Consider the following 115,343-nt stretch of genomic DNA (forward strand, 5'->3'; position numbering starts at 1 on the left):
CGGTAAAACCGCTCAAAGACATGCGGCAACACGTCCTCCGGAATGCCCTCTCCGTTGTCTGACACCGTGATGCGCGCCGTGGTGGACTCCTCGCGCGCCATGAGCCGAATCCAGCCGCCCTGCGGCGTATGGCGCATCGCATTGTCCACGAGCCCCACCAGCACCTGCCGCAGCCGATCCGGCTGAATCGCCACCCGCCCGCCGCGGGTCAGGTGCACGCTCACCTCAATCTCTAAGTCCGGGCGCAGCAGGAGCGCGTCGTCGCGTAGGCGCGCAAACATCTCATCCATCTCGGCCTGTCCCATCCCGCCGCCGACTGGCAGTTCATCCAACTGATCCAGGTTCGAGAGGGCGAGAAGTTCATCCACAAGCCGCTGCAGACGCCCCACCTCGAGCACGATGTTCCGCACCGCGGGTTCCCAGACGTGCGGGTTGTCTCGCCCCCATCGCCTAAGAAGATTGGCGTGGCCCGCGATGATGGTAAGCGGCGTGCGCAGCTCATGGGACGCATCTGCCACGAAGCGGCGCTGATCGTCCATCGCCACATCGATCCGATCCAGCATCTGATTGACCGACTCCTGAAGAGACATGAGTTCCGGCGGCAAATCCGAAAACGAAAGCCTGCCGGCCTTGCGCCACTCCACCTGTTGGATGCCCGCCATCAAGCGCGCAAGCGGGCGAAATCCCCGCTCGATGAGCACGCGCATGCCCACGGCGAATAGCGCGATGACGGCCGCATCCAGCACCACGAACACCGCGAGCATGTGGAGCGCCGCCTGGCGGATGGGATCGAGCAAGGTGAAAATCGACAATTGCCCGTATCCCCCGTTTTCGAACCGCACGCCCTCCGTAAGCGCCAGCACCCGATGATATCCATTTTGGTCCCTCCACGCATACGGGTAACTCCAGTGCGGCTTCGCGAAGTCAGGCCCCTGCGCTGGCATCGGCACCCGCGATGCAATCTCGTCCACCACCGTCCCCGTGAATACAGGGCCCATGATCTGGAACAACACATTGCCGTCGGCGTCGGTGAGGCGAATGACCGAATCGGTCGCGGCCGCATACCGATCCCACGTGGTGGTCACGGTCTCTTCGGCCAAACGGTCTGCGCCCTGGCCGAGTAGCGTGGCCATCTCGAGCTCCATGACGCGTTTTTGGCCCACCATGCTCGTGGCCGCGTAGGAGACCATAAACACTGCAGTGAACAAACACAGAACCACCGCGCACCATACGGTGCTCCAGATGAGCAGCGTGCCTTCGATGCTCCGCCGCTGCGCACGTCTCGACCACCTCATGTCTCCTCGACCTCGAGCCGATAACCCTGCCCGCGCACCGTCTTGATGTATCGCCGCTCGGGGTCCAACTTCTGACGAAGATAGCCGATATACACGTCCACCACGTTCGTATCCCCAGGCGCCTGAAATCCCCACACGCGCTCGAGCAACTCCTGACGGGAACATGTCCGATTCACGTTGCGCAGCAGGTACAGCAATAGGTCATACTCGCGCGCAGTGAGATCGACCTCTTGCCCCTGATACATCACGCGGTGCGCATCGAGGTGCACCGTTGCTTCCCCAAAGCGAAAAGGAGCCCCGTTCGCTTCATACCGCCGCCTGATGGCCCGCATGCGCGCCCACAGTTCCTCGATGGCGAACGGTTTGACCAGGTAGTCGTCTGCACCCGCGTCAAGCCCGCCAACGCGGTCCGCCACTGCGCCACGCGCCGTGAGCATCATGATGGGGACATTCGAAAACCTGCGCACCTCGCGACACAGATCGACCCCGCTCATGCCCGGCAGGACGATGTCGATGACCAACAAATCGTAGGACTCCGATCTCGCCCGCTCCAGAGCGGTTTCCGCGTCCATCGCGACGTCCACCTCGACGCCAGACAATTCGAGTTCCAAGCGCAGAAATTCCACGAGACCGGGCTCATCCTCGACAATCAGTACCCGCATCGCTCGATCACCGCCCTCATCTTACCGCAATTCGGACGCGGCCGCTCCCACCGACGCGAGCCACTCGATGAATGCGCGCGCAGCCGCCGGAATGTGAGATTCCCTGCGCCAGACCAGTGTCACGGTGCGTCGGCCGAGATCGCAGCCGACGATATGGACGAGTTTCAACCGGCCTTGTGTCACGTCGTCCGCTACCGCCGGCCAAGGTACCACGGCGAGACCGAGTCCCGCCTGCACGAATCGATTCATCGCTTCGAGGCTGTCAGTTTCCATTACCGGCGGAGCGGGTCGTTCCACCCCGGCGCGATGCAGGAGATCGTCAATCTGCCGACGAAGCCCCGACTCGCCGTGCATGACCACCAGCGGATACTGCGCCAACTCCGCCATGGAGGCGCGTTTTCCCGCGAGCGCGTGATAGGAAGGCGCCACAGCCACGAGTTCGTCCCGCCAGAGCGCAATTTGCTCCACACCCGACTCGTCTTCCGGTGGCGTCGTCACAATGGCGAGATCGACCGTGCGCGAGGCGAGGCGCTCGAGCGTCACTTTGGACGATCCCGTCACCACTTGAAACCTCACGCGCGGGCGCATGGACGCGTACCGAGCCACAAGGGTAGGCAGGCGGTACAGCGTGGGGGAGAGCCCCGCTCCGATGCGCACCAGGCCCGCCTCCGGATTCGACATCTCGAGAAGCGACTCCGCCAACTCCTCCTGCTTGCGCAGCACTTCAAGTGCATACGCGTGCACCCGCTCGCCGGCGGACGTCAGTGCGAGTCGTTTTCCACTCCGGTCAAAAAGCGCCTGTCCGAAGTGGCGTTCCAGTTGTTGAATTTGCCTCGTCACCGTCGGCTGCGTCACGTGAAGTGCCCGAGCCGCCTCGGACACGCTTCCGAGGGAGACCACGGTGACCAGTGCTCGGAGCGCCTCAAACATCACGATCACTCCATACAGGTTAAGCATGAAAATGATACATATCATTCATTTTACACATGGAAAGGTGGAGCGTACACTGATGTTGTGTTTAGAGGAGGGAACGCGCGGTGTTTCATGCGGTTGTAGGCGCTCAGTATGGCGACGAAGGCAAGGGAAAATGGTCGATTACCTGGCGGAGGAGGCGGACATCGTCGTCCGCTACCAGGGAGGCGGCAACGCAGGTCACACCATCGTGAATTCGTTTGGGAAGTTTGCGCTTCACCTCGTCCCGTCAGGGATCTTCCACCCGCACACGCTCTGCGTGCTCGGCGCCGGCGTCGTCGTGAACCCGCCCAAACTGGTGGAGGAGTTGACCGCGCTCGCAGAAGCCGGGATTGACACGAGACGGCTTGTCATCTCGGACCGAGCGCACATGGTGCTGCCGTATCACATTTGGCAGGACATGTGGGAAGAAGAGGCGAGATCGAGGAAAGTCGGCACGACCCTTCAGGGAATTGGCCCCGCCTACCAGGACAAAGTGGGGCGATTTGGCATTCAAATGGGCGAAATGCGCCATCTCGACCGCCTGAAGGAGCGCGTGCGCTCGGCCTTCGAGGCCAAATGCCGGCGACTGCCGGACCTCGAGCGCTATGGCACGTGGGAGGACGTGTGGGAGCCCATCGCCGCGGCGCGCGATGCGCTTCTGCCATACATCACGGATACGACGCCGCTCCTCTACGAGGCCGCCCAGACGAACAAGCACGTGCTCTTCGAAGGGCAGCTCGGCATCATGCGCGATCTCGATTGGGGCGTGTACCCATTCGTGACGTCGTCCAACCCCATCGCGGGGGCCGTGTGCAGCGGAGCCGGCGTGCCCCCCACCAAAATCGAGCGCATCACGGGCATCACCAAGGCGTACACCACCGCCGTCGGCGAAGGCCCGTTTCCGACGGAGCTCCACGATGAGTTCGGCGCCTTCCTGCGCCATCGCGGCCACGAATACGGCGCCACCACGGGGCGGCCGCGCGGCTGTGGCTGGCTCGATCTCCCGGCTCTGCGCTATGGCGCGTGGATTAACGGGTACACGGAACTTGCGCTCATGAAGCTGGACGTCCTCTCCGGGTTGGACGAGATCCGCGTCGCCGTCGCTTACGAGCTGGACGGCCAGCGCCTCGAATGGCCGCCCGCCGCGTATGACATGGAGCGAGTCAAACCGATCTACGAATCGCTTCCCGGTTGGCAGGAAAATATCAGCGAATGCCGGGCGTTTGAAGACCTTCCCGAGGCCGCGCAAAGATACGTGACTTTGATTGAACAGCAGGTCGGCGTGCCCATCCAGTACGTGAGTGTCGGACCGAGCCGAGAGCAGACGATTGTGCGGGGGTAAGTTACACGTACGAACCGCTGATCAAGACGCGGCAGACCTATGGCATGCCCAACATCCACACCGCCCGAGCACCGAGTTCGATCTCGGGCGGCGCGCCGTTTCAAGCGGTATACACGGCGCATAGCAAGACACGAAGCGCGTCACTGACCCGTGGTCCTCTCGTCAAGTACGCCCGACGTGCTCAGTCCCGACGTTCGTCTGGCGTCTCCCGGCAGGGCAGACGCAGTTGAACGCGCGTCCCCTCGCCCGTGGTGTGCAGATCAAACGAAAATTCCGGCCCAAAGTACAACTCGAGGCGGCGGATTAAGTTCTTCAAACCCAGTCCCGATGCCTCCTTACGGGTCTCGCACGCCGTCACGGGCTTTGGTCGTCCGTCATCCTCAACCTCGATCTCCACATACGCTTCGCCTGTGCGGTGCGCGCGGATGGAAATGCGCCCTTCGGCCCGCTCCGCGAACCCATGAAGGATACTGTTTTCCACCAAGGGTTGCAGCGTCAGTTTAGGGACGAGCACCTGCAGGACAGACGGATCGGCGTCTAATTCGATTTTGAGTCGTCCTTGAAAGCGAATGTTTTGGATTTCTACGTACCGCTGCACATGCTCCAGTTCCTCACTTAGCGTCAGAAATTCGCGGGGATCGCTCAAGGATAATCGCAGAAATCGTCCCAATGCGTAGACGAGTCGCTCAATGTCGTGTTCTCCGCGAGCATACGCCATCCAATAAATCGAATCGAGTGTGTTGTACAAAAAGTGCGGATTGATCTGCGCCTGGAGAGCGGCAAATTCGAGTTGACGCTTTTCTTCCTCTTGCCATTTCGTCTGTTCGAGCAAACGGTGGATCTCGTCGACCAGGCGATCAAAACCTTGTGCAAGCACCTGGAATTCATACCAGCCGAGTCGGGTGTCAAGCCGAACCGACAGGTCACCTCGCTCGACAGAGGACATGGCTTCCGTTAATCGGCGCAGAGGGCGCGTGACCATCCAAGAAAATAAAAAGGCCACCAACAATGATGCACCAGATCCCCAGCCGAAGGCGGCAAACATCCAGCCGCGCAGGTTGTAAGTCGCACCATCCGCCAGCGTCCTCTCTGGAATCCAAGATACAATCTTCCAACCATTGAGTGGGATGGAGGCGACGGCGACCACGAGCGATTGAGACGGAGTTGAAACGACTTCATCCTGTCCCGCGCGGTCAACGACCGACATCAGCGTTTGTGCCAAGGCCCGCGGCGGCGCAAGCCCAGTAAGCCAGTGTATAGCGCATAATAAAAGTGCAGAACACCGCAACGTAAAAGTGCAGACTTGGTGCGGTGCCTGCGGATAGTGAATAGGCACTTGCAACACCACTCTTCCAACTCTACCCTAGGGTTTGTCTAGGAATCCTGGGGAGATGAGAGAGGATGTTGAAAGTGCCACAGCAGCAGTATATCAAGTTTCTCTACGAGAATGGGGACTGTTCGATTTCCGAAATTGCCAGGTCCCTGGGAATCAACTGGCGTACTGCCAAGAAATACGCCACCAAGGACGACTGGAATGAGCCCCTGCGGCGGCGCAGGAAACGGCATCCCGTTCTCGGCCCGTACCTTGACATCATCGATACATGGCTGACGGAGGAGCAGGCGCTGCCCCGCAAGCAACGGTACACAGCCAAGCGAATCTTTGACCGGCTGTGTGAGGAGCACGGGTTCGAGGGCGGGCGTCGAACCGTCGAGCGGTACGTGGCCCAGCGGCGCAAGGAACTCAAGCTCGAGCGTGCCGAATCCTACGAGCGGCTGGAGCACCCCGGTGGCGAGGCACAGGTGGACTTTGGAACGGCTTACGTAGGACAGGCTGGACAGTTGGTCGAGCGGAAGGTGCTTGTGATGTCCTTCCCGTTTAGCAATGCTGCGTTCGCCTTCCCGGTGCGTGCGGAGAACACTGAGTGCTTTTTGGAGGCGATGAAACGAATCTTCGGGCGGATAGGAGGTGTTCCGAGCAAGATCTGGTTCGACAATCTGTCGGCGGCGGTCGTCTCCATTGACAAGGACGGCGGGCGGACGTTCACCGACCAGTTCCTTCGGTTCGCAGCCCACTACCGGTTCCAGCCGGAGTTCTGCAACCCGTACAGCGGGCATGAGAAGGGGCATGTGGAGAACAAGGTGGGATACAGCCGTCGGAATTGGCTCGTCCCCCCTCCCGTGTGCGATACCGACACCGAGCTGGAGGAGCATCTGGCCCGTAAGTCAGAGGCTGATATGGAACGCCCGCATTACGCCAAGCATGAGCGTATTGCCGACCTGTGGGAAAAGGAGCGTTCAAAACTGCTCGCGTTACCGGCCACGCCGTTCGAGGTGTTCCGCCTGGAGGCTGCCCGTCTGAACAAGTACCGGGAACTGCGGTTCGAGAAAGCCACCTACCCGTTGCCTCAGTGCCGAGGGCTGGAGACGGTGCTGCTGAAAGTGAAGTGGGATGAAATCGAGGTCTTGTCGAGCGACGGGGAGTACCGGCTCCTAGGGAAGCTTCCACGGCCTTATGCGGACAAGCCCATTACGATTGAGTGGACCATCGTATTCGACGGATACCGGAGGAAACCTCGGTCCGTGATGTACTCGGACCTGGCAAGATACATGCCTCCTTCGGTACGCGCCTTCATACGGGTGGAGAATGCCGAGCTGAGAAAGGCCCGTATCGCCCTCGTTCGTCGCCTGCTGGAGAGCCACGAGATGGCCGAGATAGGCGCGGCGCTCGATACGTTGGCGGGGCACTTCAGCCCGGAGGCTGTCCTCGAGCACACGCTATACGCCATGAAACACCCCGAGTTTCGGCCTGAACCGTTGGTGGAATCGCACACCCCGGTAGAGATTCACGGGCACATGCCCGATCTGAGCCAGTATGACGCCATTCTGGGGGTGAGCAGATCGTGAAACAGGCGTTGGCGGACGCGTGCAAGAGTCTGCACCTGGGCTACGTGATGGAGGCCTATGAGGACATTCCCTTCAACGACCGGACCGAATACCTGCTGCGAGTGCTCGAAGCAGAGCTGCGGGGCCGGGAGCTATCCCGCATCCGCAGACTGCTCAAAAAGGCCCGGTTCCCACAAGTGAAGACACTGGAGGGCTACGACTTTCGGGCTGTGACGTTTCCGCCGAACTGCAGTAAGGAACTGCTGACAGACCTGGCGTTTCTGGAGAGAAAAAGAGAACGTCCTCATGCTCGGGAAGGTGGGCACTGGGAAGACCCACTTGGCCATTGCCTTAGGAATGGAGGCTTGTCGACGAGGTCATGAGGTCCGGTTTTCCGGGTACACGACTTGGTGGCCACGCTGCAGGACAAGTACCAAGCCGGCACGCTGCGTCGGTTCCTGAGTGAACTGCAAAAGGCGGAGCTGCTCATTCTGGACGAAATGGGCTTCGTGCCCTTTCACAAAGATGGCGCTGAGCTGCTGTTCCACGTGATCTCCGACTGCTACGAGCAACGCAGCGTGATTGTGACGTCGAACCTCGAGTTCGGACAGTGGAACACTGTCTTTGGGGACGCCAGGCTGACCGCCGCCTTAGTGGATCGCCTCGTGCACCACGCACATGTACTGGCCTTCACAGGCGACAGCTACCGTCTGCAGCATGCACTATCTGAGACAAAGTCGTCGTAATCTTCTGTACTGCAGTGCCTATGCACAAATCCGTGTCGTTTCTCTGCACTTTTTACTTGCGAAAAACAGCCAGCGACCATGTTCATCAAGCACGGCGAGATCGGCGTCACGCCCTGTGCTCACACTTTCCATCACGGTGCGAACATACTCTGGCTTGACGCCGATGACCACAATTGCATCGGAAGGTGTCGTCTGAAGCCACTGCGACACGAAGAAGCGCGGTCGGTGATCGTCAAACAACCACTCTGCGGGAGGTTGTTCACCAATCCAGACGGGCGTGGTGTTGTAAAAGGTATGTTGGACGAACCATTGGTAGGGTTGATCGATCGGGCGATAGGGTGCGAGTTCGTGGCCAGCGTCTACAAATTCCATGCCGTTGTCCAGAAGTAACATCACTGTATCGATGAGTTCATCGTGATTACGTTGAACTTGCGTCAGGAGCCGATTGACATATGTGTACATCGTGAAGGGTGTGTAACCTTTCGGAGGTGACTGAAAGTCGATCTCGCGCTGAATCACAGGGTCCGAGACCAGCGTGTGGAGCGCATTCCTCTCCACTGATAAGAACTGTTCATTCAGATAGTCAGCGGTCTGCACGACAAACGAAACCAGCGATCGGCGCCCCACTTCGTCCGAAATCGCGCGGAGTTTGCGCATGACGAAACTGCCCAGGATGACCAAACACGACATCATGAGCACCCAGGTCACAAGAAATATCCATGCAGTCAGGGACCGACCCAGGCGGCGAATGGCGTTCACAGTCATCCCCCTTCTTCCACCCGACCGACCAATCCATTCGGCATGTCACGCGCGGCCAGAGCCCCTTGCAAATAAGCCTTTGGGTGCAGTCCCGTGTGCCTTTCGAAGATGTCACAAAAATGGCGCACGTCTTCAAAACCTACACTGTGAGCCGCATCTACGAGACGCACCCCTTTGCGGAGAAGCGCCGCAGCGGCTTCGATCTTGCGCATGTGCACGTATTCGAGAAACGTCAGTTGCATCTTCTTTTTAAATAGAGCCGCCAGATAGGTTGGGGACACGTGGATGGCCGCCGCAACGTCCTGAAGGCGCAGCCGTTCCGAAATGCGAGACTCGATATAACGAATGGCCTGTGCGATCACGTCTTGGCCGTCCGCTGGGGAGAGATTCACCCCGGCCTCCACTTTCGCAATCCGGTCAAACGAGCGACTGAGCACATCGCGGATTTCTGCGGCACCAGCTGGCTTAAGAAGATATTCCATCACGCCAAGTCGAATTGCTCGCTGCGCGTATTCAAATTCACCGTATCCACTGACAATCACGTTTACCGTAGGGCGTCGCTCAGGAGGCACTCGTTCCAGCGCATCCAGCCCTCCGAGGAAGGGCATGCACACATCGAGAAACGCCAGGTCAACAGATTCTTCAGTCAGGATCTCCAATGCGCGGTGACCATCCGCAGCCTCGAAGACGGCGGTGGCGAATCCCGAACTTTCGCAGACCGCGCGCAACCCTCTGCGCACGATAGGCTCGTCGTCCGCAATCAGGATGCGCATGTGTAGTCCCTCCCCTGGATAGGTGGCCGGGTGCTTCTCGCACCCGGCACCTGTGCGCTTTACATTTCGACCTCTTCGTGCGAAGCCTTCGGCGTCGTCCACAGCTTTCCGCTCTCGTAAGCCTGTAGATTCGACTTCGTCACCAACACCGTAGGCGTTTCCAGGAATTTCGGAATGGACTGGCCCATGAAGTACTTGTGCATCTGCTCGACCACGGTCTCTCCCATTTCGTAGGGGAACGTGCCGATGGTCGCGGTCACCAGTCCACTCTGGATATCTTGCAATGTCACAGGGTTGCCGTCGATGCCAATCGTGTAAATGTGTTTGTGCATCTGACTCGCCGCAATGGCTGCGCCGATATCCATCTCGTCACTTGCACCATAAACCAATTGAATGTTCGGATGAGCCTGAAGCGCTTGCATCGTGATGGACAAGCCCTCGCTGCGCAGCCAATCCGCTTGCTGCTCCTCCACAATGTGTATATTCGGATACTTCTTGATGATCTCCTTGTATCCGCCTACGCGCTCCGTGTTGTAGTAGCTCGGGATACCGTCGAGAATCATGATGTTCCCACGGCCGTGCAGAAGTTGAACCGTGAATTGAGCCAACTTGTGTGCAGCCTCGCGCTGGTTATAACCGATATACTCCGTGACATTTCCGGCTCCAGTGGATGCGAGCCCGTTGAAGATGAAAACGGGGATGTGCGCCTTGTTCGCTTGCAGGATGGCGGTGCCAATGGCCTTATCATCCATGGGACAGACTGCGATGGCCGAGACGTGTTCAGACACAAGGTTTTCCATCATACTCACCTGTGTGTTGAAGTCCGACTCTGCCGGAGGCGCCTCCACAATGACCTTGTATCCGTACTCCTGAGCTATCTTGCGAGCGCCTTGCACAATCTGGACGTAAAACGGACTGGTCATACCGGGTGGCAGAATGGCGATGGTTTTCTGACCCGAATTAGCAGCCTGAGCGTTCCCAGGTCCGAGCGCCAGCGCGCTTAAACAAGCCACCGCTGCCCCCAGCCATTTTCCGATCTTCATGCGATTTTGAGCGCTCCCGCCTCGTTTTCCCCACTTCTTCATGAGATCTTCCCCCCTCGTCAAGATCGTTTCAATCCTGGCGAACCTCGCCCTGTATTCGCCTGCCGACCACCGCTCGACGAAACCAGCGCTGTACCGCAATTCGCTTGCGAAGAATGTCCGTCAACACGGCGAGCACGATGATGAGCCCCATCACCACGTCGCTCCAGTACGTGTTCACGTTCAAGAGGGTCAGCCCGTCGCGAACGCAGGACATGATCAACACACCCACGAGACTGCCGAACATGCTGGCCGATCCGCCGGACAAACTCGTGCCGCCAATCACGACGCCCGCGATGGTGTCGAGTTCGTACCCGTCGCCGTTGGTGCTGATTCCGGATTGCAAACGTGTGTCGAGCAAGATGCCGGCCAGCGCCGAGAGCACGCCGGAGAGGACATAGACGCCGATGAGCACGCGGTCCACGCGCACACCCGAGAGACGCGTGGCAAACTCGTTGCCACCAATGGACAGCGTGTATTTGCCGAACAACGTGCGCGACAGAAGAATCCAGGAGATCACGTAGACTCCAATGGTAATCCAAATGAGATCGGAAACGCCAAGAAATGTGTTTGTCGCCAAGTTATCAAACGATGTAGGAAGCGCGTCGATGGTTTCGCCTTGCGTCAGGACGTACGCGAGCCCCCGAACCATCTCCATGGTTCCAAGTGTCACGATGAAGGGCGCCATGCCAAGCTTGGCCACCGCCAGACCGTTGAACAACCCCACCACGGCGCCGACGCCCAGTCCGGCAAGGACTGCGATGAGCACCCCATGGCCCATGCCCCCGACGGCCTTGTCCGTGCTCATCAGGAGCGCAGAAATCACGCCCGAAAGCCCTACGATGGAACCGACCGACAGGTCAATCCCACCAGTTCCGATGACGAAGGTCTGTCCTGCAGCCATGATTGCCACGATGCTCGCCTGGATCACGATGTCTTGAATGTTCCCCCACGTCCTGAACGCGGGAGATGCAAGGCTCAATGCACCCGCCAGAAGGATGAGCGCGAGAAGGGCGCCCGTTTGGTTGAGGCGGGCGTTCAGCCAACGCGTCCGCGGAACAGCACTGTGCGCAACCTCTGACGGCTTCGTTTCTACGGACGAGAGCCCGCCATCGCCCATTGCGCAATCACCTCCTCCGATGCTTCCTCCCTTGTTAGATGCGCGACGATCTCGCCCTCCCTCATGACGAGGATGCGGTCGGCAAGCGTCAGTACCTCGGGCAATTCGGACGACACCATGAGAATGGCGAGCCCCTTGCGTCTCAGCTCATGAAGGAGCTGATAAATTTCAAATTTGGCCGCGACGTCCACTCCCCGTGTCGGTTCGTCGATCATCAGGATCTCACTTTCCGCGGCAAGCCATCGCGCGAGCATGACCTTCTGCTGGTTTCCACCGGAAAGCGTCGCAACTCGTTCGGACGATCTCGACATTTTGATTCGCAATCGTTGTCCGTATAAGTCTGCGAGCGCTTCCGTACGGCGACCACGATACCACACGGGACCACTCACGCGTGGGTACGACGCTAATGCCACGTTGTGTGCAATCGCATGCTCCAGTACGAGTCCCTGAGCCTTTCGGTCCTCTGGAAGAAACCCAATTCCTAAGCGGATGGCGTCCGCAGGTCCACGGATGTTTGTCCGGCGGCCGCGCACCCAGACCTCTCCCGCGTCGACGGGATCGACGCCGAAGATGGCTCGCAAAACCTCCGTTCGGCCCGAGCCCACCATACCAGCGAGTGCGACAATCTCTCCTCGGTGGACATCAAACGTCACATGGCGAAACACGCCCTGGCGTGTAAGCCCTTTCACCGAAAGCAGCGGTTCACCTCGCTCCACGGTCTCGAACTCCGTTTGGTGCACTTCTCGCCCGACCATCAGTTGAATCCACGTGTCCCGATCCGACGCTTTTGCATCGAGCGTGTCGATGGTTCTTCCGTCTCGCATGATGGTGACACGGTCCCCAATGCGTGGAATCTCATTCAAGCGATGCGAGATGTAGATGATGGACATCCCGCCTTGTTTGAGTCTACCAATGATTTCAAACAGGCGATCCACCTCTCGCTCACTGAGCGATGCGGTGGGTTCGTCCATGACGAGAATATCTGGACTGCGGCGCACCATTTTGGCGATCTCGACGAGTTGCTGAGCTGCAATCCCAAGCTGGCCCACCGGGACACGGGGGTCGATCCGAAGCCCGAGGTCTGCCAGCAGCTGTTCGGCCATCTCTTCCATCTGTCGCTTGCGGAGCCACCCAGCCCGGCACTGTTCATCACCGAGGAACACATTCTCCGCGACGGACTGCTGGGGACACAGCTGAAGTTCCTGGTGGATGACCGCGACGCCCGCGCGCAATGCGTCCAGAGCCGACTGTGGGCGGTAGGGCTCTCCTCGGAGCCATATCTGCCCTGAATCCGGCCTATACACCCCCCCGATGATGTTCATAAGCGTGGACTTCCCGGCGCCGTTCTCGCCCAAGAGCACATGGACTTCGCCTTTGCGCAAGTCGAATCGGGCACCGTCGAGTGCTTTCACGCCAGGGAACTGTTTCGATACGCCTTCCACTCGCAGGATCTCCTCCACCCTCACTCCCCTCCTTGTACGTACATCTCGATTGTAACGAGGGCAGATATCGTGCGCAGCGAGCAATCTTTTGATCTTTGATGGGCGATCTTGCACACCAGCTTACTTACCCGAATCCTTCCACGCCTCAAGCGCCATCTCCAACACGACCGGGCAGTGATCGCTCCCGAGGACGTGATCGTCGATGCGAGCGTCGAGGATGCAATCCCGCAGCCTCTCGCTGACCAGGAAATAGTCGATCCGCCATCCGATGTTCCGCTCCCTCACACGTGGCATGTTCGACCACCACGTGTATTTGTCCGTCACGTCCGGATACAGCGCGCGAAAGGTGTCGACAAACCCTGCGTCGAGAAGTTCGGTCATCTTGGCCCGTTCTTCGTCGGTGAATCCCGAGTTGCCGCGATTTGATTTCGCGTTTTTGATGTCGATCTCCTGATGCGCCACGTTGAGATCCCCGCACGCGATAACGGGTTTCTCTCGGTCCAGCGCACAGAGATACGCGCGAAACGCGTCTTCCCATTCCAGGCGATACGGCAGGCGCGACAGGTCCCGCTTCGCGTTTGGCGTGTACACCGTCACCACGTAAAACGACGGGAATTCGAGCGTGATGATCCGGCCCTCCGGATCGACGCCGTTGCCGAACCCGTAGCGAACGTCGAGCGGCGGCATGCGCGTGAACACGGCCGTGCCGGAGTAGCCCTTTCGCTCTGCATAGTTCCAGAATTGCTGGTATGCCTCGCCGATGGGAAGCTGGATCTGTCCCGCCTGCAGCTTCGTCTCCTGCACGCAAAACACGTCGGCATCGACGGACTCGAAATACGGAAGAAATGCGCCCTTGTTCACGCAGGCGCGAAGCCCATTCACGTTCCACGATACGAACTTCAACGTCGTCCTCCTCACCAGATCCTCAATCGTCGCTCGCAAGAAGTTCGAGGGCTAGCTCCAATGCCGGATCGCGCCCCGAAGACAGGTCCTCGAGCGACACGTCCACAGACACATCGGGCCACAGACCAACGTTTTCGAGAATGGCGCCGACGCCCATGCTGAAGCCGGCGCGCTGACAGGTGATGGGTTGCCCGGTCGACCCGGACGTCGTTTCTCCCAACACGATGGCGCATTTCGTCACGAGGAGCGGCATCACGAAGTCCTCAGCCGCAGACGCGGTCGCGCGATCCACCAGAACGGCCAATCGCCCTCGGAACACAGGTTCCTCCGGTTGCTCATACAGCGGGTCGCCACACGGCACCGCTGCCGTCCGGCCGAATGGAGAACTCCCCCTCTCCCCCGGATCTTCGCCACAGAAAGCCCACATCAGCAGCGAACTCCGTCCACCACGGCCACGGCCTCTCCATCAAGGCCCGAAGGAGCTTTGTGGGCGTCGCTCCTCCAGTATTGCCCCGGACGTCCACCACGAGGGCGTCTGCGTTCGACACGCGCGTCACCCACGCCACAGCAGCCTCTTCGTATGCGGGATCTGCAAAGCTTGGCACGCGAAGATATGCGACGCCATCCGGCACGAGCCGCCGCCCTTCCGGCGTCTCCTTGTACGAATCAGGGAGCATTCGAGGGATCGTGACGGTGCGCCTGCGCAGGCCGTCGTCAAATTCGAGGGCCCTTCATCTTCATATCAAGTTCGTTCAGGCCCCTCGGAACCCCTCCTACCTGAGATCCGTCCCAAAGGCCAAATGTAAGGAAAAAACCCGCGCCCAGAGTGCCAGTTGGCACTATGGGCGCGGGCTCGTGCTTCGCGAGCGTCACATCTTCGATGCGATGTAGCAGGCGAGATCGACCACGCGGTTCGAGTAACCCCACTCGTTGTCGTACCACGCGATGACCTTCACCATGTCGTCGATGATCATCGTGGACAGGCCATCGACCGTGGACGAATGCGCGTCGCCGTTGTAGTCCTTCGAGACGAGCGGAAGTTCGTTGTACGCGAGAATACCCTTGAGCGGGCCCTCCGCAGCGCGCTTCAGCGCGGCGTTCACCTCTTCGACCGTCACGGGCTTCTTCGTCTGCACGACGAAGTCGACAAGCGAGACGTTTGGCGTCGGCACGCGCATCGCCATGCCGTTCAGGCGACCCTTCAGGTGGGGCAGCACGAGGCCGACGGCCTTCGCGGCGCCGGTGGTAGTCGGAATGATGCTCAGCGCGGCGGCGCGGGCGCGGCGCAGATCGCTGTGCGGCAGGTCAAGGATGCGCTGGTCGTTCGTGTACGAGTGCACCGTCGTCATGAGGCCCTTCACGATGCCGAACTCGTCGTCAATCACCTTAGCGACCGGCGCAAGGCAGTTGGTGGTGCAAGACGCGTTCGAGATCACGTGATGCTTGGCCGGATCGTACATGTCGTGGTTGACGCCCATCACGATGGTGATGTCCTCGTTCTTGGCCGGCGCCGAAATGATGACCTTCTTCGCACCGCCCTTGGTGATGTGCACCTCGGCCTTCTCGCGGTCCGTGAACAGCCCCGTCGACTCAATCACAATGTCCACGCCGATCTCGGCCCAAGGAATCGCGCCCGGATCCCGCTCGGCGAACACCTTCACCGTCTTGTCCGCGACGACGAGATCGTTGCCTTCTGCCCGCACGTCCTCGGGCAGGATGCCGTGCACGGAGTCGTACTTGAGGAGTGCGGCGAGCGTCTCCGCGTTGGTGAGGTCGTTCACCGCCACAATATCGATGTTCGGATTGTGAAGCGCCGCACGAAACACATTGCGGCCAATGCGGCCGAAGCCGTTAATGCCTACCTTCACTGCCATGTTCGACCCTCTCCTTGCCTGCTTAGGTTTCGAGCTGCAAGATGCGGCGCGCTGCGCCTTCATCCGTCACCAACACGTCAATTCGATAGGCGTTTGCCACGCTGGCGATGGCCTGGGCTTTTCTCTGTCCTCCAGCCACGGCGATCACGACCCTCGCGCGCGCCACATCATCGAGCCGAAGCCCGATGGTCCGCATCGCGTAGACGACCTCGCCCTTCGCATTGAAGTAGTGCCCGAAAGCCTCGGCTTTCGCCTCGCGCGCCTGAAGGAGTTGGATCTCTTCTTCCGTCGCGTGGCGACGCCGGGCCATCGCCAGAGCGTCCCCGACGCCATGCACCACAACGGTCGCCCGGCGGATGATGGGCAAGCGCTCCTGAATGTAAGGATCGTCCAGAAGTTGCTCGAGCGCCTTCTGCGACAGGCTGTCGGAGATCTGCAGGAGAACGGACGATCCGCCGAGTTTCGCCGCGAGCTCGGACGCAATGGTGTTGGCCTGATAAGCGACGATCTCGCCGACCGTGCCTCTCGCGGGCACCACAGTAATGCTCTGCCGAAGAGGTTTTGCGCTCATGGCCTTCGCCACAGCGGCGACGGTGGTGCCACCCGTCACCGCGATGATGTCCCCGTCCTGAAGCACCTCGGTGAGCACATCGCTTCCAGCCTGGCCAATGCGATCTGTCACCCAGGCATCCTCGTCCGCATCGCCTTCCACCACGATGACCCGGGGAATGCGAAGAAGCGAAGAGACGCGCCAGGCCAAATCGGAGCGCCCCGCGATTTCCGCGACGAGCGGCTCGAGCTCGGCCAAAAGCGCTTTGCCCTCCGGCGTCAGCGACACGCCGGACGAGGACGTCGCCACGAGCCCGAGTTGCTTCAAATACTCCAGTTCGGTGCGAAGCGTCCGCTCCGACTGGCCCATGGCTTGCGCGAGGGCTCGCCGGCCGATGGGCGCGTGCGCATCGATGCGCTGCATCACCCGCACGCGGTGTTCCATGGCCCTCACCAACTCAGGCGCGACCCGTTCAACCGCGGCCCACACCGTCCACTCCATGCCACTTCTCCTCATCGTCACTGGTCGGTCGTGTCGCCACAACGCCTATCGTCGGGGAGGATCCGGCGGAACAAAAGGGACACTTTTCGTCCCGTAGGATCCTCATACCGTCCCATCGTTTTCAGTGTAGCGCGTTTGCAGCGCAGGCGCAATGCGTCTCGGCCCGTTCATATCTTGCGCAGATGGACCTCCTGTACGCGGTGGTGCGCGCCTTTGGCCAGGATCAGATCCGCCCGGGACTTCGTCGGCGCAATGTTTTCGCGCAAGTTCTTCGCGTTGATCTCCTCCCAGATGCGCAACGCGGTTGCCACGGCTTCCTCATCGGACAAATCCGCGTAACGCCGGAAATAGGACTTGGGATCGCGGAACGCCGTCTCCCGCAGCTTCAAAAACCGGTCGACGTACCAGCCGCGGATGAGGTCTTCTGGCGCATCCACGTAGATGGAGAAGTCAAAGAAGTCGGAGACGAAAATGGTCATCGGGCGCCCGCTCGAAGACATGCGCGTCTGAAGCACATTCAACCCCTCGAGAATCAGGATGTCGGGCTGCTCCACGACGATGCTCTCCCCGCGCACAATGTCGTACTCGATGTGGGAGTAGACGGGCGCCTCGACGCGCGGTTTGCCGGATTTGATGTCCGCCAGAAATCGAATCAACCGCCGCGTGTCGTAGCTCTCTGGAAAGCCCTTTCTTTGCATCAAGCCTCGCCGTTCGAGTTCAGCGTTCGGATAGAGGAAGCCGTCGGTGGTGACGAGATCGACCTTCGGATGGTTCGGCCAGCGCGACAAGAGCGCCTGGATGATGCGGGCGGTCGTGCTCTTGCCGACGGCGACGCTGCCCGCGATGCCGATGATGTAGGGGACCTTGCGCGACTGATGGCCCAAAAACGCGTGAGTGGCCTCGTAGAGATTCTGCGTCGCGGCCACATACAGGTTGAGGAGCCTGGAAAGGGGCAGATAAACCTCCTCGACCTCCTCCAGGGACACGCGTTCGTTCAAGCCGTGAAGCTGGGCGAGATCGTCCTCGGAGAGAAGGAGCGGGGTGGAGTCGCGCAGTCGGCTCCACTCCTCGCGCGAAAGAGTCAAAAAGGGAGAAAAGCGCTCGCTGGCCTGTGCCTGATTCTGCATCATTCGCCCCCCGCAATCTGTCTCGAAGCGGATGGATGAGTCCGTCATGAACGCATAAAGCCCGGCCTGACTCGCCGGGCCAACGACAGTATACAATGTTCAATCCGTCAAAGAAAAGGAATGCTGTACAGTCGTGCGTATCCAGTTCACGTAGTTAAAGTCTCAAGTCGTGGTGTAGAATCTGTCTTCTACGCTCCGTGCGGCCAAACGTCATCCTTCCATCATGCTTCGATACTGCGCCTGCACGAGCTTGTAGTAGGCGCCGCGGCGGCGCATGAGATCGTCGTGCCGGCCGCGTTCGACGATGCGACCGCCGTCAAACACGAGAATTTGATCCGCCTCGCGAATGGTGGACAGCCGGTGCGCGACGACGAACGAAGTACGCCCTTCGAGGAGGACCTTGAGCGCCCGCTGAATGAGGTGCTCCGTGTATGTGTCAATGCTCGCCGTGGCCTCGTCGAGAATGAGAATCCTGGGATCCGCGAGGATGGCGCGCGCAAACGAGATGAGCTGGCGCTGCCCCTGGGACAACCGCGTCCCGCGCTCCTGCACCTCGGTGAAGTAACCGTCCGGGAGGCGGCGGATGAACTCATCCGCGTACACGGCCTTCGCCGCTGCAATACACTCTTCGTCCGTCGCATTCGGCCGGCCGTAGCGGATGTTGTCTATGAGCGAGCCCGAGAAGAGGAACGTCTCCTGCAGCACCATGCCCATCTGCCGACGAAGGCTGCCCAGTGAAACGGAGCGGAGGTCGTGCCCGTCGATGCGGATCTCGCCCGAGGTCGGATCGTAGAAGCGGGCGAGCAGATTGACGACCGTCGATTTTCCAGCGCCGGTGTGGCCGACGAGCGCGATGGTCTCCCCCGGGCGTGCGACGAACGAGACGTCCTCAATGGCCAGGCGCGAGGGCTGGTAGGCGAAGGTGACGTGACAGAATTCCACGTGCCCCCGGACAGGCGGTAACTCACGCACGACGCCGCGGTCCGTCACTGTCGGCCGGGTGTCGAGGTATTGAAAAATGCGCTCCGACGACGCCATTGCGACGAGCACCTGGTTGTACAGTTGCCCGAGCTGACTGATGGGCGTCCAAAAGCTGCCCAGATAGTTCGCGAACGCGACGAGAAGCCCGACGGTGACCACGCCCGTGTGCACGAGATGAACGCCGTACCAGAACAGAAGTGCCGTTCCGAGGGCACCGGTGAGGTCCACCAGCGGGCCAAACGGGATGCTGAACCGCTGCGCTCTCAGAAAGGTCCGCATGTAATCGCGGTTCATGTCCTCGAAGAAGGTCTGATTTTCATCTGCGCGGACGTACGCCTCCGTGACCCGCATGCCCTGAATGGCTTCCGCCAAGTGCGCGTTCAGGCGGCTCAGGCGCAGGCGGACCTGTTGCCAGGCGCGTCGAATTTGCACAGTCAGCCGCAGCGACAGGACGAACATGAACGGCACAACGACCAGCGCGACTGTCGCGAGCCGCCAGTTGAGCGAGAACATGATGGCGATGATGCCTATTAACGTGAACACGTTCGTGATCGAATTGATGACGCCGTTGGTGAACAGATCCTGGAGCGAGTTCACGTCGTTCAAGATGCGGACCAGGATGGAGCCCGCGGGGCGCGCGTCAAAGAAGTCGGATGAGAGCCCCTGCACGTGGACGAACAGCTCGTCGCGCAGGCGTTGAATGACGCGTTGCCCGAGGCGATTGGTGAGGTCAATCCGGCAGAACGACGCGGCGAAGTTGAGGAGATAGAGCGCGACGAGCGCCGCCGCGTACTCGAACAGCAGGTGCGAATGGCGATGGCCGACGAGCGCGTCGACCGCTCGCCCCACCAGATACGGCGCGAGCAGCGTCACGACGAGATTGCCGCCCGTCGCGAGGAGCGCCAACGCAATGAGCTTCGGATAGGGCCGCATGTAGGAGGCGAGCCGCAGAATGAGCGACAGCTGCAGCTTTTTCTCGAGCGCCTCATCGTCTCGATAGATGAACGGCGCGCGGAGGAGCGCCTCGGCGTTATCCTGGACTTCCTGCGCACGTGCCATCTCAACGCTCTCCTTCCGCCATGCAAGCATTCGTGAACTGGTGCAAAGCCTCGAGATCCCTAAACTGCATGTCGTAGATCTGGCGGTACAGGCCGCCGAGATCGAGCAGTTCCTGGTGTCGGCCCCGCTCGACGATCCGACCGCCGTCGAGCACGAGGATCTCGTCCGCGTCTTTCACAGCGTTCAGTCGCTGGGCGATGAGAAGCGTCGTGGCGCGCCCTGCTCGTGCGGCGAGACGCTTCTGTATCACTTCCTCCGTCTCCATGTCGACGGCGCTCGTCGCGTCGTCCAGGATGAGAATGCGAGGCTCGGGCACGAGCGCGCGGGCGATGGAAACCCGCTGCCGCTGGCCTCCGGAAAGGCCGAGACCCCGCTCGCCCACGAGCGTGAGATACCCGTCAGGCAGCCGATGGATGAACTCGGCCGCGTCCGCCACTTCGCTTGCCTCTTGCACCCGGGCCATGTCCGCGTCCGGGCGCCCGTAGGCGATGTTGGCAAAAAGCGTCGTGGAGAAGAGGAACGCCTCCTGAAAGACGAAGCCTATTTGCCGCCGCAGGGCCTCCCGCTTCCATTGACGCACGTCGACGCCGTCCACGAGGACCGCGCCTTCGTCCACGTCCCGGAAGCGGGGAATCAGCGAGACGAGTGTGGACTTGCCGCTTCCCGTGAGGCCGACAATCGCGAGGGTCTGGCCGGGCCGCGCGGTGAACGTGATATCGCGCAGCACGTATTCACCGCCCAGCTTGACGCTCACGCCGCGAAACTCGACGAGTCCCTCCATCGGACGGTCCACTTCCTCAAGAGAGTCGTCGAGATCGTCCTCCTGCTCGAGGATCTCGAGGAGGCGGGCGCCGGCGGCGGTGGCTTGGGTCCAGTTGTTCAGGAAGAACCCGAGCTGCGACATGGGCCAGATCATGTACCAGATAAGCGAGAGAAAGGCGACGAGATCGCCGAGATTCATGTGGCCCGACATCACGAGCCACCCGCCGACGAGAAGGATGAGCACGACGCCGAGATTCCCGGTCAGCTCGATGGCGGGAAAGAAGGCGCGCCACAGCCGCGTCGCGCGGATGTTCGCGTCGTAATACGCCTGATTGCGCTCCCGGAATTTGTCGATCTCGTGCGCCTCGCGCGCGAAGGACTTCACGGTGCGAACGCCCATGAGGCTCTCTTGGACGCCCGAATTCAGCCTGCCCAGCGTTTCGCGGATGGCCATGAAGACGGGGCCAATCTTCTTGTCGAAGCGGATGGCCGTCGCGGCGAGCACGGGAACGACGATGGAGAGAAGAAGAGCCAGCCGGACGTCGAGCGTGAGCATCATGCCGATGCTGAACACGATGGTCAGGAATAAGTTCACAAGGTTGTTGATGCCAAACGCGAAAAACATGCGGAAGGCGTCGAGATCGGCCGTGAGGCGAGACATGAGGTCGCCCGTGTGGAACTCGTCGTAAAACCGAAATGGCAGGTGGTTGAGCTTGCGGTACAGCTCGTTGCGCAGATCGAAGGCTGTGCGCGCGCCGAACACCTGCGCCAGGTACGCCTGCGTGAAGTTGCAGACGCCCTTGACGAGGGACGCGAGGAGGATGGCCCCGGCGAGCGGGAGCAGCAGATCCTCGCGGCGCCCGAGGATCACGCGATTCACAATGGCCTTCAGGAGATAGGGATACGCGAGCTGCAACAGGGCCGTCAAGACGAGGAAGCCGAGGCTCACCCAAAGGAGCGACAGGTACGGCCGATAAAAGCGAGATAATCGTCGGTACACGCCAGCCAAGACAGGTCTCTCCCCTTTTCGCGGCCGGAGCCGGATCAGTCGCACGCCAGACATTGAATCACAGTCGGCCGCGAAACGGGATGACGAATCTGGTTATCTTTTTCCGAATGTGGCTGGTGCGCAAACACCGCTCGCCAAGACCAAAATCAACACGTCGTTCCCATCAGAAACGGCAGGATTCACGTGTCATCACGTCGCTCGCTGGCGGAACTCACGAGGCGAGATGCCGTATTTCTGGCGAAAGACGCGATAGAAATAGGAGTACGAATGAAACCCGCATCGGTCGGCAATCTCCTCGAGGTTCAGGTTGCTGAAGCGCATGCGATCGCACGCCATCTGCAGTCGCACATTTTGCAGGTACTGGACGACGGTCTGACCGTAAGCCTCTTTAAAGATGTGCACGACGCGCGAGACCGAGAGCCCGACGGCGTTGGCGACGTCCGAGAGCGACAGGTCTTCCGCCGCATGCCGCTCGATATAGGCTCGAATGCGCTCCGCTGCGATAGGGACGGGCGTGGCGCGCTTCGGATCGTAGCCGTATTTGTCAAACGTGAGGCACAGCGACCGGAGCAAGTAGTCGCAGAGCTCTTGGTCCGGCTTGCCCGGCCGGCGGTATTCTTCGATGAGCTGGCGCCAGAGATACACGCAGTTTTCGTGTAGCGCGAGGCGCAAGTGCCGCTTCCTCGGCCGATGGTTCCACCATTCATCGACCCACGGGCCGTTGCAGAACAAGTACAGATCGGTCGACAGGTGCTCGCCCGGGCGTTCCCCCTCGTCCGGCTCGATTCGCAGCTCGTACGGTTCCCCTGCCGGAAAGAGGAGCAGGTCCCCTGCGCTGACCACCATCGATGCACCGGACGTCGTGACGACCGCATGGCCGTCGAGCTGAAGGCGAAACAGGTAGCAGTCGAGCCCTTGGTGCACCGTCTGCACGAAGGGGGTATCGTGCTCCGCAAATCCTGCGCCGAGAAGCCAGGCTTCAGGCTCTCGGCTCGCGCGACTCCCTCGAGACACGAAGCCATTCACTCCCATCGCGAGGCCATCTGCCCACGCAGATCTCGCGTTCTTCATGGCATCCTCTATTAGACATCGGGCCTCGCGTCCACTATACTGAGCAGTGGAATCGAGAGTCCCAGACAATCACAACCAAGCACGCAGTTCTACGGTGCAAGGCGCAAGGAGGCTCATCCGTCGTGAGTGAGACGCAACAGATGCAAGAGACGCTGGATGTGTCGGACATTCTGCTGGATCCGTCCGTTCAACGGTCGTTGAACCACGTGCTCGAACGGTTGCCGCAGATCGCCAAGCTGGTGGAGGCGCTGACGGCCGATGAGCGCACGCTCGAAAGCCTCACCGCCATCGTCGAACACCTCCCCCAACTCGCGAAGTTGGTCTACCTCGTCAGCCGCGTGTCTCAGGCCGTGGAAGACGTCATCACGGACGGAGACTCGCTCGAAGGATTCGGCAAGCTCGCCAAACAAATGGTCGAACCGGCCGTGGGCCCCGCGAAGAAGCTGCTCGATGCGTACAAGGTGGCCAAGGAGCGCGCCGAACACGACACTACCACGTACAGCGTGTTCAGCCTGCTGAAACTCCTCAAGGAGCCCGTGGTGCAGAAGAACCTCCGCATCGTCTCCGCCATGCTCGAGGAACTCGGCAAAGACGAGTCCCACGGCCACCATTGAGCCTGTGGCGATCGCGTCGGACCGTCAAGGCGCGATCGCCCCGCCTGACGAGAGGGAGAGATGGCCATGAGCGAATCCCAGCGCAAGTGGACCAAAGAGGAGCTGCGAAAGCGCCTGACGCCGCTTCAGTACGCCGTGACCCAAGAAAACGCGACGGAGCCGCCGTTTCAGAACGAGTACTGGAACCACCACGAGGAGGGCCTGTACGTCGACATCGTGTCCGGGCAACCGCTCTTCTCGTCGAGAGACAAGTTCGACTCCGGCTGCGGCTGGCCCAGCTTCACGAAGCCCATTTCACAGGACGCCGTGGTGGAACGGCTGGACCTCAGCCACGGCATGATCCGCACCGAGGTCCGCAGCCGCGACGCAGACGCGCACCTGGGGCACGTGTTTCCCGACGGCCCCATCGACAAGGGCGGTCTCCGCTACTGCATCAACTCGGCGGCGCTCCGCTTTATCCCGAAGCAGGACCTCGAAAAGGAAGGGTACGGCGAATACCTCACGCTGTTTGAGGACGGCGAGGACTGATTCCCCGTATGCTGTGGGCCGTCAAGCTGGCGGAGAGCCTCGCCCTGCCGCCGGGCCTCTTCTCCACCCTCACGTTGGTCTTGGCCGTTCTCCTCGCACGCCATTGCCGCAGATTTGCCATCGCGTTGGCCGCCGTGTCGCTGGCCTTCGCTGCCGCGTGCACGACGGCCGTCGGCAATTGGCTTCTCATCCCTCTCGAACGCGCTTACGCGCCGCCTGCGCGTCCCACAGGTGACGCCATCGTGGTGCTCGGCGCGGGCTTTTCGGCGGCCACGCCGGATTTCGCCGATCCCGCCCTCGACACCGGCACCCTGTACGGCGACTCAGGCGAGCGCGTCCTCGCCGCGGCGGCCCTGTACCGCGAGCTGCACCTGCCCATCGTCCTTTCCGGCGGGCCCCTCATCCGTGCGAACGGAAAATCCTACGCGTTTGCGCTCATCGCCGCGCGCGATCTCGCCGCACTCGGCGTGCCACCGCGCGACCTGTACGTGGACGCCACGAGCCGGACGACCGAGGAGAACGCCGAACACACGGCCGTCATCCTGCGCAGGCTCCACCGCTTGCACCCCGTTCTCGTCGCATCGGCGGCGCAGATGGCGCGCGCCGTCATGGACTTTCGGCGCGTCGGCGTGGCGGTCGAGCCGTACCCGGTCGGCTATGTCGCGAGCTCCGTCCCCACGCCCCTCGCGTACGCGTGGCTGCCCTCGCAGGCGGGCTTCGACGAGACCTGCACCGCGCTGCACGAAGACCTCGGCATCCTCGCCGCGCGCCTGCACCTCCACGGCTAGGCGCGCCGTGGGGCGTGCCGCTCAAGCAGCAGGGCGAGATCGCCGTACGCCTCGCGCGTGGCCGCCACGATGCCGCGGGTGAGCGTGTGCGGCTGGTTGAAGCGAAACGGTCGCCCGGCGCCGTCGTGCACCCGGCCGCCCGCCGCCAGGACGAGCGCGACGCCTGCCGCGATATCCCACTCGTGTTTGGGGCCGAGGCTGAATGTCCCATCCGCCTCGCCCGCTGCGACGAGCGCGAGCTTGTACGCGATGGAGCCCACCGCCCGGACGTCGAGGACGCCGGCAAACGGCTCGAACTCGCCGCGGTTCATCTCCGACCGGCTGCCGAGAATCGTGAGCCGCTCGCCGCGGATGCGGGAACAGGCCATGGGCGTTCCATTCCGCCATGCGCCGAGGCCCACCGCGCCGAGAAACAGATCCCCCGTCGCGGGATTCACCACCGCACCCGCCACCGGCTCGCCGTCCCGCGCCAGCGCCACCGAGACGGCGTACTCGGGAATGCGGCGGACGAACTCCCTCGTGCCGTCAATGGGATCGACAATCCACACCCAGCTTTTCCTCAGGCGATCCGGCCGATCCTTCGTCTCCTCCGACAGCCAACCGGCCTCCGGAAGCAGCGCGAGGAGTCTCTCTTTTAGAAACGCGTCACAGGCGAGATCGGCCGTGGTGACCGGGTCCCGCCTCTCTTCCGGATGCTTGAATTGCGTGTCAAAGCCCTGCCTGGCGATGTCCTCCACCAGGCGGCCTGCCTCCTGCACGACCTCCGCCAGGCCGTCGAGCCATGCCTTGTCCATGCGCCCTTCCGACTCCTTATGCACCTCGTGCCCAGATCAACACCCGCCTTCCATTATACCGGCGGTGTAAAGCGGAGCGGTGCAGATAGCCGCGTCAGACTCTGTTCTCGACGAACGCACGGGACGCCTCCCAGAGCCCGTTCAGATACGTGAGGCCGAGCGCGCGATCGTACAGGCCGTAGCCGGGGATGCCCGTCTCGCCCCAGATCATCCGGCCGTGATCCGGCCTGGCCGGGCCCTGGTAGTCGAGCCGCGCGAGAATGGCCACGAGCTCCGCCATGTCGACCGATCCGTCCCGCGACAGGTGGCCGGACTCGTAAAACGATTTCTCGCCGACGCGCTTCACGTTTCGCAGGTGAACGAAGTGAAGCCGATTGCGCTCGCCGAGATCGCGCAGGATAGCCGGCAGGTCGTTCTCCGCCGTTGCACCGAGCGATCCAGAGCAGAAGCACACGCCGTTTGCGGGCGAATCGCAGATCTCGAACATGCGCAGAAACGACGCGTGCCGGCCGATGATGCGAGGGATGCCGATGACGGGCCAGGGCGGATCGTCCGGATGGATAGCCAGGCGAATGCCTACCTCTTCCGCGACGGGCGCGACGGCGCGCAGGAAATAGGCAAGGCTGTCCCAGAGTCCCTCGTCGCCCCGCTCCCGGTACTCGTCCCGCAGGCGGCGCAGTTTCTCGCCGTCCTCGTCGATGTTCCAGACCGGCAGCTTCACCCGACCCGACAGGAGCGCCGCTTCGTCCACCTCGTCGTGGAAGTACGCAAGCGAGTTCGATCCGTCCGGCAGCGGATAGGCGAGCGAGGTGCGCATCCAGTCGAAGAGCGGCATGAAGTTGTAGCAGACCGTGTCAATCCCGGCCTTCGCGAGCCGCCTGAGCGTCTGTTGATACGCCTCGATGTACCTGTCGCGCGCCGGGCGCCCAAGCTTGATGTCCTCGTGCACCGGCACGCTCTCGATGACGGTCAGGCGAAAGCCGTGTGACTCCACCCGACGCACAAGCTCGCGGATCTCGTCTTCGGGCCACACTTCGCCCGGCGGCACGTGGTAGAGCGCGGAGACGATGCCGACGCACCCTGGGATCTGCCGGATCTTTTCGAGCGTGACGGGATCGTCAGGTCCGTACCAGCGGAAGGAAAGCTGCATCGCCGCCACCTCCCCTCATCCGCGGACGAGCCGCGTCAGCCGCTCCGCCCGCTTCGCGATGGACGCGTAGTCCCGCGCCTCGATGTCGGACTTGGGAAAGAGCGAGCTGCCGACGCCGACCGCCACCGCGCCCGCGTCGAGAAACGCGCGCGCATTGTCCTCGCTCACGCCGCCCGTTACCATGGCCTTAAGATCCTTGAACGGACCGCGGAGATCGCGCAGATAGCCCGGGCCCACGAGGCTGCCAGGGAAGATCTTCACCGCCTGCGCGCCGTGCCGAAGCGCCGCGGCGACCTCCGTCGGCGTGAGCACGCCCGGCACCATCGGGACGCCCCATTCCTTAGCGGCTTTCATCAGGTCGGGATCGAGGTGCGGAGACACGAAGAACGACGCGCCCGCCTCCTTCGCCGCCTGCATCTGGTCGCGCGTGAACACGGTGCCTGCGCCAAGTAGGACGCGATCGCCCAACGCCTCGCGCGTCCGCCGGATGAGTTCCGCGCCGTCCGGCGCGTCCATGGTTACCTCGATGGCCCGCACCCCGCCGTCGACGAGCGCACGCACCACGTCGAGAAACGTGTCCGACGGCAATCGCCGCAGGACCGCCACAATCTTCTCCTGTTCCAGCATCGATACCAGGTTCATCGCTCCACGCCTCCCTGGCCCTCGAGATACGACATGGCCTCGCGCCACGTCGGATAGCCGTCATAATCCCCTCCGGCGGTCACGGCGCACGCGCCGACGAGCGCCGCCAGCCGCAGCGCCTCCTCGGTGGTCCAGCCCTTCATCCGCCCCGCAATGAATCCCGCGTTGAAGCCATCCCCCGCGCCGACCGTGTCCACCACGTTCGAGACGGGCCACGCCGGCACGTGGAGTACGCCGCCATCCGACAGCCACTCCGCCCCTTCCGCGCCCCGCTTGACGATCACGCCTTCACCAGCAAAGCCCATGTCCCGGATGGACGCCCAGACCTCCTGAGCGCGTGCCGTGCCAAGCAACATCTCCGCCTCCGTGTCACCTAAAAACAGCCACGTGACCTTCGGCGCGACTTGCACCAAGAGCGCCCGCCACGCGTCTTCGGGCGCCAGCTTGAGGCGCACGTTGATATCAAACGAGACCGTGGCGCCACATCGCCGCGCTGCCTCCACGAGCGCATCGCTCGCCGCGCGGGCCGCTTCGCCAATCATCCAGGTGATGCCCGTCCCGTGCACCCACGCAATTTCGCCCGACGCAAGCCGTTCCTCGGCTGGATACGTCGCGAACCCTTCCTCGGCCATAGCGGACTGGCTGCGATAGTAGAACACCTCGGTCCGCCCGTCGAGCCCTGCCCACTGCTTGAAGTAGATCCCCGTTGGGCACCGATGGGAGGCCGTGACGAGTCGGTCATCGACGCCTTCCTCGCGCAGCGCACGGCGGATCTGTTCGCCAAACGGATCATCGCCCACCTTCGCCAGATACGCAACGGGGACCTCCAATCGCGCGAGGCCGACCGCGGTGTTCAGTTCCGCGCCGGCACAACTCGTGTGAAAGCGGCGCACCTGATGCAGCCTCCCGGCGCCATCCGGTACGCAGACCACCAGCGGTTCTCCAAATGTCAAGACGCGCAATTCGCTCGGTTCTCGATCCGCCATCTCGCCCCTCCTCGCCGACAGGCTCGACCAGCGCGCCAAGCGGTGCGCATGGCGCACAACCGCCACGAGCCTGTGCCAGCTCTTGTATACTTGTGTGTTAGAAGATGTGAAAGAATGAGGGCGAGATCGCCCACAAAGCCATTGTAGCATGAACGCGGCAGATGCGGTTCGACCCACGACAGGTGCCAAAGCGGCCATAGTGCAGACCGGTCGGCAACACGGGCACGCGCGAGACCCGCGGCGCGAGGCGTACCGCTTACGGTTGGCGACGGAGGATTCGCCTCCTTCCGGCTCGCGCGGACCTACGGCTTTCCAACCCGGCCAGCGAGCCACGCGCGAACGGCGTTCTCCGTCGCCGATGCGAGAAGCGACGTGGCGTTCGCCATGGCCTCGTCCAGCGAGATGGGCCCTCGCGCGATGGAGAACATGGCGGATACGCCGTGCTCGTACAGCTGCTCGGCGCCCGGGGCGATGGCCCCGGAGATACAGAACACCGGCACGCCGCGGGCTTGCGCGCGCCGGGCGACGCCAGCCACCGCCTTGCCGCGCGCGGTCTGCGCATCCGTGCGTCCCTCGCCCGTCAGGACGAGCGCGGCACGTTCGAGGGCGTGATCGAACCCGACGGCGTCGAGCACGAAATCAATGCCGGACACGCGCGTGGCGCCTAGAAGGTAGAGCGCGAAGCCAAGGCCGCCTGCGGCACCTGCGCCGGGCAAGTCCGCCGCCTGACGCCCGAACGCCGCCTCGCACAATGCCGCGATGTGCGTCAGCTCAGCGTCCAAGTAGGGCTCGTCTTCCGCAGGAACGCCCTTCTGCGGCCCGAAGACGGTGGTGGCCCCGTTTTCGCCCGTGAGCGGGTTGTCCACGTCGCATACGGCGAGCATCTCGGCGCCGCGGAGGCGCTCATCGAGGCCAGACACGTCGACGCGCACCACGCGGTGAAACTCCGCCGGCACCGGGGGCACGTCCTGGTCCACATCATCGAGGAAGCGTACGCCGAGCGCCGCGAGCATGCCGACGCCCGCGTCGTTCGTGGAGGATCCCCCGAGCGCGACGGCGATGCGGCGATAGCCCATGTCGAGCGCGTGCCGGATCATCTCGCCGACCCCGACCGTGGTCCGGCGCCAGACGTCCGCGCCCGAACGGAGGGCCTCCGGCAGGCCGACGGCCTCCGCGCACTCGACGACGGCGGTGCCATCGGGGAGGGCAAGGAAGCGCCTCTCCTTGCGGTGACCGCTCGCCGTCGTGACGACGACCGATAACCAACGCGCATGGGTAGAGGTCGCGATCGCATCGAGTGTACCTTCGCCGCCGTCGGCGATGGGAAGGAGGCTGAGCTCCGCAGCTCGACAAGCGCGGTGGGCGCCTTCCGCCATGGCTCGGGCGGCCTCTACCGCCGTGAGACAGCCCTTGAAGGAATCGGGGGCGAGGAGGAGGCACAAGTTTCTTGGTTGTCCGGCTACTGGCGTCCCTCGTGCCATGCTCATCCTCCTCGGGTTACAACTTCGGACGGAATGGTCCATTCGGACGGTTCTGCCGCATCGTCGTTGACGGCGAGGTCTTCACTTTATCCCACTCCACCCGTTCAGGATCCAAGTCAGGGCGGAACTTCTTCAACTTCAGCTCTAAGGTCCCACCAATTTCCGGAGCCTCTCTGAATGTCACGCTGCTCGCGACACCGTAGAGACGAGGTGGGTTCACCGTTTCAAACCATATGCCTTGTTTACCTTCGGGCGGCTCGATTCGCCTGACGCGGAGGATATCCCCTGCACGAGGCATCGACGGCGGCTGTGTAGCACCGGAAATGAACTCCGCTTGTCTTCGCTTCGCTCGCCCGTAACCGCTCGACTTTTTCCCGCCGAGGCCCCACAGGGAAAGGGCGTCCAACAGCCGGTCCCACGACCAGGCGAGCCATTCCTCAGCTTTTTCCTCCTCACAGTCCATTCCGAGCCTGAGGAGAAACGTCGGGCGGTCGAGGCTCAGAAAATGGACTGGGATGGGGTCGTCCATTCCGTGCGGCGTGTCCAGTCCACGGTAATAGGATGGATAATGAATGGTCATAACCTCGAGTCGCAGGGATTTGAGCGCCTCGGGCTTGATGAGCGCATCGTAGAAGATCAACGCGCCCCGGTTCCGTTCCTCGTCGTCTCGTTCAGTGGTGCCAAAGAGAAAGCGATGGCCTTCCCCGCCTCGCTGAAATTCCGGATGACGCCCCTGTTGACCGACGACGTCGTGCACAAAATGAGACAAAAGCCCCTTCAATGTGCTGCCCGGGATATAAGGAACCCCGTACACGGGATGGAACATCAGCCCAACCTCGTACACCGACTCGCGGCCGAGGCCCACTGCCACGCGTTCTGCAAACTCGATCTCGCCACTCACATGGCGAGTACGTCTCATGCTGGGCATCGACGCGGCCCGTTGATACACCCGCGGATAGAGATCACCCTGTTGTGCAGCGCAGAACGCCTTGTGAATTCGTTCATATGCCGAGGCCAGCAAACTCCCGGCATCACCTTGAGGTTCATGCACGCCGACGAATCCAAATCGCTGAAAGACGAGGCCCGGATTCTCCAACTTGGCGCCTACCGTCTCCCACATGCTCTCTTGCGCCAGAGGGCCTCGAATGTCACGATCACGCATGCGGCTCCTCCTCGTCGCCAAACTGGATTTCGACCATTCGCTTCAACCAGGAGGCCGCCTCCAGCGAGAGGCGCGATACGACAAGATACTCGTGCAGTTTCATCTGTGTAAGCTCATCCGTCTTCAGCTCCTTCATTCCAGTGAAGGGAGACAAAAGAGAGGCCAGATGAGCGAGCACGAGTCCGTGAGCCGTGGGATTGTTGGAGGCCCGGCGAGATCGACTTTCCAAGTAGGCGATGGTCTGAAAGAGACCGGATTGATGCAGCAAAGCTGGCAATCCACGCGCCAATGACGCATATTCGGAACGCACACGAGTGTCGGCCGCTTCACGAACGAGGTTCTTAGCACATTGCAACCATTGAACCGCGCGCGGTTGCAAATCGGACTCAAGCACGCTGTGCATTTCAGTCCACCGCCCTCTCAGGCCCGAAGATGAGTAGGGACTGCCCGCAGCCCGTCGTCGGGTTGCCACCTATTTGCGTAACCACCCGCCCGCAAAACGGACTCGCCAAATCGCTCCCTTCCTCGCGCCTCGGGTTATCCACCGACACGAGTCCAACGAGCACGGACTCCGGCGGCAGGGACTCCTCGTACCAAAGCGCCCCTTGGGCAACGGTGCCATTGTCGCCCATTCGAATGTGTGCGTCCACCTGCGTTCCATGCTCAGAAAAGAATTGAAACAGTTGATCATGGACGACGACGAAGCGATCCACGAAGGTTTGACGCCAGTCCTCGTCGTCAAATAGGATTTCCGCAATGCGTCGGCCGATGGATGTTGTAACGTCGCAGTTCTCCGACTTCAGGCAAAAGTCCAGAAGGTACAGGGAAGGTTCCGGATTCGACGGAAACGTGAATGCGAGCTTTGAGCTGTTTGAAACCAACACCCGATCGGTTTCGACCGCGCGTGACAGTGCGGGAATTTCAACACCTGTCAGCGCCATGTCCCGCGCCAGGCGCTGCAGGATGAGGGGGCAAGTCACATACGCATAGGTTCCAATCATGCTCGCGACCGGCAGACACACCAGGCGGGCATCCGTGAACGTCGCGATGCCCGCCCGCTCCTGCGTACCGAACACCCGCTCGACCTCTCTCAAACCGTCTTGCTCCGGCGTACCCTTTTGTCGACACTTTCGCTCCCATTCATCGCGAAGAACACCTTTGATGGAGGTGCCCGGCAGGTACGGCCATCCTGTCACCTTTTCCCGCACGATAGGTAGGTCCACAAATCCCGTGCCTTGTCCCGCCCCGACATGGATGGGCGAATACGCATAAACCCAGTACGTCTGAATGACGGTCACAGTACATCCTCCCCCCACGCCCAGTGTCCTGCGGCGACAACGCCGAATCCATCGCGAGCGTCCTGCGGATCATCCGCCACGGAAAACCACCATAAATCCAGAGGCCGGATCGGCCGATAGGCGTCCTCGTTCAAGACGGTGAAGAAATATACGCTACCCGCGGGAACACACTTTCGCATGGGCTTCGGACCACGCGGTTCCGCGAGACTCCAACCCGAGACGGGAACAAATCGAGGCACCACGGCCGTTTCGAGCCTGACGCGCAGATGAGTGCCCGGCAGTTCCCCCTCCAGGCGGTCATCGAGCCACTTGGGCAACCATCCTCGTGCAAACGGACACGGCGTCAGGAACACCAGGCGAAGCAAGTCGCCGCTGCGGTAAGGCTCGGCGAGCGCCGAGCTACTGCGCCATTCGCCCGGCACAGGTTGTCTCGCTTCTCTCCACGTCACGCGCGCCAATCCACGTTCCCCACCGAGATGGCCTGCAACATCCGAGCGACTCTGAAAGACGTCCCCGACCTCGTCCGGAAGTTCAACCCAGCAGGCGATCCGCTCATCATGTTGAAAGCGGAGGCCGGAGGTAGAGAACAGTCCTCCCGTCTTTCGCTGTCCGCCTTCCATCTGCACGTGCGTGCGCCACTCCACCGCTGGGCCGGATCGGAAATGAAGAGAGCGCTCGCCACTCGCTTGCCTCGCCGTTTCGAAGCCAAGGTATGAAGCCAGAGCTGATGCTGGATCTGCGGTGGATGCCTCGAACCCATTGGATTGGACGTGATCGAACGTCATCCATCGGACATACGCTTCGAGCGACCAAAAAGCGGGGGGCGCGATGGGCTTATCCGCACCAGGCGGACAGGCGAAAGCGCTGAGCTGACTCAGATCGGTCCCGGCGTCGGGGCCCATTCGTTTGGGAATCATGGCGCCCACTTTGATGCCATCGCCCGTCCGCGCCATCCACACGTCCCGCGGAGCGGGAACGAAGAGGTTCGGGAACCCTGATTCTCGCATGACTGCAAGCATGGGGCCCTGCACGGAGATCTGTTTCAAGAGCTCAATGTGGTCGTCCGTAAAAGCGGGCCCGCCCTTGGACATCACAGAACCCACCAGTGTGCGCACGGCCCCCGCCGTCGTCGGAGGGAGAGGCCATGACAGCGTGCGAAGCGTGCGGTTCTCGCCACCGAAAGGCCGTCCGTCCCTGACTACCAAACGGTCGAAGGGCTCAAACAGGATCCAACCCGTCCTCACGTGTCCACCTCCTCGCCGGCGCGGATCTCAACGTTCTGCCACGCCTCAGGTTCCGCGTGACTTGCCAACCAGTGACCAAATTTCAACCACGAAGCGCAATCCTGAAGCGCGGCGGTTGCCGCTCCATCCTGCAGAGCCTGCCGCGCGAGGAGACGCGATCGAAACAGTGAGGTGATGTCGTCCATGACGTCGTCGGCAAGCCGGCGCTCACCCGCCACCGTCCGCCGAGACAGTGCTCGCCGCAGTTCACCCGCCACGATGTCCTCGTCCGCGGCGCCGCCGTACAGGCGACCAATCTGCTCAAGGACATATCCTGTGGTGTGCGCAATCTCCGACCTCTGATGCCACGCGGCCAGCCGCTCCATGCGCGGCACAGGGTCTTCGTCCCATCGGCACCGAACCCGAATCGGATCGCCGCCCGAACGCGTTTGTACGAGCACGCAGAGACCATTTCGGTCCGGCTCCTTGGCCTCATGCTCCGCCTGTTGCGCGAGTTGGCGAAGATAACCCAGGTCTTCCCGGCAATATCCAATGGCGATCCCAACAGACAAAGAAGGCTTGTCACTCGCGACGGCGGATGCCACCTTCTCTTCGAAAAGCTTCCGCAGTGCGTCTGCAGCCCGCAGGCAAGTTTCGATGGGCAGAAACGCGAACACGTCGTCGCCTCCAGCGTAGACCGGAACCCCACGGTGTTGGACGATCACGTCCTGCGCCCGCCGCGCGAACTCCGACACGCGATAGCTGAAGTTCGAGTGGTCGTCGGGAGTTGTCAGTCGGTCGATTTGAACGCCCATCCGATCTCCATCGGCCATCAACACGGCGAGATAGGGCTGAGGCGAGCGTCCCCGAATCTCTCGCAACCGAGTCACCACGCGCTTTAACTCATCCGCTAGACCGGGATACTGCTCCTGTAACTGCCGGAACTCTTCTTGCTCAAAAAAGCCTTCCAAGAGGGCCTTCCCATCGTATGGGAAGTTTTCGTAATGATCCGGCACATAGACCTCGGATCCGTCGCGGCCCCTCGCGGATGACACTACGTCCAATTCAGGTGCCTCTATGAGGACGCGTTCCAATGTCTCGGAGACCCGCCCGAGTTGCACTCGAAAGCGCTCGTCGGAGATGCCCGCCTGAATCCAGCTGTCTACAGCGACGCGCACGACCGATGGGTATGGCCGTTGACCACTCAGACGCTTGATGAGCCCCATTGCGTCGAGGGCTTCCCCGAGTCGGATGCCCATTCTCCGCAGCGCACGTTCGATTGAGGCGTCGTTCGTGGAGATACGGAGAACCGATTCTCGAACGCCGTCCAAGCTCGATTTTGGCACTCGCGCCCCTTCGTTGGGATTAAAGTTCCGAAGCATCTTGCGGGCCGCCAGAATGCCTTCAACGCGCCGCCGGTCGCGATCGTATGTACCCGTCATCGGCACCCACGCCGCGTAGAATTCGAGAAAGTCATCGACCTGACGGTAAAAGAACGCTTCGTCAAACACATCGCGGCAGGATGAAAGCTCCCTTTGCAGGGCTTGAACTGCTGTTTGTGCCTTTTCACGTAACCACGTGGTAGCAGCTTGATGAGCCCGGTCCAGGACACGAACCACGGACTCTCCTTCGAGCACGGCCAGGATTTTATTCGCGACAGCCTGAGAGCCGCTCAAGCTCTCCTTGTGCGGGAAGATGAGCGTGGCACCGTCATCCACGAGGCTTGTTGCGACGCACTTGGACACGTCGGATAGCAAATAAGATCCGAACCACAGATCTCGTGTTCGACGCGCCGCTTGGACGAAATCCTGGACAGGACCGAGTGCGATAGAAATAAGATACTTCTGCAAAGAGACCACGTCCTTCAACCAGCGTCAGAACGATAGAGAACCTCAAAACCTTGCTTCCGCACATGGCGAAGAAAATCGGCCAACGCGTCACCCGTCTTCTCGAACCGCACCTCGCCCCCCTCCAGGGCCTTAAAACGGTCTTCCATCGCTGAGAGCGCGGCTGTCGCGGGCACGGGGATCGGAGTCATCGAACCTACTTTCAGAGACATTCGAACAAATCCGTGCTCCTGGTGCGATGGCAGCGGGGACTCGAGCCAAACGCACATCGGGTAGACGGCGTCGCCGATGCGGACCGGTCTCAAGATGAAAGGACTGGGAAGTCGGCCCAACAAAGGATTCGCACTTTTGTCCGGCCTCAGTTCGGCGTTCGGCGTCGACTCACCCTTGAATTGGAATATAACTGGAAGACCAAGCACGGCACGCGGAAACCTTAATGCTCCGTTCTCCGGGTTGCCTCGGCCGCGATGAATGGCTCGGATGACGCTGGCCTCGGGCCACGGGGTCTTCGTGAAACTACGCGTTGGCCCGTTCTTCGGCTGTCTGGGTTGTCGATATTGCCGCAGCGGCTGTAAACAGTCCTCCCACGCCTCCCACACAGCCGTTTCCGACGTGTTTCTCCGCCGATGTGGGTTCGACGGTTTAACCAGTACGGCGCATACGGCAGGCTGACCTGCGGATGGATGCGAACGCAGGTGATCTCGAAGCTCGTCCAAATGACGCGGAACACCCGGGACATCATCGGAAATCAGCGCCCCAAAACCTCTCCGCCAACGCATGCCAAGTCCCCCAAAATGAATCCATCTCCAGAGAGCCTCACGAATTTCCTGGTCAACTTGACATTTTGCCTCGTCCGAGAGATGGCGAGCCCAGGGATTCCAAGCGATCGTGACGCGAAAGGACCCCATGCCGACTTCCGACATAGCGCCCGGTGGATCGTTCTTCTGCTGCTGCAACGGAAAGGCAGCGTAAGCCATGGACAACGACCCACTCTTGTCGCCCTGCACCTCCATGATAGAAGCCAAACCCTGAACGACGTCCCTCGCCCTCTTATTCCTGACATTGCAAGACTTCCACTCGTTGTTTTGCACCTGCACAGCCACCAAACCGGCCCGGCTGGGACTCCCCCAAATCGCATCTTCTCGCAGACGCAGCTGCTCTACGGGATCAAGCTCTGCGATGGGGATAACACGGAGACGCGTGGACTTGCTGGTATTCTTGCTGGCTTCCTGATGGCGCAGCCCGTCAATCCACCTGTCCAGCGGCCCCGGCTGGGACACCGTTCGCCACCAAAACCGAAGATACCCCCGCACCGTCTCACCGCGTACAGGGTGACTCGGATCCACCCGCTGCGACCGAATCCCCGCGCCAATTACGGGCGTGAGTGTTCGAATAGAGGCGCTCGCGATACACTTCGGGCGTTCATCGATTTGAGGAAGTTGAATCTCCGGAACCTTGCTCATCCGACGTCTCCTCTCGCGTTTGCATGAACTCCAACAGCCTATCCATCGGCGCGACAATCGCAGTTCGAAACGTCTGCTCAGACGTGTTCTGGACGCCACACTGAAAAAATCCGTGATTTAACTGATTGCGCAAATTCGAAACGTCGGAGATATCGCCTGAGAAACGCTCCAGAAAAGCACGGGCCGCATTCCATCGGTCTTCAGCAACCCCTTCCAGCTTAACGTCGTCCTGGGGGGGGGCGCTTGCGGCGCGCTTGACTTCGACTGCTGCGCCTTTCCATGTGCCCACCGAAGCAACTGTTCGCGAACTTTGTCGTTAAAAACGTCCACACCCGCCAGTTCACAAGCGTGAGTCGCGTACAACTCTCTCATCGTCGTGTACGCCTGGTGAATCATGCCGCGATCCAGGTACCAGCGGACCATCGCAAGCATGAGTGGCACCCACTCCGCCTGGCATAGTGGCTCAATTTGCTCCCGCGCCTGATGCAGAATTCTTAGCAGCGGATAGAAACTGGCTGCAGCCTCCGCGGGCTCGGCGAAACGGCGCTGACACTCATCCAAAGCGTCGAGAGCCTCCCTGGCAGCACAAGATACCTCGTGATGCTTCGTAAGGCGCATCGTTTTCCACAAGACATTCCACTTGCTAGCAAACTTCTGAAGCGGCGATAAGAAAGAGGCTTGCGTTGGACTTCTCCTCGCGACGGAACTTTGAATTTCCCTCACCAAGCGCTCCACACCGCTCGCGTCCGGGCCCTTGAGAGCACGGGACATCTCAAGAACCCACTCCTGCAATTGTGCAAGGGCTGTTAGGTCAAGGACGTCACCCGTGTCAGCACCATAAAGAATGAGATCCAATTGGATCCCTTGGATGACGTACGTGTAATGCAGCAACGTGAGCACGAGCATCGGGAAGTATCGAAAGGAGTGTGTAACGTCCACAGCAATGTGCACGTCCGCCCCTCTTTCCGACGCTTGGGCCAACATGCCTACCAACGTATCGAAATTGCGCCACACACTTTGATCACACGGCTCTTGGTCGAACCCCACCTCGTGAATGGCGATTCCCATGCGTTCGGCCTGAGTGTAAAGTTGATCGTGAAGCGTCGCCTCGCCTTCTTCGGGCGGTTTTACCCAGTTCTCCCGAGCTCGTTCGGTCAACACCACCCAAACTTCATTGGGACGAAATGGGATTACCCCGCGCCGCATCCACTCGAGCGCCGTAACCTGAAAGTAACGGCTGTTGGAGACCTCGTCCTCCCATCTGTAGTCTACTTTTCGAGGTGAGCTTCCCCCGACAAACGTGAGAAAGATGTTTTGGGCAGCCATCGTCTTCCTCCTCTTCAGGATCTCACGCTTGGACTCCAAAGCTCTTCGACGTCGTAACCATCTCCCGTCCGAACGACTTTCACGCGCTCGTAGGCGTACCGATGAGCTTTGGGCCTTCGCAGTTGCCGCTCGTATTCGTCATGGTTCGCGTAGGCAGCATAAACGCGCTGAACGATGCCCTTTTCATAAAAGAGTCGGTACGGGTTGTCGCCGTCGTCGAACACGAAGTGGCCGTTTTTCAACTCCGTTTTGCTCTCCCTCAATTGAGGATCTCGCGCGAATTTGAAGATTCGGTCACGCAGCTCGGAAGAGTTGATCACCGCCTCTTTCACTTCCTTCGTCATATCCACCACAGCGGCATCATGCTCAAACGCGAAGAGCAGCAGACTGCCCGTGCCGTTCAACGCGCACACGTCATCGACTTCGTCGATGTATCCGAGCCGCAGCAATCTTTGATACTCCGCTCGATCTTTCCATTCTCCCACATTTGCACCGTAGCGCAGGTGAGCGAACACCTCATAGTTGGCCTCTACGACGCGAGTGTCCAACTCAAAAGGCAATGGATGCATGACGAGGATGGAAGGGCTTTGCTCATACTTGTATATCAAGGGCAGGTGGTAGATGAACGCCATGGCTGAAGTGTATGGCGTGATGGCTTTATATCCGGAGGTCACGTTGATGAGCACGGTTGGATCGTTGGGATCGTTCGGAAACTCCTCATCCACGATCTTGTGAATTCTCTCCAAGAACGACGGCAATCCTTTTCTAAGAAAGGCGACGCTATCATAGGGATCCAATCCTTGAATTCGATCCTGCTTTTCATTGAAAATACATTCGCCACCCTGCTCTTCCGTGACCTGCTGAATGGCCTTTGCCGCGAGGACCGCTTCATGAGAATCCGGCACGAGCAGGTGATGCTCAATGTAGTCCTTTTTATAGGCCGGTACATTCTGCGCACCACGATAGATGGACATCTCAACGGACCTATGTGGATAGGCCGTCAGGTTCGCAACCAATTGAGGATACGCATGCTCTCCCCATTGCTCCTTCGGAATGCCATTCCACGCCGACACACCGACAACCGAGATCAGCCGACGCCTCTTTGGCACGCTCGCTCACCCACTCACATGAATCACCTGATCGCCATGCAAAATTCGACGAGAACATCCGAAATCCTTCCTCATGTCGACAACATTTTCTGATTGAGCCTCGCCACGGAAAGAATGACGCGACCGTCCTCCCACTCCCGCGCTATAATGAAACCGTTACCGAATCGAGGTGAGGCGCATGAATCGGAACTGGCTGCGCATCCTCTCCATCGCCATCCCGGTGGCATGCCTCGTGGTCTCGGCCATCACGGCGCGCTGGGGTCTTCTTTTCCTGTGCATCACCCCTGCGTTTCTCCAGTGGGGCTTTGGCATCGGGGAGCGCAAGCGGAAACACGGCGATGATCAACAAAACCCGCCATGGGGCGGGTCATGAACGGCGATCTTTTCGCTTGTCGCGCTCCGCTTGCGCACTTCTCCAGATAAATAAGCCCAGCATCGCGAGGCCCAGAAGTTCAAACATCGCTTGCATGACACACACCTCGCATGGAAAGGATGGCCGCCCCATGGGCAACCGCATCCCGCTGTTTTACGCCGTGACGGCACTGTACTGGTTTTCGACCTACACGTACGTGCCGCTTCTGTCGCCGTACGTCGTTGCCATCGGGGGATCGCTCAGCATGGCGGGGATGGTCGTAGGCTCCTATGGCTTCTCGCAGATGCTCGTGCGGGTGCCCATCGGCGTGTGGTCCGACAAAATTCGCACCCGAAAGCCCTTCGTCATCGCGGGCGGCGCCATCGGCATGCTGTCGAGCCTAGGCTTCGCTGTAACTCATTCCGTCCTCTGGGCGCTCACGTTCCGCCTTCTCGCCGGCATCGCAGCCGGTTGCTGGGTCGTCTTCACCGTGCTCTACGCGAGCTATCACCAACCCGACGAGGCGCCGAAGGCGATGGGCATCCTCAGCTTCTACACTTCCATTGGCCAGCTCGCGGCATCGACGCTCGGCGGCGTGATGGCCGAGCGATACGGCTGGCACGCGGCCTTCTGGCTCGGCGCCGCCGGTGGACTCGCGGCCACCCTCCTCGCCTGTTTCATCGTCGACAAGCCTCCCGCGCGCGATCAAGCCGGCATCCGCGTCGGCGACATGCTGACGGTCGGGCGGGATCGCATTGTCCTCGGCGTTTCGTTCCTCGCGGTCCTCGCGCAGGTCGTCACCTTCACCACGATGTTCGGATTCACGCCGGAGCAGGCGACGCGCCTTGGGGCGAACAAGGCCGATCTCAGCTGGCTCACGCTCGCGGCCACGCTCCCAAACGCCATCGCGTCGTACTTCAGCGGCAGCTTGTTCTCGCGCTGGATGGGCGAGCGGAACGTGGTGGCGAGCGGATTTGCCATCGCGGCGCTCTTTACGGCGGCGATTCCACTCTGCCACGCCCTACCGCTTCTGTACGTCACCCAAGCCGTGAACGGCTTTGGCCAAGGACTGTGCATGCCCGTGCTCATGGGCCTCGCTATCCGCCACATCGAGGCGGGCCGCCGCGCGACGGCGATGGGCTTCTATCAGGCCATCTACGCCGTCGGCATGTTCGGCGGGCCCGCCGTTGTCGGTTGGCTGGGCGATCACGCCGGCCTCAGCCGCGGCTTCCTCGCCGTCGCCGCGACGAGTGTGATCGCCTGCGCCCTAACCTTCGCGCTTGCACCCAGTCGCGCGTCGGCATCTCAGGTCATCACGCGCTCCAGCTGATCGCGCAGCGTGTTTACGTCGATGAAGTGCATCCCGGCCACCATGCGGAGTTCAGACGCGATAAATCCGGCGGTGGAGAGCACGATGAATTTTTTGCCACGGGCCCGCAACAGCTGGAGGGCCCGCTCAAAGTCGCCATCTCCACTGACCAGGATGGCCATGTCGTAATTGTCAATGGTATTGAACATGTCCAGCACAATCTCGATGTCCAGGTTGGCTTTTCGCGTGATGGACCCGTCCTCCTGGACGATTTCCTTGATGTCTTTGGTCACGATGGAGTACCCGCTGTACGCGAGCATGTCCAAATACTTCTGCTCCCGGACGTCGCTCGGAGAACTTCTACCTATATAGTAGAACGCGTCCACCAGTTCGCCTTTGCTCTTGGCCCACTCCAACAACTTCTGCGCGTCGATGGTCCACTTCAGTTTGTCTCGCTGCATGTAGTAGTAGTTCGCACCATCGACGAAGAGCGAAACTCTCATCTTTCGATGACTCCTTTTCTCTGGTTGGCTCGGCGCTTACGCTGTGGTGCAAACCAGGTTGCCCAAGTCCCTGTGTCGAAGGGGCGCGATCACGTCGGCATCGGCTCCATAGCAGAAGCAAACAACGTCTCGTGCACGGCGAGGAGCGAGGCGCCGATGGCCACGGCGTGCTGACTCCCCACGCGCACGGGGATCTGCTTGTTTTGGAGCAGCGCGCGGTGCTTGATGACGCGCTCCACTTCAGGGAGCACGAACGTGGCAGCGCGCGCCACACTCCCCCCGAGGATGACCTCGTCGGGGTTAAGCAGGTTCAAGAGATTGGCAATACCAAGGCCAAGATGCTGCCCCAGCGAATGAAACGCGCGAATGCACGCGCGATTGTCGTTCTGAGCCTGTTCCAGCGCCTGCTCGAGCAGCGATTCGCGCACATTCAACGCGGACAAATCCGCGCCGGCTTCGCGCAAATACCTCATCAGACCGCGCTCGGAAGCGTACTCCTCCCAACATCCGTAACTTCCACACATGCACGCTGAACCCATGGGATTGATGGTCATATGGCCCGCCTCGCCCGCGATGCCATCCCGGCCGCGGTATAGCTTTCCCTCGATGACGATGCCGGCCCCAATGCCGAGTCCCATGTTCACAAACACGAGGTTTTTGAGCTTCATGGCGTGCGCCATGTACTCGTTCCAGGCGCCGCAGTTGGCGTCGTTATCGAGAAAGAGCGGGATATCGACGCTCCGGCCGAGATCGGCGAGAATCTCCCATTCGCCGACAAAGGCGCTCGGGAGGTAGTACACGGCACCTCGGCGGAAGTCCACCATGCCCGGAAGCGCGAGGCACGCACCGAGGAGTCCGTACGGGCTCGGAGGAGCCGCGGCGATGGCCTTCCGCAGCTCCTCCTCAATCGCCTCGAGCAACACAGCTCGCACGTCCTGCGCCTCGGAAAGCCCTAGGGCCCGCACCTGGCGATACACCGGCTCGCCGCGGATGTTACACACGACCGTCGTCATGTGCGACAGTTGTACGTCCACGCCGATGGCGTACGCCGCATTGGCGTTGAAGCGAAGAAGGATGGGCTTGCGTCCGCCGCTCGACGATCCATACCCGACCTCGAGCACCAACTGCTCCGCAATCAACTCATCCACGATATTCGACACGGTGGCCTTGTTAAGGCCGGTCATCTGCGAGATGTCGATGCGCGAGGTGGTCCGGAGATCGCGAATCAGCTTGAGGACCGTGGCGCGGTTCATTCGGCGCATGGCCGAAGCGTCGACGTTGGCGTGCAACCCTCGGTCACCCCTCGAATTGGCGGCCCCATTGCCTCGCATGGCGGACGATGCGTCCGTCTATTGCAAAGCCCCGCGGAATGCCCTAGCATGAAGGTCATAGAATGCGAGAATGGCACGTTACGTATCAGTATACGCCGTCCGGCGGTTGAACAGAAGTGGGACGGAGGAGGAGCCCGCTTGACCCTGTTTCGCAAACTCGTCATCCTGTTCAGCGTCGTGATCCTCGGCACCCTTTCCGCCACGCTGACCATCGTCTATTTCAAGAGCCGCGAGAGCATTATCGATCTATCGAAGGAGAAAGCGGTTTCTATTGTCCAGACCATCGACTCGGCGCTCCTCAGCGACGTCCCGGACTATCAGTTCGAATCCGTGCTGCTCAATCTGAAACGACAAAATCCGGATCTGGTTTCGTTCGACATCTACAAATTAAATGACTTTCTGTACGACATCGCGTCGACGGATCCTCGCCGCATCGGCAGCCAGGCGTCCCCTTCGAGCACCATCGCGCTCGGCGAGCGGAGAATCCTCACATCCCTCGAGGGTTCCACTATCGATCTCGTCGTGCCCCTCACAGGCTACGCCGGCATGCAATACAGCGCGAACGTCCGCTTGTCCATCGCGTCAGATTTGGCCTCGTTGCAGAGCCTCCTCACGGACATTCTGGTGGCAGGCGCCTGCGCCTTGCTCGTGGCCGTCGCGTGCGCGTGGTTGTTCACGCGGCAGGTGCTGTCGAAGCCACTGCAGTCCATGATGGACGCGGCCAACGAGATTGCTGCGGGCAATTTTTCCGTGACGCTTTACGCCTCACGGCGCAGGGACGAATTGGGAAGCCTCGCGCGCGGCTTCGAGCGCATGGCGCGGAGCCTGCAACAGCTGGTGTCTCAGATGGGGGAGACCGCGGAAGAGCTGTACAGCGACTTCAAGCAACTCATCGAAAATGGCGACTACACCGCCCACGGCGCGCTGCACATGGCGGACGTGTTGCAGCACGTGCGCGACGGGATCGAGCGCGTCATGGCCAACGTGCGCCAGTTGGACGGGCACCTTGCGGAAGCGGCAGCAGCAAGCGCAGAGACGCGCCGGTCACGGAGCAACGAGCCGGATTTCGAACCCATGCGGCGGACCGTGAGCCGGCTCATGGACGACCTCGCGCAGGTGATGCGCGATCTCGACGGCCTGTCCACGACAGCGCGGGGGCAACTGTCCGCGGTGCAGCAGGTGAACCGGACGGCCGGCCGGCTGAGCGAGCGCGCGAGCGAGCTCCATCAGCTGATGGCGAGCTTCGAAGTGTAGAAGGCGGAGGTGGAAGCATGGCGCAGCGGAGATTCGCACAGGTGGCGGGTTGGAGCGCGCTGTGCCTCGCGCTGGCGGGCTGCGGAGCGGCGGGCCAACACGTTGGGCCCACGCCTCGTCCGGTGTCTCAGGCACAGGCGGAGCAAGATGTAGAAATTTTCAGCTGGTGGACGGCGAAAGGCGAGACCAACGCGCTCAACGCCCTCATCTCCGTCTTTCGCTCCCGCTATCCGCGCGAGCACATCGTGAATGAGGCCGTGGCGGGCGGTGGCGGCGACAACGCCAAGGCCGTGCTCGCGAGCCGGATTACCGCGGGCGATCCGCCCGAGACCTTTCAGGTCCACGTCGGGCAAGAACTGATGGTCTGGGTGAAGGCCGGAAAGATGGAACCGCTCGACGCGCTGTATCGCGAGCTGAACCTCTACAAGGTACTGCCCAAGGTCGTGATGGACGGTGTGACGTACAACGGCCACGTCTACGCCGTGCCCATCGACGTGGAACGAGGAAACGTGCTCTGGTACAACGCGCGCGTGCTCAACAAGTACGGGCTCAAGCCGCCCCAAACGTTTGATCAGTTGCTCGCGGACTGCAAGGTCCTCAAGGCGCACGGCGTGACTCCCATCGCCTATGGAGACCGGGATCAACTGGGTTCCGTGATGCTGTGGGAGGACGTGCTACTCGCGACCGCAGGCCCCAAGACCTATAACGGCATCTGGAACGGCACAGTTCCCATCTCGTCGCCCGTGATTCGCAAGGCGTGCGACAATTTCCTGCAGTTGCTACCCTACACCAACGCCGATCACGCCCAGTTGTCGTGGGATGGCGCATGTGGGCTCGTGGCTTCGGGCCAGGCGGCCTTCAACGCGATGGGCGACTGGGCCAAGGCGTATTTCGTGGCCAGCGGTTGGAAGGAAGGACGAGACTTCGGCTGGACGCCGTTCCCAGGCACGGGCGGTGACTTCGAGTACATCATCGACACGTTCGGCATGCCCAAGGGGTCCAAAAATCCCGAAGGCGCACTCGACTTTCTGCGCGTCGTGGCGTCTCGCGAGGCAGAACGGCAATTTAATCTGTGGAAGGGATCCATCCCGCCGCGAACCGACGTGTCCCTCGCCGGCTTCGACGCGTATAGTCAGGCGTCGGCCGCGGCTTTCCGCAAAGATGCGCTTGTCCCGAGCCTGGCCAACGGCGAGGCTGCCAATCCTGCGTTCGAGCAGGCGGCAGCCCAGGCCATCACAATGCTCATCAACACCGGCAATGTGAGTCAATTCATGCAACTCCTGAAGCAGGCCGATCTGGCCAATCCGGTGCCGTGAATTCACCTCACCCCACGGGTACGCCAGATGTCTTCGCGCGGATGGGCGCGTACGGGCAGTCGTCCGTGTCGAGCGTGGTCCGCGTGAGCGCTTCGACGTTGGCCCGCGCGATCTCCGGCGAAGTCACCCACGTCTTGTAAAAGTCGAACGGGCACTCGCAGACGCCGCGATTGCCATCACCGGAATACAGATAACCGGCGTATCCTCGATGAAGAAGTTTGAAGAGATGGTTTTGGGCCTGAGCCGTTCGCCGGAATTCGCGGATTTGGGAGATGGAGATCTCCGCGTACTGGACGCCGTACTCCTCCGTCCCGCATTCCCCGAGCGTCCTTCCGTCGAAGCCGATGATGGCCGAGTGCCCAAAATAGGCGTAGACCCCGTCGAATCCTGTGGCATTCGCGACAGCGACGTAACAGTTGTTCGCCCAAGCCATGGCCTTGGCCATAAGGATCTGTTGCTCCTTGGCGGGATACATGTAGCCCTGAGGCCGCACGATGAGTTCGGCCCCTTTCATGGCACAGTCCCGCCAAATTTCGGGATAGTTCCCGTCATCGCAGATGATGAGGCTGATTTTGATCCCCTTGGGACCATTGGAGACAAACGTCTCCTGTCCCGGGTACCATGGTTCGACGGGCGTCCACGGCATAATTTTCGATACTTTTGCACGATCTCGCCGCGATCGTTCACCAGAATGGCCGTGTTGTACGGCCACTTGCCTGGGTGCTCTTCGTGTCGCTCCCCGGTCACGGAAAACACGCCCCACACCCCGTGCGTCCGGCAGGCGTCACACAACACGTCGGTCTCCGGGCCGGGGATGGAAGCGGCCGTCTCGAACATCTCCTGTTCGTCATACATAATGCCGTGCAGGCTGTATTCGGGAAAAACGACGAGATCGAGCCCTGGGTAACCGAGTTTCAATCCCCCAATCATGTCGGCAATGCGCCTGGCGTTGTCCATCACTTCCTCGCGCGTGTGCAACCTGGGCATCTTGTAGTTCACCACCGCAATGCCGACGGTGTCTCGACTGCTCACGATATCTCCGTGCCGCATGGAATCGTCCCCCTTTCATTTCGTCACATGTTCACCCGTGCACGTGGCCCAACTGCCAGGGCCGGCCTGCGCGAGCCGTGGCGTGGCCATGGCGATGGCCTGCGTGCGGTCCGCCTTGCAAAGGTGGTTGGTCTCGAACGACGCAAACGGGCCCTTTCCCGCCACCCGACCGCGCGCGGCGATCAGCCGACACCGCGGCACCCACATAAAAGGAAGTGAACTGGCGAAGAGCCATCATGCCGCAATACGGACAGCGCGCGGTGGAGCCGGCCTCCTTCATGGGTAAGTCGCGATCGAACGTTCCACAGGTTTCGCACGCGAAGCGGTAAGTTGGCATCCTGCCTCATCCTTTCGGGCGAATGTCGCGATCGAAAATGGCGGTGGGGATGGCGAGCGTACAGCAGGCGTTCGGGACGTCCACGATGCCGCTAATGCGTCCCTCGACGGGAGCAACGCCGAGCAACATGTAGGCTTGCTCCGCCGTGTAGCCGAAGCGCTGCAGATACTCGATGGCATTGAGACACGCGCGTCGGTAGGCCACGTGCGCGTCGAGGTACAGCTGCTCGCCCGTTCGCTCGTCCACCGACACACCCTCAAACACCAAATATTCCGAAAATCTAGGTTCCATGGGCCCCGGCTCAAACACTGGATTGTGGACAATCCCGTATTTCGCCATGCCGCCTTTGATCACATCGACGCTCATCTCGATCCAGCCGCTCATCTCGATGGCTCCGCAAAACGTGATCTCGCCATCGCCTTGGCAGAAGTGAAGATCGCCAACCGAAAGCTTGGCGCCCTTGACGAACACGGGGAAATAAATCCGGCTCCCCTTCGACAAGTTCTTGATGTCGCAATTGCCGCCGTTTTCGCGGGGCGGGACCGTGCGAGCGGCTTCCTTGGCGACGCGATCGAACTCGGCGCCTCGCAAGGTGCCGAGTACCGCACTCCGGGGATCCGGCAAATTGGCGAGCGCAGGCACCCGATTCGGGTCCTTCGCCACAAGCTGTCGCTCGCGGGCGTTCCACCGATCCAGTAGTTCCGCCGACGGCGCGACGCCGATGAGGCCTGGGTGAATCAGCGACGGGATGCGGACCCCCGGCACGTGGCGGCTCACCGCGTAAATTCCTTGAAAGTCCCAAATGGACTTGAGCGCCTCTGGAAAGTAGTCGACGAGAAACCCTCCGCCGTTCTCCCGCGCGAAAATGCCGTTGAACCCCCATTCCGCGCCGGGAAGCGGCCCCATATCCAGCAAGTCCACCACTAGCAGGTCACCAGGCTCGGCCCCGTCCACGTAGATGGGGCCGCTCAGGACGTGCACTCTGCACAGGTCCACATCGCGAATGTCGGACGGATCGTCGTTGTTTTGAATCTGACCGTCGGTCCAATCCTTCATCTCAATGCGGAACACGTCACCCGGTTTGACGCTCACGACAGCAGGGATGTCCGGATGCCAGCGGTTGTGGCCGGGGACATCCTGTTGGTCCATCGGCTTAGTCAGGTCGACGCGAAAGAGAACGTTCGACAACCTTACATTCACCTCACTCTCTCGAGATGGAACAGGTCCATTATCACTTGAAGAGTGCACAACATGTCAATGTAACTTACCTAACACATGCTCATGATAACGTTTACTCTTTGATTTTCGTCAATTTGTATGACAAAAAAGGTTGCTTGGGCTTGTGGAGACGTGATACGGTTCAAAACACAGACAATTTTGATTTCAGAGGAATTTGGAGGGGTTTCGATGTCCGTACTGCAACCTGAACGCGGGCGGCCCACGCCCAAGCGCACCTTCAATCGATGGGTGCAAAATCCGGTCCTTGAGGACTACGCGCTGCGGTACGCCCCAAAGTCGTTTCGCCGGTGGAGCGAGTGGACCGTCATGAACTCTGCGCTCGGCGGGATCGCCTACATGGCCGACTTCGCCATCGGCGGTTCCGTCGTCCTGGCGTACGGATTCGCGAATGCCGTCACCTCCATCCTGGTCGTTGCTGCCATTATCTTTCTGACAGGCCTTCCGATTGCGTACTACTCCGCGAAGTACAACATCGATATGGACCTTCTCACCCGAGGCGCGGGCTTTGGATATTACGGGTCTACGCTGACGTCCCTGGTGTACGCGTCGTTCACGTTTATCTACTTTTCACTCGAAGGATCCGTCATGGCCCAGGCGCTTGAGGAATTTTTCCACATCCCGTTGCCTGTCGGCTACTTGATCTGTTCCTTGGTCATTATTCCGCTCGTGATGTTCGGCATGACCGCTCTCTCGAAGTTGCAGGTCGTCACGCAGCCCATCTGGCTCGTGCTGATGCTTGGCCCGTTCGTCGCCATCGCGCTCCGAGACCCGTCGGCCTTCAGCCAGTGGACACACTTCGGCGGCGCTTCGGCTTCGGGCAGCCATTTCAGCCCCATCGAGTTCGGACTCGCCGCAGGCGTCACCCTCTCCCTCATCGCGCAAATCGGGGAACAAGTGGACTATCTGCGTTTCATGCCCAACCTCACGCCGCAAAACCGCAGCAAGTGGTGGTTGGCCGTCTTGCTGGCAGGGCCCGGATGGGTCATCCTCGGCGCCATGAAGCAGCTTGGCGGATCACTTCTGGCTTCGTGGATTGCGCCGACCATGGGAACGAAGGCCGCGGACGAACCCATCAACATGTACACACAGGCGTTCCATGTCGTGATTGGCAACAGCTACGCAGCCCTTGCACTTGCGACCTTCTTTGTTCTTCTATCGCAGATCAAGATCAATGTCACCAACGCGTACTCTGGATCGCTGTCGTGGTCGAACTTCTTCTCCCGCATCTTTCACACGCATCCTGGGCGCGTGGTGTGGCTGTTTTTGAACGTCGGGATCGCCCTCGGCCTGATGGAGGCCGGCGTCTTCGGCTTCTTGAACACCGTGCTCGGCTTCTACTCGAACCTGGCCGTTGCATGGATTGGAGCCGTGGTGTCCGATCTCGTCATCAACAAGGGGTTGCTCAAGATTAGCCCCTCGTACATCGAGTTCAAACGCGGCCACCTGTACAACTTCAACCCCGTCGGATTTGGCTCGATGATCCTTGCGGCGGGTATCTCCATCGCGGCGTTTTTCGGCGCGTTTGGCCCAGTGATGCAGGCGTACTCGCCATTCCTTTCGCTCGTGCTCGCGTTTGTGCTCGCGCCAGTCATTGCCATCGTCACGCGCGGCAAGTACTACATTGCGCGGGAAAACACGTTTGAGAAGTCGGATCGCCACCATGACGGCCATCGCCATTCCGAATTGCCGGCGGAATTCACCTGCGCCTCCTGCGGGTTTGAATACGAAAAGATGGATATGCTGTACTGCCCGTTCCACAAAGCGCCCATCTGCTCGCTGTGTTGCAGCCTGGAGAGCAAGTGCCACGATCTCTGCAAGGCAGGCCACGTGCACTGAGACACGCCTCAACGCGCGGCAGCGGCCCCTCCGCTGCCGCTTTTTCGCGTGCCCTTCCGAGCGAAACTCCCCGATGGCGCGATAGGAAAGCGAGAAAAAGCTTGTCTCCGTGGAGCAAATCTTGGCTATACTTAGGCTAAGCCGGTTCGATCCCGGACGCGAAGCCCTGAGGGAGGGATGTCGAGTGACGAAGAAGCCGTTTACCGCTGGATCCCTTGCGATTATCTATATCCTGGTGGCTGCCATCATCATCACCGCCTTGATGGTTCACCTGTCGACGCACCCGGGCATGGTCCTGACGGTCGTGGCGCTTCTGACCATCCTGCTTCTCGTCTATCGGATGCGAACGACGAGTGGATTCACGCAGACAGTGCACATCGCGCTCATCGTGCTCATTGCGGTTGTGAGCCTGTTCATCATCGGCCTCGGCAACGGCGGCACGCAGCTTTGGTTCTCGACGCTGTACGGCGTTTTCGACCTCCTGCTGATCCTCGTCGAAGTGGCGTTTTTGTTTCCGCGCGAGTACACCTGACGTACTCGCGCTCGTCGCGCCATTGCGTGAAAGACGCCAAGTCTTCGCCGCTTCGTCTATTGACGAAATGGCAGGCTCGTCCTTAAGCTTGAGATGTCGCACGTTGTCTACAATTGTCGTGGTCGCGGGACCATCACATCTGTCGCAAAGCGGGTGCAAACGTTGAACTTCGAGAACCAAGGGCTCACACCGTGGCTCCGAATCATGCGAGACGGCGAAGGCTTGGATAGCGCGAGTACGAGTAATATGACGATCACGCTGTTGGGGTCGTACAACGGTGTGGAATTGATTCGGCATGAGTTGAAGCGGTTTGGACTCATGGGGTTCAATTCGTCGCCCACGTCGGCACCATTTGAGGGGATCGTGTTGGTTAAGGGAAGTCTGAGGGTGGCGTACGATTCTGAGGTCGAAATAGTCGGCCCGGGTGCGGTCGTCACCATGCACCCTGTGAAGGGCGATGTGTGCATTATTGCTATGCAAGATGCAGAATTTATTTATATAAGCTCAGCACCTATCTTCGACTCGTACAGACGCGGTGTCGAGCGTTTTCATCAAATGGCAACTGAAATTGCTCAAAAAGATGGGTACACTGCGTCACACTGCGAGAGGATTCGCAAGTACTCCGTATTGATTGGCTGCGAGCTCGGTCTGTCTGCACGAGAACTCCTGTCGTTGAGTTGCGGCGCTCTTTTTCACGACATCGGCAAGACTCAAATTCCTGACGAAATTCTTAGGAAACCTGGTAGACTTACGCCTGAAGAGTTTGATATCATGAAGATGCATACAATTTACGGGCGCGACATGATGAGTTCTCCGTCGAATCCCTTTCTACATATCGGGAGCACCGTCGCTGAGCAACATCATGAGCGCTATGACGGCAGCGGTTATCCTTACGGTCTCAAGGGCGAGGAGATCTACCTCCCCGCTGCCATCGTTGCGGTAGTGGACAGCTATGACGCCATGACGTCGAAGCGCCCTTATCAAAGGCCCAAGTCGAAGCAGGAGGCTATCGACGAAATTCGGGCCTTACGAGGTAAGTTGTACGACCCACGCGTCGTTGACGCGTTTCTTAAGGTCGTAAGCACACTTGATGACTTGTGAGGAGGCACGTAAGATGAGGAAAATCAAACATCTTGTGACGACTGTGCTGGCCGTAGGTACACTTGTAACGGTATCGCCCGTCGTCGCGAATGCGGCGGTGGCTCATTCGGGCAACACGTACAGCGCAGTGCTTCAAGAACCGCAACCTGCTTCGTGAACACGCACACAACCGCACGCCCCTCGCGGGCGTGCTTTTTCATTTCCCCATTGCATTCCCCCGCCCTTTGCCGTCACAATACATCCACAACCAACTTTTCGGGCCAACCCACACCACACCCACAGGGATGGGAATCACGATGACTCTGGACCATCACGCCCATTTCATCAATCGAGAAGTGAGCTGGCTTCTGTTTAACGAGCGCGTCGCGTTTGAGGCGGCCCGCGGCGACAATCCGCTGTTCGAGCGGCTCCGCTTTCTCGCCATCTGCGCGTCCAACTTGGACGAATTCTTCATGGTGCGCGTCGCCGGTCTGAAGGACCAACTCAAGCTCGGCGTCGGGCGCCCAGACAACAAGACCGGCATGACGGCCGCGCAACAACTGGCCGAAGTGGCCAACCGAGCACACGCGCACGTGAGCCACCTGTATCGACTGTGGAACAAGACCCTGCTCCCCGCGCTCCGAAAAGAGGGCATCGAAATTGTCCAACCAAGTCAACTGACCCATGCGCAGCGCGCACACCTTGAGGAGTACTACCATCACCACGTCTTCCCGGTGCTGACGCCCCTTGCGGTCGATGCGAGCCATCCGTTTCCGCTTCTCGCGAATCGTTCGCTGAACATCGCAGTCCTTTTGGAGCCCATCGCCGTCCGCCTGCCCCACGAGTCGCCGCTGTTTGCCGTCGTTCAGGTGCCAAGCGTCCTCCCGCGGTACCTCGAGCTGCCCACGAATGGCCGCAAGCGAGTGTTCGTCCTGCTCGAGGCCGTGATCGAGATGTTCATCGACACACTCTTCCCCGGGCACACCGTGCTCGAGCACGCGTGCTTCCGCATCACGCGCAACGCCGACATTACGGTGGACGAGGAGAGCGCGGAGGATCTGCTCGAGGAGATCGAACGAGAGGTCAAAAAGCGCAATCGGGGCGCGGCAGTGCGGCTCGAAGTCCAGAACTCCATGTCGTCCGAGCTTGTCGAAACTCTGCGGGATTGGCTTGAACTCGAGGCGGAGGACATCTACGCCATCGACGGGCCGCTGGATCTCACGTTCCTCATGCGCTTCTCGGCGATGCCCGAATACGCCCACCTTCGCTTCTCGCCCATCTCGCCGCAGGTGCCGCCCGACTTCATCGGGGAAACCGGCTTGTTCGAGGCCATCGCCAAGCGGGACATCCTGCTGTTTCACCCCTACGAATCGTTCGATCCCGTCGTTCACTTCATCCATCTCGCCGCGAACGATCCGCAGGTCCTCGCCATCAAGCAGACGCTGTACCGCGTGAGCGGGAATTCTCCCATTGTCCACGCGCTCGCGCGGGCGGCGGAAAATGGCAAGCAGGTGACCGTCCTGGTGGAGCTCAAGGCCCGGTTTGATGAGGAGAACAACATCGTCTGGGCGAAGAAACTGGAGGAGGCCGGCTGCCACGTGATCTACGGCCTCGTGGGGCTCAAGACGCACAGCAAAATCGCGCTTGTCGTGCGGCGCGAAGGCGAGCGGATCGTCCGCTACGTCCACCTCAGCACCGGGAACTACAACGACAACACGGCGCGCCTGTACACGGATCTCGGCATGTTCACTGCGCGTGAAGAGTTCGGCGAGGACGCGTCGCTCTTTTTCAACCACCTCACGGGGTTTGCCGATCCGCCCGCGTGGCGGCGCATCGCGACGGCTCCGCACGGTCTGAAGGACGCGTTTCTCAAGCTCATCCACCGCGAGATCGATCACGCCCGCGCAGGGCAGCCCGCGCGGATCATCGCCAAGATGAACGCGCTGACCGACAAGGACCTCATCCTTGCCCTGTTCGAAGCGTCACAGGCGGGCGTCGAGATCGATCTCCTGGTGCGCGGAATTTGCTGCCTGCGCCCGGGGATCCCCGGCGTGAGCGATCACATCCGCGTGTCGAGCATCGTCGGGCGCTTTCTCGAGCACAGCCGCATCTACTACTTCCTGAACGGGGGCGAGGAAGAGTACTATCTCGCGAGCGCCGACTGGATGACGCGCAACATGGTCAGCCGCGTCGAAATTCTGTTTCCGGTGCTGCAGGACAATCTCAAGCAGCGCCTGAAGCACATTCTCGACGTGCAGCTCCGGGACAACGTCAACCGCTGGATCCTCGCGGCCAACGGCCAGTACGAGAAAGTCGAGCCCAGGCCCGGCGAGCCGAAGGTCGCGTCGCAAATGCAATTCTATCTCGAAGCGTGCGGCGCGGCGGACGAGACGGCGAAGGCGATTGCGGAGTCGATGATCCCGCGCACGCCCCCGCGCCTCCTGCCGTAATCAGGGCTGAACCAACGCGTGCCACCGCTCGTTCCGTGCCCGAAGCATCTGCTCGACCTCATCGATGGTCTGCGGCGAGAGCGCCTGCATCTTCTCGGCGATCTCGCCGTCCATCCGAGCGAGCTCATTGAGCAGTCCTTCATGCTCCGCTCGACCGTGAAAAACATACTCGTCCGGTGGCACCGGCGCCGACAGCGCAAGGGTCCGCACCGATTCCACACGCCGGATATAGGCTTCAAGCTCCTTCACAGCCGAGAGCGCCTCGAGGTTCGGGAACGGGTCCTCGCGCGTCGGCTGCGGAAGGCGCTTGCGGAGCGACGCCAACTCTTCCCGCAGCTGGGCTAGGTACGCGCCAAACGCCCGATCCATCGCGTTATGAAACGCAACCATCCGCTCGCGCAGGCGGAAACGTGGATCACGCATGTTCACGAACCAGGCGTTCATCCAACCCGTGAGAATTTGATTGACCGGCGTCCCTGGCGACACCGCTATGCCGTACCGCATCAGATCGCTCATCGCAACGCCTCCTCAGTGCTTGCTCTCCACTTGCGTGATGCGGTCGGCCGCGACCTGTGGATTCCCGATGAAGAACGGCTCGCCGATAGCCATGTTCGGCGCGGAAATGACGCCCTTTTGCGCCATGATCATCGCCGTGTAATACCGAACCGCGTCGATCTCCGAAAGCCCAAACGCGCGCAGCGCAATCAACTCCTTCATCCGTTCGTCCCGCGGGTACACGAGCGCCTTCACGTCATTCAGCGTGAGCCCGTAGACCGAGAGGAACTCTTGAAGGTGCTCCTTCACGAGTTCCAAAATTTCAGGCATGCGTTCATTGACGCGCTCCAATTCGGTCAGTTGCACGATCTTGTTGATGGACTGCTCGATGACCGGCCCCGCGTACCAGTTGACCTCCTTCATGCTCACGTAATGGCCTGACATCGGCATGTGCTGCACGAGCTTCAGGGCATCCTCCTTGGTGTCCACGTGGACGTAACAGCTCACGTGGTAGCCCATCTCCGCCATCTCCTTGGAATAGGCCACGCCCGACACCTCAAGGATGAGCTTCGCCCGGTTGATGTATATCACCTCGTACTGCCACGGGCTTTGGCCCCCGAAGAACGCCTGCTGGAACGCGCCAATGATGGGGCGATCCGGCGTCTGGATGACGTACTGTCCCGTCTCGTACACGTTCAAAATGGCGCCGCGCGACTTCAACACCGCGAAATGATTCGACTCCACCGTGAGCAGCGAGCCGTTGAGAATGCTGTTGTCCGGGTAGTGGTAGACCAACACGTCCGGTCCCATAATCTCCTTGCCGTCGTTGGTCAGCGTGCTGATGACTTGGCGAATCTGCGGCATCAGGCGTCCTCCCTTGTACGAACGATTTCCATTCAACGTTTTCAGCAAAATTCCTAATCATGTTAGACCCATGATACCGCCTCGCACTTAAATTGGGAACCACATTTCGATTAGCTGAAATTCGTTGCCCCGCGCCATCGAGATAGCGGTAAGATAAAAAGAAAAACGTTGGTGATGGCAGATGGAAACCTGGCAACGAAACCTGGTAGTCCTCTGGATTGGGACGCTGCTCACGTCCGCGAGCTACTCCATGGTCATCCCGTTTTTGCCGCTCTTTCTGCTCAAAATCGGGGTGCACCAACACACCGACATCTGGTCCGGCGCACTCTACAGCGCGGCGTTCGTCGCCGGCGCCATCGCGGCGCCCTACTGGGGCTCGCTCGGGGATCGATACGGTCAGAAGCCGATGATCGTCCGGGCGGGCTTTGTGCTGTTTGTGATCTATGGCCTGACGGCCTTTGTGCAACATCCGTGGGAACTCCTCGTCCTGCGCACGCTTCAGGGGCTCCTGTCGGGGTACATCCCGGGTTCCGTGGCGCTGGTAGGGAGCAACACGCCAGAGGACAAGGTGGGTTACGCGCTATCGACCATCTCCGCCGCGAGTTCCGCGGGCGGCATTGTCGGGCCGCTGCTCGGCGGCACCATCGCGCGCCTGTTCGGAAACCGCGTGGCGTTTGGGAGCGCTTCCGTGCTCGTGCTCATCTCCACCCTGCTCGCTCTCCTCTTCGTGCGAGAGATGAATAAAAAACGCGCCACGTCCCGGCCCTCGGTGCTTGGCGCCATTGGCGGGGCGCTTCACAACAAGCCCCTTCTCACAGCCCTTTCGCTCAACATGGTGGTCTCATTTTCCATCATGACCATCGAGCCGGTTCTGACCCTGTACATCGCCGAGCTCGATCCGTCCGCGAGCGCGAAGAACGCGTCGTTTCTCGCAGGGCTTGTGTTTTCGCTCGCCGGGATCGCGAGCGTAGTGTTCGCGCCGCTCTGGGGCAAGTACGCGGACCGCATCGGCTTCGCAAAGGTGCTCACCATCGGCCTCGCGGGCGGCGCCGTGTGGACCTTCATGCAGATCCCGTTTCACAACGTGATTGCATTCGCGGCCGTCCGCTTCGTGTACGGCGCGTTCTTCTGCGCGGTGTACCCGGCCATCAACGGGCTCATCGTGCGCTCGACCGAAACCACGTTTCGCGGCCGTGCCTTCGGACTGAATCAGACGGCCAACCAGATTGGCAACACGGTCGGGCCGCTGGTGGGTGGCGCCATCGCGGACGCGACGAGCATCCACGGCGTGTTCTGGGTGACCGGCGCGCTGCTCGCCAGCGTCGCCGCCGGCGCGTACGCACTCATGCGCCACCCAAGCCTCTTGCCCCGGAACGAGCAGGCCCCACACACGCCGGCTCCATAACCGAGCCGCCGCTCCATCACGCCTCGTCCTGGCCCGTGGGCGCCGCCTCGTCCCCTGCGTGCCTGCGGGCAATCTGGAGCGCCTGCAGCACGGTGTCCATGTCTTTCTTCAGCGCCTCGTACTGGCGCTTCCAGCGGTCGATTTCGGCGCGGGCGCGATCGTAGCGCGTGTTGGCGGAGTCGAGCAGCGCTTCGAGCTCGATGCACCGCTGGCGGAGATCGGCGAGTTCCCGCGCCTCCTCCCCGGACTCGTCGACAATCTCGACCTGCTCCAGGTATCGAATCAGCGCCCGCTTCGTAATCCGCTCGCGGCGCGCGCCGTCGGGCGCCGGCTCGCTAAGCGCATCGACAATTTCGCCCGCGCCTTCGGGCGCCGCCACCGCGAGCCTCTCGACGGCTTCCTCCCGCTTTTCCGCGGCCTTTGCCGCCATGCGCGTGCGCTGTAGCCCGGCGAGCGTCCGGTGCAACGTGGCCGTGGTCCAGTCTTGCGCGGCGGATTTCGCCTTTTCTTCGCCCGGCTGTGCTTCGCGCTTGTCCTCAATGCGAGAAAGCACGGCGCGACGCCGCTTTTTCCACGCCTGTTGCAGGCGCGACTTCGTCTCCGAGACGCGGCGGGACCACATGCCGAAGTTGGAGCCAAACAATCGGCCGAGCGGGCTCCCGTCCGCAGGCCGTTCCTCCACAATGTCCTCGAGCTCAAATTCCCCGCGCCGAATGGCGTTCACAAGCGCGTACAGGCACGCCTCGTGGTAGGGTCCGGCGAGATCGAAATGGCGGCACTCCTCGCAGACGAACTGGCCGAGCTTCTGCAGGAATTCGTCCGTCAGCCGAGCGGTCCGCGGCACGTGGTAGTAGACGCCGTCGTCGCGATCGTCCACCTCCAGCATGCGACGGCTGCCGAGGCGAAGCGCCGCCAGTTCCGCCGCGGCCACGTTGATGACGGGGCCCTCCGTCTCCTCGATGACGAGATCCACCCGTCCGTGCGCCTGCTTCTTCTCCCGAAGCGCCTGATAGATGTGCATGAGGAGCACATCCTCGGCCTCTTCCTCGGTATCCGGCCAGTCCTTGAGGATGAAGCTGTCCGGATCCCGCTTGGCCTCGATGAACTCGCGCGCCTCCTGCACGGTCACTTCATTCCCATAATATGTATCATAGAGCGTAATGCCGTATCGAGCGGCGACCTCGAGTGCGTCCATGCCTTTGAGCGTCTTCACAAGCGTCCCCTCGCAATGCCCGAGGCATTGCCTCGGTTTCTACATGGTTCGATCCTATCGGATTCTCCTCGACAGATAAAGCCATCGGGCCTGCGATTTTTTGGCGATGAAAAAAGCCCTGAAACCAGGGCCTCGCGGAAAGCTTCCTCGCGCGGCGTCAGGCGGTTTGATGCGCCGCGCGCAGCGCTCGAAGCAGCTTCATCCGACAGTCGGGCTCCAACCAAGGGATCTCCTCCACGACGAGGGACACGACCCGCATCTCATCGTCGCAAGCAAACAGCTTCCCCTCGATCCGGCCGTCGTCTTGCACGTGTCGAAACCACACGTACCAGCGCCCATTGTGCGCGATGACGCCAGCGACGGGATCGCGCGTCCAGATGACCTCCCCTTCGCTCAGCAATTCGTCGATGGTCTGCTCAAAGTGGTTGTGCGCACGGTCCAGAATGTCCTGTCTGCCGAAGCAGTACGCCACCATCTGATCCACCGTCGACAGCATCTCGATCGACTCCTTGCGCGAGAGATCTGGAAGGCGAAGGTCTCCGAAGACCAGCATACGCGCGATTTCTCGAATCATGATTGAAAGCAGGCGGCCCCGCGCGGGCCGCCCAACTCATTGGACGTTCGGCGCCTGCGGCATGCCGGGCTGCGCCATCCCCCCGGGCATTTGGTACGAGTCGATCATCGTCTGCGTCGTGTTCTTCTGCAGCGTCGCGACCTGGTAGTCTCCCTTTTGATTCATGTAGGCGAACAGATCGTACGCCATGCGGTCGCACAGGCTGGCGCTCGTCATGAGGAACGTGCGGAACTGCGGATTGGCACATTCCAGCGCGAACATGGTGCACATCATTGCGCCGAACTTGTGCAGGTTCAGCGCGACGGCGCAGATGGCGCGATCGGACGGCGCCTGCGCCTGCAGGTTAGGTGCAGGATACGTGGGATGGCGAAGCCCCAGCTTGGGCTGCGTGTGCATCGACGTCTGGTATCCCTGTCCGCCCATGGGGCTGTTGGTCTGCAGGACGCGCACGCCCTCGACGTAGTGTTGCTCCATGGCCTGCGCCTGGCGTTCGAGCAGCTGGCGCACCTGAGGGTCCTGCGCGTGATGCGCGAGGAAGTTCAGGACCTCGGCGTTCGCCGACGTGGCCTGCAGGACCTCGTTCATCCCGATGATCTCGTGCGCACCAAAGGGCGCGTTGGGCGCATTTTGGCCCTGCCCCTGCGATCCCGCCTGGGCGTTCGGCATCATGTTGCCCTGCATGTGAGGCTGCATGTGTGGCTGCTGCTGCATGACTCGACCTCCTAAGGTGAGTATGGTGTCGTCGACCTTAGGATGCGCAGGAAACGCAACCGTATGTACGCCAGCCGTGGCAAGATGCGCCGCTTCGTCACGAAATATCATATGATGAAAATATAGAGGCTATGTTATGATAAACTTTGATCAAAGGGCGCGAGGTGAGAGGGGTGTACCCAAAGGAGCGACAGCGTGTGCTTTTGGAACTGCTCGCGCAGCATGGCTTCGCGTCGTACCGCCAGTTGGCGGAGAAGCTCGGCGTGTCCGAGATCACGGTCCGTCGCGACATGAAAGCGCTCGAAGCACAGGGCCTCGTCGAGACCGCGTTTGGCGGCGGCCAGGTGGCGCGTGCCGCCCGCGAGCTGCCGTACACCGACAAGCGCGTTCTCCAGATCCCGGAGAAGATGGCCATCGCCAAGGCCGCGCTTCGGCAGATTGAATCCGGCATGACCATTGCCATTGCCGCCGGCACGACCACGTGGGTCCTTGCGCAACATATCGCCGGCTTTCAGAAGCTGACGTTTCTCACCAACTCCGTGAATGTCGCAACCGAGTTGAGCAAGAACGGCTACAGCGACATCTTCCTCACGGGCGGCCAGTTTCGAACGCCGAGCGACGCCCTCGTGGGCCCCGTGGCCGAGCAGATGATCCGCCAATTCCGGGCGGACATTCTGTTTGTGGGCGCAAGCGGCCTGCACGTCGATCACGGCCTGTCGACGCCCAATGTGCTCGAAGCCGCGGTCAACCGAGCGATGATGGAACGCGCCGCACGCGTGGTGGTGCTCGCCGATCACACCAAATGGGGTGTAGAGTCGCTCATGAGCTTCGCGAAACTGAACGAAATCGATGCGCTCATTACGGACCGGTGGCCGGGCGAGGCGGAGGCGACCGCCCTCGCGGACTGCGACGTGGAGCTCATCGTCGCCGATGCGCCGAACGCCGAATCCTCCCATCGAGGTGATGCCCAATGACCGAACTCCGATACAACCCGCTGTTGCGCGACTGGACCATGGTGGCGTCGAATCGCCACAAGCGCCCGAATCTGCCGAAGGACAACTGCCCATTTTGTCCTGGCTCGGGCAAGGTGCCGGACGACTACGACGTCCTGGCGTATGACAACGACTTTCCCGCGCTGTCTCCGAATCCGCCGCAGCCGGACGACGTGGCGACTGAGCTTTATCGCGTTGAACCCGCTTACGGAAAATGCGAAGTCATTTTATACTCGAAGGAGCACACCACGACGCTGCCCGAACTTCCGGTGGCGCACATTCGCAAGCTCGTGGATCTGTGGACCGAGCGTTTTCGGGATCTGGCCTCGAATCCACGTCATCAATATGTGCTCATCTTCGAGAATCGCGGCCCTGAGGTCGGCGTCACCATGCCACACCCGCACGGTCAGATCTATGCCTACCCGTACGTGCCGCAGAAGCTCAGGGTCGAGATGGAGTCGTTTGCGGCACACCGGAAGGAGACCGGCCGCTGCCTCATGTGCGACATCAACCGTGAGGAGGTCGCGTTTGGCAAGCGGATGCTCGAAGAAACGGAGCACTTTTACGCGTACATCCCGTTCTTCACGGACTACCCGTACGGCGCGTTCATCGCGTCCAAGCGGCACGTCGGCAGCCTGCTGGAGTTCACGGACGACGAGCGGACGGATCTCGCCCGCATCCTGAAGCGCGTCACGAGCGGCATGGATGCGCTGTTTGACCGCGAGTTCCCGTACATGATGGTGCTTCACCAGAGCCCTGTGAATCAGGCGGAGCCCGTCGACTTTCACTTTCATATCGAATTCTACCCGCCGCTGCAGACGGCCACGCGCCTGAAGTACCTCGCGTCGTCGGAGACGGGGGCTTGGGCGCCGTGCAACCCGATGGCGGTCGAGGCGACCGCGCCGCAACTGCGGGAAGCGATTCAGAAACGAAAGGAAGCGAACCGACATGTCGATCCCCTGGCCTAATCTGATGGACCACATCCTCGCCTTTTCGCCCGGCGACGCGCGCGAACTGCGGGCGTACTTCGCGCCGGGGCGAGTCAATCTCATCGGCGAGCACACCGACTACAACGGGGGCTACGTGCTGCCCGCCGCGCTCACGATGGGCACATGCCTCGTGGTGCGCCCCCGCGCCGACCGCCGGTTCCGATTCGCAACAACGTTTTCGAATCACGTCGTCGAGGTGGACGCGGACGACGTGCGGTTCCGCCCGGAGCAGGACTTCGCCAACTATCCCCTTGGCGTGATCGACGTGCTGAGCCGCCGAGGCGTGGAAGCGCCAGGCATGGACCTGTTTTTCTTCGGGAATCTCCCGATTGGCGCTGGCCTGTCCTCGAGTGCATCCGTCGAGGTGGTCACCGCATTCGCCATCAGCGACCTGACGGGCGCCGGGCTGGACCGCGAGTCGCTTGCCGTGATCGCGCAACAGGCGGAAAACGAATTCGTCGGCGTCAACTGCGGCGTGATGGACCAGTTTTCCGTCGCCATGGGCAAGAAGGACATGGCGCTTTCGCTGAACTGCCTCACGCTCGCGTACGAATGGGTGCCCGTGCATTCAGAGGGGTATCGCCTGGTCATCGCCAACAGCAACGTGCCGAGGAAGCTCTCGGGATCGAAGTACAACGAGCGGCGCGCGGAATGCGAGGCGGCGCTTGCTATTGTGAAACACCGGTTTCCGGACGTTCAAGCGCTCGCGGAAATCGAGCCAGGCCAGTGGCCCGAGGTGGAGTCGCTCCTGCGCGCGGAGGGCGCGCCAGGATTCGAGGCGGAGATCCTCGTCCGCCGTGCGCGGCACGTCGTCATGGAGAGCCACCGGGCGCGGGAGGCCGCGCGCCTGTTGGCAGATAGGAACATCGAAGCGTTCGGTGAGCTGATGAACGCGTCGCACCAATCGCTCCGCGACGACTACGAGGTGACTGGTGAGGCACTGGACGCCCTCGTCGAAGCCGCGTGGAGGGCGGAGGGCTGCATCGGATCGCGCATGACGGGCGCAGGCTTCGGCGGATGCACTGTCAGTCTGGTTCGAGAGGATGCGGTGGAAGCGTTCACGAGGCACGTCGAAGCAGCGTATCAACGCGCCACGGGCCGCAGTCCCTCGTTTTACATCACCGACATCGGCGACGGCGTGCACGCGGTTCCCGCGCTGGACGCGCTGGTGCGCTGACGGAAGAAGCATCCCCCTCGCCGCTCTTTAGGAGGGGGATGCTTCGCGGTGCCGAGCGCGCCATCAGGCCTGGACGTCGGCGTAGTCCGGCCTCCGTCGAAAGCGCAGCACGGCGTACGAACACACGGGAAACAGCTTCACGCCCCGCTCGCGGGCCATCGCTACCAACTCGTCGACAAGCTTGGCAGCAAGCCCCTGCCCCTGATAGGCCGGATCGACAACCGTGTGATCAATGGTCCACACGCCATCTCCCCGGTCGGTACAGGTGATATACCCTATCCGTTCCCCATCGTCGTTCCGAAGTTCCACACCGCGTTCCACGCGCAAGAGTTGCATCGCCCTCGCCCTTTCCGCGAATGACATCACGTGCCGTTTTGCAGCGATCCGCCCGCGGTCTCGTTGTTGGACGGCGTCGCGCTGCCTTCGCCGGCGCCGCTCCCGGTCGAATTCCCGGACCCCGTTGAAGGCCACCGGGCCGGATGGAGTCCTTGCGGCAGCGGCTGTGAGACGTGCAGGTAGCTCGTCTTCATGGTCCAGACGATTCGCCAGGTCATGCTCCGCACGGCGATAGCGGCCTTGTCCCCCAGCGCGTGCGCGACGACAGGCGACGGCACGCCGATGACCGCCGCGACGGTCGCACTCTGAAGCTGCGGTGCCCCGGAAGCGCGAGAGATGGCAAAGTGGCCGTACACCGTGGTGTGGGCGAGAAGCGCCTGAAGGTCCGCCTGCGACATCCCGCGGCTACTGAAGAGCGCGGAGCCGATGACGCCCGCGACCCACGGACCAAATGCGGATCTCGCGGATGCCGCATCCATGACCGCCACCACCTCGTCTTCGCTCCCGCCTTGCGACACCATGCGCGGCGACGTCCACGCGCCGAGCACAGGATCCCATGGGGCCAACGGCGTCGCGGTGCTCACCCAACCACCCTGCTCCTTTTCGTACGCCGCCCCCCGGAACCAAAGCACGCTCGCATCCCCCGAAGTGCCGGTGCACGTGTACGACTCGGCCTCTTCCCCGTTCACCTGCCACACGTCGTCCTCTGCTCGAAAGAGCGCCAATTGGCCGTCGCGCGCGAGCTTCTGGGCGAGATGAATCCAGGCTGGCGACTGCGCATACGCGGCCTGCCAGGCGACGGAAAGGCTCGCCTCGCCGGATGCCTGCGTCTGGCGATACGGCGCCTGCCGCCACGATTGAATGGCCTGCTGCAGCTCGGGCCCGGGCGACGACGAAGCCGCCGCAACCGGCGGGCTCGCGGCGACCAAACCCACCACACCTGTCCAGCACACCCCGCGCACCACGCGCCGCAGGGACATCGCGATCCCTCTCCTTCGCCTTCTTGGGCACATTCTACCACTCGGGCGCGAGGCCGAAAAGCTCACTTTTGGGCGAGGCGCACCACGCGCCAGAACGCCTCCTTCGCGCGGTGATGGACGTCGAAGAGAAGCGGCCAGTCCTTCCTGCCCTTGACGGGGAAGTCGTCTCGCCACGTCGAGTCATCCGCCACGCCCCAGAGCGTCACGTTGTCGATGGCATCCCGATGCCGCAAAAAGAGCGCAAACAGCGCCTCGTAGCGCGCCGCGAGCCGCTCGGCCAGCTCCTCGTCGTACGGCCGCGCAGGCGCCTGTGGGCGATCCGGCTCGTGCACCCACGGGTACACGCTCACATCGAGCTCCGTGACGTGCAGCCGGAGGCCAAGCGCCCGATACCGCTCGATGGCCTCCTCCATCTCCTCGATGGGCGGATCGTCCAGCGAGACGTGCATCTGCAGCCCCACGCCATGAACAGGGACTCCGCGGTCCAACAGGTGTCCGAGCAGCCGCAGGATGCGGTCCCGTTTGTCGGGCTTCGTCTCGTTGTAGTCGTTGTAGAAGAGCAGCGCGTCGGGATCCGCTTGGTGCGCCAAGCGAAACGCCTTCTCGATGTAGTCGTCCCCCAGCGCCTGCCGCCATGGGCTCGGGCGCAGCCAGCCGTCGCCTTGGTCGATCACGGCCTCGTTCACCACGTCCCAGCACGAGACGGCGCCGCGGTAGTGCCCCACGACTTCGGCGATGTGCCTCTCGAGCCTCCCTTCAACGAGCTTCGCGGGCGCAGGTTGGCCGAAAGAGTCTAGGAACACCCAAGAAGGCGTCTGGTTATGCCACACGAGCGTGTGGCCGCGCACGAACATGTCGTGATCGCGGGCAAATAAAACGATTTGGTCGGAAGCTGAAAAAGAATACGTATTCTCCTCCGGATGGATGCGCTCCCATTTCATCTCGTTCTCCGGCGTCACACTGCTGAAGTGACGCGCCAGGAGATGCGCGTGCGTGTGAACAGTCGCCGCGTTGACCGCAGCGCCGACGCGAAAGCGGGAAGCGTACGCTTCTTTCAGAGACGGTGCTTGATTCGTCATGCTCGATCTCCTCCCTGGCCGATCTTTGTCCTAATGGGCTCGATAAGGTGGTGCTAACTGGAACGCTTAGGGTTGACTTATTTTACCAAGCGCCATTATGATGAGGTTGTATAGGTGTTGCACCGGCCTTAGGCGGCCAAATCTTTGCAGAACTGAGGACGATGGAAGATGAGCACCCTTTCACCATCCGCCAAACTCGATGAACTCATGGGACGAGAACAGCGCAAGACGCCGAGCTGGATCGGCGATGCCATTTACGGCGTGAACGACGGACTCGGCGCCATCTTTGGCATCATCGCCGGTGTCGCCGGTTACACGGACAACAATCAGACCATCCTCATCTCGGGCTTTTTCGGGGCCTTAGCGAGTACGCTGTCCATGGCTGCCGGCGCTTGGCTCGCGACGAGATCGGAAAACGAGCTGTTGGACAAGGCGTTCCACGAAGCGAAGCGGGACATCGAGCAAAACCGGGAGCGGGAGGTGCAGATCCTCTCGCTCATCTACGAAACCCGCGGGTTCGAGCCGCACGAGGCCAAAGAAATCGCCGAGCGCATCGCCAAGGACGACGACCTCTTCCTCAAGACCATGGCACAGGAGAAGCACGGCATCCACGAGGCAAGCCGTGGCAACGCCTGGGGTGCGGCATTCTCTGGTGGCCTGTCGACCTTCATCGGCGGCGTGGTCCCGCTCATCCCGTTCTTCTTCATGCACGGGCTGGCAGCCATCATCACCGCGGCGGCGGTAAGCCTTGCCGCACACTTTGTCGTCGGTGCGTTGAAGAGCCTCGTCACCGTTCGTTCCTGGTGGTCGAGTGGCATCGAGATGACGATTGCAGGCGTCATTGTCGGCGTGGTCTCGTACCTGCTCGGCCTCGCAGGCAGCCACGTGCTGTAGGCGCGAATGGCACAGCGGGCGATCGCGGCTTTTGTCGCGATCGCCCGTTTTTACGCCTGCGGGTAGACGATGACCTTGATGCTCTCGCTCTTGTTCGTCCGCGCGCGCTCGAGGGCGTCCCCGGCCTCCGCGAGGGGAAACGTGTCCGTGATGAGGTCCCACACGTCGATCTCGCGCATGAGCTGAATGCCCGCAGGATACGTGTTGGCGTATCGGAACACGCCGGCCATCTCGATCTCGCCGTCCGTAAGCTGCGTCAGATCGAGTTCCTTGAGCGGCGACTGCGACAGGCCCACCACCACGAGCCGCCCGCCGCGGCGCAGCGCCGGCAAGAGGGAGGCCACCGCGTCGGGGTGGCCGGCCGTCTCGATGGCCACGTCGACGCCTTCATGGAAACGCTCGTGAACCGCGTCCGCGATGGCGCCGCGCTTCGCATGCACCGCCTCCGTGGCCCCGAGCTGAAGCGCGAGTTGAAGCCGCTTCTCCACTGTATCGCTGACCACCACGTCGCCCGCGCCGAGCCGCCGCGCCGCGATCACCGTGAAGAGGCCCACGGGCCCCATTCCAGCGATGGCGACGCGATCCCCAGGGCGCATGCCGGATCGGCGGATGGCGTGAAGCGCGACGGAGAACGGCTCGACCATCGCCGCCTGTTCGTACGACATGTCGTCCGGGATGGGATGGACGAAGTCCGCGCGGTGAGCGATGTACTGGGCAAACGCGCCGTCGACGGGCGGCGTCGCGAGGAAGCGGACGTGCGGGCACAGGTTGTACCGCCCCGATTTGCAAAAGTCACACCGCCCGCAGGTCACGCCGGGCTCGATGGCCACGCGCTGGCCTGGACGCAGATGCTTCACGTTCGCGCCGACGGCCACGACGACGCCTGTTGCCTCGTGGCCCAGAATGAGCGGGCCGTCGACCACGTACCTGCCAATCCGGCCGTGTTCGTAGTAGTGGACGTCGGAGCCGCATACCCCGACCGCTTCCACCCGAATCAAGGCGTCGTCCGGCCCAGGCTCAGGCACCGGAACCTCGCGGACTTCCACCTGTCGGGTACCGACGAGGTACGCGGCTTTCATCGTCTTGGGAATGGCGCTCGACACTGCCACGAGAACTCCCCTTCCTCATGCGTCCTGCACTTCGATTCTAGTATACAGAAGAAGATCAAGGCGAAGGGTCACCGCTCACGTTTGCGCCCGAAACGCCGCGATGGCCTCGCGAACGACCTCGAGATCGATCTCGGCCGGAATCTCCACCTGAACGGTGTACGTATCCGTGCCAAACTCCCGGATGGCGAGTGTCGCCTGCCCTCCGGTCATCTCGATCATCTTCGCCTCGAAATCGCGAAACGAAATGGCATACGGCAGCGGGACCGTACACAGCTTGTTCCCTTCGCGCGCGCCCACCGTGATGGCGGAACTCACCACCGACGCGTTCGGCAGAACGCGGCGGACGCCGCCCTCTTCGAGGATGGTATGATACCAATTCACGTCTACGACGGTGCCGCTGTACTCGACGCCGCCGAACAGATACGTGCGGAAGCTGACGTATTCCCCGAGCTGAAACGGCCGGACCGCAAACAGCACCAGTCCCGCGATGAGATTCGCGAGCGTCGACTGCGCACCCACGCCGACAATGACGCCCGTCACCGCGCCGCCGACGAGAATGCTGCCGACCTTGACCTGCAGCAGATTGAGGCCAATCACAAGGACAAACACGTAACCCACCGCGCTCAGCGCCCGATTGATCACGCTCAGCACGCGGATGTCCGCGCTCGGGTGCCGAGCCGCCATGACGTTGACCGTGCGGCGAAGCTGGTTGACGACCAAGGCGCCCATCACAAACCAGGCGAGCGCGATGCCCCACTCGATGATCTGGCGGTCCAGCGAAGGCAGCGATTGAAGTCGCTCCGACTCGCGCCCGAGGTACGCGGCCACCGCGAGCGCCACCAAGAGCACCAGATACATCGTGAACCGCCGCCACCCGGCGGACCTACGGCGGAACCCTTCCGTCAATGAAGACACCTCGGATCTCAAGACTCGAGAAAGGCCACAGCGGACGATCGCTGTGGCCACACAAGTACCCCCATGATACCGCAGGAACGGATGGCCATCAATGGCTCTGCTCCGGCAGCAGGTACGCGGGCGACTGAGTCCAGTTGGACGGAATGGCCGTGTTGGTCCACTGGCTCTTCGGCATCCAAGGCTCGTGATGCTCGTCGAAATACGCATCGATCATCTTGCGCGCCAGGATGGCCGAAAAGCTCGCGCCGTAGCCTCCGCCCGGTGCCATCACCGCCACCGCCACGAGTGGGTGATTCAGAGGCGCGTAGCAGATGAACACCGAGTTGTCGGTGCGGTGTCCGTTGATGACAATCTGCGCCGTTCCCGTCTTTCCAGCGGCCTGATAGGGCGCTCCTAGGAAGGCGTAATACGCCGTGCCCGCCGGATTTGACGTCACGCCGTACATGCCCTGTTTAATGAGATCCCACTGCCAAGGCGCGGCGCTCACGCGGCCGAGAATCTGCGTCTTGTACGTGAAGATGGGCTTTGCGCCCGAGTTCGGCGTGCCGTTCGGCGCATAGACGTTCTCGAGCAAGTGGGGCTTGAGCCTGAGCCCCTCGTCCGCCAGCGTCATGGCGTAGACGCCGAGCTCCATGGGCGTGAACATCTGCGACTGGCCGATGGCCGCGTCCGCCAGGCTCGCTGGCGAGCCGTAGTTCACATACTTTCCGGTCTTCGCGATGGACGCCTCGCTCGCCTGCAGATTGTACGGCACCTGGATGTTGCCTTTCCGATAGTCCTCAATGTAGAACTCGCCGTGCTCCTCGAAAGGCAAGTCGATGCCGGTCAGCGTGCCGAGACCGAAGTCTTCCTCTTCCTGAAACATCGCGTTGATGCCCTTCACAAAGTCGGTATCCAAGTAGTTCTGATAGCTGCCGTCCGAAGCGGGATACGTCCCTCCAGACGTCGGGCTGGACCCAAACCACTTACCAAGGTGCAGGCCAAGCTCGTAGAAAAACACGTCGCTCGACACCGTGATGGCCTCGATGGGGTTCACCCAGCCAAACACGAATCCCTCGTCCTCGTTTTTGCGCTGTGTGCCGATGTAGATGTACCCGTCGTCCAAGATTTCGGTCTTCGGCGTCACCACGCCCGCCTTGAGCGCCGCCAGCATGTTCGCCGGCTTCACCGTCGAGCCGGGATAGTTGAACGTGTCAATCACGTTGTTCAGCTGAGCCCCTGAGGTCTCCAGATAATGGACGTGATTGACATATGTGCCGTCTGTGTACCAGTTGGGGTCCAGATACGGATAGCTCACCATCGCGATCACGCCGCCCGTCTTGACGTTCAGCATCACCGCCGCGGCGTCCGTGATGTCCTGCTTGTTCGTCTGCGACGAGTCGATCATGTTCTGCAGGAGTTCCTGCGCCACCGCCTGCTCATGCCCGTCGAGGGTGAGCTGGATGTTGTCCCCGTTTTGCGGGGCAATCTCGCCCACGCTGCCCACCGCCGTCCCACTCGACGTGACCGTCACCAGTTCATAGCCCGGCTTGCCCTGAAGGAGATGCTCATACTCGTACTCAATGCCCGTTTCGCCGACCTGCTGGCTGTACAAATACCCCTTGTATTGGCTCACGTTCTGAGCGGTGATGGCGCCGACATAGCCGAGCACTTGCCCGGCGAGATCGCCGTATGGGTACTGGCGCTCGTAATCTTGGACCACCTGAATGTTCGGCAACTCGCTCTGGTGTTCGACCACGTACGCGACCTGCGCGTCGGTCACATTCCGGGCGAGCGTGACCTGCAGGGCCCCTGGGTCGCTCTGCATGGCTTGATACAGGGCCTGCGGCGTCGTCTGAAGCACGGGCGCGAGGATGGACGCGACGCGGTGCATCTCCGCGTCCGAGATCTGCGTGTAGCGATTGAACTGAATCGTCAGGACGGGTTTGTCCCACGCCAGCACCTGGCCGTTGGCGTCGTAAACCCAACCGCGCTGCGGGAGGATGGGTACGCGGGCGTATTGGGTCAATTGTTCCGAAGCGCGAAACGAAGCGCCCTTCACCACCTGCACGTACGCCAAGCGCAGAATGAGCGAGGTGAACGAGAGAAACACGAGGCTGTACACGACGTGAACGCGGAAGCGGCGCCGTTTCGCAATCTTCGCCGGATCGGGCGGCGTTACGGCGCCATCCCGGCGCTGTGCGCGCTTCGTTCTCGACCTTCGCACGGCATCTCACTCCGTCCCTCAGTCTCTACTCTTGCTATTTAAATCAGACCCACCCCGCTCAGCGCAAGTTCAACCGCTGCCACGCGATCCGCCGGCCTTCTGCGTCGAAACGTTTGCCAAAATGTCGGAAACGCGGCGTATGCGCCCCGCAGATTTTCGGGTAGAATGAGTATAGTGTGGTTCGCAGGACGAGCCATGTCCGAATTTCGAGTGCTAGGAGTGCTGGCATGTCGCGAGACGATCCAGGCTCGGTCCTGTTGTCGTTCGACGCGAGGGCGGCGCAGGGCAAGCGCGTCGCCTATATGGCGGTCTATGCGCTTGGCGCGTTTGCCATTATCAACCAAGGGTTGGGCGTTACATTTCTGAACCCCATCGCCAATGTCTGGGGTGTATTTCCGGTCTTCGCGCTCGCTTGGGCAGCGATGGTGCGCCGCGCACACGGCGTGGAGCGTTCACAGCCTGCGTGGGCGAAGTACGCATGGTGGTACGTAGTCTATACGCTGGCCCTCGTGCTGGCGGATCTCAAGCATCCCGTTCTCGCCCTGAACGCGTGGACGGTGGACGTGGAATACATCTTCGTTGGCCTGCTCGTCCCGCTCGCCCTCGACGCGGAGGACACCCTGAAGCTGTTCTATGGCGTGATCGCCATGTCTATGCTGATGGGTGTAGACGGTTGGTTTCAATTTCTCATCAAAGTGCCCATCCCGAGCCAGTGGCTCGACGTGGGCGAGCACGTCAGGACCCGCGTGTTCACGGTGATGAAGTCGCCGGCGGAATTCGGCGCGAATCTGGAGCTCACGTTGCCCCTGATGCTTGGCCTCTTCGCCGTCGATCAGGACAAGCGGCGTCGCAGGGTGTATCTGGTGGGCGCCTTCGTCGCGCTGGGCGCGCTTTTCATGACGTATGATCGCGGCTCCTGGCTCGGTCTCTTCGCGGCCGCCGTCGTGGTTTCCGCGGCGTTCGAACGGCGCCTCCTGCCCGTTTTGGGGGGCATCGCGGCGTTGGGGCTCTGTGTGCCGTCCCTTCGACACCGGGCGCTCGACCTGTTGAATCCGGTCTACTTCGTGAAGTCGTCCGCAGGTGGGCGCATGGCGCTTTGGCAACAGGCGTTCGACGTGATGTCCCGAAACCCGCTCTTCGGCTCCGGGCTTGGGTACTACGGCGGCTATGTGGCGACGTCCCATAGTTTTTCCGCGTTCTCCGACAATTACTACGCCAAGGTGCTCGGGGAGACCGGTATTCTCGGATTGGTGCTGTTCATGGCCATGCATGTGGCCATCGTGCGCGAGATGATTCGATGCGTACGGAGATCGACGGGCGGCTCCCGCCTGTTGGCGCTCGGAGGGCTGACCGGGATCACAGCCATTCTGATTCACAGTTTCGTCGAGAATCTGTTTGAATACAATTACACTGCAAGCTTGTACTATCTGCTCGTGGGGCTCTTGTTCACGTGGGGTCGCAGCTTGCCAGAGGCGGATGAGACGCGCAGCCGCTGGCGGAAAGCGAGGATGTCGGACGAATGACACTCATGTACTTGCTCTGGGACACGTTCTATGACGCGCTGAAGCTCGTCACCGGCCTTGTGGCGCTGTACCAGATTGTGCTGTCCGTGTACGGCATCTGGCACCGGAGACGGCCCATCACGCATGCGCCGCAGAAGCGATTTGCTGTCATCATCCCGGCGCACAATGAGGAGTGCGTGATCGGCCCGCTCCTCGAAAGCCTGAAGCGGCAGACGTATCCCGCGCACCTGTACGACGTGCACGTCATCGCGGACAACTGCACGGACGGCACAGCGGAGCGCGCGCGGGCGCACGGCGCGATTGTCCACGTGCGCGAAAACCGCGCGGAACAGGGCAAGGGGTACGCCATCGAGTGGATGCTCTCGCGGTTGAAAGAGATGGGCGCGCGCTACGATGCCATCGTGATGTTCGACGCGGATAATTTGGTTCATCCGGACTTTCTCTCCATCATGAACGATCACCTGTGCAGTGGCGATCGCGTCATTCAGGGATATCTGGACACCAAGAATCCCTTCGACTCGTGGATCAGCGTGTCGCTCGCCATCTCCTATTGGTTCGACAACCGGCTGTGGCAGTACGCCCGCGCCCGCCTGCACCTGCCGTGTACGCTCGGCGGGACCGGCCTTTGCATCGATTATCCGCTGTTGCAGGAGATGGGATGGAAAGCGACGGGCCTCACCGAGGATCTGGAATTCGGGATCCGCTGCGTCCGCAGGGGAATCATCCCCGTCTGGGCCCACGATGCGCGCGTCTACGATGAGAAGCCGACGAGCTTCGCAGCGTCGTTCCGCCAGCGCCTGCGCTGGCAGCAGGGGCATTTCCAATGTGCACGTGAACATTTGATCCCGATGTTCCTCGAAGGGCTGCGCGAACGGAACCTGGCCAAAATCGACATGGCCATTTACCTGTTTCAGCCCATGAGATCCATGCTGTTGTTTGTGGGCGCGATGATTGTGGTCGGCCTTCACTATCTCTCGCCGGATCCAACCGATGCGGCGTCCAACCCGGCCGCGCTCATGGTCACGAATCTGTGGGTCGCAGTAAACGTCATCCTATTCCTAGAGGTTCCCCTCGCGCTGCTGCTCGAACGGGTGAACTGGCGGGCGTATTTTGCCCTGCCCCTCCTTCCGTTCTTTCTCTGGACCTGGGGCCCCGTGACGCTGCAGGCCTACTTCACGCGCAGCAACCGAACGTGGTACCACACGGTGCACAAGCGCGCCATTCGCCTGGATGAGCTGCGCGAGCGATGAGGAGGCGGAACAGTGAACCGAGACCCCCGCGGTTCCCATGACGATTCGCGCAACCACGCGCAGCACAGGTCTCTCGAGTCGCGTATCGAGGCGGAAATCGACGAGCTCGCCCACTATGCGCGGCGCGTGGCCCGTGCGCTTTTTTTTTCGGAGCGCTGGTGCTTATTGGCATTCTGCTCACCATCGCGTCCATGGTGATGCACATTGCGCCGTGGTGGATGAGCGCGGGATTGTTTGCAGTGCTCGTGGCGCTTCTCGCCGCGGCCATTTGGCAGGAGCACGACGTGTGGGCGCGCCGACTCGCCCTCACCACCATCTCGGTCCTCACGCTGTTCCTCGTCGCGAGCATCACCTACTTAGTGCACGCGCTATTCCACGAAAACATCTCGGCCGTTGCGCTGTTTCGGGACGCATTGTTGCTCTGGGTGACCAACATCTTCGTCTTTGCCGTGTGGTATTGGGAGACCGACCGCGGGGGACCCATTCGGCGCCACCGAGGAAACCCCGATCCGCCGGACCTCCTTTTTCCGCAGATGATGGCCGACGTTCCCGGGTGGAACGGCTGGCAGCCGACGTTCATCGATTATCTGTACCTCGCGTTCAACACGAATACGGCCTTCAGCCCGACCGACACCGCAGTGCTGTCCCGCCGCATGAAACTGCTCATGATGACGCAATCCGTGCTCGCTCTCGTCGTGGTCGCCGGGGTCGCAGGGCGCGCCATCAATATTGGATGATTGCGATTGGATGGTTGGGTTGCCAATTTGTGAATAAGAAAGTGATCGTCATCAAAGTGTTGAAGAAGTTCAACAACTGGCTTGGCGCCCACCTGGCTTATGGCCTTTCCACCATGGCCTGCTTTTACATCGTCTTCGCCATCTGCGTACTGCCGCTTCTGATCGAGAGGCCCCAGACGCTGATCGGATGGGTGCAATCTATCATTCAAAGCATCTTTCAAGGAGCATCGTTGCCCGTCTTGGGCTATGTGGCTCGAAGCGTGGGAGACAAGCAGGAACGCGTCATTCACCAGCGACACGACATGCTCATCGAGGAGCTCAACAAGCTGCGGGACGATCTCGACGCAGCTCGCGAAGAGAACCGGCAACTGCACGGCTTGCTCAAGGAAATCCACCAGTCCATCAAACCTTGAGGCCTTCCACGGTAAGGAGGTTTGAGCCTATTTTAAGAACTTTCCCCTATATTGCTGGTAGGCCAACCTGGCCAAACTTAGCCATTGAGGTGGGGGTTACCATGAAAAAGTCGATTCTGGCAAGCGTGGCTGCGCTGACGCTGTTTGCAGCGCCGAGCGTTGCGTTTGCGGGAACGGAAAAGGCTGCGCATCCTGCTCATGCGGTTGTGCACGTGCACAAGGCCAAGACGAGTGCGGCGCACAAGGCGGTGGCGAAGAAGTCCACTAAGACCGCTCCGAAGAAGACCGTCGCCAAGAAGACCGTCGCCAAGAAGCCGGCGAGCCACAAAACTTCGAACAAGAGCACATCGAAGTCGAAAAAGAAGTGAGCTGAAGCGCGGCGATGGGCTCGCCGCGCTTCTCACTTCTGACATGTTTGCCGAGGGCGAGACCGCCACGAAAAGTTGACGAAACGCCGAACACCGCCCTTCCCACGGCCCGCGCCTTTGGAGCACGCGTCGAGCTTGGCTAGAATGGGTGGGGGACGGTGAAGATGCGGATGAACCCACTTTGGGACGAAGCGCGCGCCTTTCTCGAGGTGTGCTATCGAGAGCTCGGCAAAAGCGAAGCCGATATCGAGCGTCGGCTCGACGAGGTGCGGCGCCAGATCGACCGCGACGGCACCTATGAGCACACATTTGAGGAGCTCGAGCACGGCGCGCGCATGGCGTGGCGGAACAGCAACCGCTGCATCGGCAGACTGTTCTGGCAGACGCTCCACGTGTTCGACCGACGCCACCTGAAAGGGCCACGCTCCATCTTCGAGGCCGTCTGCGAGCACCTCGATTTCGCGCAAAACGGCGGCAAAATTCGCCCCACCATCACCGTGTTCGCCCCGGCCTCGCGAGAGCGCGAAGTGCGCATCTGGAATCACCAGATTGTGCGCTATGCGGGTTACGAAACCCCGCGAGGCATGGTGGGCGATCCGGCCTCCGCAGCCTTCACCCGCGTCTGCCAAGGGCTAGGGTGGCGTGGAGCAGGCACGCCGTGGGACGTGCTCCCCGTGGTCATTGCGGACGGCGAGGCGTTAGCCTGGTTCGATCTGCCGCGCCATCTCGTCGTCGAAGTGCCCATCGAGCACCCCGAGCACCCGAGCATCGCCGAACTCGGCCTGCGCTGGTACGCCGTGCCCGTCCTGTCCGACATGGCGCTCATCATCGGCGGCATCCGCTACACCGCCGCCCCGTTCAACGGCTGGTACATGGTCACCGAGATTGGCGCGCGCAATCTCGCCGATCCATTTCGCTACAACATGCTTCCCGCCGTCGCCGACGCGCTCGGCCTCGACCGATCGAGCGACGCGACCTTGTGGCGGGATCGCGCGCTGGTGGAACTGAACGCCGCCGTGCTCCACTCGTATCGCAAGCGAAACGTCACCATCGTCGACCATCACACGGCCGCGCGCCAATTTGCCTACTTCGAACAGCTCGAGCGAGACGCGAACCGCCGCGTCACGGGCGACTGGACCTGGCTCATTCCGCCCCTGTCGCCGGCCGCGACGCACATCTTTCACAGCGGGTACGACAACGATTTCGTGCTGCCGAACTTCGTGCGCCAGCCGCGCCCCTACCCAGCACCGCACTTCCGCGCCGATCCGTCGATGTTCCGTTAACCGCGGTCCCCACCGCGACGCAGCTCCTCCATGCGCTCGGCGTTCGCGACGCCAAGCCACGTGCCGAGGTTCATCGCGTCCGAGAGCGCGCTCGGCACGACAATCATGGACGCCTTCTCCTTCAATCCCTCGTACAAGATGTTCATGGCGCGCAGTTGAAGCGCGACGGGATCGCTGTGATACAACCTCGCCGCCTCGAGAAACGACTCGGCCACCTGAACCTCGGCCTGGCCCAGGATGACCCGGGCGTTTCGCTCGCGTTCCGCCTGCGCCGCTCGGGACATGGCGTCTTGGAGGTTGCCCGGAATCTTGATGTCGCGGATCTGGACGCTCTGAATTGAGATCCCCCAAGGCCCCGTGCGCTCGTCCAGAAGGCGCTTCAGTTCGGCATCCATGGCCTCGCGGCTCGACAGCATATCTTCCAGCATCATCCGTCCAATCAAATCCCGCAGAGCCGTCTGCGCAGCCCAAGAGAGCGAATATTCGTAATCTGCCACCTGCAGCGCGGCTTTCTCCGCGTCCACCACGACCCAAAACAGCACCGCGTCGATGTTAACCGGGACCGTGTCCTTGGTCAGGGTTTGCTCCGCGGTGAACGTCGTCGATCGCACGCGCAGATCAATCCAATCCGCCACCGTATCCACGATGGGCAACAGAAAAAAGGTTCCAGGTCCCGCGAGTTGGCGAAACTTGCCGAGGCGGAGCACGACCGCCTTTTCCCATTGGTTGGCGACATGGATCGACGCCGAGATGGCCCAGCCCACCAACAGAATCACCAGGCCGAGCGCGATGCCCATCACGCGATGCGTCCGCCCAAGGCCCGCCGCTGTGGCGATGGCGCCAAGCACGAACACCACGAAAATCAATCGTTGCACACCGGCCACGCGCCGCATGCGCATCTCCTCCTTCTCCGGCAGAAGCCGGACGGCGTTCACGCCGCCGTGCTCTCTCACGAGGTCAGGATGGCACGGCTTCGACAAACTGCACGATGCCTCGCGCCGCATGCGTTTGCCACGGCAGGAAGGATCGCTCGATCACGACAGGCGGCATCACCTCGAATCCCTGTGCCCGTCCGGAGGCGAGCACGAGCGCGGGTTGAAACACCAGTCCTTGCTGGACCGTTCCCGGATGCGGTTGAAGGAGATACTCGAGCACGGCCGTCTGCCCGGGCTTCAACGTGAAGGGCAACCTCATGCGGTGGGCTGCACTTGGCGTCTCAGACACAACCACCCTCACGCCTGAAATGCCGTCGTCTCCGGCCTGCCAGAGCCCCAGGATGCGCACAGGCGCCTTCGTTTCGTTGCGAAGCTGCAGCGTGACAGGATTCTCCCGCATCACGAGTGGCTCCTGAATTTCTCCGGAGGCAAACGAGACGTTGAGCCAATCGACCGAGCCGCGGATGATGCGGCAAGTCACCCTTCCATACGGAAGTATGCGCTTCCACGGTCCGGCATTCACCAGAAAGCCCATTCGCTGATCCCGATAGCTCCTCGGAAACCGCACCGACAGGGCGAGCCGGCACAACTGATACGAGACCCCGTTCTCGACATCGACTTCGTGCGTGAGCGTCGACTGGACCACTTCAAAGTCGCCCGCCGGGATCGGCTCTAGGTCCAGCGCGTCCGGCGCAGTGGTCGCGGCCGTCCACAGGTTGTACGTGAGCACCAGGGGCTTCCCCGAATCCACGACGGCGTTGACGCGCCATCCCGCTTGCGCCCACCACTCGGCCTCGCGGGCCCTTGGCTCGGCCCGCCGAGCCCAAAGCCACGAACCGAAGGCGAGAGCCAACAGCACCGCTATCACGGCCGCAGCGAGCGCCCCCTCGCGACGCTCCCTCATGCCACACGCTCCTCGCTGAGAAGATCCATGGATCGCTGTGTACAAGCATGTCGCTGGTTGTAGATCATCGTAACGTTCCCTCCGCGCGGTGTCCAGATCCGTCCTCAAAAGCCCCGTCGACACGGACAGGCATCGACCGGGATGGGTTCTCAGGCCGCAGCCCATGTACGCCGAGGGCCCGCACACATGGCTTTGTCGTCGCAAGGTGATTTTCCTGAAACCGATGCGCTTCAGATGGCTTGACACGTCCGTCCGAGGCGACTATAATCATCATCGTGACTCGCTTTTGAAGCCATGTCGAGATGGCGGAATTGGCAGACGCGCACGTTTGAGGGGCGTGTGGGGTAACCCGTGCGGGTTCAAGTCCCGCTCTCGACACCAGAAGAGCACAAGGCGGAAGGGTTCGGAGACATTCCGAACCCTTTCTTCTTATTGGGAACCGATGTCATCGGACGCCACGATTCGCAAGAAAGGAGTTCAACCATGCCGACGGAGCGACAGTTGCGCCTGCTGAACATGCTTCAGCGCGCCGAAGTCCCCATACCCGGGCAAGCTCTCGCGGAGGCGCTTGGCGTCACGCGACAGGTGGTCGTACACGAGATTGCCCTCCTGCGCGCGGCTGGCGAACCCATCTACGCCACGCCCAAGGGCTACTGGCTCAACCGCGCATCCTCCGGTCGAGAAACGGTGCTCGCCGTCTCGCACACGCCGGAGCAGACCCAAGACGAGCTGTACGCACTTGTCGATCACGGCGTGCGCGTGCTCGATGTCCGGGTGGAACACGCCATTTACGGTGAAATTGTGGGCCAACTGCTCATCACGTCGAGGCGCGACGTGGACGTGTTTCTCGAGAAAGTGCGCGCAGAAAAGGCGGCGCTTCTCTCGAGCCTCACCGGGGGCTTCCATTATCACCGCGTGCAGTTTGACCGAGAAGATCAGCTCGCCGAAGCCTGCGAGGCGCTGCGCAGGGCTGGGATCCGGGTCATGACAGATCATCCATCCAATCAAACCCTCTGACCTTCGGTCTTCACACCCGCTCGGCCGCATCGTAGGCCCGAAAGAAAACCCCGTACAGCACCGTCGAGACGAGTTGAAACCCAGCCGCAAAGACGAACGGAAGGGCCAGGCTGCCTTCGTCCAACAGCCATCCGGACAGCGTTGGCCCCACCGCCGAAGCGGCTCGCGTGAAAAACGAATTCATGCTCAGTGAGAATCCACGGCGATCATCGCCCGTGAGGCTCGCGCCGAGCGCGGATCGAGCGCCCTGCGTTCCGCGGCTCAGGGCGGATCGCGCGGCATACAGGATAGAGGCCAGTGCGAACGTAGGCATGAATGGGAGCGCGCACATCAGGCCCACCCCCGCGAGCCGAAGCCAGACGACCGCGCGCACCATGCCGACGCGGTCAGCCAAGTACCCGGAGAAGAGCGCCGCAAACCCTGTGACGACGAAGGACGCCGCCATTGTTCCCCCTATCTCCCCGCTCGTCGCGCCGAATTTCGTCGCGAACCAGTAGGACATCATCGGGCCCACAAAGCCGACACCGAGCCCGTTCAGCAGATTGACCAGCGCGAGCCGAGCGATGTTCCGGTTCTCGTGCTGTCGCTGCGGATGGCGCCGAAGGCGTTTCGGTTCCGATTCGGGTCGGTCCAGTGCTCGAGCGCTTGAGTCCTCCTCGCGCACGTCGTGAACCCGTCGAGCGTCCCGGTCTCCCCCTGGCGTGATCCACACAAGGCCCGCGCAGGCGAGCGAAAGGCCGGCAATGCCGCAAAAGAGCGGTCGAAACGCGAGGGCTCCAGGCAACGCGTTCGGCCAGACATGATCCAGTCCCGCGAGCAGGCAGCCTGCGGCCACGCCGAAGAAACCAATGGCCGTGTTCGCGCTGAACACGCGGCTGCGCTGATCCCGCGGAATGTTCTCGGCCATCCACGCCTGTTCCACAGGCGTAAACGGCCCCGCCGCTCCATTTTGCCCGCGGCCGAGGCCTGTGAGCACAATGGCGACCGACAGCAGGGTCGGATTGCGCGAAAGGGCTACCACAAGCGCCGCCGCGCACGTCATGAGCTCGTAGGCGAGCAGGAAGGGCTTTCGCCCTATGCGATCCGACAAGGGGCCGCAGAGCAAAATCAAGGCGGCCCCCACCACACCGGCCGCAGACAGGACCCCGCCAATCGCCGTGGCGCGCCAGCCGAGCGCCTTGAGCAGGAGGGCCATATCGACGATGGCGATGCCCTGCCCCACGCTCCGCAGTGCCCGCGCCCCTTGCAGACAGGCTACCGCTCGGTTTCGATTCTCCACCTTCACCGCCTCCTAACCCTTCTGAGGCAGGCGCCAGGCGGGATCTCCCCCATAGATTTTCTTGTACAAATCGTAGTTGTAGAAGACGCGATCGACGAAGTGGCGCGTCTCCCCGACGGGGATCTGATCGATGTCCTGGAGCTTGCCGTTCCACACCCCGTCCCTCAGCCACTGTGACACGCGCCGCGGGCCCGCGTTGTACGCCGCGACCGCGGCCACCACGTTGCCGTGAAAGTCGTCGATCAGGCTCTTCACGTACCAGCTGCCAATCAGGATGTTGTACTCGGGGCTCGCCAGCTTTTTTGCGTCTTTCGGCAGCTTGCGAAGCGCGCCGCCCGATCCCGACGTCTGATTCCGCAGCATCTCCGCGATCCACTCGGCCGTCTGCGGCATGAGCTGCATCAGCCCCACGGCGCCTGCGTGCGAGACGTCCTCAGTCCGAAACTTGCTCTCCACGCGGATGATGCTCGCAATGAGCAGCGGATCCACGTCCGCAAACCGTGCCGATTGTTGGATCTGGACCTGGTACTGGATGGGATACATCAGGCGCCAGAAACCGTTGGTCGAGATGGTCACGAGGACGGCGATGAGCAAGACCCCCGCGATGAGCTGGCGGAGGCTCAGCGACAGGAAGAAGGGCCGCTTCGGCTTTCCGCCCGAAGTTTTTGCCATAGCGCCTGCACCTGCTCTCGCGTGAATTCCAGCGGTCCGTCGTTTTCAATGACGTACGTGGCGACGGCCCGCTTTTCGTCGATGGGCATTTGGGCCTGTATCCGTCGGAGCGCCTCCTCCTCGCTCAAGCCGTCCCGTTCCATCACGCGCCGGAGCTGCGTCGCGGGACTCGCATACACGACGACGATCTCGTCCACAAGCCGCTTCGCCGTCCCCTCGATGAGAAGCGGCACGTCCCACACGACCGGTTCTCCAGGGTGATCTCTCCAATAATCCGTCGTCTCCTGCCACATGCCCTGCTGCACGCGCGGGTGCACGATGCGATTGAGTTGCAGCCGCTTCTCCTCGTCTCGAAACACGATGGCCCCAAGCTTCTTTCGGTCCAGCGTCCCGTCGGGCTGCAACACGTCTTCTCCAAACACTTCCACGATGTCGCGAAGCCCGTCGCTTCCGGGTTCGACCACCCGGCGCGCCCACACGTCGGCGTCCACGACGAACGCGCCGAGATCGCGCAGCATCTGGGACACCGTGCTCTTGCCCGTGCCAATGCCCCCGGTCAAACCGATGATCTTGCCTCTCACGCGTTCACCCCCGTTCCTTTCGGTGCGGCGACGGAGATGGGCTGACACGCCGGACACACGTGCGTGCCACGGCCCGCCACCTTGATCTTCTGAATTGCTCCGCCACAACGCGGACAGGGCTTGCCTTCGCGCCCGTAGACCGCCAGTTGAATCTGAAAACCGCCATGCCGGCCATAGCCGTCGCGAAACGATCGAACCGACGATCCGCCCTCCCGGATGGCGCGCGCGAGGACAGCGCGGATCTCGCGAAGGAGGACGTCAAGCGTTTCCGCGCCCACTGCCCCCGCAGGCGTCAGTGGGTGAAGCCCCGCGGCAAACAGCGCTTCATCCACGTAGATATTGCCGAGCCCTGCAATCTGCCGCTGATCCAGCAGCAGGCTCTTGAGAGGGGCGCGGCGACCCCGCCAGCGATGTCGAAGAACCGCGCCGCAGAGCGCCGGATCGAACGGCTCCGGTCCAAGCTCCGCCAGCCCTTTGGGCAGCGGCTCGCCTTCGAGGACGGCATCCATCGTGCCGAACTGGCGCACGTCCGCATAACGCAACTCACGGCCCGACGCGAGGCGAAACACCACATGGGTGTGCGGAAGCTCCGGTTCAGCCGGATCCGCCACGGTGTAACGGCCCTCCATGCGCAGGTGAGAGACGAGAAGCACGCCATCCAACTCGAACAACAAATACTTGCCCCGCCGCTCCACGCGGCAAATGCTCCGATCCTTGAGCCGCTCAACAAAAAGGCTAGGCGAAGGATGGCGCACGATGCGCGACAGGCGGACCGCCACGTCGAGGATCACATCCCCCTCGATGAGCTCCGCGAGATGGCGTCGGACAGTCTCCACCTCGGGCAATTCCGGCACGTCCCATCCCCCCCCTCACTTGGCGTCGTACCACGTCGGGCCGTACGCAGTATCCACCTTGAGCGGCACAGACAAGGTCATCGCGTTTTCCATGTTGTCCCGGACCAGCACTTCGAGCGCGGCCAGTTCGTCCTTCGGGCACTCGAAGATGAGCTCGTCGTGCACCTGGAGCAACATGCGCGCGTCCATCTGCGCGTCGCGCATGGCGCGATCGATCCGCACCATCGCGAGTTTGATCAAATCCGCGGCGCTGCCCTGGATGGGCGTGTTCATGGCGGTGCGCTCGGCGAAACTTCGGAGCTGATAGTTGCGGCTGTGGATGTCCGGCAGATACCGCCTGCGGTTCATCAGGGTGGTGACATAGCCGCGCTCGCGCGCCTGCTTGACGATCTCGTCCATATATCGCTTGACACCCGGAAACTTCTCAAAATAACTCTCGATGAAGCGCTTCGCCTCTTTCTGCGGAATGTTGAGGTTCTGCGCGAGCCCAAAATCGCTGATCCCATATACGATACCGAAATTGACCGCTTTCGCCTGACGGCGCATCAGGCTCGTCACCTGCTCCGGCGGCACCTCAAACACGTCCGCGGCCGTCCGCGTATGGATGTCCATGTCGCGGCGAAATGCGTCGATGAGCGCCTCATCGCCAGACAGATGGGCGAGGATCCGCAATTCGATCTGTGAATAGTCGGCCGCGAAGATCACCCAATCTTTGTACGTCGGCTCGAACACCTGGCGCAGTCTGCGCCCTTCCTCGAGCCGGATGGGGATGTTCTGCAGATTGGGCTCGCTGCTCGACAGTCTGCCGGTCGCCGTGAGCGTCTGATGAAACCGAGTGTGCACGCGGCCCGTCTCCTTGCGAATGACCTTCAGCAGGCCCTCGACGTACGTCGACTGCAACTTCGCCAGCAAGCGGTAATCCAAGATCTTCTGCACAATCTCGTGCATCGGGGCCAGCTTTTCAAGCACGTCGGCGCTCGTGGAGTAGCCGGTTTTCGTCTTCTTCAAGGCCGGCAGCCCCAGCTTGTCGAACAGGATCTCGCCGAGTTGTTTCGGCGAGTTCAGATTGAACGAAGTGCCTGCGAGATCGTAGATCTCCTCGGTGATGCGCTTGATCCGCTCCGTCAATTCCTGCCCAAACGCCACCAGTTTCTCGCGATTGACGTAAAACCCCGTGATCTCCATCTTCGCGAGTACGAACGCCAGTGGAAGCTCGACCTCTTGGTAAAGACGCTCCATCTCCTGCATGCGAATCGTGTACGCCAACGATTCGAAGAGCGGAGGCAGTTGAGACGCGGTGTAGGCGAGCCACTTCTCGCGCTCGCCCTCTTCCAACGCGGGCAACTCCTGCCCACGCTCGCGGGCGAAGACATCGGACAGTTCGACCTCGCCGTCCTGCGGATTGAGCAAGTACGCGGCCAATTTGACGTCCTGCCACCCGCTTGCCGACGTCAGCCCGATGCCGTGTGCGTCCAGCGCGAACGCCATTGACTTCAGGTCGAACGCCACCTTCGGCCGATCCGACACGAGCCACGGTCGGACATCGCTCAACTCCAATCGCTCGCCGAAGCGAACATAGTACGCGCGTTTTGGCGTCGCGACGGCCATGCCGCGGATCTCCGCCCGGTGATAGTCCGGATCTGCCAAGTCCATCATGACGCCGACCGGTTCACTGAACGACGATACAATTTCCTTCCAGCTCCCCGCATCCTCAATCAAGCTGTACGCGAAGGAGCTCCACTCGCTCGACGCGCTACGCGCGTCCGCCGGTGAAGGAGCCGCCGTCGAATCGTGGCTCATTTCCTCGGAAATTTTGTCGACGAGGGATCGGAAGTCGAGCTCGCGGAACCAGGCGATGGCGCGGGCGGGATCCGGTCCTTCGTATCGCAGCGCCTCGAGATCCACCTCGATGGGCGCATCGCAGGCGATGGTAGCGAGGCGTTTGGAGAGGAACGCGTCCTCGCGGTGCTGCTCGAGGCGCTCTCGCAGCTTCTGGCCCTGGACCTCATCCAGGTGCTCGTACACGCCTTCCACCGTGCCAAAGGACGCAAGCAGCTTGAGCGCCGTCTTTTCGCCCACCCCGGGCACGCCCGGAATGTTGTCGGACGGATCGCCCATCAGACCCTTCAGGTCGATGACCTGCGCGGGCTTAAGCCCCGGATAACGGCGAGCGACGGCCTGCTCGTCAAAGTGCTCCATCTCCGTGATGCCCTTTCGCGTCAGGAGCACGTGAATGCTACTGTCGACCAACTGCAACAGGTCCTTATCGCCCGAGACCACGCGCACGTCAAAGCCAGCTTCCGCTGCACGCTTGGCGAGCGTTCCGATCACGTCGTCGGCCTCGTATTGGTCGATCTCGATCATCGGGATGGACAGCGCCTCCAGCGTGCGCCGCGCGAGCGGAAACTGCTGCACGAGCTCGTCGGGCGTCTCCTGGCGCGTCCCTTTGTACGCCGCAAAATCAGCATGACGAAACGTCGTCTTAGATTTATCAAACGCGACGGCCAGATGCGTCGGTTTTTCGTCCGACATCAGCCGCAAGATCATCGTCGTAAAGCCGTACACGGCGTTCGTGGGCGTGCCGTCCCTCGCGGTGAGCGGCGGCAAGGCGAAGAACGCTCGATACAAGATGCTGTTTCCATCAATCAACACGAGTTTCGACGCTGGCATAGGCCACCCCAGACTTCGCGCCGTTTGGCGCACTGTTGTCCCGCTCCATTCTATCACATTCCCCTTGTCGGCCCGCGTCGTCTTGTGGCGGCACGAAAACGGCCTCACACCCAGCGGGACGCACGCCGCGTTGACACACTTCACCGAATTGATTATGATGTTCACAAAATTCATCGAGCGAAGGCCATGAAGGAGAGAGTACGTCCGCCGGGGCGGTGCAGAGAGCCAGTGGAAGGTGCGAACTGGTCCGTGCCGCGGACGGAAGTTCACTCTGGAGCCGCCTGGTGAACCGGACGCGACGAGCGCTTCGCGCGGGCCGCAAGTAGCCAGCGCCGGTAGGCGAACACCTACCGTTATCCCAATGAAGTGAAACGCGGGTGCGCAGGCGCCCGTCGCAGGGTGGTACCGCGAGCGAAGCTCGCCCCTCACGGGGCGGGCTTTTTTGTTTGACCGCCCGGCCCAGGACGAGGCGCGAGAGGATCCCGGGCTGCCTCTGCGCCCAGCGCCTTTCGAATCAGGGTGGTACCGCGGGCGACGCCCGCCCCTCACGGGGTGGGCGTTTTGCGCGTCCATGCCTGCTCATTTCACACGCGAAGGGAGAGAGCCGAAGTGCAGCGCCCACTTAACGAGGAAATCCGCGAGCTGCGCAAAGCCATTGACCACATCGACGAGCACATCCTGACGCTCTTGGCCCGGCGCTTCTCCATCGCAGACGAGATCGCCGAACACAAGGCGCGGCGAGGCCAAGCGATTGTGCAGCCCGAGCGCGCGCAACAGGTCCGCGCGCGATACCTTCAATCGGGAGCCGCGCGGGGCCTCAGCCCGACCTTCCTCGCCGCGCTCTGGAAACTGGTGCACGACGAGTCCTGCCGGCGTCAGGCGGAGCACGTCAAGGCGCTCGACCGCTCCCAGCAGAGCGGTTGACATGCGAAAAAGCCAAGGGACGTATGCCCTTGGCTTTCACCTGCCTGCTCCCTGTCACGAGATCACGGCGATCAGTCTGCGCACGGATTCGGCCGACTTGTCAAGCGCCGCCTTTTCCTCCGGCAGAAGATCGAGTTCCAGGATGCGCTCGATGCCGCCTTTGCCGAGCACCGTCGGAACGCCGAGCGTGAGATCTCGATAGCCGTACTCCCCTTCGAGATACGCGATGGCGGGCAACACGCGCCGCTTATCCTTGAGGATGGACTCCGCCATCTGCAGAAGCGATGCGGCCGGGGCGTAATACGCGCTCGCGTTGCCCATCAGGCTCACAATTTCGCCGCCGCCGTTCCGGGTGCGCTCGACGATGGCGTCAATCCGCTCCTTGGGGAGCAGCTTTTCAAGCGGCACGCCGCCGACGTTCGCGTAGCGGACGAGCGGCACCATGTCGTCGCCGTGCACGCCGAGAACAAAGCCGTGCACGTCCTCCACCGACACCCCGAGCTCCATGGCCACGAACGTGTTGAATCGGGCCGTGTCGAGCACGCCGGCCTGACCGATGACGCGCTGTTTGGGAAATCCGCTCGTCTTGTACGCCACGTACGTCATGGCGTCCACAGGGTTGGAGAGGACGATGAGACAGGCATCCGGCGAGTGCCGGACCACCTGCTCGGTGACCGACTTCACGATGTTCGCGTTCGTCGTGACGAGATCGTCCCGGCTCATGCCCGGTTTGCGCGGCAGTCCCGCCGTGATGATGACGAGATCCGATCCGGCGGTATCCTCGTAATTCGACGTCCCCACGACGCGCGCGTCGCTCCCAAGCATGGGCATGGCCTCGAGCATGTCGAGCGCCTTGCCTTTGGTGGGATTCTCGAGCGACGGAATGTCCAAAAGGACCACGTCTCCGAGCTCCTTGGCCGCCAGCAAAAACGCTGTGGTGGCGCCCGTGAATCCGGCGCCGATCACCGATATTTTCTTCCTCTCCACCATGCGAACCGCTCCTCAGTCCATATTTTTGATGATGTGATCGCCGAACTCGGAGCACTTCACCTCGGTCGCGCCCTCCATCAAGCGGGCGAAGTCGTACGTCACGATCTTCTGCGCAATGGTCTTCTCCATCGCGCGGGTGATGAGATCGGCAGCCTCCTGCCAGCCCATGTACTCGAACATCATGACGCCCGAGAGAATCACCGAGCCCGGGTTCACCTTGTCGAGCCCCGCGTACTTCGGCGCCGTGCCGTGCGTCGCCTCGAAGACCGCGTGCCCCGTTTCATAGTTAATGTTGGCGCCCGGCGCAATGCCAATGCCGCCGACCTGCGCGGCGAGCGCGTCCGAGATATAGTCGCCATTCAGGTTGAGCGTCGCAATGACGTCGTATTCGGCCGGACGCGTCAGGATCTGCTGCAGGAACGCGTCGGCGATGACGTCCTTCACGATGAGCTTACCTGCCTCCACGGCCTCCTTCTGGGCCGCGTCCGCAGCATCCTGACCCTTCTCGGCCTTGATGCGGTCGTACTGCGCCCACGTGAACACCTTGTCCGAGAATTCGCGCTCGGCAAGTTCATAGCCCCAGTTTTTGAACGCGCCCTCGGTGAACTTCATGATGTTGCCCTTGTGGACGAGCGTGACGCTCTTGCGGTTGTGGCGCAGGGCATACTCAATGGCGGCGCGCACCAAGCGCTCCGTGCCCTCGCGCGAGACAGGCTTCACGCCGATGCCGGACGTCTCCGGGAAGCGGATCTTCTTGACGCCCATCTCCTTCTGGAGAAACTCGATGACCTTCTTGACCTCCGGCGTACCCGCCTGCCACTCGATCCCGGCGTAGATGTCCTCCGAGTTTTCGCGGAAGATCACCATGTCCACGAGTTCAGGATGTTTCACGGGCGAAGGAACACCCTGGAAGTAGCGCACGGGGCGCTGGCAGACGTACAGGTCCAATTCCTGGCGAACTGCCACGTTCAGCGAGCGGATGCCGCCCCCCACCGGCGTGGTTAAGGGACCCTTGATGCTGACGATATATTCCGACAGCGCCGTCAGCGTATCCTGCGGCAGCCATTCGCCAAACATGTTGTACGCCTTCTCGCCCGCATACACCTCGTACCAGGCGATCTTGCGCTTTCCGCCGTACGCCTTCTCGACGGCGGCGTCGAACACGCGCTGCGCAGCGCGCCAGATGTCCGGCCCTGTGCCGTCTCCTTCGATAAACGGAATAATTGGGTGATCCGGCACGTTCAGCTTTCCATCCACCAACGTGATGGGTTCGCCCTCCGTCGGCAGTGAATACCTCTCAAACGTCGGCATGGCAGGCCCTCCCAATCTCGATGCGTTCTCTCTCGATGACCGTGCGCGACAAGGAGCGGCGCAGTCTCCCGCCGCCCGCCTTGTCTCGCAGTGCATCCTCACCCATCATATAGCACGCCAGCCCGCTCATGCAATCGCTCTCAATGCGGGCGCAAAAGCGGCACGTGCAGCTCGACAAAAAATCGATCTTCGTCTGCGTCGATGCGCAAACGCCCGCGCATCCGGTGGACCAGGCGCTCGACAATCTGCAGGCCGACGCCGCGCTCCGGCGCGCGAGGCCTGTCGCCCGCCTGATCAGCCACGTCGTTTTCAACCGTGAGCACGACCCACTGGCCCTGTCGGTACAACGACCAGACGGCGGTCGACGGGCGCTTGGCGTGATCAATCACATTCTTGAGCAGCGTGCTCACCAGCCGCTCCCACTCGCCCTGATTGGTGTACACGTAGAGCCCCTCTTCGGCCTGCCCGCGAAGCTCGATGCCCTCCGCACGCGCGACGGGCTGATACCGCTCGGCAATTTCGAGCGTGAGGTCCGACACCGCCACAGGTTCGGGCGGATCGTCGACCAAACCCGAGCGCAACTTCGAGAGGTAGAGCATGTCCGAGATCATCTTCGACGCGCGGTCCAGCTCGCGCCGGATCTCGTTCGCCGCCTCCTCCGGCACATCGCGGTTGGCGAGCATCGCGCTGGCGGTGGCGATGGGCGTCTGCAATTCGTGCGACAACTCCAGCACCGCCTCCTGGTACGCCGCCCAGGTCTGAAAGGCGGGCTGGACGAGGCGCCGGGCCAGGACGAGATCGCCCGCGATGGCAAGCAAAAATCCCGCGCCGCCGATGAACTCCATGAGGTGGAGCGTGTGCGTGAGCATCGAGCGCTCTTGCGTGATGAGACAGTACATGTAGAGCACCACGGTCGATCGCGTCGGCGTGAGGGCGGGCGAACCCGCGATGCCGCGCACCGCGTCCTTCAGCGCGCTTGTGGCCAACAGCCCTCGGGTCGAAGCCCTGCCGACCGAACCTTGATACGACGTCTGGATGAGGGCAGGCGCCATGGTCGGATCCGGCACGACCACGGTGTACAGCCGGTACGGCTCGTTGTCGTACGTGAACGTCACAAAGTGCTTGAGCACCGCCTCGCCGTGCACGACCGAAAACGGGACGGGCGCGTGCGGCGAATGGGCGACGGCCGCCGGGCCCACGGCATAGTAGAAGATGGTATTGCCGAGATCGTCCCGGACGGGGGGGCCGAGGCCATCCCGATACACGCTCTCCGTGAGCGCCCGCTCGACCGCCGGCACGGCCTCGGCCATCGCCTGCTCCGCGTCTCTGGCCACGTCGTTCGTTAGCTCGTGGTACACGGCGAGTCCCACGAGCACGAGCAAAAGCCCCGTGCTCACGATGAGGAGGCTCGCCACGGTGATGTACATTCGGCGGAACATCGGTCACTCGCCCTCCGGCTGCAGCGCATAGCCCCGGCCGCGCACCGTGACGATGGCGTTTTTCCAGCCGATGTTGGAACACTTCCTTCGCAAGAAGTAAATGTAGGTGTCGAGCGCGCTGTCCGCCACTTCCGCATCCGGACCCCAGACTTTGGCAATCAGCTGATCGCGGGTCATGACCTGGTGCTTGTGGCGGAAGAGCGCCTCCATCAGGGCGAACTCCTTGCTCGTGAGTTCCAGGGTCCGACCGTCGTACTCGAGGCTACGCGACCGCGTGTGCAGTTTCGCGCGCCCATGCTCGAGCACCTCGTCGTCGGTGAGCGCGGGCGAGCGCCGGACGAGCGCCCCCACCCGGGCCAGGAGTTCGTCGGGATGAAACGGCTTGCCCAGGTAATCGTCGGCCCCCTTGTTGAGCCCCAGCACGCGGTCCTTTGGGTCATTTTTCACCGTGAGCATGAGAATGGGGGTCGTGCACCCCGCCTCGCGCAATTGCGTGAGCGCCTCAATCCCGTCTCCGTCTGGCAGCATGTAATCGAGCACGATGCAGTCGTACGCGCCGCTCATGCCGTGTTCTACCGCCGCAAACACCGTATCCACGGCGTCCACCGTGTAACCGCGCTGCTGAAAAAGCTTTACGAGCTCCCGCTGCAGCGCCGCCTCGTCCTCCACCACCAAAAGCCGCATTCCGCATCCCTCCCTGCGCCCGCACGGCGGGCGGCTCGGCGCGGCTCAGACCTGCAAGAAGCCGACCTTCTGCTGCACCTCCCGGAGCGTAGCGGCTGCAATTTCACGCGCCCGCTCGGCCCCTTGGCGCAGCACGTCATCGAGTTCGCTCGATTCCATGAGATCCTGGTAACGAGCTTGAATGGGCGCCAAGCGCTCAATCACGACTTCCGCCAGTTCCTTCTTGAACGGCCCGTAGCCCTGGCCTGCGAATCTGCGCTCGACTTCCTCGAGCGAGACGTCGGCGCACAGCGCGTAAATGGTCATCAGATTGCTGACCGCAGGTTTCCGCTCCGGGTCGAAGCGCACTTCCCGCTCCGAGTCCGTCACCGCGCGGCCGATTTTTCGACGTATGGTGTCCGGATCGTCCAGCATGGAGATGTAGGCGTTCGCGCTTTCGTCGCTCTTGCTCATCTTCTTCTCCGGATTTTCGAGGCTCATGATGCGCCCGCCAATCTCCGGGATATAGGGTTCCGGCACCACGAACGTGTCCCCGAATCGGCGATTGAAGCGGCCCGCGATGTCCCGGGTGAGTTCCAGGTGCTGTTTTTGATCTTCCCCAACCGGCACAAGATGCGCGTTGTAGAGCAAAATGTCCGCAGCCATCAGCACAGGATAGGTGAACAGTCCCGCCGTGACCACCTCGTGGCGGCTCGACTTGTCCTTGAATTGTGTCATGCGCTCGAGCTCGCCGTGGTAGGTGAAGCACTGCAGGATCCACCCAAGCTCGGCGTGCTGCGGGACGTGCGACTGGACAAACACCGTCGCCTTCGCAGGGTCAATCCCCGACGCGAGATACAACGCGGCCACCGAACGAGTGTTGTGGCGGAGCGCCTCCGGGTCCTGCGGCACCGTGATGGCGTGCATGTCCACCACGCAGAACAGACAATCCGCCTCGCCCTGCAGCTTCACGAAGTTGCGAATCGCCCCGAGGTAGTTTCCAATGGTCAGGGTTCCGGATGGCTGAATGCCCGACAACACGCGTTTCATGGACATCATTCTCCCAACTGTTCAAATTCGGTTCAAATCGGAACGGCGCCCCATACTGGGGGCTCTCGCCGATGCGCGCCAAGCGCCACTCGCTCTCCATCATAAACGAAAGCGGAATTCCCCTTCAAAGCGGGGAATTCCGCGCCGCGCGCCTGTATCCGGTCTTGAGCCGGTGCGGCTCTTAAACCGTGTGCACCTTCATGAAGTTCGTCGTGCCCGCCGTGCCCGCGGGAATGCCGCCCATGATGATGACGCGATCGCCCTTGTGCACATAGCCGGTCGAGAGCGCCCCCTGAACAGAGCTCGCGAGCAACTCGTCCGTCGTACCCGCGATGTCCGGCACGACGACGGGGAGGACGCCCCAGTAGAGCGTCAGGCGCCGCGCGACGTGATCAAACGGCGTGACCGCGATGACGGGCGTCATGGGCCGGTGCTTGGACACGCAGCGGGCGGTGTGCCCCGACGTCGTCGCCGTGATGATGGAGATCACGTCGAGATCGGCCGCGAGGGTGCGCACGGCGTGCGCGAGCGAGTCGGACACGGTGTGCGTGACCTCCGTGCGGTGTCGATAGGCCACCTCGTCGTGCGCGATGGCGGCCTCGGCCCGCTCCGCGATCTGCGCCATGGTCCGCACGGATTCCAGTGGATACCGCCCGGCGGCGGTTTCACCCGAAAGCATGATGGCGTCTGTGCCGTCGAAGATGGCGTTCGCCACATCGCTCGCCTCGGCGCGCGTGGGCCGCGGATTGCGCTGCATCGAATCGAGCATCTGCGTCGCCGTGATGACCGGCTTGCCATACCGGTTGCAGATGGAGATAATCCGCTTCTGCGCGAGCGGCACCTCTTCCGTCGGGATCTCGACGCCGAGATCGCCGCGGGCCACCATCATGCCGTCGGATACCTGCGCGATCTCGTCGAGCCGATCCAGCCCCTCGCGCGTCTCAATCTTGGAGATGATGTCCGCCTGGTAATTGTGCTCCTCCAGAATGCGGCGCACCTCGAGCACGTCCGCCGCCTTGCGCACGAACGACGCCGCGATCATGTCGACGCCGTGCTCAATGCCGAAGCGGATGTCCGCCTTGTCCTTCTCCGTGACACCCGGAATCCTGAGCGTCACGCCAGGGACGTTGATGCCCTTGTTGTCCTTCAGCACGCCGCCGTTGGTGACGCGGCAGTGAATGTCGTGGCCCTTGACCTGGATGACCTCGAGTCCAATCAGCCCGTCGTCGATGCGAATCGGCGCGCCGGGATACACGTCTTCCACGAGCCCTTCGTAGGAGACCCACACGCGCTCCTTCGTGCCGTACTCCACCGGATCAATGGTGAGGACAATTTCGTCTCCGTCTTTCAGCTCCACCTGGCCACCTTGGATCTTGCCCGTTCGAATTTTCGGTCCCTTGATGTCGAGCATGATGCCGACGTGCTTGCCCACGCGGGCCGACGCCTCGCGAATGCGCCGGATGCGCTCTGCGTGTTCTTCGTATGTACCGTGGGAGAAGTTGAGTCGGGCGACATCCAAACCGGCCTCAATCAGCTTGGTCAACATGTCGAGCGATTCGCTCGCAGGCCCGATGGTGGCCACAATCTTCGTCTTTCGCATGCCTAACCCTCTCTTCACGAAACTTTCGACCTGGCCCCGTGCGCAGGCGCGCACACAAAGGAAGAAGCGGAAAGTCCGGCGGCGCCGGACACCGCTTCACGGCCGTTCGACGTAGGTTCCCATTTGCCGATACTTATGGTAGCGCGCCTCGAGCAGTTCATCAATAGGCACAGACAAAAGCTCGCGCAACCCGTCCATCACGACCTCCCGCACCTTTCGCACCATCCACTCCGGATCCTTCTGCGCGCCGCCCATCGGCTCCTCGATGATGCGGTCGATCACGCCGAGATCGAGCAGGTCCTTGGCCGTGAGCCGCATGACCTCGGCGGCCTTCGGCCCGAGCTTCGCGTCCTTCCACAGGATGGCGGCCGCCGACTCCGGCGCGATGACGCAGTACCACGCGTAGTCGAGCATGTAAATCCGATCGGTGATCCCGAGTCCGAGCGCGCCGCCGCTCCCGCCCTCGCCGGTGACGATGGACAGGGTGGGCACGCGGAGGCCGGCCATGGCGAGAAGGTTTTCGGCGATGGCCACGCTCTGCCCGCGTTCCTCGGCCGACATCCCTGCGTAAGCGCCCGGCGTGTCGATGAAGAAGACCACGGGACGGCCGAACTTTTCCGCCTGCTTCATCAGCCGAAGCGCCTTCCGGTAGCCCTCGGGATTGGCCATGCCGAAGTTGCGGCGGATGTTCTCCTTCGTGTCCCGCCCCTTCTGATGGCCGATGATGGTCACGGGCTGGCCGGAGATGAGCCCCACGCCGCCGACGATGGTGAGGTCATCGGCAAAGTGGCGGTCGCCGTGCAACTCTACGAACTCGTCGCACAGCCCGCGGATGTAATCCAGCGTGGTGGGTCGCCCAATCTGGCGGGCGAGTTGAACGCGCTGCCACGGCGTAAGATTCGCATACGTGGCCTCCGTGAGTTCCTTCAAACGCTCCTCCAGCTTGGCGACCTCTCCCTGCAAGTCAATGTCGTTCTTCTCCATGAACGCCTTGAGCTCGGCGATCTTCGCCTTCAGCTCGGCGATGGGCCGCTCAAAATCCAGCTCATTCGCCATGCGCCCACCCCCGAGCGGTGTGAATGCGCACCAGCGCCCCGAGCGTCTGGCGCATCTGCTTTCGATGCACGACCTTGTCGATCATGCCGTGCTTCAGGTTGAACTCTGCCGTCTGAAAATCGTCAGGCAGACTCTGCCGCATGGTCTGTTCCACGACGCGCCGGCCCGCGAACCCAAACATGGCGCCCGGCTCTGCGACAATGATGTCGCCGAGGCTCGCGAAGCTGGCACTCACGCCGCCCGTAGTAGGGTGCGTGATGACCGAGATGAACAGCACCCGCGCCTCAACCATCCGCGTGAGGGCCACGCTCGTCTTGGCCATCTGCATGAGAGACAGAATGCCTTCCTGCATCCGTGCGCCGCCAGACGCGGTGAACAAAACAAGCGGGCGCTTGCTCTCCGCCGCTCGTTCCATCGCCCGCGCGATGCGCTCGCCCACCGCGGAACCCATGCTGCCCATCATGAAGCCCGGATCCATGGCACCGATGACTATGGGCACGCCGTCGAGCGCGGCCTCGCCCGTCACCACGCCCTCGAGAAGCCCGGTGGCGCGCTTCGCGGCCTCAAGCTTCTCCTCGTACTGGGGAAAGCCGAGCGGATTCGTCGACGTCAGCCGGGCGTCAAGCTCGCGGAACGTCCCCTCGTCGACCGTGATCTCGATACGCGTGCGCGCCCCGATGCGGAAGTGGTAATTGCACTCCGGGCATGTGTACAGATGCTTCTGCAATTCCTTCGCCAAAATGAGGGCGCCGCACCCGTCGCACTTTTGCACGAGGCCCTTCGGCACATCCCGCTCCATCGCAGGTCTTGTCGGCCGCGCCTCGGGCGCCTCCTCGCCCGTCCCCACCGTGACGTACTGGCGCCGTCGGTTGAACAGATCTTTTAACACAACCCCACCTCTTTAACCCCGCTGTTGCGCCCGAAGCGGGCCGTCACGACAACGACGAGTGCAGGATGTCTCTCAGGACATCCTGCGCCTCGTCGAGCTCGCTCTCTGGAATCAGAATCTCATATTGCTCTTTCGCGCCGCGCGACTTCTTCACCTTGACTAGGAAGCCTTCCTCCGTCATCCTCAGGCGAATCCGCTCCGCCTGCTGCGATGTCGGTGCAATGTAGATGACCGTCCACATGGCTCTTACGCTCCTAGCAAGCATCATGATCACTCTTGCCCGCATTATACCATGTCTGTCCGAACAGGCACATGCAGAAACCAGGGCGAGCTCCCAGCCTCACTTCAGCCGAACGTTGCCAAGCCCCACGCGCTCTTCGAGCGCAGCGACCAAATCCTGCGTCACCTCTACGCGATAGCGCGGGCCGAGCAGCCGCGCCCGGCCCGTGGAGGCGTCGTAGAGCGCGACCTCCGTCTCCCCGGGAGACATGGCGAGCAGTCGCTGGATCTCCCGCAACACCTGCGCGCCGCCCCGACTGCGATACCGGATATACAGGCGCTTGGCGGATGGGGCTCGTGCGTTCCCGGGCCCCTCGGAAGCGCACTGCGCCTCCGCCTCGACGAACAGGTCGAGCGCCGCCCACTGGCGGCTCTCCTCCGCGCGCGACAGCGCCTCCTCGTACATCTGGCGGCGCACGTCGCGCGAGGCGTTCTCCGGGAAGAACTCGTCGAGCGCCCCCGCCGCAAAGAGGCTGTCGAGCGCCTTGCGATTGACGATGCGGGGTTCGATGCGCCGCAGGAAATCGACCAGCGACGTAAACGGCTTCTCGGACCTGAGAGACAGGATGTGATCGACCGCCGCCTCCCCGACGTGTCGAATGGAGATGAGCCCGGCGCGCAGGCTCCCATCCTTCTCCACGGTGTATCCGCGCTCGCTCCGCAGGACGGAAGGGGGCCTCACCTGGATGCCGTGGCGCCTCGCGTCCTGCTCGTACAGCCGGATCTTGTCCGGCGATCCCATCGAGAGCGTGAGGAGCGCCGCCAGAAAATCCGGCAGAAAATGCGCCCGCAGATACGCAGTTCGAAACGCGAGCACCGCATACGCCGCCGCGTGCGAGCGATTGAACCCGTAATCCGCGAAGCGCACGATGAGATCGTACACCTCGCGCGCCGTCTCCTCGCTGTACCCGCGCCGCACGCACCCGTCGACAAAGCGGGCGCGCTCCTCGTCCAGGATCTCGCGCTTCTTTTTCGATACGGCCCGCCGCAACAGATCCGCCTCGGCCAGCGAAAATCCCGCCATCCGGCTCGCAATCTGCATGATCTGCTCCTGATACACGATGACGCCGTAGGTATCCGCCAGAATGGGCTCGAGATCCGGGTGCGGATACGTCACGGGGCGGCGCCCGTGTTTCGCGTCGCAAAAAGCGGGGATGTTTTCCATCGGCCCCGGCCGGTTGAGCGAGATGACGGCGATCACGTCGTCCAAGCTGGTGGGGCGAAGCTCGCGCAACACCCGCCGCATGCCGGCCGACTCGAGCTGAAAGACGCCGTTGGTATCCGCGCGGGTCAGCAGGGCGTACGTGGCCTTGTCGCCCTCGTCCACCTGCCGCCAGTCGATGGACGCGCCCGTGCGCTTGCGAATCGACTCGAGGCAGCGATCGATGAGCGTCAGCGTCTTGAGGCCGAGAAAATCCATCTTGACGAACCCGAGCGCCTCCACGTCCTCCATCGGATACGCCGTGACCGGCGTGTCGTCCGCGGCGAGATCGAGCGGAATCCAGTCCGCGATGGGCTCCGGCGAGATGATGACGCCGGCCGCGTGGATGGACGTGTGGTGCGGCAGATCCTCAATCCGCTTTGCCGCCTCAAACAGCCGCCGGGCATCCGGACTGCCGTCGACGAGCTCCCGGAACGCCGCGGACTCCTGATAGGCGCCGTCGAGCGACGCGTGCACCACGCCCGGCACGAGCTTCGCCAGGCGGTCGGCGAGCGCCGGGTCCGCCCCCGTCATGCGGCCCGCGTCCCGCAAGGCCGCCCGGGCCTGCAGGGTGCCGAAGGTGCCGATCTGCGCGACGCGATCGCGCCCGTACTTCTCCATCACATAGCGGATGACCTCGCCGCGCCGCTCAAACTCGAAGTCCGTGTCGATGTCCGGCAGCGACACGCGCGCGGGATTCAGAAACCGCTCGAACAGAAGCTTGTGCCGAATGGGATCCACGTCCGTGATACGAAGGGCGTAGGCAACCAGGCTGCCCGCCGCCGATCCGCGCCCCGGCCCCGTGGAGATGCCCTGCTGGTGCGCGTACCGGATGAAGTCCGCCACCACGAGAAAGTAATCGGCGTAGCCCATGCGGCAGATGACGTCAAGCTCCCGCTCGAGCCGCTCCTCCACCTCGGGCGCAATGGCCCCGTACCGCCTCGTGGCGCCCGCGCGCGCGGCCTCGCGCAGCACCTCCTCCGCCGGCCGCCCGTCCTTCGTCGCGTAGCGCGGCATCCGCACCTGATGAAGCGGCAGGTCGAGCGCGCACATCTCGGCGATCTCGGCCGTCCGCCCGAGGGCCTCCGGCAAGTTGGCGAACCGGTCTTCCATCTCCGCCTTCGTCGCAAAGTGAAACTCGTCCGTCGCGAACCGCTCGGCCGCATCCGCCCGCGCGAGCTGCGCGTACGCGCGGTGCCACGGCGCGTCCTCACGCGCGAGATAGCGGACGTCTTGCGTCGCCACAAGCGGCAGATCGTAGCGCCTGGCGAGCTCCATGAGCGAAGGCAATCCCTCGCGCTCTCGCCGAAGGCCGTGATCTTGCACTTCCACGAACAACTGCCCCGCGGGCACGGCATTGGCCACCTGCAAAAGCCGCCGCTCGGCCGCCTCCACCTCGCCGCGCGCAAGAGCATCGAACAGGCGCGACTCCGGCCCGCCGCAGAGCACCACCAGCCCATCCGAATACTCGGCGAGTTCGCGGAGCGTCACGTGCGGCACCGGCCGCTTCCAGCGCGCGCTCGTCGCAAGCCGCGTGAGCCGGCGGTAGCCCGATAAGCCCATGGCGAGCACCACGACCGTATCGAGCGATTCGGCTGCCCGCCCGGGCACAACCTCCTCCTCGTCGACGGCAAGGGACACCTGCATGCCGAGGATGGGTGCAAGTCCTTCCGCGCGCGCCAGCCGGTAGAAGCTGAGCGCCCCGTACATGGCGTTGGTGTCCGTGATGGCCACGGCCGACATCTCGCAGACTTTGGCGGCTCGGACGATGTCCTCCACGCGCAACAGGCTCTCGCGAAACGAAAACGCGGAATGGACGTGCAGGTGCACAAAGTCCACCGTGCTCACCTCTCGATCCACTGCGCGGTGACGAGCGCCTTCGCGAACACGTCGTTCTTGTCCGCAATCTCGACCTCCACCTTGGCATAGCGCCGCCCGTCGTTCAGCACGCGCGCCCGCGCGTCGATAGTGGTATCGACCGGCACGGGCCGAAGCACATACAGCGTCATGTTCTCAATCAGCATATCGACGTGCCGCGCCCTGCGCAGGCAGACGCGCGCCGCCTCCTGGATAATGGTCGTGAGCGATCCCGTCGCGAGCGTACCGCCCGAGGTCGTCATCTGCGGCGTGACCTGGCCTCGCAACACGGCGGAGCCGTCCGGGGTCTGCACCACGTTGAAGTCCCGCACCACCACGTCCTCGACGGTCTCCCCCACCTGCGGCTGTCGGTTCATGATCTGCAGCGCCCGGATCACGTCCTGGCGCGTGATCACGCCAATCACGTCCTTGTCCTTCACCACGGGCATGATCTCGAAGCCTTCGAACGCCATCCGGTGCGCGGCCGACGCGATGGTCGTCTTCGGCGTGACGGACACCGGGTTGCGCGTCATGTACCGGGAGACGGGGGCATCGAGCTCCGCCTCCGCCACGTCGCGCGGGCTGATGATGCCGACGAGCCGGCCGTTCGCGTCCACCACCGGCATGCGCGAGTGGCCGGACTCCTCGACGAGGTGATAGTACTTGCGCACGGTGTCGTCAGGCCGAAGGCTCACGAGCGGCTGATTTTGCAGCACGTCTTCCACGTAGAGGATGTCCTTTTTAATCAACCGGTCGTACAGCGCGCGGTTGATGAGCGAAGCGGTGGTGAACGTGTCGTAGGAGCACGAGATGAGCGGCAATTGGTACTCGTTGGCGAGCTTCTCGACCATGGGCGAGGCCGTGAACCCACCCGTGATGAGCACCGCGGCGCCGCTCTTGAGCGACATGCGCTGGACCTGCTCCCGGTTGCCCACAATCATGAGACACCCTGGGCTCAAATACCGGCTGATGGACTCGGTGCGCATGGCGCCAATGACAAACCGGCTCAGCGTCTTGTGCAGGCCCTCTTTCCCGCCGAGCACCGTGCCTTCCACGATGCGCACCACTTCCGCGAAGGTCAGGCGCTCAATTTGCTCCTTCTCCTTCTTTTCCACGCGCACCGTGCCGATGCGGTCAAGCGTGGACACGAAGCCCTCCGCCTCAGCTTCTTTGATGGCTCGGTAGGCCGTCCCCTCGGACACGTTCAACACGCGTGCGATTTTGCGAACGGAAATCTGGGATCCAACCGGCAGGGATCGGATATACTCCAGGATTTGCTGATGTTTAGTCGTCACGGATCCTCCTCGGACCGCCCCGCGGTCCCTCACGGCTTAGAATCTAGCTTGATCATAGCTTTCACGAACCTGTCGTCAATTGCCCTTCAAATGCGTGTAGAATGGTGCCAAAGCCTGTGCGATGGGGAGACGTGAGTCATGCGCGTATACGACGACGTGCGCCGCATGGTGGGCATGCGCGGCGCCTCTCATCCCGCGCTCGATTGGACCTGGCGCATCGCGGTCATCCTCTTTTCCGACTTGGTGGGCGCCGTCGCGGTCAACAACTTCCTCACCCCCGCCCACATCCTCGCCGGCGGCGTCACGGGCGTGGCGCAGATCCTCCATCACTACGTCCCCGCCCTCGGCGTAGGCACCATGTACTTTGTGTTCAACATCCCGCTCTTCCTCCTCGGCTACCGATATCTCGGGCGCCGGTTCATCTTTCAGACCGGCATTGCCATCCTTGGCTTCTCTGCGCTCGCGGACTTTGTCCGACTCCATTTTTCCACGCCGACGGATCTGCTGCTCATGAGCCTGTACGGCGGCGTGCTCACGGGCCTTTCGTCGGGACTCGTCATCCGCGTCGGCGGCTCCATGGGCGGGACGGACATCGTGAGCCTCGTGGTGCATCGCCTGACGGGGCGCAATATCGGCTCCGTGAGCTTTGTCATGAACGCCGCCATCGTCCTCTTGTCCATGCTCGTCTTCGGCGTGCCCGCAGGATTGTACACCCTCGTCAGCATGTACGCCGCGTCTCGCGTTGTCTCGGGCCTGATGCACTTCCAGCAGCGGAAGACGGCACTCATCGTGACCTCGAAGCCAAGCGAGGTGGCAAGCGCCATCGGCCAGCGGCTCGTGCGCGGCTCGACCGTGATGCGCGCGTATGGCGCGTATACGCAGCGCGAGCGCGGCGTGCTGCTCTGCGCCATGACGCACCTCGAAATTGCGGATCTCAAGGAGATTGTCCAGTCGCTCGATCCGGACGCGTTCATCACCATCCTCGACACGACGGAGGTCATCGGGCGATTCCGGCAGAGCGCGCCGTGACGAGATCGCCAGGTTTAACTTTTCGTCTCTGCGAGCAAACTTGTAAGGAGCGTCAGTCTGGAAACCCTCGCAGGGAGGTCGATTGCCCTTGAAGATCCCGTTGACCGTCGTCGTGGCCCTCGCCGCGTGGGCCGTAGGTGTGTGGCCGAGCGTCGACGCGTGGGCGGACGCGTCCGTCCTTCATCATGCCTTGGCGCACGCGCTGTTCCTCGTGTCGGGCGGATTGCTAGGGTTCGAAGCCGCCCGCTATGCGGCGCAGAGCGCGGCGCGCCAGCGAACTGAGGAGCGCGAGTACGGCGCCGCCGATGCGGAGGAGGTGGCGCAATCGTGAAGCTTTCCCCATGGTTGCACGCCGGTGTGGCGTACGTCGGCGCGGCGGCGCTCGCGGCCACGTATTTGCCGGGCGTGATGGACGACGCGCTGCCGGCGGTCCACTTTTCGCAGCACCTCGCCATCACGGCGGCCGCGTTTCTGACGGCGTACGGCGTGGAGCGATTGCGCCAGTCCGCTGGAAAGTGAGCGAGACCTGCGACAGACCCCCACAGTTTCACCTCGATGTGACGAATGAATGTGATACCACACAATCGAGGTGACTTCTGTGAATCGGGGTCTTTTTCTCGCCATCGCGGCGTCGGCGGTCAGCCTCCTGTCGTTCACCGGAGCGCCTGCCGCCGAGGCGCAGACCGCGCAGGGCAACGTGCTTTTGGCTGTCGCCAACGCCACAGGCAACGGAACCGGCGGTGCGCCCCCGGGCAATGGCACTCGACCGAATATCCACCAGATCATCACGCAGTTTGAGCAGGCGATTGCGCCGTATGAGAACATTCATCCGACGCAGATCTCCCATCCGCCGCTGCCGACGCAGTCCCTGCCGACGTCGCCCGCGGCCATCGATCAGGCGCTTCAGCAGACGCTCCAGTCCTACAAGCAGGCCACGCAGAGCGACAGGCAGGCGCAGGCCCAACTGCAGGCAGCCTTCAGCGCGTACATCAGCGCACTTCAGCTCTTCGTCCAGGTGGGCGATCTCAATGTCCTCACGCAGCAGACGCCGGATTCCACGGCCGTCGTATCGTATCTCGAGGATGCACTGTACACGCAGGCGGAGGTATCCGCCGACTTCCAAGTCCTTGAGCAGGCCCACACAGCCGGAGACAACAGCAAGCTGCTCGCCGCGCTCCTGGACATGACGCAGCTTGAACAGCAGAAGGTGTCGGACATCAAGACCGCCACGAAGATCCTGGCGAAGATGACGAGCACGCTCCAGGCTGGACTGTCCGACTAGGGCACGGGCGCCGCGCCATGCGGCGCTCGTTTTCTGTTCGGCGGGTTCGTTCGGATTCCGCGTCCAACATCACGCTCGGACGCGGCACCCGGGTGGGGGTATGCGGGGTCAGTCTTCCGCGTCCTGTCACGCAAGCCTCAAACAAACAAAAAACCCCGCCTCGCGCTTGAGACGGGGTTTCCCGCAGACCGGGCAGTCAGGGATAGGTACAGTGTAGAACAAGGTCAACTACACCACACCGTCAGTATATCGGGTCCGCGAACTCCTCACATGAGTCTTGAGACCTATCTTTGCGATTGCAGCGCCGAAATTTCGATGCAAGCCCCGTCAACTCTGGTACAAATCGGACGACAGATACCGTTCACCGGTATCCGGGGCCATGCACAGCACGCGCGCCTCCTTGGGAAGCGCCGCGGCGATGCGCAGACCGTGAAAGACAGACGCCGCCCCGGACGCCCCGAGCAGAATGCCCTCTTCGGCGGCGACGCGGCGCGCCATCATCTGGGCGTCGTGATCGTCAATGAGCAGGATCTCGTCAAACGCCTCGCGGTTCAGGATGCTCGGCACAAATCCCGGACCCGTGCCGGGGATTTTGTGCGGACCCGGTTGACCGCCCGAAAGGACAGGGGAGCCCTTCGGTTCCACGACGTAGATTTTGATGCCGGGGATGCGCTGCTTCAGCACCTCGCCCGTGCCCGTCACCGTGCCGCCCGTGCCAGCGGTCAACACGAGCGCGTCGAGCTTTCCCTCGAAGTCCTCGATGATTTCAAGCGCCGTCGTCTTGCGATGTGCGTCAGGATTCGCGGGGTTGTCGAATTGAGCCGGAATGAAGCTGTGCGGAATACGCGCGGCGAGCTCCTCGGCGAGCTCAATGGCGCCCTTCATCCGCTTCGACTCGGGCGTCAGATGCACCTCGGCGCCGTACGCCTTGAGCAACTTGACGCGCTCCTCGGTGGCGTTCTCGGGCATCGTGATGATGCAGCGGTACCCTTTGGCGGCGCAGACCATAGCGAGCCCGATGCCTGTGTTGCCCGACGTCGCCTCGATGACGGTGCTCTTCCCCGGGATAAGCTTGCCCTGACGCTCCGCCTCCAAAATCATGTTCAAGGCCGGCCGATCCTTCACGCTGCCCGCCGGATTTTTGCCTTCGAGCTTCACATAGACGCTCGCGCCGTTGGGATCCGGCAGGCGGTTCAGGCGAACGACCGGCGTGTGTCCGACGAGATCGAGAATCGAGTTGTACAGTGGCATGGCCAATCTCCTCACGCGCCGCGGCCGAAGCCGCAGCAGAAATATACCAACTTCTATAGTATAACTCGGAAAACGCGAAACGCCAGCGTCACCCGATGTTCAGCGTCTCGTTGAGCAGGCGGACGGCGGCCTCCTCGTCCTGGCACACGAGCAGCATCGTATCATCTCCACAAATGGTGCCGAGCAAGCCGGGCGGATCCAGCGCGTCCATCAGCGCGCCGATGGCGTGCGCGTTCCCAGGGGCCACCTTGATGACAATGAGGTTGTTGGCGCGCGCGTGCGAGATGAACACCTCCGCCAAGCGACGCTGCAGCGCATCCACCGAGACCTTGTTCACCGCGGTGGGCAGGGCGTATTTGTACTTGCCGTTTGAACCCACCACCTTGACGAGCTGCAGTTCCTTGATGTCGCGCGAAATGGTGGCCTGCGTGACGGGGAATCCCGCCTCCTCGAGTGCGCGCACCAGATCCTCTTGGGTCTCAATCTCGTTCTGGCTTACAATCTCGCGAATGCGCATCAAGCGCTGTTCCTTGCTCTGCACAGACAGTCTCCTTTTCATCCGTCGCATGATTGTCGCTCAACGATGCTGTCCAACAAGGATTTTACCGCATCCTGTTGCGCTTGATCCGAACCTTTCACGTTGAAGTGGAGAAGGTATCGAGGGTTCACGAAATCCACGAGCGCTCATCCCGCGCTTGCGTTACACTGATGCCTAGAGGTGATTTCGCATTTCGCAGCGGCAAATCCTTCACATCGACATGAACGCGTTTTACGCTTCGTGTCACGCCGCCGCCGATCCGGCGCGCTACGCGGGCAAACCCGTCGCCGTCGCGGGCGACCCGGCCACGCGCCACGGCATCGTGGTCACCGCGAGCTACGAGGCCCGCGCCCGAGGCGTCAAGCCGCCCATGCCGGTCCACCAGGCTCTGGCGCGCTGCCCGGAGCTCATCCTCGTGCGGCCCGACTTTCGGTTGTACCGCGCGTATGCGCGACAGGTGTTCGCCATCGTGCGCGAGTTTACACCGGATGTCGAGATCGTCAGCATTGACGAGTGTTACGCCGACGTCACGCGCGTGCCAGGCGGGGACAGGCCAGTTGATCTCGCCCGCGCCATCCAGGCGCGCCTGCTCGACTCGCTTGGGCTTCCGTCGAGCATCGGCGTGGCGCCTAACAAGTTCCTGGCCAAGATGGCGAGCGACATGAAGAAGCCGATGGGCATCACGGAGCTCCGCACCGATCACATTCGCAGCTTACTGTGGCCGCTCGCCATCGAGCATATGCACGGCGTCGGCCCGAGCACCGCGAAGAGGCTCAGGCGCCTCGGCATCCTCACCATTGGCGATCTCGCCGTGCAGTCGTTCGATGTCCTCGCCCGCGCGCTCGGACCGCGGGCTGCCGAGCTGAAGGCGCGCGCCAACGGCATCGATCCGCGCCCGCTTGAGACGGAACCTCAGCCGCCAAAAAGCGTGGGCCATTCGATGACCTTGGCGAAGGACGCGCGGTCGTTCGCCGAGGTGGAGGGCGTCGTGATGGATTTGTGCGATCGCGTCGCGTCGCGCATGCGCCGCTATGGCCTGATGGGCCGCGTGATTGCCGTGGTCGTGCGGGATCGCCGCATGCGCACCTCGCGCCACCAGGACACCCTGGCGACGTACGTGCGCCACACCGGTGAACTTTTTCAAGCCGCGAGGGCACTGTTTGAACAGATTTGGCCGGCCGAGCCGGTGCGACTGCTCGGGGTCTCGGTGGAGGGCCTGGTGCCGCGCGACGGGCAGGGCGTGCAGCTTCACCTGTGGGACGCCGTGCCCATCGCAGCCGAACCAAGGGACGAGCGGCTGGAGAAGCTCGAGCGTGCCATCGACGAGGTGCGGGCCAAGTTTGGCCCGAACGCCATTCGCCTGGGCCGCTCGCTCTCCGGGCAGAGGGACGACGTGCACGCGCGCGGCACGTCGCTCGAACGATTCGATGACGAGGAGGAAACACCGTGACGGATCCTTTGCACGGCAACCTTGACCCGATTGGGACCATTCTGGCGTGCCTCGTCCTGGCCATCGGCCTGGTGGCGTGGACCAGCAGGCGGTCGTGACGAGCCGCCTGCTCCCATCATCCTCACGCGCGAAGCCGCATGCGCCCCGGCCGCTCTTCCCGCGCCGCGCTCTGATACGCTTCTTCTTCCAATTGCCGCGCCCGTTCGCGATCCGCTCCGAGCCAGAAGTACAGATTCGCCCCGATGTAGAGCGCCAGCAGAAGCAGCCAAAGCGCCGAAAACGTGCCCGCGACGCCGTGCTCGAGCTTCGGCAAGCGCGGCACGCCGTACGCCGCGAGCGCGAGCGCCGCAAGCCCATAGATGGCCGAGTACGTCCGCACCTGTCTCGGCACGCCCACTTTTCTCCGCATACCGCGTCCTCCTCCTTTGCCTGTCCGACATATATGCGCCAAGCTTCCGAAACATGCAGCGCCCCACATCGCATGACTCTCGCTACATCGGGGAACATTGAGCACGAAACCAATGCACTTGGAGGAGGATGAGCCATGGGCGTCATGGAGACCTTCGAGAACTGGAAGCAATTCTTAGGGGAACACGTCGATCGCGCGAAGGAAGCCGGTCTGAATCAGGATCAGCTCGCGAACATCGCCACGAAGGTCGGCGAGTTTTTGGCGAGCAAGGTGGATCCCAAAAACCCTGAGCAACAGCTCCTGAAGGAAATGTGGAACGTGGCGGACGATGAAGAACGCCGCGCCATCGCGAGCATCATGGTGAAAATGGCGGATCGGGCGCACTGACGAAGAGGCGCCGTCCGGGCCGTGTGCCCGAGGCGGCGCCTTTTCGTTCGCGTCAGGTGAGCGCGGCCCACGCGAGATGCCTTGCTCCGTCCCACCAGGCTACCCAATGGCCATCGGTGTAGAAGGGCGCGGGAAGCGCGGTCTCGGTTTGCGACGGCCGGTGGAGCAAAAGCGCGCGCCCTCCGCCTGCGTCGCTCTGATCGACGGCGAGCCAGGTGGCGTCGCCGCTTGCCGTCCCCGCCTCTCCATCCGTCCACTGCTCCAAGACGGATGCGCCCAACCTGTACGCGAACAAGGGATACGGCGCGGAGTTCTCAGGTGAGTTCGGCTTTGGGTTCGCGTTCAACTGCAAGATGGCGGTCTCGTCGGTCGCCGCATAGAGCGTGCCCGGGTGCCAGAGGGGGACGGCCGTCCGGTTCACCGGGCCTGGTGAAAGGCTGATGCGCACCAGTCGCGCAGAGGCGGACGGATCGAACGGATGCTTCGATATTGCCTCCACGCACCACAGCGCCCGCTCTCCCACGGCCATCGAGAGCACGGATACTGCACGACGCAGAGCACGTGCCCGTCGATGGACCAGACCTGGCAGCCCGGCAGTGACAGATGGTGAACCGCTCCGTACGGTGCGGCCGCCGAGCGGAACGAGATGCGCTCGATGGGGAGTTCGGCCACGGCGTGCCTTTCGCTCATGACCGGCGCCAGGTTTGCGTGCCGCGGTTCGGCGTACGTGAACCACACCACATCGACCGCCGCCACGTCAAACAGCCCTGCGGCGACCCATCGAACCCAGCGCGCCATCCTCGACGCCCCTCTCTTCAGGTGCACGTGCACGTCTCGCACCGCGCGAACCATCGGTTGTTGTTGGATCTAATTCCACGAGATAGAATCTCGACGATCAACAAAAATATCCAAGATAGGAATGAAAGGAGGCTCGGTGGCATGGAGCATGGACTGGGGCAGCCTGAGGAGGCGACGTCAAAACGGCAGGCGCCGCCTTCGCGGAACCTGCCGTCCATTTCCACGTATCACAACTCGAACGTCTCGCCGATTTTGAGCTCCACCGCGTCGATGCCGCGCGCCTTACAGTCCGCGACGAACTTCGCACCGTCCTGCGCAATGAGCGGGAACGTGTTGTAGTGCATCGGAATGACCTTTTTCGCCTTCAGCCACTCCGCGGCAATGAGCGCGTCGTCCGGGCCCATGGTGAAGTTGTCGCCGATGGGGAGCAGCGCGAGATCGATGGTGTTCAATTCGCCGAGGATCTTCATGTCGCCAAACAGCCCCGGTGTCCCCGGCGTGGTAGATGGTCTTGCCCTCCAGAGTCAGCAGGAAGCCGACCGGCGGGCCGACGTACACCAAGCCGTTCTCCGTCTCCACGCCGGAGCCGTGGAACGCGAGCGTGACCTTCACGCGGCCGAACGGAAAGTCCCGCTTGCCGCCGATGCCCATCGGATGGACATTCAGCCCCTTGCTGGCGTAGTAGACGGCCAGCTCGTTCGCTGCAATGATGGTCGCGTTGTTGTTGCGCGCGATGGTCTCCGCGTCGAGGACGTGATCGGAATGGCCATGCGTGAGGACCACCCACTGCACCTTGATGTCCTCCGGTTTCGCCACCGCGTTCGGGTTGCCGCTCAAAAACGGATCGATGACCAGGCGATGTTCTCCGCTTTCGATCACGAAACAGGACTGACCGTGGTACGTCAGTTTCACGACTCTCGCCCCACTTCCCTCATCATTTCGTCCAGCGACGCAAGGCGGACGTCGTCCAGCGGCTCGGAGACGATGCGCTGGACGTCCATCCACAGCCGCTGAAGCTCGAGATCGGCCTCCAGGTACGCCCGCGCGTCCTGATTGAGCTGCACGATCTCGAACAACTTGCGCAACGTCTCAAGCTCCTCCTGCGCAGGCTCTTCGCCGCGGAGCCGCTTCATCTCGAGCTGGTACTGGCGCCGATAGAAGTCGAGCACCATCTGCTTTGTCGGCTCGTCTCGCTCGATGACCTCCTTGACCCGCTTGGCGCGCTGATACGGCTCCCACTCGCGAATGGCCCGCGCCAGGGCGTGCGCATGATCATACGGGTTCACGCGCCGTCCCCCCTTGCCGTACAGGTCTATTATACCGCCCGAAGAAGTCATGGGAAAAAGCTCGAGAATGCGAGGTCCTCGCGCGGAAGCTGCTGCGCTGCGCAACATGTTCGCTTTCGGTATACTGTTCGGAAGAGGAGGGTGGACCTCTGTGGCAACCACAACGCTTTACGAGGCCGTGGGCGGCGCGAGCACCTTTCGCAAGCTCGTGGACGCCTTCTACGATCGCGTCGCGCAGGACGAACTCTTGAGGCCGCTGTTTCCGCCGACGTTTGACGAGGTGAAAGAGCGGCAGTACTGGTTTTTAACGCAACTGTTCGGCGGGCCGAGGCTCTACACCGAGCGCCGCGGTCACCCGATGCTTCGGGCTCGGCACCTGCCGTTTCCCATCACCGTGCGCCACGCGGAGCACTGGCTCCGATGCATGGTCCAAGCCCTGGAAGAGACCGGAATCCCTCCCGCCGCGCGAGCCGCGATGCTCGAACGGCTCCGCGGGATCGCGCTGCACATGGTCAACACCCCCGGAGAGGAGGAAGAGGCATGACGCTGTCCTCGCCCACGCCCTCGGTTGGCGAGCGCATCGCGCAACTACGGAAGGAGCGGGGCCTGACGCAGGCCAAGCTCGCGGAGCGCGCCCGCCTGTCGACGAGCGCCATCGCCATGTACGAGACCAACCGGCGGCAGCCGGACGAACGCACGCTCGCGCAAATTGCCGAGGCGCTCGGCGTGGAGATGGCGCAAATTGCGCCGCACCTCGCCGCCGCGGCCGTGCCCCCACCGCGGCATCAGCAGGCCAAGCCCGCGCCCAACGAGAGCCACCCTGGCGACAGGGCGGCAGCCTCGGAACCCAACCGGGTGGAGCGAGAAGCCGGCGACGCGCCCGGCGTGACGCAGCTTGTCCTCACCAAGGACGAGGCGCGGCTCATCCTCTTCGTCCGCATGCATCCCGACGCCATGCCGTTTCTCCAGTCGTACGTGACGGCCGATCCCGACAAGCGCCGCCAGCTCGAGCGGGCGTGGCGACTCATCCAGGCGTTCCAAGGCTAGTCGTTGAAGCCGGGGCGGTACGGGATGGGATCTTTCGCGCCCGCCTCCGCAAACCCCTTCAGGCGCAGCCGGCAGCTGTCGCACTCGCCGCACGCCACCTCGCCGCCCTGGTAGCACGACGTGGTGAGCTCGTACGGCACCCCAAGTTCCAGCCCCTTGCGCACAATCTCGCCCTTCGTCCAGTGCAGAAGCGGCGTCTCGATGCGAATGGGCCGCCCCTCGACGCCCGCCTTCGTGCCGATTCTCAACACATGTTCCACGCCTTCGATGAACTCCGGCCGGCAGTCCGGATAGCCGCTGTAATCGAGCGCGTTTACGCCGATGTAGATGGCTTCCGCACCGATGACCTCCGCGTACGACGCCGCGATGGCGAGAAACAGCAGGTTTCTGCCGGGCACGTACGTCACCGGAATCTCGCGGGACACGCCCTCCGTCGGCACGTCGATGGATTCATCGGTCAGGGCGCTCCCCCCGATCTGGCGCAGAAAGTCGATGGACACAATGCGGTGGTCCTTGACGCCGTAAAACGCCGCCACCTTTTCGCCGACTCGAGCTCAATCCGGTGCCGCTGCCCGTAGTCAAACGTGATAGGGCAAAGCTCATAGCCCGCGGCGTGCGCGATGCCCATGCACGTCGCGCTGTCGAGCCCCCCGCTCAGAATCACCACAGCCTTTGCCATGCCCACACGCCCTTGTCGAGAATGCGTTCTGATGCTCGGCTTGTTTAGCGCCCCGGGCGTCAGCAGCCCACCGGCGCCGTTTCCCCGAACACGAAGCCATCCTCACTGTAATCCAGCACGACGCCCTCGAGCAACTTGACGAGCGCCTGCCCCACTGTCACCTCGACGTCGCCGTCCGGGCCGCTCACGCGGATGACCGAATCGAGCGGCGTCGATACCTCGTCGATCACGACCTGAAACCTCGGCCCCCCACACCGATAAGCGCGGTCGATCCGGATGAATTCGCCAGGCGCAAGCTCTTCTCGCGCGAGGCGAAGAAGCTCTTGAGCCGCCCGCTCGCTCACCTGCACGCGAAGTCCCCCGCTTCCCTGTACAATCTCTGCACTCCACAGTATACTATACGTCGAAAATAGGAAATGGACGAAAGCGGCACGCCCAGATACGGCTGCCCAAACACTCGTCCCCGGCGGACGAGTGTTTTTGTTGCATCTTTATTTTTGTTCTGAACTTCACTTTAGGCGAATTTTTGTTTCGAACTTCACTGTAAGTGAAGTCCTGCCTATTCTTTAAGTGAAGTCCTGCCTTTTCTTTAGAGTGAGGTCCGGTGAAAAGCAAGATCCCGGCGAAATCCCAACAAGGAGTGAACCATGCAGATGGCGATGCGGAAGGTCGACGCCAAGGAACCGGCCACGTCGCGCGAACAGCGCGTCCTCGAATTCTGGAAGCGGGAGAACATCTTCCAAAAGAGCGAGAAGGCGCGCGAAGGGCGGCCAGAGTGGGTGTTTTACGAGGGCCCGCCGACAGCCAACGGTCTGCCGCACCCTGGGCACGTCCTCACGCGCGTATTCAAGGACCTGTATCCTCGGTACCGCACCATGAAAGGCTACCACGTCATGCGCAAGGCGGGATGGGATACCCACGGTTTGCCCGTCGAGATCGAAATTGAGAAGAAATTCGGCATGAGCGGCAAGAAGGACATTCAGGCCTTCGGCATTGAGCGTTTCGTCCAGGCTTGCCGGGAGAGCGTGTTCAAGTACGAGGAGGTCTGGCGCGAGCTCACGGAGCGGCTCGGCTACTGGATCGATCTCGATCACCCCTACATGACGCTGACGGACGACTACATTGAGTCGGTCTGGCACCTCCTGAAGACCATTTACGACAAGGGCTGGCTCGTGGAAGGCCACCGCGTGAGCCCGTACTGCCCGCACTGCGAGACGACGCTCTCCAGCCACGAGGTGGCGCAGGGCTACAAGGACGTGAAAGATCTCTCCGTCACGGCCAAGTTCCGCGCGAAGGACGACGTAGACGGCCGCCCGACCTACTTCCTCGCCTGGACCACAACGCCCTGGACGCTGCCGTCCAACGTGGGCCTCGCGGTGAACGAGGATCTGACCTACGTCCTCATCCACAAGGCGAAGTCCGACGAAAACGTCTGGGTGGCCGAGGGGCTACAAGGTCAGTATCTCGAGGATGGCGACCGGATCATCGCGCAGAAGTCCGGGCGCGAACTCGTCGGATCGGCCTACACGCCTGTCTTCCCGTACGTCGTGCAGGAGGGCAAGAAGCATATCGTCATCGCGTCGCCGCACGTGACGGACGAATCCGGTACAGGCATCGTTCACATGTCGCCTGCGCACGGCGAAGAGGACTACAAGGCGTGCCAGGCGGCGGGGCTCATCTTCGTGAACTTCGTCGACGAATCGGGCCGATTCACGAAGGACGTGTCCGACTACGAAGGCCGGTTTGTGAAAGACGAGGACTTGAACGTCGATCTCGTCAAGGATCTCGCGTCGCGCGGCCTGGTGTACGAGAAACACAAGCACGAGCACAGCTACCCGCACTGCTGGCGCTGCGACACGCCGCTCATCTACTACGCGATTCACTCCTGGTTCATCCGCACGACGGAGTTCAAGGATGCGCTCATCGCCAACTCGCAGTCGGTCAACTGGATCCCGCCGCACATCCGCGACGGGCGCATGGGCAACTTCCTGGAGAACGTGATCGACTGGAACCTGTCGAGATCGCGCTATTGGGGCACGCCGCTTCCCATCTGGCGCTGCGACGCGTGCGGGGAGATCGAGTGCATCGGGTCTCGCGCGGAGCTAGAGGCGAAGGCGGGGCGCTTGCCGAAGGAGCTGCACAAGCCGTACATCGACAAACTGGTGTGGCCCTGCCGCTGCGGCCGCGGCACGATGGTGCGCGTGCCGGAAGTCATCGACGTCTGGTTTGACTCCGGCTCGATGCCGTTTGCGCAGCTTCACTATCCGTTTGAGAACCGCGAGCTGTTCAGGCGCCTGTACCCGGCGGACTTCGTCTGCGAGGCCATCGACCAGACGCGCGGCTGGTTCTACAGCCTGCTGGCCATCTCCACGGCGGTCACAGGCAAGGCGCCGTACAAGAACGTGCTGGTGCTCGGCCACGTGCTCGACGAGCACGGCAAGAAGATGTCGAAGTCGAAGGGAAACGTGATCGATCCGTTCGACGCGTTCGACAAGCACGGCGCCGACGCGGTGCGCTTCTACTTCGTGTCGAATACGCAGCCGTGGAACTCGCAGCTCTTCTACCACCGCGCGGTGGCCGAGGCGAAGGCGAAGTACATCGACCTGCTGCAGAACATCCACCAGTTCTACGCGCTGTACGCCGGGATCGACGGGTTCAACCCGTACCAGGCGGAGCCGGTGCCGGTGGTCGAGCGGCCGCTCATGGACCGGTGGCTCATGGCGCGCCTCCATCAGACCATTCAGGGCGTGGACGAGGCGTATGAACGCTACGACGCCACGCAGGCGGCGCGGCTCTTGCAGGCGTTCGTGGACGAGCTCTCCACGTGGTACGTGCGGCGCAACCGCGATCGCTTCTGGGCAGACGGCATGGAGAAAGACAAGGTGGCGGCATATCTCACGCTGTTCGAAGCGCTGAAGACCGTGGCGCTTCTCACGGCGCCCATCACGCCGTTTTTGGCCGAGGATATCTACCAGAACGTCGTGCGCCTGGGCGGCGACGCGGCGGAGGTGCCGGAGAGCGTGCACCTGTGCGACTTCCCGACGGCGGATGCGTCCCTCATCGACGAAGGGCTCATCCGCGAAATGGCGCTCGTGCTGCGCGTCGTCGAGATGGGGCGGCATCTGCGCAACGAGAGCAAGCTCAAGACGCGCCAGCCGCTCGCGGCGCTGTATGTGCCGAAGGCGCAGCAGGACGTGATCGCCAAGTTCGCGGACGTCATCCAGGACGAGTTGAATGTGAAGGAGATCCGCTTCGTCGATCTCGACGAGATCGCGCGGCCGACGTTGTATTTGAATCTGAACGCGGTGGGCAAGGCGTTTGGCCGAAAGACGCCTGTGTTGAACGAGGCGGCGAAGAACGCGGACGAGGCGCAGATCCGCGCGTTCCGGGAAACAGGCGCGGTGGTGCTCGAAGGCGAGACCCTGACGCAGGAGCACGCCGAGATCCGGTACGAGGCCAAGTTCGAGGGGTTGGTGACGGTGGACAACCGGCTGTTTGTCGGCCTCGAGACGCGGCTCACGCCGGAACTCATTGAGGAGGGCTACGTGCGCGAGGTCATCTCGAAGATGCAGATGATGCGCAAGGAGGTCGACTACGGCGTCACGCACCACGTGCGGTTTTACGCGGAGGGGGATCCGGAACTGCTCGACGTCATCGCGAGGAACCGGGCGCGCATCGACGAGACGGTGCTCGTGCGCGAGTGGAGCGACGCGCCGCTCGCCGACGCGGATCTGACGAAGGAGTGGGACGTGAACGGCAAAAAGCTCACGCTGTCGGTGGGGCGCTGACATAGGAGAGGGGCGAGGGCAGTGATGTCCTCGCCCGTTTTGGTTGGATAGGCACGCTCGCGAGGAGGAAGATGTTCATGCCCTTTGCGTTGAAGCGCGCGTGTTGCTCCAGCATCTCGAGTCGCGCGAACCCTGAATGACTTTAGCCCTCGCGCCCTGCCCCATCTCCGACCCCGTCCAGAAATGCCAGCGCATCGCGGAGGACGGCGCCACCCGCCTGCATGGCAAACCCGTGGCCGCAGCCCGCGTACAGCTTCAGCCTGGCGCCCGGGATGCGGTACGCGAGGCGCTCCCCGTTGATATACGGCAAGACGCGATCTTCGAGCCCGTGCATCACGAGCGCAGGGCACGACAAACTCGGGAGTCTCTCCCAACTCCCCCGCCACCGGTCCACGGCATCGAGCTGCGCCTGATACACCGCCTCCGGCATGTCCGCCCGAAGCAGCAGGCGGAAGGCGCTTTGCAGATACGCCTCGTTCTTCGCGCGAAACGCCTCCGGAAAGAAAAGCCGCATGTACCACTCGGCACGCTCGGCGACACTTGCCGGACGGGATCGCATCTCCCGCTTGACCTCATCCGGCTGGACCATCTGCGCACCGCCGCATGAGGTGGCGCCGAGCACGAGGCTTGCGACGGTCGCTGGATAGCGAAGCGCGAGCTCCTGCGCAATCATCCCCATCGAATAGCCCAGCACGTGCGCGCGCTCGACGCCTGCAGCATGGAGCACCGCGCGGGCGTCGTCCGCCATCTGCTCAAGCGTCCACGGTTTAGACGGATCCGCCTCCGACTGGCCCGCGCCGCGGTTGTCGAAGGCAATGACGGTGTGTGTTTCCGCCAGTCGCCGCACAAATCCGGAGCCCCACCAGCGGATGTTCCCGCCGACGCCCATGATCAAAAGCAGAGGATATCCTTCGCCGCGGACCTCGTAATAGAGGCGCGCGTCGGGTCGTTCGGCAAACGGCATGGCTCAACCTCCCTGCATGGGAACACAAAAAAAGGCACACCCACACCTGGGTGGCCCAATATAGGGGTAAAGGGGTACTTCAACTGTAACACATGTCCAGTCGAAGTGCCACACATTTGACGCATCGATGGAGCAAATCAAGCTCAGGAACGCGCGTTGCGCGTGCGCACGACGCTCTCCGCTTCGTAGATCACCTTGCTGTACGGCAGAACGGACTGCGTCACCCACGCGTTCGAGCCAATCACGCTGTGATGGCCAATGACCGTCTCGCCGCCGAGCACGGTGCAGTTGGCGTAGAGGATGACGTAGTCCTCCACCGTCGGGTGGCGCTTGACGTGCCGCTGATACTCGCCTTCCTCGTCCTTCGGAAAGTACAGCGCGCCGAGCGTGACGCCCTGGTAGATCTTGACGTGATTGCCCACCACGGCTGTCTCGCCGACGACGATGCCCGTGCCGTGATCAATCATGATGCTCCGCCCGATGGTGGCGCCTGGGTGCAGATCCACGCCGGTCACCCGGTGTGCATACTCCGTCATCATGCGAGGCAAAAGCGGAACCCCGTGGCGGTAGAGCACGTTCGCCGCGCGATACACGAGGAGCGCGAAGATACCCGGATACGTGAGGATGACCTCGTCGCACCCCGTCGCGGCCGGATCCCCATTCACGGTCTCGGTGATGTCCTCGTACACGAGGCTCTGAAGCTGAGGAAGATATTCGATGTACGCGTCCGCCGTCTCCCAGGCCCGCTTTTGCGTGTCGGCCGTCCCAGAGGACAAACAGGACTGGTACGTCGCCCGGTGCACCTGCTCCGCGAGCTCGGCGCGCAGGCGGTCCAGGGTATGGGAAAGGTGCTTTCCACCTTCGGCATCGAAGTAGTTCGGCAAAATGGCCGCGCGCGTCCACTCGATGATCTCTCGGATGGCCCGCGGCTCCGGATGACAGATGCGCCCCTTGAACATGCAGACGCTCTGCTGCAGCAGATGACTTGCAATTGCTTGGGTGTCCATGCCCATCTCGTCTCCTCTCGCCAGCGGCAGTCGCGCTTCGAAAGACAGTATACACCTGTGGCGGATCGCAAAAAACTCTGTATACCGTAAGACATAATAGGAATTGGGCGATCCGCGCGACCGCCGTCCCCGACCCCATTTTGTTCCCATCGGCCGCAGATTACGCTATGCTCGAACTGGAACGCACGATAGAGAGAGGAGTCGTGACACGTTGGATGCCATTCGCGAGGTCGAGAGCTACCTGGAGCGGGAGCGCGACGCGCTGCTCGAGGAACTGAAGGAACTCCTGTCCATCCCGAGCGTGAGCGCCCTGAGCGAACACCGCGGCGACGTCAGGCGCGCGGCGGAGTGGATTGCCGGGCGGCTGAAGTCCACCGGCTTCGAACACGTGCAACTCATGGAGACAGGCGGCCACCCGCTCGTATACGCCGACTGGCTCCACGCGGACGGCCAGCCCACCGTGCTCGTCTACGGGCACTACGACGTGCAGCCGGTCGATCCCGTCGAGCTGTGGGAATCGCCGCCGTTCACGCCGACCGTGCGCGGCAACAAGC

General features: G+C 62.1%; 110 protein-coding genes, 1 tRNA gene and 6 pseudogenes (2 of these 117 running past the window's edge). 39 read left to right on the plus strand and 78 right to left on the minus strand.

Annotated elements, in window-relative coordinates:
- The 3 genes in view from TC41_RS11705 to TC41_RS11715 are tightly spaced (at most 21 nt apart) and all read right to left on the minus strand, a layout consistent with a single transcriptional unit that may run on beyond the window.
- A protein-coding gene (locus TC41_RS11705) for a sensor histidine kinase (RefSeq protein WP_014465272.1) crosses the window boundary here: on the minus strand, positions 1–1,295 show its 5' portion. Its footprint begins 172 nt before the window's first position; only the first 1,295 of its 1,467 coding nucleotides appear in the window; the start codon lies at positions 1,293–1,295; the stop codon falls past the left edge of the window.
- Positions 1,292–1,957 carry a response regulator transcription factor gene (locus TC41_RS11710; protein WP_014465273.1) on the minus strand — a complete coding sequence of 222 codons (666 nt, stop codon included), beginning with the start codon at positions 1,955–1,957 and terminating at the stop codon, positions 1,292–1,294. The genes TC41_RS11705 and TC41_RS11710 overlap by 4 nt, the downstream gene beginning before the upstream one ends.
- 21 nt (positions 1,958–1,978) lie before the next feature.
- Positions 1,979–2,887 carry a LysR family transcriptional regulator gene (locus tag TC41_RS11715; protein WP_041695409.1) on the minus strand — a complete coding sequence of 303 codons (909 nt, stop codon included), beginning with the start codon at positions 2,885–2,887 and terminating at the stop codon, positions 1,979–1,981.
- 157 nt (positions 2,888–3,044) lie between these two features.
- On the opposite strand from TC41_RS11715, the gene TC41_RS11720 reads away from it, so the two are divergent.
- Entirely contained in the window at positions 3,045–4,253 is a 1,209-nt protein-coding gene (locus TC41_RS11720) for an adenylosuccinate synthase (protein WP_014465275.1), read from the plus strand.
- Positions 4,254–4,434: 181 nt separating this feature from the next.
- Here the strand turns inward: TC41_RS11720 and TC41_RS11725 are convergent, their stop codons facing one another.
- On the minus strand, positions 4,435–5,460 hold the full coding sequence (locus TC41_RS11725; protein ID WP_081462284.1) for a sensor histidine kinase: 1,026 nt from the start codon (positions 5,458–5,460) through the stop codon (positions 4,435–4,437).
- 194 nt (positions 5,461–5,654) lie between these two features.
- Between TC41_RS11725 and istA the strand changes: the two genes are divergently transcribed.
- Complete coding sequence (gene istA / locus TC41_RS11730) at positions 5,655–7,157, plus strand: IS21 family transposase (RefSeq protein WP_014465277.1); 1,503 nt, start codon at positions 5,655–5,657, stop codon at positions 7,155–7,157.
- Positions 7,154–7,882 (plus strand): annotated as a pseudogene (istB, locus tag TC41_RS11735) (IS21-like element helper ATPase IstB). The gene istA and the pseudogene istB overlap by 4 nt, the downstream one beginning before the upstream one ends.
- Before the next feature lie 18 nt (positions 7,883–7,900).
- Here the strand turns inward: istB and TC41_RS11740 are convergent.
- The 14 genes from TC41_RS11740 to TC41_RS11805 form a co-directional block, all read right to left on the minus strand.
- A complete protein-coding gene (locus TC41_RS11740) occupies positions 7,901–8,641 on the minus strand; it encodes a cache domain-containing protein (protein ID WP_041695410.1) in 741 nt (246 codons plus the stop codon).
- A gap of 2 nt (positions 8,642–8,643) precedes the next feature.
- Positions 8,644–9,414 (minus strand): response regulator transcription factor, encoded by a 771-nt coding sequence (locus tag TC41_RS11745; protein WP_014465279.1) that lies wholly within the window; start codon positions 9,412–9,414, stop codon positions 8,644–8,646.
- A 59-nt stretch (positions 9,415–9,473) separates the two neighbouring features.
- Positions 9,474–10,499 carry a sugar ABC transporter substrate-binding protein gene (locus TC41_RS11750; RefSeq protein ID WP_014465280.1) on the minus strand — a complete coding sequence of 342 codons (1,026 nt, stop codon included), beginning with the start codon at positions 10,497–10,499 and terminating at the stop codon, positions 9,474–9,476.
- A gap of 28 nt (positions 10,500–10,527) precedes the next feature.
- Positions 10,528–11,616, minus strand: a complete 1,089-nt coding sequence (locus tag TC41_RS11755) for an ABC transporter permease (RefSeq protein WP_049784373.1) — start codon at positions 11,614–11,616, stop codon at positions 10,528–10,530.
- The gene (locus TC41_RS11760) at positions 11,589–13,076 is read right to left on the minus strand and encodes a sugar ABC transporter ATP-binding protein (RefSeq protein ID WP_014465283.1); all 1,488 of its coding nucleotides are present in this window, start codon (positions 13,074–13,076) and stop codon (positions 11,589–11,591) included. Before TC41_RS11760 ends, TC41_RS11755 begins: the two co-directional genes overlap by 28 nt.
- A gap of 102 nt (positions 13,077–13,178) precedes the next feature.
- Positions 13,179–13,961, minus strand: coding sequence for an exodeoxyribonuclease III (locus TC41_RS11765; protein WP_014465284.1), 783 nt, complete (start codon positions 13,959–13,961; stop codon positions 13,179–13,181).
- A gap of 22 nt (positions 13,962–13,983) precedes the next feature.
- On the minus strand, positions 13,984–14,322 hold the full coding sequence (locus tag TC41_RS11770; RefSeq protein WP_014465285.1) for a S41 family peptidase: 339 nt from the start codon (positions 14,320–14,322) through the stop codon (positions 13,984–13,986).
- Positions 14,297–14,638: a S41 family peptidase gene (locus tag TC41_RS11775; protein ID WP_014465286.1), complete on the minus strand. Its 342-nt coding sequence runs from the start codon at positions 14,636–14,638 to the stop codon at positions 14,297–14,299. Before TC41_RS11775 ends, TC41_RS11770 begins: the two co-directional genes overlap by 26 nt.
- 192 nt (positions 14,639–14,830) lie before the next feature.
- A complete protein-coding gene (gene gap, locus TC41_RS11780) occupies positions 14,831–15,835 on the minus strand; it encodes a type I glyceraldehyde-3-phosphate dehydrogenase (RefSeq protein ID WP_014465287.1) in 1,005 nt (334 codons plus the stop codon).
- A 22-nt stretch (positions 15,836–15,857) separates the two neighbouring features.
- On the minus strand, positions 15,858–16,886 hold the full coding sequence (locus TC41_RS11785; protein ID WP_014465288.1) for a sugar-binding transcriptional regulator: 1,029 nt from the start codon (positions 16,884–16,886) through the stop codon (positions 15,858–15,860).
- 167 nt (positions 16,887–17,053) lie between these two features.
- Positions 17,054–18,013 carry a type I pantothenate kinase gene (gene coaA, locus TC41_RS11790; RefSeq protein WP_041695412.1) on the minus strand — a complete coding sequence of 320 codons (960 nt, stop codon included), beginning with the start codon at positions 18,011–18,013 and terminating at the stop codon, positions 17,054–17,056.
- 210 nt (positions 18,014–18,223) lie between these two features.
- Entirely contained in the window at positions 18,224–20,053 is a 1,830-nt protein-coding gene (locus TC41_RS11795; protein WP_014465290.1) for an ABC transporter ATP-binding protein, read from the minus strand.
- A gap of 1 nt (position 20,054) precedes the next feature.
- A complete protein-coding gene (locus TC41_RS11800; protein ID WP_237700117.1) occupies positions 20,055–21,815 on the minus strand; it encodes an ABC transporter ATP-binding protein in 1,761 nt (586 codons plus the stop codon).
- 198 nt (positions 21,816–22,013) lie between these two features.
- Positions 22,014–22,838: an AraC family transcriptional regulator gene (locus TC41_RS11805; RefSeq protein WP_041695902.1), complete on the minus strand. Its 825-nt coding sequence runs from the start codon at positions 22,836–22,838 to the stop codon at positions 22,014–22,016.
- A 179-nt stretch (positions 22,839–23,017) separates the two neighbouring features.
- Between TC41_RS11805 and TC41_RS11810 the strand changes: the two genes are divergently transcribed.
- The 3 genes from TC41_RS11810 (at position 23,018) to TC41_RS11820 (ending at position 24,825) form a co-directional block, all read left to right on the plus strand.
- Positions 23,018–23,509 carry a DUF1641 domain-containing protein gene (locus TC41_RS11810; RefSeq protein WP_014465293.1) on the plus strand — a complete coding sequence of 164 codons (492 nt, stop codon included), beginning with the start codon at positions 23,018–23,020 and terminating at the stop codon, positions 23,507–23,509.
- Positions 23,510–23,575: 66 nt separating this feature from the next.
- Positions 23,576–24,037: a peptide-methionine (R)-S-oxide reductase MsrB gene (gene msrB, locus TC41_RS11815; protein WP_041695903.1), complete on the plus strand. Its 462-nt coding sequence runs from the start codon at positions 23,576–23,578 to the stop codon at positions 24,035–24,037.
- 8 nt (positions 24,038–24,045) lie between these two features.
- Positions 24,046–24,825, plus strand: coding sequence for a YdcF family protein (locus tag TC41_RS11820; protein WP_014465295.1), 780 nt, complete (start codon positions 24,046–24,048; stop codon positions 24,823–24,825).
- Here TC41_RS11820 and TC41_RS11825 read toward each other — a convergent pair.
- From TC41_RS11825 to TC41_RS11885, 14 genes and pseudogenes are all read right to left on the minus strand, one after another.
- Positions 24,822–25,619 carry a 3'(2'),5'-bisphosphate nucleotidase CysQ gene (locus TC41_RS11825; protein ID WP_014465296.1) on the minus strand — a complete coding sequence of 266 codons (798 nt, stop codon included), beginning with the start codon at positions 25,617–25,619 and terminating at the stop codon, positions 24,822–24,824. The two genes, TC41_RS11820 and TC41_RS11825, sit on opposite strands and share 4 nt — an antisense overlap.
- 94 nt (positions 25,620–25,713) lie before the next feature.
- Positions 25,714–26,769 (minus strand): mannonate dehydratase, encoded by a 1,056-nt coding sequence (locus tag TC41_RS11830; protein ID WP_041695413.1) that lies wholly within the window; start codon positions 26,767–26,769, stop codon positions 25,714–25,716.
- 15 nt (positions 26,770–26,784) lie between these two features.
- Positions 26,785–27,411, minus strand: a complete 627-nt coding sequence (locus TC41_RS11835) for a bifunctional 4-hydroxy-2-oxoglutarate aldolase/2-dehydro-3-deoxy-phosphogluconate aldolase (RefSeq protein WP_014465298.1) — start codon at positions 27,409–27,411, stop codon at positions 26,785–26,787.
- On the minus strand, positions 27,408–28,397 hold the full coding sequence (locus tag TC41_RS11840; RefSeq protein ID WP_041695414.1) for a sugar kinase: 990 nt from the start codon (positions 28,395–28,397) through the stop codon (positions 27,408–27,410). The genes TC41_RS11835 and TC41_RS11840 overlap by 4 nt, the downstream gene beginning before the upstream one ends.
- Positions 28,398–28,699: 302 nt before the next feature.
- Entirely contained in the window at positions 28,700–29,878 is a 1,179-nt protein-coding gene (locus TC41_RS11845; RefSeq protein ID WP_041695415.1) for a glycerate kinase, read from the minus strand.
- A gap of 16 nt (positions 29,879–29,894) precedes the next feature.
- Positions 29,895–31,040 (minus strand): type III-B CRISPR module RAMP protein Cmr6, encoded by a 1,146-nt coding sequence (gene cmr6, locus TC41_RS15445; RefSeq protein WP_148260203.1) that lies wholly within the window; start codon positions 31,038–31,040, stop codon positions 29,895–29,897.
- Complete coding sequence (gene cmr5 / locus TC41_RS11855; RefSeq protein ID WP_237699931.1) at positions 31,033–31,443, minus strand: type III-B CRISPR module-associated protein Cmr5; 411 nt, start codon at positions 31,441–31,443, stop codon at positions 31,033–31,035. Before cmr5 ends, cmr6 begins: the two co-directional genes overlap by 8 nt.
- 1 nt (position 31,444) lies before the next feature.
- Positions 31,445–32,338, minus strand: coding sequence for a type III-B CRISPR module RAMP protein Cmr4 (gene cmr4, locus TC41_RS11860; RefSeq protein ID WP_014465303.1), 894 nt, complete (start codon positions 32,336–32,338; stop codon positions 31,445–31,447).
- The gene (locus tag TC41_RS11865; protein WP_014465304.1) at positions 32,335–33,582 is read right to left on the minus strand and encodes a type III-B CRISPR module-associated Cmr3 family protein; all 1,248 of its coding nucleotides are present in this window, start codon (positions 33,580–33,582) and stop codon (positions 32,335–32,337) included. Before TC41_RS11865 ends, cmr4 begins: the two co-directional genes overlap by 4 nt.
- Positions 33,579–35,420, minus strand: coding sequence for a type III-B CRISPR-associated protein Cas10/Cmr2 (cas10, locus tag TC41_RS11870; protein ID WP_237699932.1), 1,842 nt, complete (start codon positions 35,418–35,420; stop codon positions 33,579–33,581). The genes TC41_RS11865 and cas10 overlap by 4 nt, the downstream gene beginning before the upstream one ends.
- Positions 35,421–35,425: 5 nt before the next feature.
- Complete coding sequence (locus tag TC41_RS16930; protein WP_237700138.1) at positions 35,426–35,620, minus strand: hypothetical protein; 195 nt, start codon at positions 35,618–35,620, stop codon at positions 35,426–35,428.
- 549 nt (positions 35,621–36,169) lie between these two features.
- Positions 36,170–36,871 (minus strand): annotated as a pseudogene (cmr1, locus tag TC41_RS16935) (type III-B CRISPR module RAMP protein Cmr1); the annotation flags it as partial.
- 117 nt (positions 36,872–36,988) lie between these two features.
- Entirely contained in the window at positions 36,989–38,197 is a 1,209-nt protein-coding gene (locus TC41_RS11880; RefSeq protein ID WP_014465307.1) for a TM1812 family CRISPR-associated protein, read from the minus strand.
- A gap of 14 nt (positions 38,198–38,211) precedes the next feature.
- On the minus strand, positions 38,212–39,306 hold the full coding sequence (locus TC41_RS11885) for a hypothetical protein (RefSeq protein ID WP_049784374.1): 1,095 nt from the start codon (positions 39,304–39,306) through the stop codon (positions 38,212–38,214).
- A gap of 178 nt (positions 39,307–39,484) precedes the next feature.
- On the opposite strand from TC41_RS11885, the gene TC41_RS11890 reads away from it, so the two are divergent.
- The gene (locus TC41_RS11890; RefSeq protein ID WP_041695416.1) at positions 39,485–39,679 is read left to right on the plus strand and encodes a hypothetical protein; all 195 of its coding nucleotides are present in this window, start codon (positions 39,485–39,487) and stop codon (positions 39,677–39,679) included.
- A gap of 130 nt (positions 39,680–39,809) precedes the next feature.
- Positions 39,810–40,988 carry an MFS transporter gene (locus tag TC41_RS11895; protein ID WP_014465311.1) on the plus strand — a complete coding sequence of 393 codons (1,179 nt, stop codon included), beginning with the start codon at positions 39,810–39,812 and terminating at the stop codon, positions 40,986–40,988.
- On the opposite strand, the gene TC41_RS11900 is transcribed toward TC41_RS11895, so the two are convergent.
- Both TC41_RS11900 and TC41_RS11905 read right to left on the minus strand, forming a co-directional pair.
- Positions 40,964–41,470, minus strand: a complete 507-nt coding sequence (locus TC41_RS11900; RefSeq protein ID WP_014465312.1) for a LabA-like NYN domain-containing protein — start codon at positions 41,468–41,470, stop codon at positions 40,964–40,966. The genes TC41_RS11895 and TC41_RS11900 overlap by 25 nt on opposite strands.
- Positions 41,471–41,559: 89 nt before the next feature.
- On the minus strand, positions 41,560–42,759 hold the full coding sequence (locus TC41_RS11905) for an ROK family protein (protein WP_014465313.1): 1,200 nt from the start codon (positions 42,757–42,759) through the stop codon (positions 41,560–41,562).
- Between the two features lie 180 nt (positions 42,760–42,939).
- Here TC41_RS11905 and TC41_RS11910 point away from each other — a divergent pair, with 180 nt between their 5' ends.
- Entirely contained in the window at positions 42,940–44,055 is a 1,116-nt protein-coding gene (locus tag TC41_RS11910) for a HAMP domain-containing protein (RefSeq protein WP_014465314.1), read from the plus strand.
- Between the two features lie 17 nt (positions 44,056–44,072).
- Entirely contained in the window at positions 44,073–45,371 is a 1,299-nt protein-coding gene (locus TC41_RS11915) for an ABC transporter substrate-binding protein (protein ID WP_014465315.1), read from the plus strand.
- Between the two features lie 7 nt (positions 45,372–45,378).
- On the opposite strand, the pseudogene TC41_RS11920 reads toward TC41_RS11915, so the two are convergent.
- From TC41_RS11920 to fmdA, 4 genes and pseudogenes are all read right to left on the minus strand, one after another.
- A pseudogene (locus TC41_RS11920) lies at positions 45,379–46,421 on the minus strand (aliphatic amidase).
- A 15-nt stretch (positions 46,422–46,436) separates the two neighbouring features.
- A complete protein-coding gene (locus TC41_RS16940) occupies positions 46,437–46,622 on the minus strand; it encodes a hypothetical protein (protein ID WP_237699933.1) in 186 nt (61 codons plus the stop codon).
- A 22-nt stretch (positions 46,623–46,644) separates the two neighbouring features.
- Positions 46,645–46,758 (minus strand): annotated as a pseudogene (locus TC41_RS17320) (FmdB family zinc ribbon protein); the annotation flags it as partial.
- Positions 46,759–46,764: 6 nt separating this feature from the next.
- Positions 46,765–47,946, minus strand: coding sequence for a formamidase (gene fmdA, locus TC41_RS11930; RefSeq protein WP_148260205.1), 1,182 nt, complete (start codon positions 47,944–47,946; stop codon positions 46,765–46,767).
- A 219-nt stretch (positions 47,947–48,165) separates the two neighbouring features.
- Here fmdA and TC41_RS11935 point away from each other — a divergent pair, with 219 nt between their 5' ends.
- From TC41_RS11935 to TC41_RS11950, 5 genes are all read left to right on the plus strand, one after another.
- Positions 48,166–49,833, plus strand: coding sequence for a purine-cytosine permease family protein (locus TC41_RS11935; RefSeq protein WP_041695418.1), 1,668 nt, complete (start codon positions 48,166–48,168; stop codon positions 49,831–49,833).
- Between the two features lie 184 nt (positions 49,834–50,017).
- Complete coding sequence (locus TC41_RS11940; protein ID WP_014465321.1) at positions 50,018–50,365, plus strand: hypothetical protein; 348 nt, start codon at positions 50,018–50,020, stop codon at positions 50,363–50,365.
- A gap of 246 nt (positions 50,366–50,611) precedes the next feature.
- Complete coding sequence (locus TC41_RS11945; RefSeq protein ID WP_014465322.1) at positions 50,612–51,466, plus strand: HD-GYP domain-containing protein; 855 nt, start codon at positions 50,612–50,614, stop codon at positions 51,464–51,466.
- A gap of 13 nt (positions 51,467–51,479) precedes the next feature.
- Positions 51,480–51,623 (plus strand): hypothetical protein, encoded by a 144-nt coding sequence (locus TC41_RS16465; RefSeq protein ID WP_014465323.1) that lies wholly within the window; start codon positions 51,480–51,482, stop codon positions 51,621–51,623.
- Positions 51,624–51,762: 139 nt separating this feature from the next.
- Entirely contained in the window at positions 51,763–53,895 is a 2,133-nt protein-coding gene (locus TC41_RS11950) for an RNA degradosome polyphosphate kinase (protein WP_014465324.1), read from the plus strand.
- On the opposite strand, the gene TC41_RS11955 is transcribed toward TC41_RS11950, so the two are convergent.
- Together TC41_RS11955 and TC41_RS11960 are read right to left on the minus strand one after the other, a co-directional pair.
- The gene (locus TC41_RS11955) at positions 53,896–54,411 is read right to left on the minus strand and encodes a hypothetical protein (protein WP_014465325.1); all 516 of its coding nucleotides are present in this window, start codon (positions 54,409–54,411) and stop codon (positions 53,896–53,898) included.
- A 12-nt stretch (positions 54,412–54,423) separates the two neighbouring features.
- Positions 54,424–55,254, minus strand: a complete 831-nt coding sequence (locus tag TC41_RS11960) for an SPFH domain-containing protein (protein ID WP_041695420.1) — start codon at positions 55,252–55,254, stop codon at positions 54,424–54,426.
- Positions 55,255–55,435: 181 nt separating this feature from the next.
- Between TC41_RS11960 and TC41_RS11965 the strand changes: the two genes are divergently transcribed.
- The gene (locus tag TC41_RS11965) at positions 55,436–56,659 is read left to right on the plus strand and encodes an MFS transporter (RefSeq protein ID WP_014465327.1); all 1,224 of its coding nucleotides are present in this window, start codon (positions 55,436–55,438) and stop codon (positions 56,657–56,659) included.
- 16 nt (positions 56,660–56,675) lie between these two features.
- Here the strand turns inward: TC41_RS11965 and TC41_RS11970 are convergent, their stop codons facing one another.
- The 3 genes from TC41_RS11970 to TC41_RS11980 form a co-directional block, all read right to left on the minus strand.
- Positions 56,676–57,872 carry a hypothetical protein gene (locus tag TC41_RS11970; RefSeq protein ID WP_014465328.1) on the minus strand — a complete coding sequence of 399 codons (1,197 nt, stop codon included), beginning with the start codon at positions 57,870–57,872 and terminating at the stop codon, positions 56,676–56,678.
- 157 nt (positions 57,873–58,029) lie between these two features.
- Complete coding sequence (locus TC41_RS11975) at positions 58,030–58,425, minus strand: hypothetical protein (protein ID WP_237699934.1); 396 nt, start codon at positions 58,423–58,425, stop codon at positions 58,030–58,032.
- 57 nt (positions 58,426–58,482) lie between these two features.
- Positions 58,483–59,157 carry a spore coat protein gene (locus TC41_RS11980; RefSeq protein WP_041695421.1) on the minus strand — a complete coding sequence of 225 codons (675 nt, stop codon included), beginning with the start codon at positions 59,155–59,157 and terminating at the stop codon, positions 58,483–58,485.
- A gap of 197 nt (positions 59,158–59,354) precedes the next feature.
- Here TC41_RS11980 and TC41_RS11985 point away from each other — a divergent pair, with 197 nt between their 5' ends.
- The 3 genes from TC41_RS11985 to TC41_RS11995 are packed head-to-tail and all read left to right on the plus strand — an operon-like array spanning position 59,355 to position 62,315.
- A complete protein-coding gene (locus TC41_RS11985) occupies positions 59,355–60,131 on the plus strand; it encodes a DeoR/GlpR family DNA-binding transcription regulator (protein ID WP_237699935.1) in 777 nt (258 codons plus the stop codon).
- Positions 60,128–61,117, plus strand: coding sequence for a galactose-1-phosphate uridylyltransferase (galT, locus tag TC41_RS11990; RefSeq protein WP_014465332.1), 990 nt, complete (start codon positions 60,128–60,130; stop codon positions 61,115–61,117). The genes TC41_RS11985 and galT overlap by 4 nt, the downstream gene beginning before the upstream one ends.
- Entirely contained in the window at positions 61,098–62,315 is a 1,218-nt protein-coding gene (locus TC41_RS11995; protein ID WP_041695423.1) for a galactokinase, read from the plus strand. Before galT ends, TC41_RS11995 begins: the two co-directional genes overlap by 20 nt.
- A 63-nt stretch (positions 62,316–62,378) precedes the next feature.
- Here the strand turns inward: TC41_RS11995 and TC41_RS12000 are convergent, their stop codons facing one another.
- The 3 genes from TC41_RS12000 to TC41_RS12010 form a co-directional block, all read right to left on the minus strand.
- The gene (locus tag TC41_RS12000; protein WP_014465334.1) at positions 62,379–62,651 is read right to left on the minus strand and encodes a GNAT family N-acetyltransferase; all 273 of its coding nucleotides are present in this window, start codon (positions 62,649–62,651) and stop codon (positions 62,379–62,381) included.
- A 26-nt stretch (positions 62,652–62,677) separates the two neighbouring features.
- Positions 62,678–63,631 (minus strand): hypothetical protein, encoded by a 954-nt coding sequence (locus TC41_RS12005; RefSeq protein WP_014465335.1) that lies wholly within the window; start codon positions 63,629–63,631, stop codon positions 62,678–62,680.
- Positions 63,632–63,693: 62 nt separating this feature from the next.
- On the minus strand, positions 63,694–64,710 hold the full coding sequence (locus TC41_RS12010) for an endo-1,4-beta-xylanase (protein ID WP_014465336.1): 1,017 nt from the start codon (positions 64,708–64,710) through the stop codon (positions 63,694–63,696).
- A gap of 168 nt (positions 64,711–64,878) precedes the next feature.
- Between TC41_RS12010 and TC41_RS12015 the strand changes: the two genes are divergently transcribed.
- Positions 64,879–65,604, plus strand: a complete 726-nt coding sequence (locus TC41_RS12015; protein WP_014465337.1) for a VIT1/CCC1 transporter family protein — start codon at positions 64,879–64,881, stop codon at positions 65,602–65,604.
- Between the two features lie 50 nt (positions 65,605–65,654).
- On the opposite strand, the gene TC41_RS12020 is transcribed toward TC41_RS12015, so the two are convergent.
- The 3 genes from TC41_RS12020 to TC41_RS12030 all read right to left on the minus strand — a co-directional run bounded on the left by TC41_RS12020 (position 65,655) and on the right by TC41_RS12030 (position 69,834).
- Entirely contained in the window at positions 65,655–66,707 is a 1,053-nt protein-coding gene (locus TC41_RS12020) for an NAD(P)-dependent alcohol dehydrogenase (RefSeq protein ID WP_014465338.1), read from the minus strand.
- An 81-nt stretch (positions 66,708–66,788) separates the two neighbouring features.
- The gene (locus TC41_RS12025; protein WP_237699936.1) at positions 66,789–67,628 is read right to left on the minus strand and encodes a mechanosensitive ion channel domain-containing protein; all 840 of its coding nucleotides are present in this window, start codon (positions 67,626–67,628) and stop codon (positions 66,789–66,791) included.
- A gap of 88 nt (positions 67,629–67,716) precedes the next feature.
- Complete coding sequence (locus tag TC41_RS12030) at positions 67,717–69,834, minus strand: peptidoglycan D,D-transpeptidase FtsI family protein (RefSeq protein WP_014465340.1); 2,118 nt, start codon at positions 69,832–69,834, stop codon at positions 67,717–67,719.
- A gap of 227 nt (positions 69,835–70,061) precedes the next feature.
- On the opposite strand from TC41_RS12030, the gene TC41_RS12035 reads away from it, so the two are divergent.
- From TC41_RS12035 to TC41_RS12060, 6 genes are all read left to right on the plus strand, one after another.
- Entirely contained in the window at positions 70,062–71,357 is a 1,296-nt protein-coding gene (locus TC41_RS12035) for an O-antigen ligase family protein (RefSeq protein ID WP_014465342.1), read from the plus strand.
- A complete protein-coding gene (locus TC41_RS12040) occupies positions 71,354–72,607 on the plus strand; it encodes a glycosyltransferase family 2 protein (protein ID WP_014465343.1) in 1,254 nt (417 codons plus the stop codon). Before TC41_RS12035 ends, TC41_RS12040 begins: the two co-directional genes overlap by 4 nt.
- Positions 72,608–72,765: 158 nt before the next feature.
- Positions 72,766–73,344, plus strand: a complete 579-nt coding sequence (locus tag TC41_RS12045) for a DUF1345 domain-containing protein (RefSeq protein ID WP_014465344.1) — start codon at positions 72,766–72,768, stop codon at positions 73,342–73,344.
- A 29-nt stretch (positions 73,345–73,373) separates the two neighbouring features.
- Positions 73,374–73,757, plus strand: a complete 384-nt coding sequence (locus TC41_RS12050; RefSeq protein ID WP_237699937.1) for a hypothetical protein — start codon at positions 73,374–73,376, stop codon at positions 73,755–73,757.
- Positions 73,758–73,858: 101 nt separating this feature from the next.
- Positions 73,859–74,125, plus strand: a complete 267-nt coding sequence (locus tag TC41_RS12055) for a hypothetical protein (protein WP_014465346.1) — start codon at positions 73,859–73,861, stop codon at positions 74,123–74,125.
- Positions 74,126–74,289: 164 nt separating this feature from the next.
- Complete coding sequence (locus tag TC41_RS12060) at positions 74,290–75,408, plus strand: nitric oxide synthase oxygenase (protein ID WP_041695424.1); 1,119 nt, start codon at positions 74,290–74,292, stop codon at positions 75,406–75,408.
- Here TC41_RS12060 and TC41_RS12065 read toward each other — a convergent pair.
- Both TC41_RS12065 and TC41_RS12070 read right to left on the minus strand, forming a co-directional pair.
- Positions 75,405–76,412, minus strand: coding sequence for a slipin family protein (locus TC41_RS12065; RefSeq protein WP_237699938.1), 1,008 nt, complete (start codon positions 76,410–76,412; stop codon positions 75,405–75,407). The genes TC41_RS12060 and TC41_RS12065 overlap by 4 nt on opposite strands.
- Positions 76,366–77,247, minus strand: coding sequence for a hypothetical protein (locus tag TC41_RS12070; protein ID WP_014465349.1), 882 nt, complete (start codon positions 77,245–77,247; stop codon positions 76,366–76,368). Before TC41_RS12070 ends, TC41_RS12065 begins: the two co-directional genes overlap by 47 nt.
- 296 nt (positions 77,248–77,543) lie before the next feature.
- Between TC41_RS12070 and TC41_RS12075 the strand changes: the two genes are divergently transcribed.
- Both TC41_RS12075 and TC41_RS12080 read left to right on the plus strand, forming a co-directional pair.
- Positions 77,544–77,628: transfer RNA gene (locus tag TC41_RS12075), tRNA-Leu, on the plus strand.
- A gap of 102 nt (positions 77,629–77,730) precedes the next feature.
- A complete protein-coding gene (locus tag TC41_RS12080) occupies positions 77,731–78,264 on the plus strand; it encodes a transcription repressor NadR (protein WP_041695909.1) in 534 nt (177 codons plus the stop codon).
- 10 nt (positions 78,265–78,274) lie between these two features.
- Here the strand turns inward: TC41_RS12080 and TC41_RS12085 are convergent, their stop codons facing one another.
- From TC41_RS12085 to polA, 5 genes are read right to left on the minus strand one after another with little or no spacing between them, the layout of a single operon-like run.
- A complete protein-coding gene (locus TC41_RS12085) occupies positions 78,275–79,543 on the minus strand; it encodes an MFS transporter (RefSeq protein WP_237699939.1) in 1,269 nt (422 codons plus the stop codon).
- A gap of 12 nt (positions 79,544–79,555) precedes the next feature.
- Complete coding sequence (locus TC41_RS12090) at positions 79,556–80,215, minus strand: lytic transglycosylase domain-containing protein (RefSeq protein WP_041695425.1); 660 nt, start codon at positions 80,213–80,215, stop codon at positions 79,556–79,558.
- A complete protein-coding gene (gene coaE / locus TC41_RS12095) occupies positions 80,164–80,796 on the minus strand; it encodes a dephospho-CoA kinase (RefSeq protein ID WP_014465353.1) in 633 nt (210 codons plus the stop codon). Before coaE ends, TC41_RS12090 begins: the two co-directional genes overlap by 52 nt.
- Positions 80,793–81,650, minus strand: coding sequence for a bifunctional DNA-formamidopyrimidine glycosylase/DNA-(apurinic or apyrimidinic site) lyase (mutM, locus tag TC41_RS12100; protein WP_014465354.1), 858 nt, complete (start codon positions 81,648–81,650; stop codon positions 80,793–80,795). Before mutM ends, coaE begins: the two co-directional genes overlap by 4 nt.
- A 15-nt stretch (positions 81,651–81,665) precedes the next feature.
- The gene (gene polA / locus TC41_RS12105) at positions 81,666–84,320 is read right to left on the minus strand and encodes a DNA polymerase I (RefSeq protein ID WP_014465355.1); all 2,655 of its coding nucleotides are present in this window, start codon (positions 84,318–84,320) and stop codon (positions 81,666–81,668) included.
- A gap of 609 nt (positions 84,321–84,929) precedes the next feature.
- Here polA and TC41_RS12110 point away from each other — a divergent pair.
- The gene (locus tag TC41_RS12110; RefSeq protein ID WP_014465357.1) at positions 84,930–85,244 is read left to right on the plus strand and encodes a chorismate mutase; all 315 of its coding nucleotides are present in this window, start codon (positions 84,930–84,932) and stop codon (positions 85,242–85,244) included.
- Between the two features lie 54 nt (positions 85,245–85,298).
- Here the strand turns inward: TC41_RS12110 and mdh are convergent, their stop codons facing one another.
- The 11 genes from mdh to TC41_RS12165 form a co-directional block, all read right to left on the minus strand.
- Positions 85,299–86,234: a malate dehydrogenase gene (mdh, locus tag TC41_RS12115; protein ID WP_014465358.1), complete on the minus strand. Its 936-nt coding sequence runs from the start codon at positions 86,232–86,234 to the stop codon at positions 85,299–85,301.
- Positions 86,235–86,246: 12 nt separating this feature from the next.
- Positions 86,247–87,545, minus strand: coding sequence for an NADP-dependent isocitrate dehydrogenase (gene icd / locus TC41_RS12120; RefSeq protein WP_014465359.1), 1,299 nt, complete (start codon positions 87,543–87,545; stop codon positions 86,247–86,249).
- Between the two features lie 140 nt (positions 87,546–87,685).
- Entirely contained in the window at positions 87,686–88,984 is a 1,299-nt protein-coding gene (locus TC41_RS12125; protein WP_014465360.1) for a sensor histidine kinase, read from the minus strand.
- A gap of 3 nt (positions 88,985–88,987) precedes the next feature.
- Positions 88,988–89,668 carry a response regulator transcription factor gene (locus TC41_RS12130; protein WP_014465361.1) on the minus strand — a complete coding sequence of 227 codons (681 nt, stop codon included), beginning with the start codon at positions 89,666–89,668 and terminating at the stop codon, positions 88,988–88,990.
- A 45-nt stretch (positions 89,669–89,713) separates the two neighbouring features.
- Positions 89,714–90,697 carry a tryptophan--tRNA ligase gene (gene trpS, locus TC41_RS12135; RefSeq protein ID WP_081462287.1) on the minus strand — a complete coding sequence of 328 codons (984 nt, stop codon included), beginning with the start codon at positions 90,695–90,697 and terminating at the stop codon, positions 89,714–89,716.
- A gap of 181 nt (positions 90,698–90,878) precedes the next feature.
- Positions 90,879–92,297 carry a pyruvate kinase gene (gene pyk / locus TC41_RS12140; RefSeq protein ID WP_014465363.1) on the minus strand — a complete coding sequence of 473 codons (1,419 nt, stop codon included), beginning with the start codon at positions 92,295–92,297 and terminating at the stop codon, positions 90,879–90,881.
- Positions 92,298–92,393: 96 nt separating this feature from the next.
- Positions 92,394–93,353: an acetyl-CoA carboxylase carboxyltransferase subunit alpha gene (locus TC41_RS12145; RefSeq protein ID WP_014465364.1), complete on the minus strand. Its 960-nt coding sequence runs from the start codon at positions 93,351–93,353 to the stop codon at positions 92,394–92,396.
- Positions 93,343–94,242: an acetyl-CoA carboxylase, carboxyltransferase subunit beta gene (accD, locus tag TC41_RS12150; protein WP_014465365.1), complete on the minus strand. Its 900-nt coding sequence runs from the start codon at positions 94,240–94,242 to the stop codon at positions 93,343–93,345. Before accD ends, TC41_RS12145 begins: the two co-directional genes overlap by 11 nt.
- Before the next feature lie 43 nt (positions 94,243–94,285).
- Entirely contained in the window at positions 94,286–94,483 is a 198-nt protein-coding gene (locus TC41_RS12155) for a hypothetical protein (protein ID WP_014465366.1), read from the minus strand.
- 99 nt (positions 94,484–94,582) lie between these two features.
- Positions 94,583–97,570 carry a DNA polymerase III subunit alpha gene (gene dnaE / locus TC41_RS12160; RefSeq protein WP_237699940.1) on the minus strand — a complete coding sequence of 996 codons (2,988 nt, stop codon included), beginning with the start codon at positions 97,568–97,570 and terminating at the stop codon, positions 94,583–94,585.
- The gene (locus TC41_RS12165; RefSeq protein WP_012811607.1) at positions 97,567–98,874 is read right to left on the minus strand and encodes a DRTGG domain-containing protein; all 1,308 of its coding nucleotides are present in this window, start codon (positions 98,872–98,874) and stop codon (positions 97,567–97,569) included. Before TC41_RS12165 ends, dnaE begins: the two co-directional genes overlap by 4 nt.
- Positions 98,875–99,012: 138 nt before the next feature.
- On the opposite strand from TC41_RS12165, the gene TC41_RS12170 reads away from it, so the two are divergent.
- The 4 genes from TC41_RS12170 (at position 99,013) to TC41_RS12185 (ending at position 101,185) form a co-directional block, all read left to right on the plus strand.
- On the plus strand, positions 99,013–99,903 hold the full coding sequence (locus tag TC41_RS12170) for a YitT family protein (protein WP_014465369.1): 891 nt from the start codon (positions 99,013–99,015) through the stop codon (positions 99,901–99,903).
- A gap of 88 nt (positions 99,904–99,991) precedes the next feature.
- Positions 99,992–100,234, plus strand: coding sequence for a hypothetical protein (locus tag TC41_RS12175; protein ID WP_014465370.1), 243 nt, complete (start codon positions 99,992–99,994; stop codon positions 100,232–100,234).
- Entirely contained in the window at positions 100,231–100,422 is a 192-nt protein-coding gene (locus TC41_RS12180; protein WP_041695427.1) for a hypothetical protein, read from the plus strand. The genes TC41_RS12175 and TC41_RS12180 overlap by 4 nt, the downstream gene beginning before the upstream one ends.
- A gap of 79 nt (positions 100,423–100,501) precedes the next feature.
- Entirely contained in the window at positions 100,502–101,185 is a 684-nt protein-coding gene (locus tag TC41_RS12185; protein WP_014465372.1) for a hypothetical protein, read from the plus strand.
- Between the two features lie 327 nt (positions 101,186–101,512).
- Here the strand turns inward: TC41_RS12185 and cysK are convergent, their stop codons facing one another.
- Both cysK and argR read right to left on the minus strand, forming a co-directional pair.
- Positions 101,513–102,436 carry a cysteine synthase A gene (gene cysK / locus TC41_RS12190; protein WP_041695428.1) on the minus strand — a complete coding sequence of 308 codons (924 nt, stop codon included), beginning with the start codon at positions 102,434–102,436 and terminating at the stop codon, positions 101,513–101,515.
- Between the two features lie 88 nt (positions 102,437–102,524).
- Positions 102,525–102,977: an arginine repressor gene (gene argR / locus TC41_RS12195; protein ID WP_012811613.1), complete on the minus strand. Its 453-nt coding sequence runs from the start codon at positions 102,975–102,977 to the stop codon at positions 102,525–102,527.
- A 202-nt stretch (positions 102,978–103,179) separates the two neighbouring features.
- Here argR and TC41_RS12200 point away from each other — a divergent pair, with 202 nt between their 5' ends.
- The gene (locus TC41_RS12200) at positions 103,180–104,424 is read left to right on the plus strand and encodes a DNA polymerase IV (protein ID WP_258165047.1); all 1,245 of its coding nucleotides are present in this window, start codon (positions 103,180–103,182) and stop codon (positions 104,422–104,424) included.
- Between the two features lie 121 nt (positions 104,425–104,545).
- Here TC41_RS12200 and TC41_RS12205 read toward each other — a convergent pair whose 3' ends face one another.
- Positions 104,546–104,833 (minus strand): hypothetical protein, encoded by a 288-nt coding sequence (locus TC41_RS12205; RefSeq protein ID WP_041695429.1) that lies wholly within the window; start codon positions 104,831–104,833, stop codon positions 104,546–104,548.
- Positions 104,834–104,968: 135 nt separating this feature from the next.
- Between TC41_RS12205 and TC41_RS12210 the strand changes: the two genes are divergently transcribed.
- On the plus strand, positions 104,969–105,220 hold the full coding sequence (locus TC41_RS12210) for a DUF3243 domain-containing protein (protein ID WP_012811617.1): 252 nt from the start codon (positions 104,969–104,971) through the stop codon (positions 105,218–105,220).
- A 52-nt stretch (positions 105,221–105,272) separates the two neighbouring features.
- On the opposite strand, the gene TC41_RS12215 is transcribed toward TC41_RS12210, so the two are convergent.
- From TC41_RS12215 to TC41_RS12230, 4 genes and pseudogenes are all read right to left on the minus strand, one after another.
- The gene (locus TC41_RS12215) at positions 105,273–105,668 is read right to left on the minus strand and encodes a hypothetical protein (protein ID WP_041695430.1); all 396 of its coding nucleotides are present in this window, start codon (positions 105,666–105,668) and stop codon (positions 105,273–105,275) included.
- Positions 105,638–106,072 (minus strand): hypothetical protein, encoded by a 435-nt coding sequence (locus TC41_RS12220; RefSeq protein ID WP_014465378.1) that lies wholly within the window; start codon positions 106,070–106,072, stop codon positions 105,638–105,640. Before TC41_RS12220 ends, TC41_RS12215 begins: the two co-directional genes overlap by 31 nt.
- A gap of 173 nt (positions 106,073–106,245) precedes the next feature.
- Positions 106,246–106,930 (minus strand): annotated as a pseudogene (locus tag TC41_RS12225) (metal-dependent hydrolase).
- Entirely contained in the window at positions 106,927–107,304 is a 378-nt protein-coding gene (locus TC41_RS12230; protein ID WP_014465380.1) for a YlbF family regulator, read from the minus strand. The pseudogene TC41_RS12225 and the gene TC41_RS12230 overlap by 4 nt, the downstream one beginning before the upstream one ends.
- Positions 107,305–107,455: 151 nt before the next feature.
- Between TC41_RS12230 and TC41_RS12235 the strand changes: the two genes are divergently transcribed.
- Positions 107,456–107,848: a globin domain-containing protein gene (locus tag TC41_RS12235; protein ID WP_014465381.1), complete on the plus strand. Its 393-nt coding sequence runs from the start codon at positions 107,456–107,458 to the stop codon at positions 107,846–107,848.
- Complete coding sequence (locus tag TC41_RS12240; protein ID WP_014465382.1) at positions 107,845–108,351, plus strand: helix-turn-helix domain-containing protein; 507 nt, start codon at positions 107,845–107,847, stop codon at positions 108,349–108,351. The genes TC41_RS12235 and TC41_RS12240 overlap by 4 nt, the downstream gene beginning before the upstream one ends.
- On the opposite strand, the pseudogene queC reads toward TC41_RS12240, so the two are convergent.
- Both queC and TC41_RS12250 read right to left on the minus strand, forming a co-directional pair.
- Positions 108,348–109,030: pseudogene (gene queC, locus TC41_RS12245) on the minus strand (7-cyano-7-deazaguanine synthase QueC). The gene TC41_RS12240 and the pseudogene queC overlap by 4 nt on opposite strands.
- 59 nt (positions 109,031–109,089) lie before the next feature.
- On the minus strand, positions 109,090–109,380 hold the full coding sequence (locus tag TC41_RS12250; protein ID WP_014465384.1) for a (Fe-S)-cluster assembly protein: 291 nt from the start codon (positions 109,378–109,380) through the stop codon (positions 109,090–109,092).
- A 297-nt stretch (positions 109,381–109,677) separates the two neighbouring features.
- Here TC41_RS12250 and ileS point away from each other — a divergent pair, with 297 nt between their 5' ends.
- Positions 109,678–112,818 carry an isoleucine--tRNA ligase gene (gene ileS, locus TC41_RS12255; protein WP_014465385.1) on the plus strand — a complete coding sequence of 1,047 codons (3,141 nt, stop codon included), beginning with the start codon at positions 109,678–109,680 and terminating at the stop codon, positions 112,816–112,818.
- Between the two features lie 142 nt (positions 112,819–112,960).
- On the opposite strand, the gene TC41_RS12260 is transcribed toward ileS, so the two are convergent.
- Together TC41_RS12260 and TC41_RS12265 are read right to left on the minus strand one after the other, a co-directional pair.
- On the minus strand, positions 112,961–113,782 hold the full coding sequence (locus tag TC41_RS12260) for an alpha/beta fold hydrolase (protein ID WP_014465387.1): 822 nt from the start codon (positions 113,780–113,782) through the stop codon (positions 112,961–112,963).
- Positions 113,783–113,925: 143 nt separating this feature from the next.
- Positions 113,926–114,789: a serine O-acetyltransferase gene (locus tag TC41_RS12265; protein WP_041695912.1), complete on the minus strand. Its 864-nt coding sequence runs from the start codon at positions 114,787–114,789 to the stop codon at positions 113,926–113,928.
- Between the two features lie 211 nt (positions 114,790–115,000).
- Here TC41_RS12265 and TC41_RS12270 point away from each other — a divergent pair, with 211 nt between their 5' ends.
- Positions 115,001–115,343, plus strand: the beginning of a protein-coding gene (locus tag TC41_RS12270) for a dipeptidase (RefSeq protein ID WP_014465389.1). It continues 1,046 nt past the right edge of the window; only the first 343 of its 1,389 coding nucleotides appear in the window; it begins with the start codon at positions 115,001–115,003; its stop codon lies beyond the right edge, outside the window.

Source organism: Alicyclobacillus acidocaldarius subsp. acidocaldarius Tc-4-1, assembly GCF_000219875.1.
GTDB classification, from domain to species: domain Bacteria; phylum Bacillota; class Bacilli; order Alicyclobacillales; family Alicyclobacillaceae; genus Alicyclobacillus; species Alicyclobacillus acidocaldarius_A.

What these genes read in the sequence shown, in the direction of transcription:
- TC41_RS11710 (WP_014465273.1), bottom strand. Translation starts at nt 1,957, where the DNA reads ATGCGGGTACTGATTGTCGAGGATGAGCCCGGTCTCGTGGAATTTCTG.
- TC41_RS11715 (WP_041695409.1), bottom strand. Translation starts at nt 2,887, where the DNA reads ATGTTTGAGGCGCTCCGAGCACTGGTCACCGTGGTCTCCCTCGGAAGC.
- TC41_RS11720 (WP_014465275.1), top strand. Translation starts at nt 3,045, where the DNA reads ATGGTCGATTACCTGGCGGAGGAGGCGGACATCGTCGTCCGCTACCAG.
- TC41_RS11725 (WP_081462284.1), bottom strand. Translation starts at nt 5,460, where the DNA reads ATGTCGGTCGTTGACCGCGCGGGACAGGATGAAGTCGTTTCAACTCCG.
- istA (WP_014465277.1), top strand. Translation starts at nt 5,655, where the DNA reads ATGTTGAAAGTGCCACAGCAGCAGTATATCAAGTTTCTCTACGAGAAT.
- TC41_RS11745 (WP_014465279.1), bottom strand. Translation starts at nt 9,414, where the DNA reads ATGCGCATCCTGATTGCGGACGACGAGCCTATCGTGCGCAGAGGGTTG.
- TC41_RS11750 (WP_014465280.1), bottom strand. Translation starts at nt 10,499, where the DNA reads ATGAAGAAGTGGGGAAAACGAGGCGGGAGCGCTCAAAATCGCATGAAG.
- TC41_RS11755 (WP_049784373.1), bottom strand. Translation starts at nt 11,616, where the DNA reads ATGGGCGATGGCGGGCTCTCGTCCGTAGAAACGAAGCCGTCAGAGGTT.
- TC41_RS11775 (WP_014465286.1), bottom strand. Translation starts at nt 14,638, where the DNA reads ATGCTCCCTGATTCGTACAAGGAGACGCCGGAAGGGCGGCGGCTCGTG.
- gap (WP_014465287.1), bottom strand. Translation starts at nt 15,835, where the DNA reads ATGGCAGTGAAGGTAGGCATTAACGGCTTCGGCCGCATTGGCCGCAAT.
- TC41_RS11785 (WP_014465288.1), bottom strand. Translation starts at nt 16,886, where the DNA reads ATGGAGTGGACGGTGTGGGCCGCGGTTGAACGGGTCGCGCCTGAGTTG.
- coaA (WP_041695412.1), bottom strand. Translation starts at nt 18,013, where the DNA reads ATGCAGAATCAGGCACAGGCCAGCGAGCGCTTTTCTCCCTTTTTGACT.
- TC41_RS11795 (WP_014465290.1), bottom strand. Translation starts at nt 20,053, where the DNA reads ATGGCACGTGCGCAGGAAGTCCAGGATAACGCCGAGGCGCTCCTCCGC.
- msrB (WP_041695903.1), top strand. Translation starts at nt 23,576, where the DNA reads ATGAGCGAATCCCAGCGCAAGTGGACCAAAGAGGAGCTGCGAAAGCGC.
- TC41_RS11820 (WP_014465295.1), top strand. Translation starts at nt 24,046, where the DNA reads ATGCTGTGGGCCGTCAAGCTGGCGGAGAGCCTCGCCCTGCCGCCGGGC.
- TC41_RS11825 (WP_014465296.1), bottom strand. Translation starts at nt 25,619, where the DNA reads ATGGACAAGGCATGGCTCGACGGCCTGGCGGAGGTCGTGCAGGAGGCA.
- TC41_RS11830 (WP_041695413.1), bottom strand. Translation starts at nt 26,769, where the DNA reads ATGCAGCTTTCCTTCCGCTGGTACGGACCTGACGATCCCGTCACGCTC.
- TC41_RS11835 (WP_014465298.1), bottom strand. Translation starts at nt 27,411, where the DNA reads ATGAACCTGGTATCGATGCTGGAACAGGAGAAGATTGTGGCGGTCCTG.
- TC41_RS11840 (WP_041695414.1), bottom strand. Translation starts at nt 28,397, where the DNA reads ATGGCGGATCGAGAACCGAGCGAATTGCGCGTCTTGACATTTGGAGAA.
- TC41_RS11845 (WP_041695415.1), bottom strand. Translation starts at nt 29,878, where the DNA reads ATGGCACGAGGGACGCCAGTAGCCGGACAACCAAGAAACTTGTGCCTC.
- cmr6 (WP_148260203.1), bottom strand. Translation starts at nt 31,040, where the DNA reads ATGCGTGATCGTGACATTCGAGGCCCTCTGGCGCAAGAGAGCATGTGG.
- cmr5 (WP_237699931.1), bottom strand. Translation starts at nt 31,443, where the DNA reads ATGCACAGCGTGCTTGAGTCCGATTTGCAACCGCGCGCGGTTCAATGG.
- TC41_RS16930 (WP_237700138.1), bottom strand. Translation starts at nt 35,620, where the DNA reads ATGTCTCTGAAAGTAGGTTCGATGACTCCGATCCCCGTGCCCGCGACA.
- TC41_RS11880 (WP_014465307.1), bottom strand. Translation starts at nt 38,197, where the DNA reads ATGGCTGCCCAAAACATCTTTCTCACGTTTGTCGGGGGAAGCTCACCT.
- TC41_RS11890 (WP_041695416.1), top strand. Translation starts at nt 39,485, where the DNA reads ATGAATCGGAACTGGCTGCGCATCCTCTCCATCGCCATCCCGGTGGCA.
- TC41_RS11895 (WP_014465311.1), top strand. Translation starts at nt 39,810, where the DNA reads ATGGGCAACCGCATCCCGCTGTTTTACGCCGTGACGGCACTGTACTGG.
- TC41_RS11900 (WP_014465312.1), bottom strand. Translation starts at nt 41,470, where the DNA reads ATGAGAGTTTCGCTCTTCGTCGATGGTGCGAACTACTACTACATGCAG.
- TC41_RS11915 (WP_014465315.1), top strand. Translation starts at nt 44,073, where the DNA reads ATGGCGCAGCGGAGATTCGCACAGGTGGCGGGTTGGAGCGCGCTGTGC.
- TC41_RS11935 (WP_041695418.1), top strand. Translation starts at nt 48,166, where the DNA reads ATGTCCGTACTGCAACCTGAACGCGGGCGGCCCACGCCCAAGCGCACC.
- TC41_RS11945 (WP_014465322.1), top strand. Translation starts at nt 50,612, where the DNA reads ATGACGATCACGCTGTTGGGGTCGTACAACGGTGTGGAATTGATTCGG.
- TC41_RS16465 (WP_014465323.1), top strand. Translation starts at nt 51,480, where the DNA reads ATGAGGAAAATCAAACATCTTGTGACGACTGTGCTGGCCGTAGGTACA.
- TC41_RS11950 (WP_014465324.1), top strand. Translation starts at nt 51,763, where the DNA reads ATGACTCTGGACCATCACGCCCATTTCATCAATCGAGAAGTGAGCTGG.
- TC41_RS11955 (WP_014465325.1), bottom strand. Translation starts at nt 54,411, where the DNA reads ATGAGCGATCTGATGCGGTACGGCATAGCGGTGTCGCCAGGGACGCCG.
- TC41_RS11960 (WP_041695420.1), bottom strand. Translation starts at nt 55,254, where the DNA reads ATGCCGCAGATTCGCCAAGTCATCAGCACGCTGACCAACGACGGCAAG.
- TC41_RS11965 (WP_014465327.1), top strand. Translation starts at nt 55,436, where the DNA reads ATGGAAACCTGGCAACGAAACCTGGTAGTCCTCTGGATTGGGACGCTG.
- TC41_RS11975 (WP_237699934.1), bottom strand. Translation starts at nt 58,425, where the DNA reads ATGCTGGTCTTCGGAGACCTTCGCCTTCCAGATCTCTCGCGCAAGGAG.
- TC41_RS11980 (WP_041695421.1), bottom strand. Translation starts at nt 59,157, where the DNA reads ATGCAGCAGCAGCCACACATGCAGCCTCACATGCAGGGCAACATGATG.
- galT (WP_014465332.1), top strand. Translation starts at nt 60,128, where the DNA reads ATGACCGAACTCCGATACAACCCGCTGTTGCGCGACTGGACCATGGTG.
- TC41_RS11995 (WP_041695423.1), top strand. Translation starts at nt 61,098, where the DNA reads ATGTCGATCCCCTGGCCTAATCTGATGGACCACATCCTCGCCTTTTCG.
- TC41_RS12000 (WP_014465334.1), bottom strand. Translation starts at nt 62,651, where the DNA reads ATGCAACTCTTGCGCGTGGAACGCGGTGTGGAACTTCGGAACGACGAT.
- TC41_RS12005 (WP_014465335.1), bottom strand. Translation starts at nt 63,631, where the DNA reads ATGTCCCTGCGGCGCGTGGTGCGCGGGGTGTGCTGGACAGGTGTGGTG.
- TC41_RS12010 (WP_014465336.1), bottom strand. Translation starts at nt 64,710, where the DNA reads ATGACGAATCAAGCACCGTCTCTGAAAGAAGCGTACGCTTCCCGCTTT.
- TC41_RS12015 (WP_014465337.1), top strand. Translation starts at nt 64,879, where the DNA reads ATGAGCACCCTTTCACCATCCGCCAAACTCGATGAACTCATGGGACGA.
- TC41_RS12035 (WP_014465342.1), top strand. Translation starts at nt 70,062, where the DNA reads ATGTCGCGAGACGATCCAGGCTCGGTCCTGTTGTCGTTCGACGCGAGG.
- TC41_RS12040 (WP_014465343.1), top strand. Translation starts at nt 71,354, where the DNA reads ATGACACTCATGTACTTGCTCTGGGACACGTTCTATGACGCGCTGAAG.
- TC41_RS12055 (WP_014465346.1), top strand. Translation starts at nt 73,859, where the DNA reads ATGAAAAAGTCGATTCTGGCAAGCGTGGCTGCGCTGACGCTGTTTGCA.
- TC41_RS12060 (WP_041695424.1), top strand. Translation starts at nt 74,290, where the DNA reads ATGCGGATGAACCCACTTTGGGACGAAGCGCGCGCCTTTCTCGAGGTG.
- TC41_RS12065 (WP_237699938.1), bottom strand. Translation starts at nt 76,412, where the DNA reads ATGCGGCGCGAGGCATCGTGCAGTTTGTCGAAGCCGTGCCATCCTGAC.
- TC41_RS12070 (WP_014465349.1), bottom strand. Translation starts at nt 77,247, where the DNA reads ATGAGGGAGCGTCGCGAGGGGGCGCTCGCTGCGGCCGTGATAGCGGTG.
- TC41_RS12080 (WP_041695909.1), top strand. Translation starts at nt 77,731, where the DNA reads ATGCCGACGGAGCGACAGTTGCGCCTGCTGAACATGCTTCAGCGCGCC.
- TC41_RS12090 (WP_041695425.1), bottom strand. Translation starts at nt 80,215, where the DNA reads ATGGCAAAAACTTCGGGCGGAAAGCCGAAGCGGCCCTTCTTCCTGTCG.
- polA (WP_014465355.1), bottom strand. Translation starts at nt 84,320, where the DNA reads ATGCCAGCGTCGAAACTCGTGTTGATTGATGGAAACAGCATCTTGTAT.
- mdh (WP_014465358.1), bottom strand. Translation starts at nt 86,234, where the DNA reads ATGGTGGAGAGGAAGAAAATATCGGTGATCGGCGCCGGATTCACGGGC.
- icd (WP_014465359.1), bottom strand. Translation starts at nt 87,545, where the DNA reads ATGCCGACGTTTGAGAGGTATTCACTGCCGACGGAGGGCGAACCCATC.
- TC41_RS12125 (WP_014465360.1), bottom strand. Translation starts at nt 88,984, where the DNA reads ATGTTCCGCCGAATGTACATCACCGTGGCGAGCCTCCTCATCGTGAGC.
- TC41_RS12130 (WP_014465361.1), bottom strand. Translation starts at nt 89,668, where the DNA reads ATGCGGCTTTTGGTGGTGGAGGACGAGGCGGCGCTGCAGCGGGAGCTC.
- trpS (WP_081462287.1), bottom strand. Translation starts at nt 90,697, where the DNA reads ATGAAACGCGTGTTGTCGGGCATTCAGCCATCCGGAACCCTGACCATT.
- pyk (WP_014465363.1), bottom strand. Translation starts at nt 92,297, where the DNA reads ATGCGAAAGACGAAGATTGTGGCCACCATCGGGCCTGCGAGCGAATCG.
- TC41_RS12145 (WP_014465364.1), bottom strand. Translation starts at nt 93,353, where the DNA reads ATGGCGAATGAGCTGGATTTTGAGCGGCCCATCGCCGAGCTGAAGGCG.
- TC41_RS12155 (WP_014465366.1), bottom strand. Translation starts at nt 94,483, where the DNA reads ATGTGGACGGTCATCTACATTGCACCGACATCGCAGCAGGCGGAGCGG.
- TC41_RS12170 (WP_014465369.1), top strand. Translation starts at nt 99,013, where the DNA reads ATGCGCGTATACGACGACGTGCGCCGCATGGTGGGCATGCGCGGCGCC.
- cysK (WP_041695428.1), bottom strand. Translation starts at nt 102,436, where the DNA reads ATGCCACTGTACAACTCGATTCTCGATCTCGTCGGACACACGCCGGTC.
- TC41_RS12205 (WP_041695429.1), bottom strand. Translation starts at nt 104,833, where the DNA reads ATGCGGAGAAAAGTGGGCGTGCCGAGACAGGTGCGGACGTACTCGGCC.
- TC41_RS12210 (WP_012811617.1), top strand. Translation starts at nt 104,969, where the DNA reads ATGGGCGTCATGGAGACCTTCGAGAACTGGAAGCAATTCTTAGGGGAA.
- TC41_RS12220 (WP_014465378.1), bottom strand. Translation starts at nt 106,072, where the DNA reads ATGGTTCGCGCGGTGCGAGACGTGCACGTGCACCTGAAGAGAGGGGCG.
- TC41_RS12240 (WP_014465382.1), top strand. Translation starts at nt 107,845, where the DNA reads ATGACGCTGTCCTCGCCCACGCCCTCGGTTGGCGAGCGCATCGCGCAA.
- ileS (WP_014465385.1), top strand. Translation starts at nt 109,678, where the DNA reads ATGCAGATGGCGATGCGGAAGGTCGACGCCAAGGAACCGGCCACGTCG.
- TC41_RS12260 (WP_014465387.1), bottom strand. Translation starts at nt 113,782, where the DNA reads ATGCCGTTTGCCGAACGACCCGACGCGCGCCTCTATTACGAGGTCCGC.
- TC41_RS12265 (WP_041695912.1), bottom strand. Translation starts at nt 114,789, where the DNA reads ATGGACACCCAAGCAATTGCAAGTCATCTGCTGCAGCAGAGCGTCTGC.